Genomic DNA, 111,369 nt, shown 5'->3' with positions numbered 1-111,369 from the left:
GGCTCGAGCGCCGAGATCCGCTCCGGCGAGCGTGCACGGCCGCCGTTCGCCCAGGTCACATGCAGCACGATCGGGTTGCCGACCGCCGCCGGCTGCGCGGTCTCGGCCCAGACGACGAACGGGTTCCATGCGGCGTACGACTCGGTCTCGACCATCACCCGCCACACCACCTCGATCGGAGCGTCGATCTCGACCGAGGCTCTCGGGTGCTCGTAGGCCACGAGCTCAGCGGTAGTTGATGAACTGCACCGCGAAGTCGTAGTCCTGGCCCTTGACCAGCGAGATCACGGTCTGCAGGTCGTCGCGCTTCTTGGAGGAGACGCGGAGCTCGTCGCCCTGGATCTGCGCCTTGACGCCCTTGGGACCCTCGTCGCGGATCAGCTTGGAGATCTTCTTCGCGTCCTCGGAGGAGATGCCCTCCTTGAGGGTGATCGAGATCTTCGACTGCTGGCCCGACTGGCGCGGCTCGCTGGCGTCGAGGATCTTCAGCGACTGCTTGCGCTTGATCAGCTTGTCCTGGAAGACCGAGAGCACCGCGCTCGCGCGGTCGTCGGCCGAGGCCGAGATCTCGATCCCCTGCTCGCCGCTCCACTCGATGGTCGCGTTGGTGCCCTTGAAGTCGAACCGCGTCGAGACCTCCCGCGCCGTCTGGCTCAGCGCGTTGTCGACCTCCTGGCGGTCGATCTTGCTCACGATGTCGAACGACGAGTCCGCCATGACTCTCTCCTCTAGATTCTGGCCAAGTCTGTGCTGTCTCACCCTAGGACCTAGTGCCGTTTTCGTACGCCGCCAGCCCCTGCGCTATTGTTTATTGCTGTCGCGATCCCCTTAACCGGGGCGCGCGCACAACCCAGGCAGATTGCCCGAGCGGCCAATGGGAGCGGACTGTAAATCCGTCGGCTTTGCCTTCGAAGGTTCGAATCCTTCATCTGCCACGCCTGGGAGAACACCCCGGTGACCAGCGGAAACGTTGGCCACCGGGGTGTTCGTCTCTCTGGCCGTGTCCGGCCCAGTCTCACCATCTCCATGCAATCACGTCCACGGAACGTCCATGAGTACGCCTCGGCAAGTTGCGGATGGTTCGGACCGGCGTTCAGATCGGGGGGTGGGTCTTGCCAAGCTCCGTCGAGCCCTGGAGCTTCACCAGAGGGTCGCCCCGTGTGACCCGCGCGCGGCTGGTGGGGTCAGGGGTTCGGGCAGCGTCTTGCTGTCCGGACGGAGAAGTATGCGAGGGTGCGCCACACGATCAGGTCGTACTGCCCTCCCGTGGCGTTCTCGACACAGGTCTCGTCAGCGCGATGGCCGATTCTCTCCCCGGACGGTGTGAGGAGCTGGCCGTCTTCTCGGGAGCTGACGATGAAGGTCGTTCCATTCGGCACGACGAATCGGAACCGGCCGGCGCTGCTCGTTGAGTTCGCACCGCCCTGGACCGGGCCGCCGTCCAACGTCGCGTCTGTGGTGGCGATCGGGTCCAGCGTGTCCCTCACGACAAGCGGTTCGACCTCGTGCGCGATATAGCGGAGCGTGTGCGTGCCGGCCTCTGTCAGGCGGAACACCTGGCCGATGCCGTAGGCGGTCCGCATGGAGTAGAGCGACTGAACCGGGAGACCATGCGGGTCAAGAAACGAGCGCGTGTGTGTGGGCCACTGCTCATATTCCGGCACGGTCAAGACGTACATATCGTCAGGAGATGCCGGGATGGAGACATCCACGATCTGACCAGGACGGTCCTGGTCGGCGTCGCAGCAGATCTGGCCATACGGGATCGTCTTAGCGGTCGAGGTCCAGATCGTGACCGGTTCGGACACGCCGTCGTAGACGTGGGAGGTCAGAAGGTAGGTGCCGGTCGCCGGGGCGCGGAACGTGGTGACGCGATGTTGGTAGGGCGGTGCCATCGTGGCGATCGGAGTGCCGTTGAGCGCGACATCGACCGTCGATACACGGGCGTAGTCAATGGCGACGGACACAAGGTCGCCGGCGGTGGCAGGCAACGAGAGCGAGGCGCGGCCAGGGGACGGGTCGGCGACGAGAGCGCGGATATGCGTCTCCTGGTTCATCGCCAACGGGACTGGTCGCTGTACTGCGCTGAGGGTGCCGGAGTAGCCGCTCAACCGTGGCCCGGATGGCGCGCTCATCATGCGGAAGCGCCAGCCGGTCGGGCGGCCATCGACATCGACGCGGTAGCGCCCCGCCGAATCGGAGACCGCGCCAGGTCCGGTCGTCATCCACGCACTGGTTACCGGGTCCCAGTGCTGCACATTGACGAGGGTGTTGGCCGGAGCGCTGCCCGTCACCCGTGTGACCCACATTCGGTCCGAGCGCAGGAACACCGAGGTCGAGGCCGTCACCTTCGGGCGCCAGGTGACGGTGAGGGTGATCGTCCGCGACGTAGCAGCAGCCTGTCCGAGCTGCGCGGGCTTGCGTACGCGGTAGCGCTGTACGCCCCGCGGCGGCGTGATGCGGAAGGAGAAGCGGCGGGTGTCGATGAGCGTCTTGCGAGCGACCCGCCGCCAAGCGCCGTCGTACCAGCGCTGCAGGTCGACGACGCTGCCGAGCCTCGCACCCCATGCCGTGCCACTGATCTGGACAGCCGAACCCTCGCTCACGGTGGAGGCCGACGCGGTGACCGATATCGAGACCGCCGCAGTAGCCGGTGGCGCCTGCAGGACAGCGAGGCTGAACATCAGTGAGAGCACGCTCACCGCGGTGAGCACAGACCTCCGCATATCTGCTCCTAAGTCTGGCCCCGAAGCCTGCTCCTGCATCTGGACCCGGAAAGGAGCTCAAGGCATTAAAGCAAGCGCAGATGAAGATGGGGCAATGTCAATCCTTCGACCCAGGTGCATAGGGGTCATGGCGCCCATAGTCATGTGATGGAGCCTTGCGCGGAGGGGCGCGACGAGGTGGTACCCGAGATCGGGGAGCCGAGCCGTCCGGATTAAGGTTCGAATCCTTCATCTGCCACGCCTGGGAGGACACCCCGGTGATCAGCGGAAACGTTGGCCACCGGGGTGTTTCGCTTCTCCGGCTGCCCTCACCCGGCGCCTACAGTCATGCCCGGAGAGCTGGTCATCCTGCCTAATGGGTTGGACCCCAAAGGACGGTTCGGGCCACAGTGAGGGGTATGGCTGCCACTCGTGCTGTCCCTCGTTTAACAGAACGCCCGACGGGGCCCGCCCGATGAAGCCCGCGCTGACCGTAGCGGCGGAGTGGTATCGGGTTCGGCCCGTCACCGAGTCCGTGACGATGATCGACGAGCCCTACGTCCACGACCTGTTGTGCGCCAACATCTGGCATGTACGAGGAGCCAGCCGTGATCTGGTCGTAGATGCCGGGTTGGGTGTCGCGTCTTTGCGCGACTCTCTACCGGTCGTCTTCGAGAGAGATCCTGTTCTCGTGGTTACGCACGCGCATCTGGACCACGTTGGTTCAGCGCACGAGTTCGACGACCGTCGTATGCATCGCACATCGCTCGTTGACGAGAACACGGCGGCGAGTCTGAACGGACCGGAACTGGCACGGTTGCTTGGCCTGGATCTTCCGGGAGCAGTGCTTCCTGAATGGCTCATCCGCGCCCTACCCTTCGACGGCTTCGAACCGCATCGCTATGCGATTTCACCAGCGCCAGCCACTGTTGCCCTCGAAGATGGCGACACCATCGACCTCGGCGACATGACACTGCGTGTCCTGCACATGCCGGGCCACACTCCGGGAAGCGTGTGCCTGTTCAACGAGGCCGACGGCTCATTGTTCAGCGGTGATGTCATCTACGACGATGATCTTCTGGATGAACTTCCCGAGTCGGATATCGCGGACTACGTCAGCAGCATGCTCCGACTCCGCGCTCTCCCCGTGAAGATCGTCTACCCGGGCCACGGGGACCCATTCGACGGCGATCGAATGCGACAGATCATTGACGAGTACGTCGGTCGACGTGCCGCCCAGGTGACAGCGGAACCTTGAGCAGCGGAGCGGAGCCGTGAGGCGCGATATGTTCCGGTCATGGATCTGAACGCCTACCAGCAGGCAGCGCTGCGCACCGCGGCGTCGAAGGGCACTCCCAACGAGGTGTTCCATCTGCTGCTGGGGCTGGTCGGCGAGACGGGCGAGATCGCCGAGAAGGCGAAGAAGATCATTCGGGACCACGACAGCGACTTCGCCCAATGGGACCTCGATGATCTCGCCAAGGAGCTCGGCGACACACTGTGGTACCTGGCGGTCCTCGCTGACCACTTCGGGCTTCCGCTCGCGGACATTGCCGAGCTCAACATCAAGAAGCTCGCCGATCGTCAGCAGCGCGACGCCATCGGTGGCAGTGGCGACCACCGCTGACCCACCGATAGAGCCGTGGCAGCCACGGCCCTGGTTCACGAAGGAGCACCCATGACAGTCGACGCAACTCCCTTGACCGCGGAGAACGACGAGTTCTGGCGGGAGCGGCGGGTCTGCTTCCTGACAACGAGCCGCCCGGATGGCAGCCCGCATCTCGTCCCTGTGGGGGTGACGTTCGATCCCGAGGCCGGCATCGCGCGCGTCATCAGCAGCGCGGGCAGCAAGAAGGTTCGGAATGTACGTTCGGCCGGGCCTGGTGCGCAGGCGGCGGTCAGCCAGGTGGACGGGCGTCGTTGGTGCACGCTGGAGGGCACGGCGGTGGTCAAGGACGACGCCGAGTCGGTGGCTGAGGCCGAGCGGCGGTACGCCGAGCGCTACCGGCAGCCCCGGCCCAATCCGGAGCGCGTGGTCATCGAGATCACCGTGACTCGGGTGCTGGGCAACGTACGTCCCTCGGGCTGGTAGGAGCTGTCAGAGCCCGCGGTCGGTGAGGACGACGCGGTCGGTGATGTCCTGGACGTCGCGGCGGTTGCCGGTCGGGAACATGGTGCGGAACCGTTTGATCTGGCGGGATGAGGCCGTGATGGGGTCGGTGAGCATGACCCACTGGACGTGCTCGGTGTACGGCGCGGTCGTCAGCGAGCCGTCGTAGCGGTAGGACGTGTGCCGGCGCGGCAGGAGGGCGCCGACGTCGATGTGGCCTACGTGGTCGGCGGTCGAGCACTCGGAGACCAGGTGGTCGTAGAGGCTGCCGAGAGTCGGGTTGGTGAGGCCCGGACGGACCCAGACGCCGACGACGAGGGTGTGGCCAGAGGCGTCCTGGTGCACGAAGTGCATCTCGATCGGATAGTCCCGGGAGGAGAGCAGATGCTCGCTCGGGGTGTGCCAGTGGAACTGCACCAGGCCGTACGTCACCCCGTCCATCTCGAGCGAGCCGACCCCGGGCGGGAGCTCGGCGCGTACGGTCTCCTCGTCGCCACGGACGGTGCAGCCGTCGGGCTCGTCGGCGTCCTCGCGGATGTACTTCATCGTGACGGTCGCGTCGTGGGGATAGTGGACGTGCAGGGCGGGCAGGTGCGCCTGCTGGGTGCCGCCGCGGTAGATGCGGATGGGGCTCTGGTGCGGTGCAGGGTGCGGTGGGCCGGCGGCGGTCGTGGATGCGGCGGCTGACGAGGACAGAGCGGTGAGCCCCGCGATGGCGGCGGCTCCCTGGAGCAGTGCGCGACGGTTCAGCCCGACGTTGGTGCGCTTCATGACAGATCTCCCGAGATCTACCGGGTCGAAGTGACCCGTGGACCGAAATACGTACCACGAATTGCGGTCGGCGGCGTCGTGTCCGCGACCTAGAGTCGTAATGACGCGAGAGGAGAATCCGATGAGCGTCCAGCTGAACCACACGATCGTCCATGCCTCCGACCGGGACGCGATGGCGACCCACCTGACCGAGATCCTCGGGCTTCCAGAGGCTCAGCTCTTCGGCCCGTTCCGGGTCGTCGAGCTCACCAACCAGGTCAGCCTCGATGTGGTGGAGGCCGAGGACTTCCGGCCCCAGCACTACGCGTTCAAGGTGTCCGAGAACGAGTTCGACGAGATCTTCGGACGGATCGAGGAGCGCGGCATCACCTACTGGGCCGACCCCTTCCATCGGCGGGAGGGCCAGATCAACCACAACGACGGCGGTCGCGGCGTCTACTGGGAGAGTCCCGACGGACACAACCTCGAGATCATCACGGTGCCGTACGGCGGCTGACCGTCGACGCAGGTCAGGCCAGGTCGGCGGCGAGCTGCTTGCCGGCCTCGGTGAGCAGCGGGACGGCGCGCTCGATGAGCTCGTCGCTCATCCGGCCGGTGGGTCCGCTGATCGACATCGCCAGGCGCGGGGCGTAGTCGGGGACGGCGACGGCGACGCAGCGTACGCCTGCCTCCTGCTCGCCCTCATCGATGGCGTAGCGGCGCTCGCGGACCTGCTCGAGCTGGTCGAGGTAGTCGTCGCGCGAGGTGATCGTGGTCGACGTGTAGGGGACCATGTCGGTGCGCCGGAGGATGTCGCGGACCTGGTCGGGTGCCATGTCGGCGAGGATGGCCTTGCCGACGGCGGTGCAGTGCGGGGAGACCCGGCGGCCGACCTCGGTGAACATACGCATCGACTGGCGCGACTCGGTGTGGGCGACGTAGACGATCTGGTCGCCGTCGAGCATCGCCAGGTTGGCCGACTCGCCGACCTCGTCGACGAGCCGGGTGAGGTGCGGGCGGGCCCAGGTGCTGAGCATGCGCGAGGAGCTCTCGCCGAGCCGGATCAGCTTGGGACCGAGGACGTACTGCCGGTTGGCCTCCTGGCGGAGGTAGCCCAGGTCGACGAGGGTGCGCACCAGCCGGTGGATGGTCGGCAGCGGCAGGCCGGAGGCGGCAGCGAGCTGGGAGAGCCCCATGGTCCCGCCGGCGTCGGCCATCGTCTCGAGCAGTGCGAAGGCACGCTCGATCGATTGCACGGCCCCGGTGCGTGCCTTCGGCGCCTTCTCGTTCTCGCTCACCTGAGCTCCCCGATCTATGGGTACTGTCTTCCGGATGACGGAAGTCTAGCGTCGTGTAGAGGAAATCCAGCCGGTTGCGTCCCTTGTCTGGCCGGATTAATATCCGCAATGCGGAAAGAGAAATCCATTCAAAGGAAAACTGTAGCCCTGGAAGGGTGGAGCTCGTGAACATTCAGATCACCGGTGGCGACGTCGAGCGAGGAGCCGAGATCCTCACCCCCGAAGCCCTCGACTTCGTCGCGGATCTGCAGCGACGGTTCGGGGCCCGCCGTGACGAGCTCATGGCCGCTCGCCGAGTGCGCCGCGAGGAGGTCGCCCGCACCGGCCGGCTCGACTTTTTGCCCGAGACGGCCGACGTACGTGCCGGCGACTGGACGGTGGCACCGGTCCCCGACGACCTCCAGGACCGCCGCGTCGAGATCACCGGCCCGACGGACCGGAAGATGACGATCAACGCCCTCAACTCCGGGGCGCGGGTCTGGCTGGCCGACATGGAGGACGCCAGCACGCCGCACTGGAGCAACGTGATCGGCGGCCAGGTGAACCTGTACGACGCCGTGCGGCGGCAGATCTCGGCGATGTCCCCGCAGGGCAAGCTCTACGAGCTCAAGCAGGACCAGCGGTTGGCCACGATCGTGATGCGTCCGCGCGGCTGGCACTTCGACGACCTGCACGTCCTGGTCGACGGCAAGCCGGTCGTCGGCGCCCTGGTCGACTTCGGGCTCTACTTCTTCCACAACGCCCGCGAGCTCGTGGAGCGCGGGAGCGGGCCGTACTTCTATCTCCCCAAGATGGAGAGCCACCTCGAGGCGCGGCTGTGGAACGACGTGTTCACCTTCGCCCAGGCCGAACTGGGGATCCCGCACGGCACCGTGCGTGCGACCGTCCTCATCGAGACGATCCCGGCCGCGTTCGAGATGGACGAGATCCTCTACGAGCTGCGCGACCACGCAGCTGGGCTCAACGCCGGCCGCTGGGACTACCTGTTCAGCCTGATCAAGTACTTCCGTGACGCCGGACCCTCGTTCGTGCTGCCCGACCGGGCGACGGTCGGGATGAAGTCGCCGTTCATGCGTGCGTACGCCCAGCTGCTGGTCAAGACCTGCCACCGCCGCAACGCCCACGCCATCGGCGGCATGGCAGCCTTCATCCCGAGCCGCCGGGACCAGGAGGTCAACGCCACCGCCTTCGCCAAGGTCCGTGAGGACAAGGAGCGCGAGGCCGGCGACGGCTTCGACGGCTCCTGGGTGGCCCATCCCGACCTGGTCCCGATCTGCCGCGAGATCTTCGACTCTGTTCTCGGCGACCGGCCGAACCAGGTCGACCGGCAGCGCGACGACGTCGAGGTGCGTGCCGAGGACCTGCTCGACGTCGCCTCCGCCGGCGGCGCGATCACCCTCGCGGGGCTGCGTGACAACGTCGAGGTCTCGCTGGTCTACCTCGACGCCTGGATCCAAGGCGCCGGCGCCGTCGCGATCCATAACCTGATGGAAGACGCCGCCACGGTCGAGATCTCCCGCTCGCAGATCTGGCAGTGGGTGCACAACGGGTCAAAGCTCGACGACGGGACCCAGGTGACCGCAGAGCTCGTACGCCGGGTCCTGGACGAGGAGATGGTGAAGCTGCTCGCGGCGGCCGAGGGGATCGAGCACCATCTGAAGCAGGCCCGCACCATCTTCGAGGAGGTCGCGCTCGCCGACGACTACGTCGACTTCCTGACCCTGCCGGCCTACGAGCAGGTGGTCGGTTCATGAGCCACCTCGAGGACCTCATCGGCTGGCTCGACCGCGCGCTCGCCGGCGCCGATGCGGCGCTGGCCGCTGACTATCCGGGGGATCGGGGCGTACGTCAGCCGGTGCACACCGTCTACGTCCCGGGCGACCGCTACGACGAGAAGACCGTCGCTGAGTGGTCCGCCGAGTCCGGACGGGTGCTGGCTGAGCACGCGGGTTCTGCTGCCGAGGTCGCGGACTCCTTCGACCTGACGCCTGGCTTGGCAGACGAGATCTACGATCGCGTGGCGGCCAAGCTGGCCGCGGAGCCGATCGAGGACCTGCGGATCGACTTCGAGGACGGCTACGGGGCTCGGCCCGACGAGGACGAGGACGCCGCCGTGGTGGCGGCCGCCCGGGCGCTCGCCGCCACCGTCCGTGACGGCTCCGCGGCGCCGTTCCACGGCATCCGGATCAAGTCGTTCGAGGCCCCGACGCGACACCGCGGGCTGCGTACGCTCGACCTCTTCCTCGGCGGGCTCGTCCGTGAGGGCGGCCTCGGTGACGGCTTCGTCATCACGCTGCCCAAGGTGACCTCCGTCGAGCAGGTCACCGCGATGGTCACCGCGCTGGGCGCGCTCGAGGCGGTTCATGGCATCACGCCGGGAAGCCTGAGGTTTGAGATCCAGGTCGAGACGCCGCAGGCGATCCTCGGCTCAGACGGCACGGCCCTGATCGCGCGGATGATCGCCGCCGGCGCCGGTCGGGTCACCGGCCTGCACTACGGCACCTACGACTACTCCGCCTCGCTCGGGGTCGCGGCCGCTTTCCAGAGCATGGAGCACCCGGTCGCCGACCACGCCAAGGACGTGATGCAGGTGGCCGCCGCCGGCACCGGCGTCTTCGTCTCGGACGGCTCGACCAACGTGCTCCCGGTCGGGAGTCCCGATTCGGTGCGCGCGGCGTGGCGGCTCCACTCACGCCTGGTGAGTCGCTCGCTCGCCCGCGGGATCTACCAGGGCTGGGACCTGCATCCGGCCCAGCTCCCCAGCCGCTACATCGCGACGTACGTGTTCTTCCGGGACGGGCTCGACGTTGCCTCGGCCCGCCTGCGGGCGTACGTCCACGGCGGTGACTCCAGCTATCTCGACGAGCCTGCCACTGCTGCCGCGCTCGCCGCGTTCGTGCTGCGTGGGGTGGAGTGCGGAGCTGTCGCGGTCGACGAGGTCGAGACGCTCGCCGGGATCGACCAGGCGAAACTGGCCGAGCTCGCTCGCCGCCGGATCACCGCCTGAGCATCCCGACCGCATGGCGGCAGGCTGGGTAGCCTGCCGCCATGCGCGTCGAAGCCGAGTTCACCACCGAACCGTTCCGTGGCGAGGGTGAGCCTCCCGAGCACGCGACGGCGGCGCTCGCGGCCGCCCGCGAGGCCGGTCTGGAGTGCGACTTCGGGCCTCTGGGCACGTCGATGCGCGGCGAGCGGGACGCCGTCCTGGCCACGCTGGCCGAGGTGGTGGCCGCCGGCCTGGACCACGGTGCCGACCAGATCACCTTCCAGGTCCGGGTCGAGGGGCACAGCGCGCCGCGGCGTACGGCCAGCGGGTTGGACGCGCTGCTCGCCGAGGTCGCGGAGATCCTCGGCGGCGACCTGGCAGCTCTGGACCGCCAGGGGAAGCAGCGCGCCGTGCGACTGCTGGAGGAGCGCGGCGCCTTCGACTACCGCAAGAGCGCCGAGATCGTGGCCGCGGCGCTCGGGGTCACCCGCTTCACGGTCTACAACTACCTGAACCGCGAGCGGGAGTAGCCCCCGACTTTTCAACAAACTGTTGACTGTGACGAGAGCCACATGCAATCGTTGTTGCTGTACGGAAATTAGTTTCCGCATAGCGAGAGAGAACGGTTCATGGATCTCCAGAGCTTCAACACCTCACCGGCGGATGTCGTGCGGCCCGTGCTGCAGGCCTGCTGCGATGCTCCGAGCTGGGTCGCCGCGGTCCTGGCCGGGCGCCCCTACGCCGACGAGGCCGACGTCGTCCGAGCCGCGGACGAGGCGGCCCGACGGTTCACCGCGGCCGACGTCGACCAGGCGCTGGCCGCCCATCCCCGGATCGGGGAGCGCGCCGAGGGCGAGCACGCCGAGGCCGCCTGGTCGCGGCGCGAGCAGGCCGCGGTCGGCACCGACCAGTCCACGGCACAGGCCCTCGCCGAGGGCAACCGGGCCTACGAGGAGCGCTTCGGCCGGGTCTTCCTGATCTGCGCCACGGGCCTCTCGGCCGACCAGGTGCTCGGCGCCCTCCGCGACAGGCTGGGTCACGAGCACGACGAGGAGGCGGCCGTAGTCGCCGACGAGCTGCGCAAGATCGCACTGCTCCGCCTCGAGCGCGTCCTGGCCGCGGAGGTCTCGGCATGACCAGCGCCATCACGACCCACGTACTCGACACCGCGCTCGGCCGCCCGGCCGCCGGTGTCCCGGTCCGGCTCAGCAGGATCGACGATTCAGACCATGTCCTCGCCGACGCCGTCACCGACGACGACGGCCGAGTGACCGACCTGGGACCCGATCAGGTCCCGGCCGGCACCTATCAGCTCCGGTTCGGTACCGCCGCCTACTACGCGGCGACCGGTCAGGAGTGCTTCTACCCGCAGGTCTCCGTCACCTTCGCGGTCACCGACCGGCGGCACCACCACGTGCCACTTCTGCTGAGCCCGTTCGCCTACTCCACCTACCGAGGGAGCTGACATGCCCATTCGCCTTGGACCCAACCAGTACGGCAAGGCCGAGAACCGCGTCGTACGCATCTACCGCGACACTCCTCGCCACCAGATCCGGGACCTCAACGTCTCCACCGCGCTGCGCGGCAGCTTCGACGACGCTCACACCAGCGGCGACCAGCAGGACGTACTGCCGACCGACACCCAGAAGAACACCGTCTTCGCCTATGCGAAGGAGATCGGCGTCGCCTCGATCGAGGAATTCGCGCTGGCTCTCGCCGACCGCTACCTCGAGGCCTGCCCGGCCGCCGAGGGCGCCCGAGTCGAGATCGACGAGTACGCCTGGGACCGGATCCAGGTCGACGGCGCGGGTCACGACCACTCCTTCGTCCGCTCGGGTGGCGGCGTACGGACCACCGTGGTGAACGTCGACGGCCGCGGTGAGGACCGGGTCGCCCATGTGGTCTCCGGCATCAAGGACCTCGTCGTGCTCAAGTCGACCGGCTCGGAGTTCCACGGCTTCCTCAAGGACGAATACACGACCCTGCAGGAGACCACAGACCGGATCCTGGCGACCTCGCTCGTCGCCCGCTGGCGCTACATCGGCACCGATGTCGACTGGGACAAGACGTACGACTCCATCCGCGCCCTCCTGCTGCAGCGGTTCGCGGAGATCCACAGCCTCGCGCTGCAGCAGACCCTGAACGGGATGGGCACCTCGGTGCTCGAGCAGCACGGAGAGGTCGCCGAGATCAAGTTCTCCGCGCCCAACAAGCACCACTTCCTCTCCGACCTGTCGCCCTTCGGCCTGGACAACCCCGGCGAGGTCTTCTTCGCCGCGGACCGGCCCTACGGCCTGATCGAAGCCTCGGTCGTACGCGACGAGGCCCCCGATGCCGGCAACGCCTGGCACGCCATCCCCGGATTCTGCTGAGGCCCGGCGATGTTAGGTCGCAGGAGGCAGGCCACCGCGCCGATCACGACCCGGCCTGAGGACGAGCGGCATCCGCCGGGCCAGCTCCTCGCCTACGGCACGCAGCACATCCTGACGATGTACGGCGGCGTGATCGCGCCGCCGCTCATCGTCGGGGGTGCCGCGGGCCTGTCGGGCACGGACCTGGCGCTGCTGGTGACCGCCGGGCTCTTCGTCTCGGGGTTCGCGACGCTGCTGCAGACGCTCGGCCTCGGACCCTTCGGCAGCCGGCTGCCGATCGTGCAGGGCATCTCGTTCGCCAGCGTGTCGACGATGGTCACGATCGCCAGCGAGGACGGGCTGCGCCCCGTCTTCGGGGCGATCATCGTCGCCGGGGTGATCGGGCTGGTCCTGTCCTCGTTCTTCGCCCAGCTGGTCCGGCTCTTCCCCGCCGTCGTCACCGGCACGATCATCACGGTCATCGGGCTTTCGCTGATGCCGGTGGCGTTCCGGTGGGCGATGGGCAACGACGCGGAGGCGCCGGACTACGGGTCGATGACCAACATCGCGTACGCGGGTCTGACGCTGCTCGTCATCTTGGTGATCAGCAGGGTGTTCCAGGGCGCGATCTCACGTCTGTCCATCCTCATCGGGATCGTCGTCGGGACCGTGATCGCGACGATCGCCGGCCGGGCCGACTTCTCCTCGGTGGGTGAGTCCGATCTGGTCGCGCTCCCGCCGGTCCTGCACTTCGGTGGCCCGACCTTCGAGGTCGGGGCGATCGTCTCCATGACGATCGTGGTGCTGGTGATCATGACCGAGACGACCGCGGACATCCTGGCGATCGGCGAGATCGTGGAGACCGACGTGGACGCCAAGCGTGTCGCCAACGGCCTCCGCGCCGACATGGCCGCCACCACCGTCGCCCCGCTGTTCGGCACGTTCCCGTGCAGCGCGTTCGCGCAGAACGTCGGGCTGGTGGCTTTGACGGGCATCCGGAGTCGGTACGTCGTGGCGACCGGTGGTCTCGTGCTGTTGCTCCTCGGGCTGCTGCCGGTCGTCGGGGCGGTCGTGGCGGCGATCCCCTATCCCGTGCTCGGTGGTGCCGGCATCGTCCTGTTCGGCTCGGTCGCGGCCAGCGGGATCCGTACGCTCTCGCGCGTCGACTACGAGGACAACCTCAACATGGTGATCGTCTCCGTGGCGATTGCCGTCGGGATCCTGCCGATCGCGGCGCCGACCTTCTGGGACGCCTTCCCGGAGTGGCTCGGGGTCATCATGCACTCCGGCATCAGCGCCACCGCACTGGTCGCCGTCGTGCTCAACCTGCTGTTCAACGAGATCACCGTCGGCAACCGCGCCGGTGCCTCGGTCTTCGCCGCCTCCCAGGATTCTCGTGAGGGCTTCGGGGAGCGTCTCGACGACGACATCGAGCGGTCGTGAGGCCGAGTCGGCTCGTCCTCACCTGAAAACCCGCCGAGTCGGCTCGTTATGACGAGCCGACTCGGCGGGATTTGCGTCAGCCCACGAGGTGAGGGTCGGGGGCGTTGACGAGCTCGCCTTCGATCCATACGTTGCGTACGTCGGCGGGGGTGCCGAGGGCGAACATCTTGGCCAGGGCGTCGCCGGCGTCCGTGGCGTGGGTGAGGCCGACGTCGAGGGGCGTGCTCGTGGCGGGCTTGATCCACTGGGCGTCGAAGCGGCGGCCGACGCAGAAATCGCCGACCGCGGCCCCGAGGCCGAGGGCTTCTGCGCCCGCGCGGGTGGCCAGGTGGAGGAGGTGGGCGGGGGTCAAGGGGTGACCGGCCTCGCCGAGGAGCTGCTGGGCGACGTACGCGCTCAGGCCCTCCTTGAGCAGGGAGAACCCGGTGCCGGCGCCGACGTCGGAGCCCATCGCGACCCGTACGCCGTGGGCGCGGTGGCGGGCCAGCGGGAAGAGGCCGCTGCCGAGGGCGGCGTTGCTGGAGGGGCAGTGGGCGACGGCGGCACCGCGGGCGGCCAACAGAGCGAGCTCGGGGTCGGTCGGGTGCACGTTGTGCGCCAGGACGGTGCCGGGGCCGACCAGGCCGTGCCGGTCGTAGGACGTCACGTAGTCACAGCCGAAGAGCGCCTCGACGGTCTCGATCTCGCGGGTGTTCTCGTTGACGTGGGAGGTCAGCATCGCCCCCGGTACGGCACGCAGTACGTCGCCGCAGGCCGCGAGCAACGGGTCGGAGCACGACAGCGAGAACCGCGGCGTCACGGCGTAGCGGGCCCTGCCGACCCCGTGCCAGCGCGCCGCGAGCGCAAGAGACTCCTCGCGGGCCCGGTCCGGGTCGGTGAACAGGTCCTCGCGGATGAGCCGGTCGCTGACCACGAGGCCGCTGGTGATCCGCAGCCCGACGCGGGCGGCCTCGGCGAAGACGGTGTCGACCGCGGGCGCGAAGTGGCTGCCGAAAACCAGCGCGGTCGTGGTGCCGGCGCCGACCAGGCCGCGTACGAAGTCGCTGGCCACGCCCTCGGCGTAGGCCGGGTCGGCCAGGCGCGCCTCTTCGGGGAGGGCGCACTGGTCGAGCCAGTCGAGCAGCGGCAGGCCGAGCCCGCCGATGACGCGTACCTGCGGGAAGTGCACGTGGGTGTCGACGAATCCGGGCAGCACGAAGCCGCCGGAGAGGTCGACGACCTCCTCCTGCGGGTGCTGGCGGTGCAGGTCGGCGTAGCTGCCGCGGGCGCGGATCACGCCGTCGCATACGAGCAGCGCGCCGTCCTGCTCCGTGCGGAGCTGACCGCCGGTGAAGGGGTCGTCGGGAGTGTCGAGGAAGGTTCCTCGGAAGAGCGTCATCGTGGGGTTCACCTTGGTTGTTGTTCGGTTGACGCGGGTTCGCCCGCGAAGATCTGGAGCAGTCGGGCCGCGACGCTGACCGCGATCGTGGCGGGTTCCTTGCCGCCGAGATCGGGAAGTCCGATGGGTGTGGTGATGCGGGCGATCGCCTCGGGGGCGTGGCCCTCGTCGGCGAGCTTGGCCCGGAACCGGCTCCACTTGGCGCTCGAGCCGATCAGCCCGATCGACGCCAGATGCCCGGCGCGGAGCGCAGCGTCGCACAGGGCGGCGTCCTCGGCATGGTCGTGGGTCATGACCAGGACGTGGGTGCCCTCGGGCAGCTCGCCGATGACGAGCTCGGGCAGCACCGGCACCTGGTGGACGTGGATGCCGGCGACGGCGTCGTCCAGCCCGCGCAGCTGCTCAGGCTCGAGCTGGGCGGTGCGGGAGTCGACCAGGTGCAGCTCGAGATCGTGGCGGGCGAGGATGCGCGCCAGCTCGAGCCCGACGTGGCCCATCCCGAAGATGGCGACGGACGGTACGACGGGCAGCGGCTCGAGCAGCAGCTCGACCTCGCCACCACAGCACTGGACGCCGTGCTGGTAGGGCGCCTTGTCGGAGAGCGACACCTTCAGCGTCTCAGGCACCGCACGGTCCTCGGCCAGCATCGCGCGGGCGCGCTCGATCGCGACCGCCTCGAGGTTGCCGCCACCGACGGTGGCCCAGGTGCGGTCGGCCGATACGACCATCTTCGCCCCGGCCTCGCGCGGCGAATGACCGCGCACGGACGTCAGGGTCACCAGTACGCCGGGGACCCGCTGCTCACGCAGCCGCTGGACGGCCTTCAGCCACTCCATGTCGTCACCTCCCGCTCACCAGGGCCGGCTCGGCACCGATGTCGCTGGGCGCGGGGGCCTGGGGCGTACGCGCTTTGTCGAGCGCCCAGTAGACCGCCTCCGGCGTCGCCGGGGAGGCCAGGTCGACGCTGATGCCGGCCGGGCCGAAGGCGGCGGCCGCCTCGCGCAGCGCCTCGCGTACGGAGAAGGCGAGCATCAGCGGGGGCTCGCCGACGGCCTTGGAGCCGTAGACGGCGCCCTCCTCGTGGGCCTTCTCGAGCAGCTTCACCCGGAAGTCCTCGGGCATCTCGGAGAAGCTCGGCAGCTTGTAGGTGCTCGCCGCCTGCGTCGCCAGCCGGCCCCGGTTGGGGCCGTCGGAGGTGTCCCAGCGCAGGTCCTCCAGGGTCAGCCAGCCGGCGCCCTGGACGAAGCCGCCCTCGATCTGACCGATGTCGATCAGCGGGCTCAGGCTGTCGCCGACGTCGTGGACGATGTCGACGCGTCGCAGCGTGTAGGCGCCGGTGAAGCCGTCGACCTCGACCTCGGACGCGGCCACCCCGTTGGCGAAGTACTTGAACGGCTCGCCCTGCATCACGTTGGGATCCCAGTGCAGGCCCTCGGTGCGGTAGAAGCCGGCCGCCCACAGCTGCACCCGCTGGTGGTACGCGACGTTGACCAGCTCGTTCCAGCCGATCTCGCCGGAAGCGGGGGAGAGACCGTGGACGACACCGTCGTCGAAACGTACGTCGCTGGGGCTGATCCCCAGACGACCGCCGGCGACCTGGGCGAGCCGCTCGCGGATCTGCTCGCAGGCGTTCTTGATCGCGGCCCCGTTGAGGTCGGCGCCCGAGCTGGCCGCTGTCGCCGAGGTGTTGGGAACCTTGTCGGTGCGCGTCGGTGCCAACCGGACCCGGGAAAGGGGCAGGCCGAGCGCGGTAGCGGCGACCTGGAGCATCTTGGTGTGCAGGCCCTGGCCCATCTCGGTGCCGCCGTGGTTGATCAGCACCGAGCCGTCCTTGTAGACGTGGACGAGGGCGCCGGCCTGGTTGAAGGCGGTGAGGTTGAACGAGATGCCGAACTTCACCGGCGTCATCGCCAAGCCTCGTTTGGTGTGCGGATGGCGACGGTTGAACTCCCCGATCTCCGCGCGCCTCCGCGCGACCTCGCCAGAGTCGGCGACCTGGTCCCAGCAGGCCGCCAGCCGATCGGCCTGGCGTACGGGCTGGCCGTAGGGGGTGGTCTGGTCCTGCTGGTAGAAGTTGCGGCGGCGCAGCTCGAGCGGGTCGATGCCGAGCAGCGGTGCGCACCGGCCGAGCAGGTCCTCCATGACGAGCATGCCCTGCGGTCCGCCGAAGCCGCGGAAGGCGGTCTGCGAGGTCTTGTTGGTACGCGCCACCCGGCCGTCGACGCGGATGTCGGGCACCCAGTAGGCGTTGTCGATGTGGCACAGCGCGCGGGCCAGCACCGGCTCGGAGAGGTCGAGGCTCCAGCCGCCGTCGGCGGTGAGCGTGGCCTCGAGGCCGAGGATGTGGCCATCGTCGTCGAACCCGACGCGCCAGGTGCTGTGGAAGCCGTGACGCTTGCCGGACATGGTGATGTCCTGGGTGCGGTTGAGACGTAGCCGCACCGGACGCCCGGTCAGGGTGGCGCCGAGCGCGGCGATGGCGGCGTAGCCGTGCGGCTGCATCTCCTTGCCGCCGAACGCGCCGCCCATCCGCAGGCACTGGACGGTGACCTCGTGGCTCGGGACGCCGAGCACGTGGGCGACGATCTCCTGAGTCTCGGAGGGGTGCTGGGTGCTGCTGTGCACCAGCACCTGGCCACCCTCGTCGACCAGGGCCAGCGAGACGTGGGTCTCGAGGTAGAAGTGCTCCTGGCCGGCGAACTCGAACTCGCCCTCGAAGACGTGGGCGGCGTTCTGCAGAGCCGCCGTGACGTCGCCTCGCTCGAGGTTGCGTGGGGTGCCCTGGAAGCTCTCCGCCGCGATCGCCTCGGTCACGGTGACCAGCGAGGGCAGCGGCTCGTAGTCGACCTCGACCGCGGCCGCGCCCAGCCGGGCCGCCTCCTGGGTCTCGCCGAGCACCCAGCACACCGCGTGGCCGTGGAACATCACCTCGGTCGGGAAGAGCGGCTCGTCGTGCTTGACGCCCGCGTCGTTGACGCCGGGTACATCGTCGGCGGTGAGCACACGGACGACCCCCGGGACCGCGTACGCCGGTTCGGTCCGCATCGCGGTGATCAAGGCGTGAGTGTGCGGGGCCTGGACCGGCCAAGCGTGCAGCGTGCCGGCGATCCGGCCAACCAGGTCGTCGGTGTAGAGCGCCTCGCCGGTGACGTGCAGCGCGGCGCTCTCGTGCGGGAGCGGGATCCCGACGATGGGATTCTCGGGACGTTCGGACAGGGCACTCATGCCAGTGCCTCCTCCAGGTCGACAGGCCGGTGGGTGTGGAACAGGCGCAGCAGAGACTGGCCCAGCATCGCCGAGCGGTAGGACGCGCTGGCGCGGTGGTCGTCCATCGGTGTGCCCTCGCCGGCGAGGACGGTCGCGGCGCGGCGTACGGTCTCCTCGGTCCAGGGCCGGCCGACCAGGGCGTCCTCAGTGGCGACGGCACGCAGCGGGGTGGCCGCGACGCCGCCCAGGCCGATCCGGGCGCGGACCACGGCTCCGTCGGCGATCTCGAGCGCGTAGCCGACGGCCACGCTGGAGATGTCGTCGAAGCGGCGCTTGGCGATCTTGTGGAAGCCGACGAGCGGGGCGAGCGGCAGCGGGAGCCGTACGCTGCGGATCAGCTCGTCGGCGGCCCGGACCGTCTCGCGGTAGCCGGTGAAGTAGTCGGCCAGCGGGACGACCCGCTCGCCGCGCGGCGAGGCCAGGACGACGTCGGCGTCGAGCGCGAGGAGCGCCGGCGGGGCATCGCCGATGGGAGAGGCGGTGCCGATGTTGCCGCCGATCGTCGCGCCGTTGCGGATCAGGCGCGAGGCGAACTGCGGGAAGAGCTCGGCCAGGAGCGGGACCCGCCCGTCGAGGCGACGCTCGATCTCGGTCAGGGTGAGCGCGGCGCCGATCTCGATCGTGTCGTCGCCGACCGTGAGCGAGCGGAGCTCGGGCAGCCGGTCCACCGCTACGACCAGCGGCGCCCGGCGGCCGCGGATGTTGACCTCCACACCCCAGTCGGTCGAGCCGGCGACGACCTGCGCCTCCGGCCGCTCGGTGAGCAGCGCGAGGGTGTCGGCGAGGGTCTCGGGACGTACGAACTCGGCACCGTCGACGGCCAGCCGGGTCGGGCGCGGCGCGGGCGGCGGTGCCTGGCGACGTGCCGCCAGTGCGTCGTCCTCGGCAGGTGCCCCCAGGGCGTACGCCGCGTCGCGGATCGGGCGGTAGCCGGTGCAGCGGCACAGGTTGCCGCTCAAGGCGTGCAGGTCGACCCCGTTCGGGCCGTGCTCGTGATCGCACGGCTCGGCCTCGGCATCGGCGGTGCGCCCGGGGCGGTAGAACTCCGCGGCCAGGCTGCAGACGAAACCAGGGGTGCAGTAACCGCACTGCGACCCGCCGCGTACGGCGATCTCCTGCTGCACCGGGTGGAGGTCGCTGCTGCTGCCGAGGCCCTCGCTGGTGACCAGCTCCTGGCCGTCGAGCGCGGCGACCGGGACCAGGCAGGCGTTGACGGCGGTCCACTCGGTCGCGGTGTCGGTGCCGGGGCGGGCGACCAGCACCGAGCAGGCGCCGCACTCGCCCTCGGCGCAGCCCTCCTTGGCGCCGGTGAGGCCGCGGTCGCGCAGCCAGTCGAGGGCGGTGGTGTGGGTGGCGACCCCGGTCAGGGGCACCTGGTCCCCGTTGACCGTGACACAGGGGGCGCTGGGTGTGGTCATGACTGGCTCCGGATCGGGTTGCGGGTGCGGGCGCTGTGGATCGGGTTGGCATCCCGCAGGAAGTCGTCGAAGCGGTGGCCGGCGATCTTGGCGATCTCGATCAGCGCGGCGGCGTGCTCCTGCCGTTCGCAGTTGCCCAGCCGCGCGCGGCCCTCGGCGAGGATCCGGTCGAGCGAGTCGGAGTCGCGTACGGAGATGACCAGCGGGAAGCCGAACCGCTCGTGGTAGGCGTCGGTGAGCGAGGCCAGCGTCTCCTGGTCCGGCTCGGCCAGGTGGGTCAGGCCGCGCGAGGACTGGTCGCGCAGCGACTCCTCGCCGACCATCCCGTCCGAGACCAGGCGCGAACCGAGCTCGGGGTAGGCCTCGATCAGCTCTCGCTGCTCCTCGACGGAGCCGCTGAAGAGGGCGTCCTGGAACGCGCGGCGCAGAGCGTGCGTGTCGGCGAAGGGACGCTGCTCCCAGGCCCGCTCCACCATCCACCGCGGCCCCTGGAAGAGACCGTCGAACGTCTCCACGAACTCCGTACGTCCCATCTGGTTGACCTGGTCGAGCCGGACGCCCTCGCCGGGCTGGCCGGCGACGGCGGGGCCGTAGTCCGGGCCGACGTGGTGGAACAGGATGTTGAGCAGGATGGCGGTGAGGCTGCCGAGGGTGATGCCGCTGCCGAAGATGATCTCGGCCCACCCCGGGACGGCCTGGGCGACCTCGGGCTGCGCGGTGACGTACATCGCCAGGCCGACGCTGGTTGCCACGATGACCACGTTGCGGTGGTCGTGGAAGTCGACCTTGCTGAGCGTCTGGAAGCCGACCACCGCGACGGTCGCGAACATGGCCAGGGCGGCGCCGCCGAGGACCGGGTGCGGGATGCCGGCGACGATCGCGCCGACCTTGGGGAGCAGCCCGATCAGGACCATGATCAGGCCGGCGGCCGCGACGACCCAGCGGCTCTTGACCCGGGTCAGCCGGACGAGTCCGACGTTCTCGGCGAAGCAGGTGTAGGGGAAGGAGTTGAAGACGCCGCCGATGGTGGTGGCCAGACCGTCTGCGCGCAGGGCCCGGGCGATGTCCCTGCGGCCGATCCGCTTCTCGACGATCTCGCCGGTGGCGAAGACGTCACCGGTGGTCTCGACGGCGGTGATCAGCATGACGACGATCATCGACACGATCGCGGCGGCGGAGAACTGTGGCCAGCCGAAGTGGAACGGGGTGGTCACCCCGACCCAGTCGGAGCCGGCGACCGCGTCGAAGTGGGCATCCCCGAGGGCCCAGGCGACCAGGGTGCCGACGACCAGGCCGACGAGCACGGCGACGGTGGCCATGAAGCCCTTGAAGACCCGCTGGATGATCACGATCAGGGCCAGGGTGCCCAGCGCGTACGCCATGTTGCGGCCGCTCGTGGGGTCCGAGGTCGGGCCGGCGCCGCCGGTGGCGTCCGCGGCCGCGATCGGCAGCAGGGCGATGCCGATGATGGTGATCACCGAGCCGGTCACGACCGGCGGGAAGAACCGGATCAGCCGGCTGAAGTAGGGGGCGATGAAGAAGGTCGCCAGACCTGCGACGATCACCGCGCCGTAGATGACGAGCAGCCCGTCGGTGCCGCCGCCGGCCGCGAGTCCGATCGCGATCATCGGCGAGACGGCGGTGAAGGTGACGCCCTGCAGCAGCGGCAGGCGTACGCCGACCTTCCAGAAGCCGACCGACTGGATGATCGAGGCGATGCCGCAGGTGAACAGGTCGGCGTTGATCAGGTGGATCAGCTCCTGCTGGCTCAACCCGATCGAGTTGGCGAGCAGGATGGGGACGATCACCGCCCCGGCGTAGAACGCGAGCACGTGCTGGAGGCCGTAGACGGCGAGCTTGCCCGCCGGGAGGACCTCGTCGACGGGGTGGACGGGGCGGCCACCGTCCTTCTTCTGGGGCCTCATCGACCTCAGGACTGCTCTCGCGTTCATCCTCACACCTTTCTCGGGGGCGCCCTCGGTGGGCAGGTGAGCTGTGACTTACCCCACAGCCTGGTCTCTCGGGGCCCCGAGCGGCACCCGCCGATCATCCGAAGATGACGTCACCGCGGATGCGGGCTTTGTGTGATGCTCCAGAATGACGTGCGGCCGGTTGCAGGGTGGTTTCGAACCGGTTTCGGAGGCTGTTTCTTACAGTGATCTGAGGGCGAGGAAGACGTCGACCCGGTCCTCCATCGTGGTCAGATCACGGCCGGTCAGCTCCTCGACCCGGGAGATCCGGTAGCGCACGCTGTTGACGTGGAGATGGAGCGATTCAGCCGTACGCGTCCACGACCCGGCGTACGTCAGGAACCGGTCGAGCGTCGGCACCAGATCGCTGCCGGTGCGCTGGTCATGATCGAGGACGGGGCCGAGGACGCGCTGCGCGTAGGTGCGGCGGATGTCGTCGGGGACGGTGGCGAGCAGCAGTACGTGCGAGGTGACCTCCTCCGAGCTGGACAGCGCCACCGCGCCGCCGCCGGAGCGGGCGACCCGGTGCGCGAACCGGGCCTCCTCGAGTGCCCCGGCCAGAGCGTCGACGCCGCTCTCGCCGCTCAGCCCGACCGACAGCGAGCCGCGGACCAGTGCCGGCGCCAGCCGGGTCAGCGAGCGGCGCAGCTGATCGGTGAGGTCAGGGCGGGACGGGAGGAAGGCGACGGCACAGCCGTCCCGCGCGCTCGCGACGACGGACGGCCCCAGGCCGAGAGCCACATCCTCGAGCACCGCGGCCACCGCGTCCGGCGGGCCACCTGGCCCGAGCTCGGCCACGGCGAGCACGAGCGGACGCTCGGGATCGAGCCCGGACTGGCGTAGCCCGGTCGCGATCTCGGCAGGTGAGGCACCAGCCTCCAGGTGGGCGAGGGTCGCGGCCGCGAGTGGTCGCCGAACGCGAAATCCCTCGTCGCGCCGGGATCGGTCCAGTGCTGTGATGGCACCGAACTCGTGGACCATGTCGAGGTCCTCCCGCGGCCAGGTGGTGTGGTCGCCCTCGACCGCCACGGTCCATCCGGTGAGGCGGTCGGCCAGACCCGATCCGATGGGGAACAGGGAGTAGCTGCGGTCGCCCACTTCGGCCACGGCGGGCAGCAGGTCGGCGGTCAGGAAGCGGCGGGTCAGCGCGTCGACCGTCTCCGGATCGAGCTCGCCCGGTCCGGGTACGACATGGCGCCCGCTCGCGGTGAGCACCCGGCACGCGTGGCCGATCTCGGAGGCGACCCGGGCGGCCAGCTCGTCGAGGCTGCGGCCCGAGGCGATGGCGGAGAGCAGCTGGCGCTGGCGGGCCAGACTGGCCGACATCCGGGCGCTCGCACCCGCGGCACCGGCAGCCGCGACGTACTCGGTGACGTCGGCGAACGCCACGTCACCGGGCACCTCCACCAGGGCGACCTGATGGCGGCGGCAGGCGTCGACGAGGTCGTCGGGAACCGCGCCGAGCAGGGCGGCTCCGGCCAGCAGACAGGTCGCGCCACCCTCCGCGATCGAGGACACGAACGTCTCGCTGTCCTCCGGCCCGCGGCGCCAGACGAGTCCGGTGAGCACGAGCTCGCCGCCGTTCAGATAGCGCCCCGGCTCGAGCAGGTCGATCGTGATCGTGCGCCCCACCGGACGCTCCAGCGACCCCTCGGGTGCGTGCAGGAGTCGCAGGCCCAGGCTGGGCGTCTCCAACAGCTCTGCAAGTAGCACGGTGCCTCCACCGGTCGCCGGTCCATATCGGCCGCGTCTTGGAGGAACGTACAACGCCCGCACATGTACGCGGGAGGCCCGTTGTCGTTTCTTCACCACTTTGCGGCCGAGTCCTGCTCGGGGTTGACGTGACTCCGCTCACATCCTTATATTTCGAATGTCAGAAATCAAATTCCGCAATACGGAAGGAACGGTGTGATGAACCACCAGCTCCGGTACGAGGTGAACTGCTCGATCCTGTTCACCGAGCTCCCGCTGCTCGAGCGCCCCGCGGCGGTGAAGGCCGCCGGCTTCGACGCGGTGGAGTTCTGGTGGCCGTTCGCCGAGGCGGTGCCGTCCGACAAGGACGTGGACGCCTTCGTCGCCGCCGTGCAGGACGCCGGGGTGCACCTGGTCGGCCTCAACTTCTTCGCCGGCGACATGCCGGGCGGCGACCGCGGCCTGGTCTCGTGGCCGGCTCGTTCGGCGGAGTTCCGCGACAACATCGAGGTCACGATCGGCATCGGTGGGCGGCTCGGCTGCACGGCGTTCAACGCCCTCTACGGCAACCGCGTCGACGGCGTCGCCGCCGAGGCGCAGGACGAGCTCGGCGCCGAGAACCTCGCGCTGGCCGCCCGCGCTGCCGCCCGCATCGGCGGCACCGTGCTGGTCGAGCCGGTCAGCGGTGCCGACCGCTATCCGCTGCTCACCGCCGCCGACGCGATCTCCGCGATCGACCGCGCCGGGGAGGCCAACATCGGCCTGCTCGCCGACCTCTACCACCTCGCCGTGAACGGCGACGACGTCGATGCGGTGATCGCTGCGTACGCCGCTCGTATCGCCCACGTCCAGATCGCCGACGCCCCGGGCCGCAACGAGCCCGGCACCGGCGAGCTTCCCCTCGAGCGGCAGCTCGCCGCGCTCGAGGCGGCTGGGTACGCCGGCTGGGTCGGGTTGGAGTACAAGCCCGCCACGACCTCGGCCGAGAGCTTCGACTGGCTGCCGCGAGAGCGCCGCAGCGCCGCCACGTCCACCCACTGACCACCCCGTAGGAGGGAACATCATGACCAACATCGCCTTCATCGGACTCGGCATCATGGGCAGCCCGATGGCCGCCCACCTCGTCGAGGCCGGTCACACCGTCGCCGGTTTCGACCACAGCCCCGAGCGCACCCAAGCCCTGGCTGCAGCGGGCGGCCGCGCGGCCACCTCGACCGCCGATGCCTGCCGCGACACCGACGTCGTCTGCGTCATGGTCCCGGACTCACCCCACGTCGAGGAGGTCCTCGCCGCTGAGGGCGGCGTCTTCGAGACCGCCCCCGCCGGCGCGCTGATCATCGACTTCTCCAGCATCCGCCCCGACGTGAGCGCAGCGCTCGCCGAGCAGGCCACGGCGCGTGGCTTCCGCATCCTCGACGCCCCGGTCTCCGGTGGCGAGGCGGGCGCGAAGAACGCGGCCCTCTCGATCATGGTCGGCGGCGCGGCTGACGACTTCGCCACCGCGAAGCCGCTCTTCGACGCCGTCGGCAAGACCATCGTCCACGTCGGCCCGAGCGGCGCCGGCCAGACGGTCAAGGCGGCCAACCAGCTCATCGTCGCCGCCAACATCCAGGCGCTCTCGGAGGCGGTCGTCTTCCTCGAGGCGTACGGCGTGGACACGAAGGCCGCCCTCGAGGTGCTCGGTGGCGGGCTCGCTGGGTCGAGCGTGCTCAACCAGAAGAAGGAGAACATGCTCACCCGTTCCTTCCAGCCCGGCTTCCGGATCGACCTGCACCACAAGGACATGGGGATCGTCACCGCCGCCGCCCGCGAGGCCGGCGTCGTGGTCCCGCTCGGCTCGCTGGTCGCCCAGCTGATGGCGAGCGCGCGGGCCAATGGCGACGGCGGCCTGGACCACTCCGCCTTGCTGCGTGGCGTCGAGCGCTTCAGCGGCTCTGGCATCAAGGGAGGGAACTGACATGGCACGCATGCGCGCGGTCGACGCCGCCGTCCTGATCCTGGAGAAGGAGGGTGCGACCCAGCTGTTCGGCCTCCCCGGTGCCGCGATCAACCCGTTCTACAGCGCGATGCGCAAGCACGGCGGGCTCCAGCACGTGCTCGCCCGCCACGTCGAGGCAGCCTCGCACATGGCCGAGGGCTACACCCGGGCGAAGGCCGGCAACATCGGCGTCTGCATCGGCACCTCCGGCCCGGCCGGCACCGACATGATCACCGGGCTCTACTCGGCCTCCGCCGACTCGATCCCGATCCTCTGCATCACGGGGCAGGCCCCGGTCGCGAAGCTCCACAAGGAGGACTTCCAAGCGGTCGACATCGCCTCCATCGCCGGATCGCTCACCAAGATGGCGGTCACCGTGATGGAGCCCGCCCAGGTCCCGGGCACCTTCCAGAAGGCCTTCCGGCTGATGCGCGAGGGACGTCCCGGCCCGGTCCTGATCGACCTGCCGCTCGACGTCCAGCAGGCCGAGATCGACTTCGACATCGAGACGTACGAGCCCTTGCCGATCGCCAGGCCGGCGGCCAGCCGTGCCCAGGCGGAGAAGGCCCTGGCGATGATGCTCGGCGCGGAGCGCCCGCTGATCGTCGCGGGCGGTGGCGTCATCAACGCCGACGCCTCCGACCTGCTCGTCGAGCTCGCCGAGGTCACCGGGGTCCCTGTTGTCCCCACGCTGATGGGCTGGGGGAGCATCGCGGACGACCACCGGCTCAACGCGGGCATGGTCGGGCTGCAGACGTCCCACCGCTACGGCAACGCGACCATGCTGGCCAGCGACTTCGTGCTCGGTATCGGTAATCGGTGGGCCAACCGCCACACCGGCTCGGTCGAGACCTACACCCACGGACGTACGTTCGTGCACATCGACATCGAGCCGACCCAGATCGGCCGGGTCTTCGCTGCTGACTACTCGATCGTCTCCGACGCCCGCGCGGCGCTCGAGGTGCTCATCGAGGTCGCGAAGGAGTGGGCTGCGGACGGCCGCGTCGCAGACCGCACCGCCTGGGCAGAGGAGTGCGCCGAGCGCAAGCGGAGCCTGCAGCGCAAGACGCACTTCGACAACGTCCCGATCAAGCCGCAGCGGGTCTACGAGGAGATGAACCGGGCCTTCGGGTCCGGCACCCGCTACGTCACCACGATCGGTCTGTCCCAGATCCAGGCGGCCCAGCTGCTGCACGTCTACAAGCCGCGGCACTGGATCAACGCCGGCCAGGCCGGCCCGCTCGGCTGGACCCTGCCGGCCGCCCTGGGAGTCGCGACCGCGGTCCCCGACGGCCAGGTCGTCGCGCTGTCGGGCGACTACGACTTCCAGTTCCTGATCGAGGAGCTGGCGGTCGGCGCGCAGTTCAACATCCCCTACATCCACGTGGTCGTGAACAACTCCTACCTCGGCCTGATCCGCCAGGCTCAGCGCGGGTTCGAGATGGACTACTGCGTGGAGCTCGCCTTCGACAACGTCAACAGCCCCGAGCTCGACGGCTACGGCGTCGACCACCTCAAGGTCGCCGAGGGCCTGGGCTGCAAGGCGATCCGGGTGACCGATCCTGCCGATCTCGGTGCCGCCTTCGAGAAGGCCAAGGCCCTGATGGCCGAATACCGCGTGCCGGTGCTGGTCGAGGTCATCCTCGAGCGCGTCACCAACGTCTCGATGGGCGTCGAGATCGACGGCGTCGTCGAGTTCGAGGAGCTGGCCGAGCGTGGTGAGCACGCCCCGACCGCGCTCGTCCCGCTGGACTGATCACCCCATGGTCCGCGTGCTGGTCGCCTCCGACAAGTTCAAGAGATCGCTCACCGCCGCCGAGGTCGCGGCGGCGGTGAGTACCGGGATCCGCCGGGGGAGTCCCGGCGTGGTCGTCGACGCGATCCCGGTCGCCGACGGTGGCGACGGCACCCTGGCGGCGGCCGAGTCCGCCGGGTTCGTCCTCGTGCCGGTCCGCGTGACCGGTCCGACGGGTGAGCCGGTCGAGACGGCGTACGCCCGTCGCGACGGAGTCGCGGTCGTCGAGCTCGCCGACGCTTCCGGGTTGGCGCGGCTGCCGGGTGTGCCGGATCCGATGCGGGCCTCCAGCCTCGGCGCCGGGCAGGCGATGGCGGCCGCGATCGATGCGGGCTGTCGCCGGATCGTGCTCGGGATCGGCGGCAGCGCCAGCACCGACGGCGGAGCGGGTCTGCTCTGCGGGCTTGGCACCAGGCTGTTCACCGTTGCCGGGGACCCGGTGGGTCCGGGTGGAGCCGGGCTCGAGGAGGTCGCCCGGATCGAGGTCGACGAGCTGCGCCGGCGCCTCGAAGGGGTCTCGGTCACCGTCGCGTGCGACGTCGACAACCCGCTCACCGGTCCCGCCGGCGCCGCCGCGGTCTATGGCCCGCAGAAGGGCGCCGATGCGGACCAGGTCCGACGGCTGGACGCCGCGCTCAGCCGCTGGGCATCTCTGGTGGCGTCATTCACCGGGACCGATCTCCGTGGCCACCCCGGTGCCGGAGCGGCCGGCGGTGTCGGCTTCGCCGCACTCGCCCTGCTCGGCGCGGAGCTGCGATCGGGCATCGAGCTCGTGCTCGAGCTGGTCGACTTCGCCGCCGGGCTGGACGGCGCGCACCTCGTCGTCACCGGCGAGGGCGCGCTCGACGAGCAGACCCTCAACGGCAAGGCACCGGCCGGCGTCGCCGCCGCGGCCGCACGCGCCGGTGTCCCGGTCGTGGCGGTCTGTGGGGTCAACCATCTCGACCGCGACCGGCTGCATGCGGCCGGAATCGGCGCTGCGTACGCCTTGACGGACATCGAACCCGACCGGCAGCGCTGCCTGACCGAGGGCGCCGCCCTGCTCGAGCAGATCGCCGAGCAGATCGCTGCCGACCATCTCATCAAGGAGGACGCATGAGCGAGCGGCGGAATGCTCACCGAGGCGATGTCCTGAGCCTGTCGAAGGGTAACTCGGCGAGCGTCCACGTCCTTCGTGGAGTTCCGCGAGGGGACTGCAACGAGACCGAGGTAACTCGGTCGGCATCCCAGGAGGCCGCGGCATGAGACTGCTGAGTGTGGGGCCGCCGGGCCAGGAGCGCCCCGCGGCACTGGATTACCAGGACGTACTGCGCGATCTATCGGCCGTCGTGCCGGCGATCGACGGCGACCTGCTAGGCGACCCGGTGCGGCTCAGGTTGATCCAGGACTTGATCGCCTCGGGCAGTCTCCCCGTCGTCGCCGACGGCACCCGGATCGGACCGCCGGTGGCCCGGCCGGGCAAGGTCGTCGGGATCGGGCTCAACTACGAGGACCACGCGGAGGAGGCGGGCGTCGCGATCCCGGACGAGCCGGTGGTCTTCCTCAAGCCCTCGACATCGGTCGTGGGGCCTCACGACGCGATCGAGCTGCCGCCGGGGTCGACGATGACCGACTACGAGGTCGAGCTGGGGGTGGTGATCGGGCGCCGGCTGTCCCGGTGCAGAGACCCGCAGCAGGCCTTGGCCGCGGTCGGCGGCTATCTCACCGCCGACGACGTCAGCGAGCGGGCGCGGATCGCGGCCGGGCCGACGTGGGCGAAGGGGAAGTGTGCCGACACCTTCACGCCGATCGGCCCGTGGCTGGTCACGCCCGACGCCGTGGGCGACCCGCAGGCTCTCGGCCTTGAGCTGTGGGTCGACGGCGAGCGGCGACAGCGAGGGACGACGGCTCGGATGGCCTACGGCGTCGGTGAGCTCCTCGCTTTCCTCAGTACGCTGATGACACTCGAGCCCGGCGACCTGGTGCTGACCGGGACACCTGGCGGGGTCGCAGCGTTGCGGCCCGAGCCCCGGCCCTTCCTGCGGGAAGGGCACGTGGTGGAGGCCGAGGTGACCGGCCTCGGGCGCCAGCGGACGCGGGTGGTGGCAGTCGATGAGGCGGAGGTGAGGGTGTGAGTCGAGATCTCGATGTCGTCATCCGGGCGGCGCGAATGGTGACCCCCGAGGGCGAGCGAGCCGGAGCTGTCGGAGTTCGCGACGGCCAGATCGTCGCGATAGCACCGACCGCGGAGGACCTGACCGCGGCCCGGGTGGTCGAGCTCGCCGACGACGAGGTGCTGATGCCCGGCGTCGTCGACGCCCACGTGCACGTCAACGACCCGGGCCGGACGGAGTGGGAGGGCTTCGCCTCGGCGACCCGCGCCGCGGCCGCCGGCGGGGTCACCACGATCGTCGACATGCCACTCAACAGCATCCCGCCCACGTGCGACCTCCCGGCCCTCGATCTCAAGCGCAAGACCGCCGCGAGCCAGGCCTTCGTCGACGTCGGTTTCTGGGGCGGAGCCATCCCGGGCAACGTCGCAGAGCTGCGTACGCTGCACGAGGCCGGGGTCTCCGGCTTCAAGTGCTTCCTACTGCACTCGGGGGTCGACGAGTTCCCGCCGCTCGACGCCGAGGAGCTCGAGCAGGCGATGCGCGAGATCCGCTCCTTCGACGGTCTGCTGATCGTGCACGCCGAGGACGCCCACGCGATCGAGCACGCGCCCGCGGCGGGTGGTGGGGCGTACGAACGCTTCCTGCACAGCCGACCCCGCGGCGCGGAGAATCTCGCCATCGCCCAGGTGATCGAGCTCGCCCGGTGGACCGGCTGCCGCGTCCACATCCTGCACGTCTCCAGCTCCGACGTGCTCGCGATGCTGGCCTCGGCCCGTCGCGACGGGGTCCCGATCACGGCGGAGACCTGCCCCCACTACTTGACCTTCGCCGCGGAGGAGATCCCCGACGGCGCGACGCAGTACAAGTGCTGCCCGCCGATCCGAGAGGCGGCCAATCGCGAGCTGCTGTGGAATGGCCTGCGTGAAGGCGTCATCGACATGGTCGTCACCGACCACTCGCCCTCGACACCCGACCTGAAGGCCCTCGACACCGGGGACTTCGGGGTCGCCTGGGGCGGCATCTCCTCGCTCCAGCTCGGGCTGTCGGCGGTCTGGACCGAGGCAAGGAGCCGCGGCTTCACCCTCACCGACGTCGCCCGTTGGATGTCCCAGGCACCCGCTCGTCACGCCGGTCTCGAGCGCAAGGGCCGGATCGAGGTCGGCCACGACGCCGACTTCTGCATCCTCGCCCCCGGCGACTCCTACGTGGTCGATGCCGCGAAGCTCCATCACAAGAACGCCGTCACGCCCTACCACGGTCGATCGCTCGCGGGCGTCGTCCGCGAGACCTGGGTGCGTGGCGAGAAGATCGACATCGAGGCCGCGCCCCAGGGCCGGCTGCTCACCCGAGAAGGAGCCCGACCATGAGCGAACCCCGCTACTACGCCCCGACCGGCGGCCACCCGTCGCAGCGTGAGCTGACCACCGACCGGGCGGTCTTCACCGAGGCGTACGCCGTGCTCCCCCGTGGCACCATGCGCGACATCGTCACCAGCAAGCTCCCGTTCTGGGAGGGCACCCGACTGTGGGTGATCGCGCGCCCGCTCTCGGGGTTCGCCGAGACCTTCTCTCAGTACATCGTCGAGGTCTCGCCCGGCGGCGGCAGCGACAAGCCCGAGCTCGACGCGGGCGCGGAGGGTGTCCTGTTCGTGGTCGAGGGTGCGCTGACGCTCTCGGTCGAGGGCGAGAAGCACGGCCTCACCCCAGGCGGGTACGCCTTCCTCCCGCCCGGCTCCACCTGGACGCTGCACAACACGAGCGACCAGGTCGCCCGCTTCCACTGGATCCGCAAGGCGTACCAGCGGGTCGAGGGCATCGATGTCCCGGAGCCGTTCGTCACCAACGAGGTCGACGTGCCCGGCGGCGAGATGCCGGGCACCAACGGCGCCTGGAAGACCCAGCGCTTCGTCGACCCCGATGACGTACGCCACGACATGCACGTCAACATCGTCAGCTTCGAGCCGGGCGGCGCGATCCCGTTCCCGGAGACGCACGTGATGGAGCACGGGCTGTACGTCCTCGAGGGCAAGGCCGTCTACCTGCTCAACAAGGACTGGGTCGAGGTGCAGGAGGGCGACTTCATGTGGCTGCGCGCCTTCTGCCCGCAGGCCTGCTACGCCGGTGGTCCCGACCGGTTCCGCTACCTGCTCTACAAGGACGTCAACCGGCACGCCCAGCTGAGCCGGCAGTTCACCTGATGCCCGTCGCGGTCGTCACCGGGGCAGGCTCCGGACTGGGCAGGGTGATCTCGCAGGCGCTGGACGGCGCCGGCTTCCAGGTCGCCCTGCTGGGACGTACGCAGGGCTCGCTCGAGGAGACCGCGTCGGTGATGGCGCGGTCCCTCGTGCTGCCCACGGACGTCGCTTCTGCCCCTGAGGTGGAAGCGACGTTCGCCGCCGTCGTCGGGATGTGGGGCCGCGTGGACCTGCTGGTCAACAACGCCGGCACCTTCGGTCCGAGCGGCGAGGTCGACGAGGTCCCGCCCGAGGAGTTCGCCGCGACGTTGGCCGTCAACGTCACCGGCTCCTTCCTCTGCGCCCGCGAGGCCTTCGCCCAGATGAAGCGACAGGACCCGCGGGGCGGACGGATCATCAACAACGGCTCGATCTCCGCGCACGTCCCGCGACCGGGCAGCGCCGCCTACACGACTTCCAAGCACGCGATCACCGGCCTCACCCGCGCCCTGGCCCTCGACGGCCGCGCCCACGACATCGCCGTCGGCCAGATCGACATCGGCAACGCGGCCACCGAGATGACCGCCGGCATCGCTGTCGGCGCCCGCCAGGCCGACGGCACCGTACGCCCCGAGCCGACCTTCGACCCGCAGCACGTTGCCGACGCGGTCGTCGCCATGGCCCAGCTCCCGCTCGGCGTCAGCGTGCCCGCGATGACGATCCTCGCGACCGGGATGCCGTACGCCGGTCGCGGCTGACGCGGACCAATCCGATTCGCCCCGGTGACCGAAGACCGGGTGACAGCGCCTCTGCGCTGATCGCCCACTTCGACATCGAGGAGCCCGATGAGCAGTCCCGACCACGAACGCCGTCGGGTTGCGGTGGTGGGCAGCGGGGTGGCCGGCCTGACCGCGGCCTACGTCGCCTCCGGCGCCAGCACGGTCACGCTCTTCGAGGCCGATGACCGGTTGGGCGGCCATGCCGACACCCATCGCGTCACCGCGCCCGACGGGAGCGAGCTGGCGATCGACACCGGCTTCATCGTGCACAACCGGCGTACGTATCCGACCCTGCTCCGGCTCTTCGCCGAGCTCGACGTGCCGACGCAGGTCTCCGAGATGTCGATGTCGGTGCGGTCGGAGAGCGACGACGTGGAGTACGCAGGTGCGCGCGGGCTGCGCGGGGTGCTGCCCGACCGCCGTGCGCTCCGCCCGGCGCACCTGCGGATGCTCGCCGAGATCCCGCGGTTCCACCGGGCCGCCCGGGCACTGCTCGCAAGCGACGAGCCCGACGATCGCACCCTCGAGGCGTTCCTGGACGAGCACGGGTTCACCCCGCACTTCCGGCGCCACTTCATGGCCCCGCTGGTCGCCGCGGTGTGGTCCTGCGACCCGGCCACGGCGCTGAGCTACCCGGCTCGCTACCTCTTCGAGTTCCTCAGCCACCACGGGATGCTGCAGGTCTTCGGCTCGCCGCGCTGGCGCACAGTCACCGGCGGGTCGGCGACGTACGTCGAGAGGGTCGCCGCCGCGATCCGCGACCGCGGCGGCCGGGTGCTGACCTCGACGAAGGTCGTGAACGTGGTCGAGACCGGCAGGGGGGTCGAGATCACCGACGGCAACGGGCGCACCGAGCTCTTCGACGCGGTCGTGCTGGCGACCCATCCCGGACAGTCGCTGGCGATGCTCGGCGAGCCGACGGCGGCCCAGCGGGAGATCCTGGGTGGGTTCCCGTACTCCGCCAACCAGGCTCAGCTGCACACCGACACCAGCCTGCTGCCGGAGAGCGATCACGTCCGGGCCTCGTGGAACTACCTGGAGCGCCCGGGCAGCGGGCAGGTCACGGTGACCTATGACTTGACCCGGTTGATGCGGCTGCCGGCTCCCGGAGGCGTACGTCACCTGGTCACGCTCGGTGGGGCCGACCTGATCGATCCGGAGAAGGTCATCGCCACCATGGAGTACGAGCACCCGCTCTACACCCCGGAATCGGTGGCGGCCCAACAGCGGGCCGACGAGCTGGACTCCGACGCGTTGGTCTTCGCCGGCGCCTGGCGTGGCTGGGGGTTCCACGAGGACGGCGCCCGCTCCGGGGCCCGGGCGGCCGAGCGATTGGGGCTGGAGCGGCCCGGCGACGCGACAGGCGTGTATCGCACCACGATCAGCCACACCCGGCGTGGACCGCTGCCGAACCGGTTCGTGCACCGCTCCCACTGGCAGGTGGTCGACCTGGACCGGCTGCCCGATCGCGGCCCCCTCGGCCGCTTCGAGGCACGTGACCATCTGGGCGACCCCGAGCTCTCGATCCGGGAGAACCTCGCCGCGTTCCTGAAGCTCCACGACATCGACCTGGGCGATGCACGGGTGCTGATGGCGGCCCAGCCGAGGGCCTTCGGGTTCAGCTTCAACCCGATCAGCGTCTACTGGTGCACGGCCACCTCCGGGGAGGCATTGGCCACCGTCGTTGAGGTGCACAACACCTACGGAGACCGGCACGCCTACCTCGTCCAGCCCGACGAACGACATCGGGCACAGGTCGCGAAGGCGATGTACGTCTCGCCGTTCCACGGCGTCGACGGCCACTACGAGCTGACCGTGCCGCCACCCGATGGGCGACTCCGGGTCGCGGTCCGGCTGACCACCGAGGACGGGACCGTCTTCGACGCCTCCGTACGCGGCTCCCGGGTCGAAGGGCGGTTCGGGGAAACGCTCCGTTCTGCTCCCGCCGCGCTTCTCGGCGCGGTCTGGATCCGCCTCCACGGCGTAGCGCTGTGGCTACGACGCCTACCGGTCCAGAGAAGGCCACTGCATCACCAAGAAGGAGTCCGATGAAGACCATCGAAGCCCCCGCCGCCCAGACGCTGGTGGGTGAGCGCTGGCCGATGCTGCAGGAAGCACCCAGCGGCCTTGTGGCCCAAGGCACCGCAGCTGCTGCCGCGACCGTCTTCCGGGCCGCTACGAAACGGCTCGGGATCAGCGTGAGCCAGGACGGCAGCCCGGCCGACATCGTGCTGCACCGCCCCGAGGAGTTCTACGCCAGGCTCAGCCGGCACGGGTTGATCGGCTTCGGTGAGGCGTACATGACCGGTGCCTGGGACGCCCCGGAGCTGGGGGAGACCCTGACCGTGCTGTGTCGGGATCTCGACGGTCTCCTGCCCGGGTGGGCGCAACGGCTGCGTGGGGTCTACGAGCGGCGCCGCGGTGCGAAGGACCTGAACACGCCGGAGAACGCGCGCGAGCACATCGGGCACCACTACGACCTGTCGAACGAGTTCTTCGCGCTCTTCCTGGACCCGACGATGAGCTACTCGGCGGGCCTCTTCTCCTCGCTGCCCTCGACCGAGGACCTGGCGCTCGCCCAACACCGCAAGATCGACCGGATCCTCGACGAGGCGGGAGTCGGACCTGGCACCCGACTCCTCGAAATCGGCACCGGCTGGGGAGAGCTCGCCCTGCGGGCCGCCGCTCGGGGCGCCCAGGTCACCTCGGTGACCCTCTCCGTCGAGCAGGCCGCGCTGGCCCGGCGCCGGATCGGCGCGGCCGGTCTGGACCATCGGGTGGACGTCGAGCTGCGCGACTACCGGGCCGTGGAAGGGACGTACGACGCGGTGGTCTCGGTCGAGATGATCGAGGCGGTCGGTGAACGGTTCTGGCCGGTCTACTTCGCGAAGATCGACGAGGTCCTGGCTCCGGGCGGCACCGCGGTGATCCAGGCGATCACCATGCCGCACGACCGGATGATCGCCACCCGGAGCACCGAGACCTGGATCACCAAGTACATCTTCCCCGGCGGACTGCTCCCCTCGACCGAGGCGATCACCGACGTCACCGAGGCCCACACCCGGCTCCGCCTGCGGAGCCGACTTTCGTTCGGCGCCCACTACGCGGAGACCCTGCGACGGTGGGACGCCTCGCTGCGTGATCACGCCGAGGAGGTTCGGGGGCTCGGGTTCGACGAGACCTTCCTGCGGATGTGGCACTTCTACCTGGAGTACTCCCGGGCCGGGTTCGCCGCCGACTACATCGACGTCCAACAGCTCACGTTCACCCGGGACGAGGTGGTTGCTCGCTGACGGTGCCTGGGTCAGACGGTCGGGACGGTGCCGCCGTCGATCACGTACTCGGCGCCTACGATCGCCGAGGCGCGGTCCGAGACGAGGAACCCGACCAGGTCCGCGATCTCCTCGGTGTTCGCGAACCGTCCCAGGGGCACTCCTCCGAGGGAGTCGTAGATCGTCTGCTTGGCTGCTTCACGGGTGAGTCCGTTGCCCTCGGCGATCCGGTCCACGAACCGCTCGTAGGCTTCGGTCTCGATCCCGCCGGGGCTGATCGCGTTGACCCGGACGCCGCGCGGTGCGAGCTCGTTGGCAAGCCCCTTGCTGTACGTGCGCAGCGCGGCCTTCGCTGCCGCATAAGCCAAGGACGCGTCGTACAGGGGCAGCTCACGCTGGATCGAGGTGAAGTGCAGCACCACGCCCGACCCAGCCCCGATCATCGCCGGGAGAAGGGCTCGATCCAGCCGTACTGCTCCAAGGAAGTTGAGGTTCAGCTCGGTGAGCCACTGGTCATCGGTGATGACCGCGAATCCACCGGACGGCGTCGACGCCCCTCCGACGACGTGCACCAGGATGTCGAGTGCGCCGAACTCCGCGATACGAGCGGCCACGGTGTCGGTGCCTTCTGCCGTCAGGATGTCTGCTTCGATGAACCGGTCAGGGTGCTCGTACCCGTCGGGCATGGTGCGCGCCGTCACGTACACGTCGGCACCCATCTCTCGCAGTCTCTCCACGACGGCCTTGCCCGAGCCCTTCGAGCCGCCCGTGACCAACGCCCGGCGACCATCGAGACGATCGCGATCTGAGATGGACATTTCTCTCCTTTGAAGGTCGAGGTGGTGCGGGTTCGGTCAGGCTGGGTGGTTGGCGATGACGAGCTCAGCGACGAGGCCATCCCGAAGCGTGAACCGGTAGTCGAGCTCGGCGACGCCACCTGGGAAGGTGCCCTCGAGCCGCACGGTGACCACCCAGTGAGCGTCATCGACGCGGCGAGCGCCGATCTGCTCGGTCACGTACTCGAACTCGGACCCGGCGTCCCGCAGGAACGCGTGGGCTTCCTCTCGGCCGCGGAAGGTCTCGTTCTGGTCGACGACCACCGCATCCTCGACGAGGAACGACGAGGCGGTGTCGGCGTCGCGGGCGACGTGGGCGGCGAGGAACTCGCGCACGGTGGTCGGGAGCAGGTCGGACGGAAGATCGGTGTGCTGTGTCATGAGCCCACCATCTGGCCTCTCGGCGTGGGAGGGTCAAGCGGTGGACTCTCCCCCAGGGGGAGCGTTCACAATGAGGGGGTGCTGACCATCGGGGAGTTCTCGCGGTTGACCCACTTGAGCGTGCGGACCCTGCGTCGCTATCACGAGGCGGCCCTGCTGGATCCCGCTGTGGTGGACGAGATCACCGGTTACCGCTACTACGGCGTCGACCAGATTCCGACCGCGCAGGTCATCCACCGACTCCGCGAGCTCGACGTCCCCCTGAGCGATGTGCAACGGATCCTGCGGACCCCCGACCCCGGTGTCCGGGCCGCCCTGGTGGCGGACCATCTGCAACGCCTCGAGGACGAGCTCGACCGCACCCGCGCCGCGGTCGTGTCGCTGCGCCGCCTGCTCCAGCCTGACCCCGCGCCGATCGACGTCGAGCTGCGTGCCGAGCCCGCCCGGACGGTCGCCGCGGTGGAGGCCGTCGTCGGTCATCGCGACGTCGAGACCTGGTACGCAGGCGCGATGGCCGAGCTGGAGGCGGCCGTCGGCACCGCCGTGACCGGACCGCCGGGCGGCAGCTACGACAACGCCCTCTTCGAGCAGGAGCGCGGTCACGCGCTCGTCTACCTGCCGACCGCTGCGCCACCTCGCACCGGGCGCGTGCACCCCGCGACCCTTCCTGCCGCGGAGCTGGCCGTCACCACCCACGTCGGCGAGCACGACGGCATCGAGGTGACGTACGGCGAGCTCGGAACCTGGGTCGTTGAGAACGCGATGTCGGTGGCCGGTCCGGTGCGGGAGGCCTACGTTGTCGGCCCTCGTGACACAAGCGATCCCGCTGCGTGGCGCACCGAGATCGGGTGGCCGGTCTTTCGTGTCACCTGAGACGAACGGGACGAACGAGGCCCCGACCGGCGGGGGAACCGGTCAGGGCCTCGGGCTCTGAGGCGGCGGCTGATCAGCCGCCGTGCTGCTCGAGGATCCGGGCGATCTCGGTGAACCCGCGGCTACGGGCATGCTCGAGCGGGGTCACGCCGTCGCGGTCGGCGATGCGCGGGTCGGCACCGTTCTCGAGCAGGCTGCGTACGACCCGCTGCCAGCGGTCGGAGCCCTCGCCCAGGATCACGGCCTCGAGGAGGGCGGTCCAGCCGAGGTCGTTGACGTGGTCGATGTCGATCTCGGTGCGAGCGACGCGCTCCACGTAGTCAGCGTGGCCGCGCTCGCTGGCGGGGATGATCGACAGGCCGCCGTAGCGGTTGCGTACGGTCAGGTCCGGGTCGACGCTGAGCAGCAGCTCGGCCATCGGGACGCTCCCGGTGACGCCGGTGACCAGCCAGGGGGTGTCGTGCTGGCCGTCGAGGGCGTCCGGGTCGGCACCCAGGTACACGAGCAGACGGGCCGTCTCGAGGTGGTCGTCGGTGACCGCTAGCAGCAGCGGCGTACGCCGGTTGGCATCTCTGGTCTCCAGGTCGGCGCCGCCACGGAGCGCCGCCGCGGCCGAGTCCGTGTCACCCGACGACGCCGCCCGCAGGAGCTGCCGGTCACCGTCGGCGACCTCGGCCGAAGCCGTACGCAACGTCGAGACGATCGCGTCGAAACCGCGCTCCTCGGCGTGCTCCAGCGCGGTCTTCCCGTCCCGGCCCGCCTCGATCGAGATGTCCACGCCGGCCGCGACGAGCACCCGTACGGTGTCGGCCGCGTCCGGGCCGTCGTCACCCAGGACGACCGCCTCGTGCAGGGCGGTCCAGCCCAGGTTGTTGACGTGGTCGAGGTCGATCCCGGCCTGCACCAGACGCCCCACGATGTCGGCGTGCCCGCGCTCGGCGGCACGGATCAGCGCGGTGCCGTTGTAAGAGTCCTTGGCGTTGACCTTCGCGCCGTTGCGGAGGGTCAGGTCGAGCAGATCGACGTAGCCCTCGCTCGCGGCGATCAGGTAGGCGCTCTGCTGGGTGTCGTCCTCGTAGTTGACGTCCGCCCCGGCCTGGACCAGCTGACGGGCACGGGCCACGTCGTTGTCCCAGGCGGCCTTGATCAGCTCCTCGTTCATGCGCTGTCGCTCCTCGGGGTCAGGGGCGTCCCGCGCCGGCTCGGTGCCGGCGGAGGACGCGGACGATTCAGATGCGGACCGGGACGGCTGGGCCGCCTCCTCCGGCGCCGCGGCGCAGCCTGCCAGAAGCACGGCCAGCACCGCGGACGCCGTGACGGAGGCCGCCACCGACCGCCGCAGCGGAGTGGTGGTCATCGCGGCATCCTGGCGGTGACGATCTCGTACGGCCCCTGCGCGGTCTGCTCGTCGAAGTGGCTGTCGACCAGCAGCAGCCTGCCGTCGAGCAGCTTGCCGGTCGTGAAGACGCGGTCCGGGTCGGTGGCGCGCGACGAGACGAGCTGCGCGGAGGTCGCCGACGGGTTCAGCTCGAGGTGCACGAGCTGCTTGTCGAAGTTGCGGATCACGGCGAGGTCGCGGCCCTGCGCGATCAGGCCGTCGGCGTTGCGCAGGTTCGCGCCCTCGGTGTCGATCTCGCTGACCTCGCCGGTGGCGACGGAGAAGCGCCACAGCTGCCCGGTGGTGCCCTGGGCGACCACGAAGGCGGAGCGGTCCTGGCTCAGCACGATGCCGCCGAGGTTGAAGCCCTCGACCGTGGTGATCAGCGAGCTGCCGTCGGCCCACTCGGTGGCCTGCCAGCCGTCGTCACCCTCGGCGACGCGGATGATCGTCGGGTCGTTGGAGTTGGTGAAGTACGCAGCCCCGTCCGGCCCGATCGCGACATCGTTGAGGAAGGCGTTGTTGTCGGGGACGCGGAGGGCGGCGAGCAGCTCGCCCTCGGGGCTGTAGACCCACAGGTCGGGGCGGTCGTTGCCGGTGCCGTTCGGGCCACCGGCGATGTAGATGCGGCCCTCATCGTCGACGGTGATGCCGCGAGCGGTGTAGCGGCCGTCGGTGCCGTCGCCGGCCAGCCACTCCTCGGCCTGGGCACGGTCGGCGGAGCCGCGCTGGATCTCGCCGCCGGTGACCTCGCTGACGTAGAACTTCCCAGCCTCCTGGTCCACGCCGATGCCCTCGAACTTCGAGCCATCCTGCGCGGACGGGTCGCCCTCGAGCAGGTAGCTCGCCGGGCGGCCGTGGCCCTCGGCGGCGTTGGCCGCGGTGCCCATGCCGAGGGCGGTGAAGGACAGGGTGGCCGAGGCGGCGATGCCGGCCAGGCCGGCGAGGGCGGCGATTCGGGACGTACGCATGGTGGTGCTCCTCCGGTGTTCGGTGCTATTGGTCGAGCTGATGCATCAACCATCGCCGTCGGAGAGGGGTCGGGACATCGGGTGACCGGCGACGTCTGGATAGCCGTTCGGCGACACCCCGGATAGCCGATCGGATGATGCCAGGGCCCCGCGATCGGCCTAGCCTGGGACGACCATGACGACCGAAGCCGCGCCAGCTCCAGGGCCAGCTCCAGCAGCCAGCGCCGGTGGGATCCTGGCCGGCCAGACGCTGCTCGACCGCTGGCTCCACATCTCACTGGTGGTGCTCGTCATCGCTTCGGTCGCGCGCTATCTGCAGGGACACGGCCTCGGCGACCAGGCCGAGGTGGTCCTGCCCGGCGCCGCCGTCCTCCTGATCGCGTACGCCGCGGGCCGCCGCCTCGCCGGCACGGCCGCGGTCGTCTGGCTGGCCGCGGTGGTCGCCTGCTGGACGGTGCTCGCCCTGATCGCGCCGTCTTTCTCGTGGGCGGCGGTGCCGTTGGTCTTCCTGGCGCTGCGGGTGCTGCCGTTCCGCTGGGCCGTGGCCGTCACGGTGTTCCTCGTCGCGGTCGTCGCTGTCGCCTGGAGCCGGATGACCGGCCTGGCCGACCCGACCGTGCTGCTCGGCCCGGTCTGCGTCGCCGTGCTCGCGGTGACCACCTACCGCGCTCTCGAGCGCGACGCGGTCACCCGTCGGGCACTCCTCAACGAGCTCGAGGCGGCCCAGGACGAGGTCGCCGACGCCGAGCGCCGAGCCGGTGTCGTGGCCGAGCGCGCACGGCTGAGCCGGGAGATCCACGACAGCGTCGCCCAGGGCCTGACCAGCATCAACCTGCTGCTCCAGGCGGCCGACCAGGAGTGGGAGTCGCGCCCGGCCGACGCCCGCGGCCACGTCGACCAGGCGGCCACCATGGCCCGCTCCTCGCTCGACGAGGCCCGCCGGGTCGTACGCGACCTCGCGCCCACCGAGCTGACCGGCGGGTCGGCGCTGGCCACCGCCGTACGCCAGGTCGCCGACGACGTCGCCGCCACCACCGGGCTCAGCGTCCCGGTCCACGTCCACGGCGACCCGCACGAGGTCGGCGGGCGGGTGGCGACGGCCGTCGTACGCACCCTGCGGGGCGCCCTCGCCAACGTCGTCGAGCACGCCGGCGCGACCACGGCGGTCGTCTCGCTCACCTTCCACGAGGGCGGGGTCGCCCTGGACGTACGCGACGACGGAGCCGGGTTCGAGCCGGCCCAGCTCAAGGAGACGGACGGGCTGCGCGGACACGGCCTGGCCGGAATGCGGGCTCGCGCCCGTCTGCTGGGTGGAGACTTGGTCATCGAGAGCGCCCCGGGCGAGGGCACAGTGGTCGCGGCCTCGTTCGCGGCCGGACAGGCAGCATCTCAGGGGGAGGAACGTCGTGGCTGAGCAACGCATCCGGGTGGTGCTGGTGGACGACCATCCGGTCGTCCGGGCAGGCGTACGCGCCCTGGTCGACGCCCAGGACGACCTGGACGTGGTCGGCGAGGCGGCCGACTCGGCTCAGGCCGTCGCGGTCGTCGGCGAGACCCGGCCGGACGTCGTGCTGATGGACCTCAGCCTCGGCGACGGACCCGGCGGCGCGGAGACCACCCGGCTGGTCCGCGAGCTGCCGTCACCGCCGCACGTGCTCGTCCTGACGACCTATGACACTGAGGCCGACGTCCTCGAGGCCGTCGACGCCGGCGCGGCGGGATACCTGTTGAAGGACGCGCCGCCCGACGAGCTGTTCCGGGCCATCCGCGGCACCGCACGAGGCGAGACCGTGCTGGCCCCGTCGGTCGCGACCCGGCTGCTGCAGCGGGCCGCCTCCCCGGCGCCGAAGGTGAGCCCGCGCGAGGTCGAGATCCTGCGGCTGCTCGCCCGGGGTCTGGGCAACAAGGAGATGGCTCGCGAGCTCCTGGTCAGCGAGGCGACGGTCAAGTCACATCTCTCCCACATCTACACCAAGCTCGGCGTCGACACCCGCGCCGGCGCCGTCGCCACGGCCATCGAGCGTCGCATCCTGCGACCCTGACGGCTAGAACAGGATGGCATCATTTGTCATCGTCCCCCGAACAAATGCTGCACGGTCCCTGAGGCGACATACAACATTTGTCATCACCGATGATACGATTGTTGCGTGATCGACTCGACGCTAGGTCGACTGGGTGCCATCGCCGAGCAGCGATGGGGCATGGTCACCACCGCCCAGGCCGCCGCCGTCGGAGTCTCGCGACAGCAACTGGCCCGCATGGCTGCCTCCGGAGCGATGGAGCGGGTCGCCCAGGGCGTCTACCGCATGGCCGGTGCACCGCATCAGAACCACGAAGCGATCTACGCAACCTGGCTCGCTCTCGGCGGAGCGACGATGCTGAAGACCCAGTCCGGGACCCCTTCCCTGGTCGCCGCCGGGATCACCGCGGCCATCGCCCACGACCTGGGCGACTTCTTCCTCGACGGCTTCGACTTCATGGTCCCGACGCGCAAGGGAACGCGGCTGCCCGGCGTACGCCTGCGCATCCGACGACTGACCCGCGAGGAGGTCGGCTCAGCCAACGGACTCCCGGTCCTGTCGGTGGAGCGGACCATCGCCGACCTGGTCGAGCAGTGGGCCGACCTCTCTCTGGTTGCCGGTGTCGTACGCGACGCCGTGCTCGCCGGCCGACTCCTCGCCCCCGACCGCCTGGCGGCCTACCTCGAGCCCATCGCCCGGGCGCAGATGCGGCGCGACATCGGCAACGGTGACGGCCGCTCCGTGGCCGACGACCTGTTCAAGCTCGCCGGCATCGCTCCCGAAGGGTGGGCGGCATGAACAGCGAGACGCCTGACAGCTCCGAGGGCTACCGCGACTGGCGCTCGATCGAGCTTGCGATGAAGGAGGCCGCCAAGAAAGCCTCCCGAGAAGCCGGGTCGAACGTACGAGCAGCGACCGTTGACGCCCAGATCCGGCAAGCTCGGTTCGACCGGTTCCTCTCCCGGGTCTTCGCTGACGGCGGGGCTTCACAGTGGATGCTCAAGGGCGGGATGAGCATGCTCGCCCGAGTCCCACAGGCACGCACGACCAAGGACGTGGACCTCGCCGCCGAACGCGCCGGCGACCTGGCCGAGGCCGAGGCGGCACTGGCCCGTGCCGTCGACGTAGATCTCGGCGACCATCTCACCTTCCGGCTGCTCAGCAGCACGCCGACCGGGCTGGGGGAGAACCAGCCCGCCGTGCTCACCCGGCGCTACGTCTTCTCCTGCATCGACACCGGCGGCGCGGTCGGTGGCGAGCGCGAGATCGACCAGGTGAAGGTGGATCTGGTCGTGGGCCCCGCCCCGGTCGGCAGGCCCGAGGTCGTCGAGCCTGCGAACCGCCTGCATCTGCGCCGAAGGTTGGTCACCCACCCCTACCGGCTCTATCCGGTCGCCGACCAGATCGCCGACAAGGTGTGCGCGACGATGGACACTAACTACCCCACCGGGGCCTCCAGCCGCGTCAAGGATCTGGTCGACCTCGTGGTACTGGCCCGTACGCAACGAGTCGACCTCGAGGAGCTGCGAGCAGCGATCGCGACCAAGAGGACCCTGGGAAAGATCCCTCCGTTCGAGCACCTCCAGGTGCCTGACGAGTGGGCCACGGCGTACCCCAAAGAGGCTCGAGGAGTGCCCGGGGCACAAGACATCACCGCGGCCGCGGCCGAGGCGTACGCCGCCCAGCTCGTCGACCCCGCACTCACCGGCACCACCGCAGATGCGGCGGCCGTGTGGGTGCCCGGCGCCGGCTGGACCGCCCCCGACGACGTCGAGGCGATCAGCGCCGAGGTCGCCGACGACGTCGCGGCCGGAGGAGACGTCTACGAGCGCCACCGCACCCGCGGCGGGTGGCCGGTGCGTGAGCACTGGCGAGCAGCACGCGACACCGCCCGCGTACGGCCCAACGAGCGTCGCACCCTGCGACCTTGACCGCGGCTGTCAGCAGGTCGCCAGCAGCATGGGTTCGAGCAGAAGACCGAGGTCGTAGAGCGGGTCGGTGCTGTCCCAGTTGCGGCCGGTCCAGCCGAGCGTGATCTGGCGGGTGCCGTCCGGTGAGCCCCAGCTGATCGACTGTGCGCCCATGTGGGCGCCGTCGTGGCCGTAGAGGTACTCGCCGGGGTTGCACGGGTCGGCGACCCGGTAGATCCCGAACCCGTAGTCCGGGTCGGCGCTGCCCGCGATCGGAGGCAGCATCTTCTCGACCGAGGCCGGGCTGAGCAGCTGCCCGGTGAGGAGCGACTCGTTGAGGTCGGCGAGGTCCTCGGTGGTGCTCGTCGCGGCCCCGGCGGCGTGGAAGATGCTCGGGTGCAGGTCGGTCATCGGCCGCCAGGTGCCCTCGTAGTGGCCGGCGTCCTCGAGGAACGGGCCGCGGTTGCGGGCATCGGTCGGGTAGGCGCTCTGACGCATGCCTGCCGGTTTGAGCACCCGGTCGCGTACGAGATCCTCGATCCGCTCCCCGGTCTCCTTCTCGAGCATGACCCCGAGCGCGACGTAGCCGTAGTTGGAGTAGGAGAAGTCGGTGCCGGGCTCGAAGAGCCAGCCGGCGCCGCGCATGAAGGCGAGGTGCTCGGCCTCGGAGTAGTACTGCCCGAGTGCGTCGATCAGCTGGTCCCACGAGGTCGGGTCCTCGACGCGGTCGAAGAGGATCTCCTCGGGCCCGCGTGGGGCGCCGGAGGTGTGGTTGAGCAGGTGCTTGATCGTGACGCCGTCGGGGAAGGTGCCCGGGAGCAGGTCGTTGGCGGGCGTGTCCAGGGTCCAGCCGCCGCGTTCGACCTCCTGCATCACCAGGGTCGCGATCAGGGTCTTGGTGTTGCTGGCGATGTGGAACCGGTCGCCGGGCCTGACCTGCTTCTTCTTCCCGACCTCTCGTACGCCACCCGCCCCCGACCACTCCAGGCCGGGCGTCTCGACCCGGGCGGTCACGCCCACGGCACCATCGGCGATGAACGCGTCGACGGCACGGTCGAGGTCGGCGGCGGTGGGATTCGCTGACCGGGCCCTGAGCCCCTGCCGCTCGCTGGCGGCCCGCTCGGCGATCGCGGTCGCCTCCCGGGTCAGTGCGGTCGGGTCCGGCGCGACCGCTGCGGGTCCGGGATCAGGCTCGGCGTACGCGGCCGGCACGGCCGTCAGGGGGAGGAGCACCGCGGCGATCGCTGCGGTGCCCGTGCGGACGAGGGTCCGAGACATGGCTGCTCCTGTCGTCGTTGACGTTTCGCAGCCATCGTTCCGGGCCCGGACGTACGCCCGCATCAGCCTCGAGTCGGAGATCGAGGTCGTCCTTCGTCAGTCTCGAAGCTGACGCCGCAGGGCGCGGGCGGCCTTGCCCTTGCGCGAGAAGAGGTCGCGGCGCTCGGCCGGGGTCATCGGGCCGAGCTTCTCGAGGACCGCGGCGGGGAAGCCGGCGACCTCTGGGGCCTCGCCGATCGGCACGGTGGTGTGGACGACGGGGGCGCCGGGGACGCCGCCGACGCCCTCGTCGTAGAGGTGGACGAGCGAGATCGCCTGGTGGCCGTCGACCGAGGCGGAGTAGCGGTCGAGGGTCGCCGGCGCCGCGGTGTAGCAGCTCGCCGAGGCGACCGAGACCGGGATCCCGGCGAACGTGGTGCTGGTCGAGTAGTGCAGATGACCTGCGAGAACAGCGCGTACGTCCGTCCCCGCCAGCACCGAAGCGAGCCGGTCCTGGCCGTCGAGCTCGATGATCACGCTGGCCTCGTTGAGGGGGAGCGGGACCGGCGGGTGATGCATCGTGAGCAGGGTGCCGTGCGGCGCCGGCTCGGCCAGCACCTCGGCCAGCCAGTCCAGCTGGGGCTCGGTGATGTCACCGTGGTGCCAGCCCGGAACGGTCGTGTCCAGGGCGATGATCCGGAGCCCGTCGACGTCGTAGACCCGGTCCTGCGGCGCGTCCGAGGCCTCGCCGAAGAGCACCTCGGAGTAGACCTCGCGTTCGTCGTGGTTGCCCATCACCCAGATGATCTCGGCGCCGAGGTCCGCGGCGACCGGCTCGACCTGCTTCCGGAGACGTACGTAGGCGTCGCGCTCACCCAGGTCGGCGAGGTCGCCGGTGAAGACGATCGCCTGCGGCGGGATCGTCATCCCGCGCAGCCGGTCCAGCGCACGCTCGAACCCGGGCGTCGGGTCGACCTTGCCGAAAATCCGCCGGTCCCCTGCGTAGAGGTGAGGGTCGGAGAGGTGGGCGATCGTATGACGTGGAGAGGGATACTGGCCGAACTGCACGCTCCCCACACTAGGTTCAACTGCCGTGTCGCTCCACCCCGCCGCTCGGCAGCTCGTTGAACCGATGTAGCAGCGACACGAGCCGATCCAGGTCGTCCTCTGACCAGCCCTCGACACGCTGTTCCAGCTCGTCCTGACGCAGCGCGAGCGCTCGTTCGACCTGCGTGCGGCCCGCGTCCGTCAGGGACACGAGCACCGAGCGCCCGTCCTCCGGCGCGCGATCGCTCTGCACCAGACCGAGCGACGTCATGCGTCCGAAGAGGGCGCTCGCGGAGCTGCGATCCATCGCCACGGCTTCAGCCACGGCGCTCGGCTTGGCAGGGCCGTACGCATAGAGCCAGCGGGCGAGGTGGAAAGCGGCGGGGCGCAGCTCCTCGTGGAACGCCGCGGCGGACCGTTCGGTGAGCGCGCGCGAGGCACTGAGCAGAGCGTTGAGCTCGAGGCCGAGCCGTGTGGTCGCTGGGGTCATGCAGCACTCCAAAGTAATAGGCATTTGCACACCATCAATATAGTGGGCATATACACACTATATCGGCCGTTCGGTCGAAGAGAGGGAGTGCCGCATGAACGACGAGGCTCCGACGATCGTCCTCACTGGAGCGACGGGTGGCCTCGGTGCCCTCGCCGCGACCTCGCTGGCCGCGACGGGAGCGCACCTGGTCATCACGGCGCGGAGCGCGGAGCGCGCCCAGGCCACGATCTCGTCCGTACGCGAGGTGGCTCCGGCCTCGGACCCGGAGGTGTTCGTGGTGGACCTCGCCCGGCCGGGCGAGGTGCGCAAGGTGGGCGAGGAGATCCGGTCTCGGCACGGACGGATCGACGTACTCATCAACAACGCGGGGATCCACGCCTTCGAGCCGCGAGTCACGGCCGATGGGTTCCCGGAGATGATTGCGGTCAACTACCTCGCGCCCTTCGTGCTGACCCGCGAGCTGCTGCCGTCGCTGCAGCGATCTCCTGCCGGCCGAGTGGTGAACGTCGCGTCCGAGGCGTCGCGCAGACACGGCGACCTGCGCATCCCGCAGGTCCTGAGCGACACGACCCCGTTCACGGCCCGAGGGTCGTCGGAGCGCTACGGACAGAGCAAGCTGCTCGACATCATGTTCACGCTCGCGCTCGCTCGGCGGCTCGACGGATCCGCGGTCACTGCCAACTGCGTGGACCCGGGGTTCAACGTGACCGGCCTGGGTCGTGACCTCCGCTTCGCCGCCGGACTCGAGCGGGTGCTCCGGGCGTTGCGCATCGGCGACCCCGCTCGTGGCGCGGGCCTGATCGTCGATCTCGCCACCGAGGCGCGCTACGCCGGACGAAGCGGCCTGTACGTCACCGAGAAGCAGCGGCGCGAGCTCGTTCCCGCGGCTCCGGCCACTGACCTCTCGGCCCAGGACGAGCTCTGGCGAGCCACCGAGCACCTGCTCGACCGGGTCTGACTTGGAGGTTGGCGGGGAACTCCCAAGGCTCACTTGGAAGTTCCCGTCAACTTCCAACTCAAACTGCCTCTGAGTGGTAAGTTGACCGGTCATGGATCCGGAGAGGTACGACGCTCCGCAGTTCGGCAGGGCGACGCGGGAGCCGGGGAACAAGTGGGCCTACTGGTACTACCGACCCGCCCACATCCCGCGTGACCTGCCGTTACAGCCGCTCACCGTGAAGGCGCTCTCGGACGCCGACGCCGCGCTGGGGCGCCTCCAGGGGGTGAGTGCGCTGATCCAGGACCCCGAGCTGCTGATCGGGCCCTACCTGACCCAGGAGGCGGTCGCCTCCTCCCGGATCGAGGGCACCCAGACCTCTCTGGAGGAGGTCCTTCAGGACGAGGTCAGCGGCCAGGCGACCAGGAGCGAGGACGTCGCAGAGGTCAAGGCCTACCTCGCCGCGACCCGCCAGGGCTTCGAGCTCATCAAGAGCTGGCCGCTCAGCCAACGGCTCGTCCTCGAGCTCCACAAGACCCTCCTCGCCGGCGTCCGGGGCCAGGAGCGCCATCCCGGTGAGTTCCGGCGGACCCCGGTCTGGGTCGGCTCGCCGACCGACAACCCCACCACCGCCGCGTACGTCCCACCCCTCCCGCCCGACCTGCCGGAGCTGATCGCCGACTGGGAGGAGTACGTCAACGTCCCCGACCTCAGTCCGACGCTGGTGCGCTGCGCGCTGATGCACTACCAGTTCGAGACGATCCACCCGTTCCTCGACGGCAACGGGCGCATCGGGCGGCTGCTGATCAACCTGATGCTGATGGAGGAGGGGCGGATGACCACGCCGCTGCTCTATCTCTCCGGCTACATCGAGGCCCACCGCCAGACCTACTACCAGCGGCTGCAGAGCGTCCGGGAGCGCGGTGAGATGCAGGAGTGGCTGCAGTTCTTCCTCACCGCGGTGCGACGCTCGGCCGAGGACGCGTCGACCAGGTCCGAGCGTCTGGTCGCGCTCCGGGAGAGCTATCTCGACGAGGCCGCCACCTCGCGCGCCAACCTGTCCGGGCTGGTGACGCTGCTGTTCGCCAACCCCTACCTGACCGTCAAGCGCGTCGAGGACGCGACCGGCCTGACCAACCAGGGAGCGCGCAATCTGATCCAGGACGCAGAGCGGCGCGGGTGGATCGAGGCGGCCGGCCGGTCGGGCCGCGGCGGCCGGCACTACTGGATCGCCAGGGCTGTGATGAACGTGATCGAGGAGCCGCTGGCGTACGACTGAACCCGGCGGAAAACGTGCAGGTGGCCCCGGCTGTGCACGTGTGCACGCCCAGGGCCACCTGTGTGACGTTGCCGAGCAGTCGGTAGGGGGTGATCACCCGGCGATGGTCATGTTTCTCAGAAGGTGCCGAGCGCCAGCGGGTTCGGGACCTGGTCGACGGGGAGGCCGTCGAGGGCCGGGTTCTCCATGGGGAGCAGGAAGGAGACCTGGTCCATCTCGCTGTCGGACAGCTCGGACGGCATGGCGCCGCCCATGATCTTGTCCATCACGATGCCGGGCGCACCGACGTAGGCGCCGGAGACGACCATGGCGGCACCGTTGCCGACCTGGTGCGAGCCACCGTCCCAGTTCACCCAGGCCTTCTTCTGCGCCGGGCTCAGCTCGCCGCCGGTGGCGCCCATCAGGATGAGGCCCGGAGCGCCGACCCAGGCGCCGGAGACCATGCGGGCCGCGCCGCCGGTCGCCTGACCGGCGCCGCAGATGAAGCCGGCCCAGGCCTTCTGGCTCGAGGGCGAGAGGTCCGAGGCGCCGGCGGAGTTCTCCTTGATGCACTCGGCCTCGGTGCGGTTGTGGTGGGTGCCGTCGGCTGCGGTGGCGGTACCCGTGGTCAGTGCGACTGCGACACCCGAGAAGGCGGCGACGGCCGCGACGCGGCGGAGCAGCCCTGTCTTCATGTTCATTTCGTACCTTTCATCGATCAATTCGAATTGAAACATCACGCACGGACGCGACCCCCGGACCGATAACAGACGCATCGATACGTTCGCATCCGGGAAAAGATGCTAGGAGCATCGACGGCGATCAGTGCAAGCGACACGGCGGTTTTCGTGTCAACTAAGTGCCGAATGAAATGTAATGACGTAATTTTCGTCAAACTGCAACGTCGTTGTCTGGTCGCGCGTAAATGCGCAGATGGCCCGGGCGTGCACGAGTGCACGCCTAGGCCATCTGGGGACGGCGCCGATCACATCGTGGTGGGAGCTACGTGCGGTCGGCAGCTGTCATGTCGCCGCTCAGAAGGATCCGAGGGGAGCCATCGGGTTCGGGATCTGCTCGGTGGGAACACCGTCGAGTGCCGGGCTGTCCTGCGGGATGAGGAACGTGACCTGCTCGAGCTCGCTCGGCGACAGGTCGCTCGGGGTCGCCCCGCCCGCGATCTGGTCGAGGATGATGCCGGGGGCACCGACGTAGGCGCCCGCGACCATCATGGCGGCACCCTCACCGATCTTGTGGCCACCCTCGTCCCAGTTCTCCCAGGCAGCCAGCTGCTCCGGGGTGATCGGGGAGCCGGTGGCGCCGGCGAGGATCAGGCCCGGGGCGCCGACCCAGGCGCCGCTGACCATCTGGGAAGCACCGCCGGCGACGTAGGAGCCGCCGAGGATGAAGTCCTCCCACGCCTTCTGCGAGGAGGGCGAGAGGTCGGAGGAGGAGACGCTGGCGGTGGCCGGCGCCGGCGCGGCGACGGCGGTGCCGGTGGTCAGTGCGACGGCGACACCCGAGAAGGCGGCGATGGCCGCGGCGCGGCGGAGCAGCCCTGTCTTCTTGCTCATTTCATACCTTTCATCGTCAATTCGAATCGATCGCAGCGCGGCCGCCGAGCTGATAACACTCGCTTCGACACGTCCGCGTGCGGTTCATGACGCTAGGGATGCTCACCGTGCGATGTTTCGTCCGACACGGCTTCGTAATTACCAAGTGGACGTAAACGTTCCATACCGCCGGGTAATACCATGCCCGGTCGGGTTAATGGATTCCTGGAATTCGTCGAGCGCGCTAGATTGCCGCGTCCTCTTCTCGGGACCCCCCACCTAGAAGGCATCGATGAGCTCGGCAACGTACGCACCTGTGATCGCTGATTCCGGTCGGCCGAGGAAGGGCGGCAGGGTCGTCCTGTCGGTGCTCCTCGGACTGCTCGGCGCACCACTCCTGCTCGTCGGAACGGGTCTTGCCATTGCGGCCGGGCCCGACGATGTCGTGATGGGCAAGGAGACCCCGATCGAGCAGGGTGCGGCGTACTCCACGCCGGAGGCGTTCGCCTTCGACCGGCTCCCGGTCACCGTACGCGTCGAGGCGATGGGGGAGGCGTACGTCGGGGTCGGCAACCCGGTCGACGTCCTTGATGTCGTCAAGGACACCAGGGCCGTCGAGATCGCCAAGACCCCGCTGACCAGGGTCAGCGGCGCCGCAGGCTCGGGGAAGGAGGTGCCGGATACCTCGCAGGCGCCGTGGTGGCACGAGAAGGTCTCGGGCTCCGGAACCCAGGAGCTGAACGTGACGCTCACCGGCGAGTCGGTCTCGTTTCTGGCCGCGAGCCGGGACGGTGCGCCGATCAAGCTCGCCTTCGGATATCGGATCGATGGGATCTTCGCGGTCGCCCTGGGCATCGCCGGCTTCGGTGCGCTGCTGCTGGTCGGCGCGATCGTCCTGCTGGTGACCAGGAAGCGTGAGCGCCCGAACGAGTGGCAGCCGCCGCGGCCGCCGGTTTCGTACGCCCAACCGACCCACCCCGCTCAGCCGAGCTACCCGACCCAGCCGGCCCGCCCGGTCCTGACTGGGCCGACTGGGCCGACGGGGCCGACGGGGCCGGCGCCGACTCGCCCGGCCATGCCGCGCCCGCCGGCCGGCGGGCTCTATCGCCGCCTGGGCGTGGCGGCCGGGATCGGCGTCGTGACGTTCTCGCTCACGGGGTGCTCGATGCCCGCGTCCGTCGAGCTCGACGCGGCCAGCAAGGTCTCGCTGCACAAGGACGACGTCGCAGACCTGATGAAGGATTGGAACAAGCGCAACAACAAGGCGATCAAGGCCAACCAGCCTGGGAAGTGGAAGGCCGAGGCGTGGACCGAGGCCGACAGCGGCCCGGTCCTGGCCAAGGACCAGCTCACCTCCGCGGTGAACGAGGGCTTCGACGTCCGGGACCGCCCGCCCACGTGGACGGCGGTGCCGGGACGGGTGTGGTCGGTGCAGCTCAGCGAGTACCCGATGTGGGCCGTCGTGGAGGTCAACGTCAAGGGCATGAAGAAGGCGAAGCTGACCCGGCTGGCCGTCTATGAGCAGCAGGACGCCCTGTCCCCCTGGAAGGTACGCAGCAGCCTCGGCGTCAAGAAGAAGGCCGTTCCGCCCGAGGTCGAGGGCGCGGCCCCGGCGTCGGCAGCGGCGACGAAGCAGGTCGAGGAGGTCGCCGCCAAGATCGACGCCTACCTCGAGAAGCCGAAGAAGATCGACGGCCTCGACGGGTTCAAGAAGCTCGCCGAACCCGGCGACGAGATCGCGGCGTACGCCTCGGACATGGGTGTCGACATGGTCAAGACGACCGCCGAGCCCTTCGACAAGACGAGCACCCGCATGGTGCAGACCTCCGAGGGCGTCCTCGCGATGCTGGACTTCACGACAGACTCCATCGTCGGTGGCCAGGGCACCGAGTGGGAGTGGAACCCGCCCTTCGACGAGTTCCGCAGCCAGGCCGGTAAGAACCTGTCGATCCGGAGCGCGGTGACGGTAGCGGTGCTGGTGCCGGAGGACGGCGACCCGTCGGTCCTCGGCGTCGAGTACGGCGAGATCCTGGGCGCGAAGGTGAAGATCTGACCCTCAGGGTTCATCCGCTGATCGCACGTTGCTCGCGTGCGCGGCGGGTGGGCGTTCCTCTCGGGGTCTAGCGTCGAAGCATGGATCATGCTGCGGCCGTGAGCCTGGCCATCGGCGCATGCGTCCTGTTCTCGCTCTCCGCTGCGGTCCAGCAGCGCGCCAGCGCGCTCGCGCCCGGCCGCAGCGGCGGGATCGCCGGCGTCGAGCAGCTGATGCTGGCGCTGGTGCGCAACCCGCTGTGGGTCACCGGCGCGGTGATCAACGCGATCGGCTTCGGCGTGCAGGCGGTCGCACTCCACCTGGGGTCGGTATCGGTGGTGCAGTCGGTGATGCCCACGCAGCTGCTCTTCGCGCTCGTCTTCGCCTCGATCGCCGCGCGCCACTGGCCGACGGTCGCCGACTGGGTCAGCGGAGCCGCGATCTGCGGCGGCGTGATCCTGCTGGTCACCGACGACCATCGCGGCGGCACCTATGCCGACGTCGGACGCGTCGCGCTCTTCGCCGGGTGTGTGGCGGTCGTGATCTGCGTACTCCTGCTGGTGGCGCACCGGTTCCCGCCGCCGGTCGCGGCGGCGACCACGGCGGTCGCGGCCGGCTGCTCGTTCGCGACCACGTCGGTGCTGCTGAAGATCACCGCCGACCGTGCCGCAGCCGACGGCTTCCTCGGGCTGTTCACGCTGCCGGCGTTCTACGGCCTGCTGTGCACCTGCGGCCTCGGGATCGTGCTCACCCAGGCCGCCCTGGCCGCCGGCCCGCTGCCCTGGGCGATGGCGGCGATGACGATCACCAACCCCACCGTCTCGTACGTCGCCGCGGTGGTCGCCTTCGGCGCCTCCGCCCCCACGCTGTGGGTCGCGGTGAGCGCCGGGGCGTTGCTGGTCACCGGGATCGTCGGGCTCGCCCGGTCACGGTCGGCGGGGAAGTGGACGCCGGCGCAGCACGACCGAACCGCGGTCCGGGTGTCCTAGCGGTCCTGCATCGATCGCGGCCACGAACGCCGCCTGGTCGACCTGGGCTTGAGGTGTTCGGGCAGCGCGCTGATGTAGGGCGCAGCATGCCGGCATTCACCACAGGTGACGTCTCGATAGTCGTAGGAGGTCAGCGGATCTTCTCCGTACGCGCGACAAACCGGACCGAAGGAGTCGGCGAAGTGTGTCTGCTGCGGCGTCACCGGCTTCACCGCAGCCTGGGTCGTCAACTCGCTCATATGCCCCTCTTATGGTCATTGGCATGGAATACCAGGATGGCGACGAGACCTCTACGTCTTCGTGTTCTGAACGTGGCCAGAGAAGCGGCCCCTGTCGAATAACGACCACGGCAGAGTAACGTTATCCCCACAGAGAAACGCGGCCTCGACACTCTGGCGACCTCGCTCAGCGAGGGTTACGCGTAGCGCCGAGCCCGACGAGCCGCCTGCCGCTGCCGTGATCGCGCGAGGAGGTAGGTCGGCGCGGTCTCCTGCGCGAGGCTCTCGTGAAGCTCCAGCATGTCCTCGATCGTGCGCGACCAGGGGAACTGCTCGGCCCGCTCGCGGGCCGCGTGGCGGGTTGCTACCACCGGTCGCTCGGCGACGTCGATGACCGCGTCGGCCAGCGCGGCCGGATGGGCGGGTGCCCAGGCTCCGCACCGGGGGTCGATGAGCTCACGGGCGCCGCCGCGGTCGGCGGTCACCACCGGCGTACCGCTGGCGAGAGCCTCCAGGACCGCTAGCCCGAAGGTCTCGCGGGGGCAGACGGAGAGGGCCACGTCGGCCTCGGCCAGTGCCCGGGCGATCCGGTGGCGGTCGGAGACGTGCCCGTGGAAGACGACCGGCGCGCCGGCGGCGAGGGCCTCGATCTCGGCCCGGTGCGGCCCGTCGCCGTAGACGTCCATGCGTACGTCGAACCCGCGGCGATGGAGCTCGACGGCGGTGGCGACGGCGAGGTCGGGAGACTTCTCGCGGGAGAGGCGGCCGACGTGGATGAGCCTCAGGGTGTCGTCGCGGTGACCGAGCGAGGGCTGGAAGAAGTCGAGGTCGACGCCCAGCGGAACCTGCGCGATCGGGCAGCCGACGGTCGCGGCCAGCGGCTCGAACTCGTGCCGGGCGTAGTCGGAGGTCACCAGCACCTGGTCGAAGGAGCGCACCAGCATCCGGTTGAGCAGGGCGGTGGAGACCTTCGACGTGGTGTCCATGCCGGTGTAGGTGGGCATGTACTCGTCGAGCCGCTCGTGGGAGAAGAGCACCGTCCCGATGCCCTGGCGTCGGGCCCAGCGCGAGACCGGCAGCATCGTGAACTTGTCGCTGACCTCGAGGCTCGTCGGGTTGAAGCGGGTCAGGACGTCGGTTACCCGCCATGGCTCGATGATCAGCCGGTAGCCGCCACCCACGCGCGGCGCTCTCAGCTGCACCACCTCGCCGAGGTCGGTCGAGGTGACCGAGTCGTACGGGCCGGGGACGACGAGAAGCCGGTCGTGGCCCGCCTCGAGATAGCCACGGGCGAGGGCCTCCAGAGCCGTCTTCATCCCGCCGGAGGTGGGGCCGACGAAGTTCGCGAGCTGAGCGATGAGCACGGCCACATCGTGTGGCATCGAGGTAGCCCTTCGGCGACCTCGATGTGACGTCGGCATGGCGAGGCAACGTACGAGATATCGTTGAAGATATGACCAACCTGGACGCGCACCCCACCCCCGTCGAGTGCGTCGGTGGAAACGGGGACGAAGGCGTCGAGATCCAGATCATCACTCCGCGAGACGTCCCGCTGGGCGGTCCGCGAGCGATGAACGTACGCCGCACCCTGCCGGCTCGCGCCCGCTCGCTGATCGGCGCGTGGTGCTTCCTGGACCACTACGGTCCCGACGACGTCGTCGTCTCCGGCGGGATGGAGGTGCCGCCCCATCCGCACACCGGGCTGGCGACGGTCTCCTGGCTGTTCACCGGGGAGATCGAGCACCGCGACTCGGTCGGCACGGTGGCGATGGTGCGCCCGGGCGAGGTCAACCTGATGACCGCGGGGCGCGGGATCTCCCACTCGGAGAACTCCACCGCCGAGACCACCGTCCTGCACGGAGCGCAGCTGTGGGTCGCGCTGCCGGACGAGTTCCGCGACGTCGAGCCGGCCTTCCAGAACCACGCGCCCACGCCGATCGAGCGCGACGGGGCGACCGTGCGGGTCTTCATGGGGTCGCTCCTCGGTGTCACCTCGCCGGTGCGGACCCACTCCGAGATCCTCGGTGCCGAGATCCTGCTCGAGCCCGGCACCCGGCTCGAGATCCCGGTCGACGAGCGGTTCGAGCACGGCGTACTCGTGGACACCGGCGAGGTGTCGATGACCGGCCTGGGCGCGTCCGGCCCGGCCTCGGCCGAGGTGGAGAAGGACTCCCTCGCCTACGCCCCTCCGGGCGCCACCACGCTGATCCTGCAGGCCGGCGAGGCCTGGACCCGGCTGCTCCTCCTCGGCGGCACACCGTTCGGCGAGTCGATCATCATGTGGTGGAACTTCGTCGGTCGCACCCATGAGGAGGTCGTCGGCTACCGCGAGGAGTGGCAGGGCCAGATCACCCGCGGTGGCGGCGAGCTGGTCGAGGACTCCCAAGACCTGGCCGAGGGCCGTTTCGGCGTGGTCGAGGGCAACCACCAGCGGCCGATCCCAGCACCGCCGCTTCCCAACGCCCGGCTCCGCTCGCGGTCTTAGGTCGCGTCAGTGCTCGTGCTTAGACTGCAGTCGTGAGTGACGAATCCTCAGACCCAGGGGTCGTGCTGGCCGTGGCGGTGGGCCGCAGCCGCAGCCAGGCGGCGGTCTTCGACCTCGCCGGGCGCGAGCTGGCCGGCGACACCCGTGACCACGAGGTCGGCATCTCCGCCGAGGTGCTGATGCCCGAGGTCGTCGAGCGGATGACCAAGATGGTGACCTCGATCGACCTACCGGTGCTGGCGATAGGGATGAGCCTGCCCGGGGTGGTCAACCCCGATCTCGGGATGAGCATCGACACCCCGGCGATGGGCGGCTGGGACGGCGTCCAGCTGGCCCCCTACTTCACCGGGCTGACCGACGCGCCACTGATCCTCGCCCACGACGCTCACGCGCTGGCGCGCTCGGAGCTCTTCAACTCCGATCATCCCGTACGCAACGCCCTGGTCGTCAAGGCCTCGACCGGTCTCGGCATGGGCATCATCGTCGACGGCAAGCTGGTCACCGGCGCCCTCGGGGCGGCCGGCGAGATCGGCCACACCCGTATCGACGCGGCCGGAGACCGACCCTGCCGCTGTGGCTCCACCGGCTGCCTGGAGACGGTCGCGTCCGGCTGGGCGCTCGCCCAGAGGCTGACCGACTCCGGCGTCCCCGCCGGCCACGTACGCGATCTGGTGGCCGCCGCGCTCGCCGGCGACGCCGTCGCGCGCGGGCTGCTGCGCGAGGGCGGACGGCAGCTCGGCGAGGTCGTGGCCACGGCCGTCAACCTGCTCAACCCGGAGGTCGTCGTCATCGGCGGCGACATGGCCGGCGCCTTCGATCTCTACACCGCCGGGGTGCGCGAGAGCGTCTACGCCCGCTCCAACCCGATCGCCACCCGCGAGCTCACCTTCATGGCTCAGCTCCACGGTGACTCCTCGGGCCTGGTGGGCTGCGCCGCCATGGCTATCGAGTCCCTCTCCGACCCGCAGTGATCGTCGGCCTGCTCTGGCTGCTCGGATGCCAGCTGGCCGGAACCGCGATCGTCGAGCTGACCGGGATACCGCTGCCCGGACCCGTCGTGGGGATGCTGCTGCTCTTCGTCGTCCTGGTCCTGCGGCGCCGTGACGGCGAGGACGACCCGGTCATCCAGGTCGGCGACTACTTCCTGTCCCACCTGCAGCTCTTCTTCATCCCGGCAGGTGTCGGCGTGATCGCCTACCTCGCGATCATCCGCGACGCGGCGGTGCCGATCGTCGTCGCGCTGCTCGGTTCCTGGTTCCTCGGGCTGGCCACCGTCGGCTGGGTGCTCAGCCTGTTCCTCCGCCGCGTGCCCGAGGTGGCCGGCACCGAAGGTGCGCCGGGGGAGGAGATCGAGTGAGCGTCATCCTGTGGCTGTTCGTGACGGTGGCGGCGTACGAGTTCGGGCGGTGGCTGCGGGCGCGGACCCACTCGCCGCTCGCTCAGCCGGTGGCGGTGGCGATCGTGATCGTCGGCACCCTGCTGGCGGTCAGCGGCACGACCTACGACGACTACGCCGACGCCACCACGCTGATCAGCTTTCTGCTCGGCCCGGCGACGGTCGCGCTGGCGATCCCGCTCTACCACCAGGTCGCGCGGCTCAAGGGGATGGTGGTGCCCGTCCTGGTCGCCCTGACCGCCGGCGCGGTCGTGTCGATGGTCAGCGGCATCCTGCTGGTCCGCTGGCTCGGTGGCGGCGACCTGCTGGAGCGGACGATGGCCACGAAGGCCGTCACCGCCCCGGTGACGATCGCGCTGGCCGAGCGGCTGGGCGGCTACCCGGAGCTGTCGGCGTGCTTCGCGATCGTGATCGGCACCTTCGCCGCGATGGTCGCACCGCGCGTCCTGACCCTGCTTCGCATCCGCGACCCGCGGGCCCGCGGGATCGCCGTCGGCGCGGTCTCCCACGGCATCGGCACCGCCCGGATGCTGGAGGAGAGCCGGGTCGAGGGCGCCTTCTCCGGACTGGCGATGGGGCTCACCGCGGTTGTGACATGTCTCCTGGTTCCGCTGGTGGCGTACTTCCTCCTTTAGGCCTGCCACCGGCCTAACGTTGGTCTCATGGCCCGTGTGCACGCCTTCACCGACGACGTACTCGGCACTCTCGACGCGGTCGGGGTCGCCGAGGCCCTGCGGCGCGGTGACTTCAGCACTCTCGAGGCGGTCGAGGCGTCCATCGCCCGGATCGAGGCGGTCGACGCCACGCTCGGAGCGATGGCCTACCGCACCTTCGACCGGGCCCGGATCCAGGCGCGTGCTCCCCGGGCCGGCTTCTTCGCCGGTGTCCCCACCCTGATCAAGGACAACACCGACGTCGCCGGCGTGCCCACGAGGAACGGCACGGATTCGTACGTCATGCCGCCGGCCTCACGCAACGGCGAGATGACCAAGCTGCTCTTCAAGCTCGGCCTGCTGTCGCTGGGGAAGACCCAGCTCTCGGAGTTCGGATTCTCGGGCACCGCCGAGCACGCGCGGCTCGGCGCGGTGCGCAACCCTTGGGACACCGGCCGGGTGGCCGGCGCTTCCTCGGCGGGTTCGGGCGCGCTGGTGGCCGCCGGGGCCGTGCCGATCGCCCATGGCAACGACGGCGGTGGATCGATCCGCATCCCGGCCGGCGCCTGTGGGCTGGTCGGGCTCAAGCCGACCCGTGACCGCCTGCCCCAGGACCCGCTCTACGGCCTGCTGCCGCTCAAGATCGTCACCGACGGTGTGCTGACCCGCTCGGTGCGCGACACCGCCGCGTTCTTCCGGGAGGCCGAGAAGGCGCACCACACGTCGCTGCCGCCGATCGGGGACGTCACCGGGCCCGGGTCGAAGCGGCTGCGCTGCGCCGTCTTCACCGGCGCGCTCGGGCGCGACGCCAGCCCCGAGGTCGCCGAGCTGACGCTGAAGACGGCGGCGGTGCTGGAGGAGCTCGGGCACACCGTGGAGGCAGTGCCGCCGCCGGTGCCCGAGACCTTCGCCGACGACTTCGTTCTCTACTGGGGGACGTTGGCGGTCGCCCTGGTCAACGCCGGCCCGCTCCGCGGCAAGACCTGGGACCGCAGCCGGCTCGACAACCTCACGGTCGGTCTCGCTCAGCACACGATCAAGAACGCCAAGTACGTCCCGGCCGCCATCGTCCGGCTACGCAAGGCGCAGGCGATCGCGGAAGGGTTCCATGCGGCGTACGACGTCGTCCTGACGCCCACGGTTGCGCACGAGACCCCGGAGATCGGCCGGTTGGCACCGAGCCAGATCTACGAGCTGGTCATGAAGGGGCTGATGGACTGGGTCGCGTTCACGCCGTGGCAGAACGTCACCGGTGGGCCGGCAGTGTCGCTGCCGGTTCAGCAGACCCTCGCCGGGCTTCCCCAGGGGATGATGTTCGGGGCGGCGCCGGGGCGTGAGCGAATGCTGCTCGAGCTGTCATATGAGCTCGAGGAGGCGATGGGTTTCGCGCGCATCTGGGAGCCCGATCGAGGTGCAGAGGACCCCGCTGACCTGCGATGATGCAGTCGGCGGACGGGAGGGCCGTGTCGATTTGTTGAGCATGGCGCCCCTACCGTAATGTTCTCTCACGCAACGCCCCTTTAGCTCAGTCGGCAGAGCGTCTCCATGGTAAGGAGAAGGTCTACGGTTCGATTCCGTAAAGGGGCTCTGAGTCCATTAGGATTCTTGGGTTGAAGGTCCCGCAGTGGGAATACTGCGGGCCTGATTCCTGTTGAGGCGGGGTAGCTCAGGCGGTTAGAGCGCACGACTCATAATCGTGAGGTCGCGGGTTCGATCCCCGCCCCCGCTACCGCCAAAGACCGCATCACCTCGATCAGCACCGTAAGGAAACTCCTGTGGCCAGCAAGAGCAGCGACGTTCGCCCGAAGATCACCCTCGCTTGCACCGAGTGCAAGGAGCGGAACTACATCTCCAAGAAGAACCGTCGGAACGACCCCGACCGTATCGAGCTCAACAAGTACTGCCCGCGTTGCCGCAAGCACACCGCGCACCGCGAGACCCGCTGAATCCTCTCAGTAGAGCGCCACGCTGATCGGCGCTCCGAACGCCCCGCCCCCGCCACTGAATTCCAGATGGCCGGGAGGCGGGGCGTTCGTCATTTGCCGAGAAGTCACCCCGGTCGGCCGAGTTGGCACTGGCCTGCCAACTCGGCCAGCGTGGGCGACGCCTCGGCCGAAGCGGGCGCCCTCTCGGCTGGCCACTACAGTTGCCCGCATGGCAGTTGATGGGTCGCTCGTAGGGCGCGCGTTTCCTCCGACCAGGCCCTATCGGGTCACCGACGAGAAGGTGCGGGAGTTCGCTGCCGCCGCCGGCGTGAGCTGGGAGAGCGGGGACCCGGTTCCGGCGACGTTCCCGATCGTGCTCGCCTTCGACGCGATGAACGCTTTCCTGGACGACGTCCAGGTCGAGCTGTCGCGGATCGTGCACGGTGAGCAGAAGTTCTCGTACGCCCGGCCGATCGCGCCGGGGGACGTGCTGGTCGCGACCCTGAGCGTCGCCTCGCTGCGACAGATCGGCGGAAACGACATCATCGGTACGGTCTCGGAGATCACCGACGACTCCGGGGTGGTCGTGTGCACCACCTCGGCCACCCTGGTCCACCGAGCGGCGGAGGTCGCGTGATGGCACTCGAAGCAGGCGCCGAGCTGGCCGCGAAGACCTACCCCGTCACCCGGGCGTCCCTGGTGCGCTACGCCGGCGCGAGCGGCGACTTCAACCCGATCCACTGGTCCGACCGGATCGCCACCGCCGTCGGCCTCCCCGGCGTGATCGCCCACGGCATGTTCACCATGGCGCTGGTCGCCCGAGCGGTCTCGGAGTGGACCGACGGGGCCGAGGTCGTCGACTTCGGCTCCAAGTTCACCAACCCGGTCGTCGTGCCCGATGACGACGAGGGCACCTCGGTGACGATCAGCGGCACCGTGAAGTCGGTCGAGGACGGGCTGGCGACGATCGCCCTGACCGTCCTCTCCGGCGACCAGAAGGTCCTCGGCATGCCGAAGGTCTCCGTACGTGTCTGAGTCACTGTCTCGCCACACCACCTTCCATCTCGGCGGCCCAGCGGCGGAGTTCGTCAACGCGACCACCGAGGCGGAGATCATCGAGGCCGTGACCGCGGCCGACGCGGCCGGGAAGGACGTGCTCGTCCTCGGCGGCGGCAGCAACCTGGTCGTCGCCGACGCCGGCTTCCCAGGCACCGTCATCAAGCTGGCGACGACAGGTGTCGCGGCGGAGCCGGTCGAGGGTGGCGTACGAGTCACGGTGGCTGCCGGCGAGACCTGGGACGACTTCGTGACGACCGCCGTCGACAAGGGCTGGAGCGGCGTCGAGGCGCTCTCCGGCATCCCCGGCAGCGTCGGCGCGACTCCCATCCAGAACGTCGGGGCGTACGGCCAGGACGTCTCCCAGACGATCACCTCGGTCAAGGTGTTCGACCGCGAGCTTCGCGAGGTGCGGAGCTTCACCGCCGGGGAGTGCGCGTTCGGCTATCGGTGGTCGCGGTTCAAGGCGCGACCTGGCCGATACGTGGTCCTCGAGGTCACCTTCCGGCTCGGCATCGATGGCGAGACCGGCTCCCCGATCGCGTACGCCCAGCTCGCCGGCGCCCTCGGCGTCGAGCAGGGCACTCGGGTGCCGTCCAAGCAGATCCGCGAGGCCGTCCTGTCCCTGCGCCGCAGCAAGGGCATGGTCATCGACGAGGCCGACCACGACACCTGGTCGGCGGGCTCGTTCTTCACCAACCCCGTGGTCGCTCCCGAGGACGTGCCCGAGGGCGCTCCGGCCTACCCGCAGCCCGACGGCACGGTGAAGACCTCCGCCGCCTGGCTCATCGACCACGCCGGCTTCAAGAAGGGCCACGGCAACCGATGCGTGTCCCTCTCCACGAAGCACACCCTCGCCCTCACCAACCGCGGCGAGGGCACGACCGAGGACCTGCTCGCCCTGGCGAGAGAGGTACGCGACGGGGTCGAGGCGGCGTACGGGATCGTGCTCGTCAACGAGCCCGTCATGCTCGGCGTGGAGCTCTAGGAGCGACCAGCCCGGACTCGTAGGCGAACACGACGAGCTGAGCGCGGTCGCGCGCGTGCAGCTTGGTCATCGCCCGGTTGATATGGGTCTTGGCGGTCAGCACGCTGATCACCATGGCCTCGGCGACCTGGTCGTTGGTCATGCCCCGAGCGACCAGAGCGACCGCCTCGCGCTCCCGGTTGGTGAGCTCGGCGAGGCCGAGGGGAGCGTCGGCCGGGGAGGGCTGGCTGACGTAGTGGTCGATCAGCGCGCGGGTGACCGACGGCGCCAGCAGCGCGTCGCCTCGCGCCGCAACCCGCACCGCGTGCACGAAGTCCTCCGGCTGGACGTCCTTGACGAGGAACCCGGCAGCGCCGGCGCGCAGGGCTTCGAGGACGTACTCGTCCATGCCGTAGTTGGTCAGGATCACGACGTGCACGTCAGCCAGCGCCGGGTCGGCGGCGATCCGCCGGGTCGCCTCGAGACCGTCGGCCACGGGCATCTGGATGTCGACCATCGCCACGTCGGGCAGATGCTCGCGGGCGAGCGCGACCGCCTCGACGCCGTTGGCGGCCTCGGCGACCACCTCGATGTCGTCTTCGATGTCGAGAAGGGCGCGGAAACCGCTGCGGATGAGCGGCTGGTCGTCGACCAGGAGCACCCGGATCACGACGTACGCTCCACCGGCAGCCGCGCCTCGACCATGAAACCGCCCTCCTCGCGGGGCTGTGCCCGCAGCTGACCTCCGAGGGCGGAGACCCGCTCCCGCATCCCGAGCAACCCGATGCCGGGCACCGTCGTCGCCGGTGCACCGGTGCCGTTGTCCTCGACCCGGATCCCGAGGGAGTCGGGCCGGTGGTCGATGTGGACCGACGCGGTGGTAGCCGCGGCGTGGCGGGTCACGTTGGTCAATGCCTCCTGGACGATCCGGTAGGCCGTCCGACCCACCGCGACCGGCACCGCGCCGGGCTGCCCGTCGACGGTCAGGGTGACGTCCAGGCCGGTGGATCCGGCGGATCCCACCAGGTCGCGTACGTCCTCGAGCCCTCGCGGCGGGTTCGGATCGTCGTCACGCAGCGCAGTCAGTGTCGCCCGCAGCTCCCGGGCGGCCTCGCGCCCGGCCTCCCGGATCGCCAGCAGCGACTCGGGGACCTCCTCACCACGCCGCTGGGCCACGTGGACCGCGGCCTCGGACTGGATCTTGATGACCGAGATCTGGTGGGTGAGGGAGTCGTGCAGCTCGCGGGCGATGTGGAGGCGCTCGTCGTCGGCTCGGCGCTGGGCGGCGGCCTCGCGGGTGCGCTCGGCCTCGTCGGCACGCCGCTCGGCCTGCCGGAGCGCCTCGCCGGCGGCGCCCGCCGCGATCAGCCAGGCGATCTCCAGGGCCCCGCGCGCCTGCTCGGACGCGGCGCCGAAGTCACCCACGGAGGCGTACGCCACCAGGAACAGCCCGCTCTGCATCACCACCGCGGCCAGCACGGTGACCAGCCGGTGCCCCTCCCGCACGGCTGCGTAGACCGCGACCAGGAACGCGATCACCGCGACGTCGAACCCGAGCGCCTGGAACGCCAGCCCGCACGCACCGCAGGCGACCAGCACGGCCACCGGCGCCCGGCGCCGGAGGACCAGGACCAGGCCGCTCGCGACCAGCGCGGCGTAGCCGAGAAGCTCGTAGCCGGAGCCGGGTCGATCGCCGCTCAGCGCAGCAGCCAGCTGGGCCACGGCCACACCAGCGGCGATGACCCAGTCCCCGACCGTGATCCGCTGCCTGGCCATGCGAGCAGGATATGCCCGCTGCGGCGCCCGCGAGTCCCTCTGGCGTAGGACTTCCGGCTACCACGTACACAGTAGCGACGGCGCCGAAGAGTCCACGCAGGCAGGACGACTCCGGCGTGCGCCGACGGGAGGATCGAGTCATCAGATCGAACTCGAACGAAGGAGTCCTCAATGTCCCTCAATGACTTGCTCATCAGCGCTGCCGACCCTGAAGTCGGCGCCTACACACTCACCACCGGCCGGCTGTGGGCGACGCTCGCGGCGTTCGTCGGCCTGGCCGGAGCGGTGGCCGGCGCAGCGGCGCTGAGCCGTGCCGTACGCGGCATCGGCAACCATGGCCGCAACGGTGCCGTCGTGGCGCTCGGGTGCGGCACGATCTCCGTGGTCGTCGGCGTCGTCAACCTGCTCGTCGCCGACGGCGGACCTGGCACCGGCAACGGCGTGGTCGGCGGCGGGATGGCGGTCGTCCTCGGCCTCGCCGGCCTCGTCCTCGGTGCTCTAACCCTGACGAGATCACGCCGAGTCGGCGCGAAATGACGAGATTCAAGGTCGAGTCGGCGCGTTAGAACGAGCCGACTCGGCATCAGGTCCGCTGCAGGAGCAGGAGAACCTCGTGGTGATCGGTGTTCGGGAACATGTCGAGCAGTCGCGCCGACACCGGTCGCAACGAGGGCATCTCGCGCAGGTCGCGGGCGAGGGTGTCGACGTTGCACGAGGAGTAGACGACGTGCTCGACCCCCGACTGCTCCAACCACCCGGCGAGCGCGGAGCCGATCCCGCGCCGCGGCGGGTTGACGATGACCAGGTCGGGCGCGGAGCCGGCCGAGATGGCGTACACCGCCGCATCTCCGGCCACCCAGCTGGTGCCCGGCAGCCCCAGCTCCGCGGCGGTCGAGGCCGCGGCTTCGATGGCCTGCTCGCTGGACTCGACACCGAGCACCTCCCGCCCGGGTGCGGCGACGTGCAGCCCGAAGCCGCCGACGCCGCAGTAGAGGTCCCACACCGACCTCGGCGACGCCGCGGAGACCAGGTCGCGGGCATGGCGGTAGAGCGCCGCCGCGACATCGGTGTTGGTCTGGAAGAACGAGTGCGGGCGCAGCCGAAGGCCGATCCCGTTGACCTCCATCGTGAGCGCCTCGCGGGCGGTCAGGAAGATCTCCTCGGGGCCCTCGATGACGGCCTTGTGCTCCGGTTGGATGTTCACCGAGGCGACGCCGATCGGGAGCTCGTCCAGCAGCGCCGGAAGGTGCTTGCGCAGCCGGGCCAGCGCCTCGGTGGACCGCAGCACCCAGCGCACCATCAGCTCCCCGCCGGGCGCCTCGGTGACGATCACGTGCTTGAGCTCGCCGCGCCGCTCGGGCACCGAGTAGGGCGTCAGCTGCGCGGTCGTGACGAACCGGGACAGGACCGGCAGCGCGGCCTGCAGCCCCGGGGTGTGCAGCCCGCAGGCGAGCAGGTCCACTCCGAGACCGTCGTGCGACAGGATCCCCAGCATCGGTGCCTCCACCGAGCCGGCGACGACCATCTTCGCCTTGTTGCGGAAACCGGCCTCCGGGCTGGAGACCGGTTCCTCCCAACGTACGTCACCGAGAGCCGCCGCGACCCGCTGCTGCTTCTGCGCGAGCTGGTCGGCGTACGCCATCTCCAGCCAGCGGCAGGAGCGGCAGGCGCCGGAGGTGAAGTAGCCGCAGTCCATCCGTCAGATTCGGCTGATCAGCATCGCGTTGATGCTGTCGAACGTCGTGCTGTCGGTCTCGTTGGAGGCGACGACGATCATCACGATGATGAAGATGATGTAGGCGATCCAGAAGAGCATGTAGAGCGCCCCGAAGATCGTCCCGATGAGGCCGGTGATGAACCCGGCCTGAGCGTTGCCGCGCCCGCCGTAGGCAGCCGGGTTGGCGTCGATCTCGGCCATCACCCGCTTGCCCTTGACCCATCCGAACGGTGCGACGAAGACGCCGATCCCGCCGCACATGACCGACAGGCACAGCCCGACGATCCCGAGGACCATCGCCGAGTTGGCCTCGGGATGCGGAGGGGGCTGCGGGAAGCCGTAAGGCGCCGGTGCGGGCTGGTAGGGCGGGGGCGTGTCCGTCATCTCTCAGAACTCGCTGTCGTAGGTCTCGTAGCCGCTGTCGTAGCCCGGGTCGTCGAATCCGCCGCTGACTCCGATGATGATGACGACGACGATCAGAAGGATGCTCAGGGCCAGCAGGACGGTGCCGATGATGCCGAGGATGAAGCCCGCCTGCGCGTTGCCTCGGCCGGTCAGGGCGCCGGCCGACGCGTCGATCCGCTTCTTGGCGGAGAGACCCATGAACAGCGCGAACGGCGAGAGGACGATGGGGAGACCACAGAGGAAAGACCCCACCAGCCCGACGATGCCCAGGACCATCGCCGTGGTCGCGCCCGAGTCCGGGGTGCCGACCGGACCGGCGTACGCAGCAGGAGCACCGTAGGGCGCCTGGCCGTAGCCCGGCTGACCACCGTAGTTCGGCTGACCGCCGTAGGCCGGCGGCGGAGGCGTCTGCCCGTAGCCAGCCGTCGGCGGGGCCGGCGGCTTCTGGTCGAACGTCGCCCCGCCGTAGGGGTTCGACGGCTGCTCACCGTAGGTCTGGCCGTACATCGGCTGGGTCGGCGCAGGCGGCGTCGACGCAGGCGGAGTCGCCACCTGGGTCGCGTCGGAGTCGGCCGGCTCGGACGGGGTCGGCGGAGGCGGGGTGGAGGCGTCGGCCGGCTTGTTGGGGTCGGACTGATCGTCGGACGGGTTCGTCATGGCCGACATTCTGTCTTAACTTGCCGGATCCGTGGGTTGCGAGGGCGTGTTGATCCAGTCGTCGATCTCGGCGAGCAGACCCTTCTTGGTCGACTCGGGTGCGGTCGAGGCGGTGATCGACATCCGCGCCAGGTCGGCGAGGGTCTCGTCGGACAGCTCGTGAGCGGCCCGCATGGTGGCGTACTGCGCCGCCAGCCGGGACCCGAACAGCAGCGGGTCGTCGGCGCCCAGAGCCACGGTCGCACCCGCGTCGAGCAGCTGCGGCAGCGGCACCGAGGTCAGGTCGGAGTAGACGCCGAGCGACACGTTGGAGGTCGGGCAGACCTCCAACGCGACGCCCGCACGCACGATCTCCTCGAGCAGCGCCGGATCCTCGGCAGCGCGTACGCCGTGACCCAGCCGGGTCGCGTGCAGCGACCTCAGCACGGTGCGGATGTGCTCGGGCCCGCGCAGCTCACCGCCGTGCGGCATCAGCCGCAGACCGGCTCGCTCGGCGATCTGGAAGGCGTGGTCGAACTCCTCAGTCCGTCCACGCCGCTCGTCGTTGGAGAGCCCGAAGCCGACCACCCCCTGGTCGACGTACTGCCCGGCCAGGCGCGCCAGCGTGCGCGCGTCCATCGGGTGCCGGGTGCGGTTGGAGGCGATGATCACCGCGATCCCGAGCCCGGTCGCCCGCTCCGCCTCGCCGACGGCCGAGAGCACCAGGTCGGTGAAGGCCGTGATCCCGCCGAACTTCGCCGCATAGCCCGACGGGTCGACCTGGATCTCGAGCCACCTGCCGCCGTCGCGTACGTCGTCCTCGGCGACCTCCATGACCAGCCGCCGGATGTCCGCCTCGGTGCGCAGCACCGAGCGCGCCACGTCATAGAGACGCTGGAACCTGAACCAGCCCTTCTCGTCGGCCGCGCTCAGCGCCGGCGGCCACTCCGAGACCAGCTGGTCGGGCAGCCGGATCCCGTCGCGGGTGGCCAGCTCGAGCAGGGTCTCGTGGCGCATCGCACCCGTGAAGTGCAGGTGCAGATGCGCCTTCGGCAGCGTACGCAGGTCGCGTCGGTCCTCGGTCACGCGAGCAGCTTCTCCGCAGCGGCGAGCTTCACGCACACCGTGACGACCTCCATGGCCCCGCTGACCTGCTCCAACGGCGGAAACGACGGCGCCAGCCGGATGTTGGTGTCCTCCGGGTCGACCTTGCCGGGGAACGCCGAACCGGCCGGGGTCAGCGCGACGCCGGCGCCCTTGGCCAGCTCGATCACCCGGGTCGCGGTGCCCGGGAGCACGTCGAGGCTGACGAAGTAGCCGCCGGCGGGCTTGGTCCAGGTCGCCACGCCGAGCGCACCGAGCTCGTCGGTGAGCGCGTCCTCGACGGCCGCGAACCGCGGCGCGAGCAGGTCGCGGTGCTTGGCCATGTGCTCGCGTACGCCGGCCGCCGAGCCGAAGAACTCCGCGTGCCGCAGGTGGTTGACCTTGTCGGGCCCGATCGCGCCGTGGCTGAGGTGGTCGAGCCACCAGGCGACGTTCTCCTTCGAACCGCCGAAGAAACCGACGCCCGCACCCGCGTAGGTGACCTTGGAGGTCGAGGCGAAGACCAGCGGACGGTGGGGGTTGCCGGCGGCGTTGGCCAGCGAGACGACATCGGCGGTCTTGGTCTCGGCCGGGGTCAGGTGGTGCAGCGCGTAGGCGTTGTCCCAGAAGATCTTGAAGTCGGGGGCCGCGGTCGGCATCGAGGTGAGCCGCTCGGCGATCTCCTGCGAGGTGGTGTCACCGGTCGGGTTGGCGTAGGTCGGGACCAGCCACATGCCCTTGATCGTCGGGTCGTCCTTGACCAGGGCGGCGATGGCGTCGGCGTCGGGACCGTCGGCGTGCATCGGCACGGTCACCATCTCGATCCCGAACCACTCCAGGAGCGTGAAGTGACGGTCGTAGCCCGGCACCGGGCAGACGAACTTGACCGTCTCCTCCTGCCCCCACGGGCGCTCGCTGTCGACGGCACCGTGAAGCCACAGGTACATCAGCGTGTCGCGCATCATCGTGAGGCTCGAGTTGCCGCCGGCGATGAGCTGATCGGTGTCCAGGCCGAGCAGCTCGGCGTAGATCTCGCGGATCTCGATGCCGCCCGCCAGGCCGCCGTAGTTGCGCGTGTCGGTGCCGTCCGGGGCGGTCGTCGTCTTGGGGAGATGGAGCAGGCCGTCGGAGAGGTTGAGCTGGTCCGCGGAGGGCTTCCCCCGGGTCAGGTCCAGCTTCAGGCCCTTGGCCACCAAGTTGTCGTACGCCGTGCGCTGCTCCGTTGCGAACGCTTCGAGTTCCTCGCGCGAGAGCTCGGCGAGGGGACGGGGATCTGAGGTCATGTCAGCAATCCTATGGGTCGAGGGGTCCCGGTTTGGAACGCGTTGAGCCGCGTGCGTAGACTCACCGTTGGTGGTCTTCCCACATGGTCAGTTGCGCCCTCAACCGCGCCTCTGATGCAGACCTCCGTAGGGCACTAGCTCAACTGGCAGAGCATCGGTCTCCAAAACCGAAGGTTGGGGGTTCAAGTCCCTCGTGCCCTGCAAAGCCGGACCAGCGATGGAAACGTTTTCGAGAGAAGGTGGCGGCGTGACGGACAGCAAGGCAGTCCCGACTCCGAACGACAAGAAGACGGAGAAGCGCACCAGTCTCCCGACGTTCTACCGCCAGGTCGTGGCCGAGCTCCGCAAGGTCGTCTGGCCGACGCAGCAGCAGCTCACGACGTACTTCATCGTGGTTCTGGTCTTCGTCCTGGTCATGATGGCGATCACCGCGGGCCTTGACCTCGGGTTCGGCAAGTTGATGTTCTGGGTGTTCGGCGGCCGCGACGCGTGATCGCGTGGGCCCCGGCCCGCGGAACAACCCGATACACACAATCAACGGTTTGGAGCAGGACGTGTCTGAGCAGGACTACACCGAGGAGACCGAGGTCCTCGAGACGGCCGAGGCCGCCTCCGACGTGCCTGCAGAGGCCGAGTTCGACGAGGCTGACGAGTCCGGCGACGCCGGCGAGGCCGAGTCGTCCTTCGACGAGATCGTCGAGGGCGAGGCCCCCGAGGCTGCTGACGACGACCCGCTCGAGGCGTTCCGCCGTGAGCTGTGGGCCAAGCCGGGCGACTGGTTCGTGATCCACACCTACTCCGGCATGGAGAACCGGGTGAAGTCCAACCTGGAGAACCGCATCGTCTCCCTCAACATGGAGGACTACATCCACGAGATCGTGGTCCCCACCGAAGAGGTCCCGGAGATCAAGAACGGCCAGCGCAAGATGGTCAAGCGCACCGTTCTCCCGGGTTACGTGCTGGTCCGGATGGACCTCACCGACGAGTCCTGGGCGGCCGTACGCCACACCCCGTCGGTCACCGGTTTCGTCGGCCACAGCCACCAGCCGGTGCCGCTGTCGATGACCGAGGTCGAGAACATGCTCGCCCCCGCGGTCGTCGCCCAGGCCGAGGCCGAGGCTGCCGCCGCCGGTGAGGCCGCGTCCGCCAGCTCCGGTGCCACCGGCACCGCCAAGAAGCCCGTCGAGGTCGTCGACTTCGCCGAGGGCGACTCGGTCACCGTCGTCGACGGCCCCTTCGCCACCCTCCACGCGACCATCACCGAGCTCAACGCCGAGTCGCAGCGCGTCAAGGCGCTCGTCGAGATCTTCGGCCGCGAGACCCCGGTCGAGCTCAGCTTCAACCAGATTGAAAAGGTCTGAGCGGGTCGAGACCCACTTTCCCGTAGCAATCAGGCCCCTTGCCCGCATCCGCGAGCAAGGGGCCTGATGCCGTTTCGTCACTGAGCGCAGGTCAGGCAGGCGTCTGCAAGGCCGAGAGCTCCTGCGGATCGTCGGCAGCCGGCATCAGGACGAGAGTCTCCAAGTCCCGTACGACGGCGGCAGGCGTGAGAGGTGACGGCATCAGCAGAACGTCGATGAGGCCGTCGACCGAGTTGTCGACGGTGAACCGGGCGGCAGCGTTGAACCTGACGAGCTCGTCGACCTCGCCTTGGGCGGCGGCGGCGCGGACGCCTCGCGCCAGCGCAGCGGGGTCGTCGGGGGCGACCAGGGTGATCGAGCCGCAGTCCGTCTCGGGGAGCCCTCCGTCGTCAGAGGCGACGACGCGACAGCCGGAGTGCTGGGCCTCGATCGAGACGATGCCGAAGGTCTCGTGCCAGTACTGGCTGTTGGAGGGCATGACGATGATGTCGTGCTGGGCCATCAACGTGGCCATCGCGCGCGAAGTGGTCCGCCGGGGCACGAGCCGAACGCTGGGATGCGCTTCGAGGACCCGCTCGATGTTGCGGCCCTGCGGCTTGTCGGAGCCGGCGGTCGTGGCCGTGCAGGTGAAGGCCCGCTCCTGGCCGACCGGGTCCAGATCGAGCATCGCCAGCAATGTGTAGATCCCCTTCTCCGGGCTCAGCCGGCCCGCGTAGAGGATGCGAATCCCGGCCTCGTCGGCGGGCGGGCGTACCTCGGTGCTGAAGCACGCCTCGGCGTAGGGGTAGACGATGCTGATGGTGTCGATGTCGACGTCGAGGAACTCGGCCCACAACTGCGCCGAGAACCGGCTGGTCGCGATCAGCGATCGGTCCTGCATGGTGGCCGCGATGCGGGTCCGGTCGACGGCGCCTCCCGGTGGTGGCACATGCAGCATCTGGTACGCGGGTTGCCTGGTCGCCACGACGGGGAACTCGGCGACGAAGATGACCACCCCGTTCAGCTCGCCGACGTCCGCGACGCTCGCGATCGAGAGGAAGGGGATGTCCGCGAACTCGTCGCGCCCGTCCGTCATTCCGACGCCGATGGTGACGACGTGGGCGTTGATGCCGCGGCGATTGAGCTCGCGGACGTGGCCGATCGTGTAGTTCTCGGTGCCCCCGGTGCCTGCCGGCAGCGGCTGGTGCGGGTTCCAGACGAAGTAGATGTTTCCGACTGTCTTCGGACGATTGTCGAGATACGAAGGCATCTGCCCACTGTCTGCGGGTTGCTGCCGACACCGCTGCCATGTGCCCTTGCGATGTCCGCGTCGAGCGGCAGGTGTCCTGCAGTCTTGGCCCCAGCCTAACCGCCGGGCCCTTACCTCACGTAGACGTGGACTTCCCAGGGCTCCAGCCGATCGGGATCGATCCTGCTCCTGGGGTAGTTGGCCAGCACCAGCTCACGAGCCACCCGGTCGTCGCGGTCGACGGAGACCGGCAGGTCGGACAGATTCGCATCGACGGTGAGGGTCACGTCACCCAGCTGGCGCCTGAAGGCGTAGATCTGGTCACGGCCCGTGTCGATGGCGGCGAAGTGCCCGTCCACCACGACCGGCAGGCGGTGCCGCAGCGCGATCAGGGCGCGGTAGTACTCGTAGACCGAGCCCGGCGCGCCGCGCTGTGCGGCGACGTTCAACCAGCTGTGGTTGGGATTGACGCCGATCCAGGGGCTCCCGGTCGTGAAGCCGGTGCCGGACGCGGCGCTCCACTGCATCGGCGTACGCGCGTTGTCCCGGCTCCGGCGTCGCAAGGTGTCCAGCGCGACGGCGGCGTTCACGCGGTGCGTACCGACCGCTCTCGCGTAGTAGTCGAGCGACTCGATGTCCCGGAAGTCGTCGATGCCGGCGAACCGGGTGTTGGTCATCCCGATCTCCTCGCCCTGGAAGACGTACGGCGTGCCCCGGTGCAGATGCAGCACCGTGGCCAGGGCGGTCGCCGACTCGCGCCAGTACGTCGTGTCGTTGCCGTAGCGGGAGACGACCCTGGGCTGGTCGTGGTTGTTCCAGTAGAGGCTGTTCCATCCGCTCTCGCCGAGGGCCGTCTGCCACTTCGCGAGCGTGTGCCGCAGGTCGTTCACACTCATCCGCCGCTGGGTCCACTTGTCGCCGTCCGCGTCGAGGGTGACGTGCTCGTACTGGAACACCATGGCCAGCTGGCCGTGCACCTGGTCGGTGAACTCCCGGGCCTGCTCGGGCGTGACCCCTGGCATCTCGCCCACAGTGAGGTAGCTGCCCGGCCGCGAGTCGAAGACCCGGCTCTTCATCTCGGCCAGATAGTCGCGGATCCGGGGGCCATGGCTGAAGTACGGCATCCCGTCGCCGTATCCGTCACGGTTGAGTGGCGCGTCGGGGAGCCGGGGGTCCTTGGAGATGAAGTTGATGACGTCCATCCGGAAGCCGTCGATCCCGCGGTCGAGCCACCAGTTCATCATGGTGAAGACCGCTTCGCGGGTGTCCGGGTTGTCCCAGTTCAGGTCCGGCTGGGACCGTGCGAACAGGTGCAGGTAGTACTGGCCTCGCTCCGGCACCCACTCCCATGCGGACCCGCCGAAGGACGCACCCCAGTTGTTCGGCTCCGACCCGGGCTCACCGGGCACCGTCCCCGGCCGGGCATCCCGCCAGAAGTACCACTCGGAGGTGGCTGCCTCACGAGAGCCGCGCGAGGCGAGGAACCAAGGGTGCTGGTCCGAGGTGTGGTTGACGACGAGGTCCATGATCAGCCTCATGCCCCGCAGGTGGACCTCCGCGAGCAGCCGGTCGAGGTCCTCCAGGGTGCCGAAGAGCGGATCGACGTCCTGGTAGTCGCTGACGTCGTAGCCGTTGTCCTCCTGCGGCGAGCGGTAGACCGGGGACAGCCAGATGACATCGATCCCCAGTTCCTGGAGGTAGTCCAGGTGCTCCACGATGCCGAGTAGGTCACCGATGCCGTCGTCGTCGGAGTCGGCGAAGCTGCGGACGTAGATCTGGTAGACCACCGCCGACTTCCACCACGCCTCGTGGGCCGAGGCCGACCGAGACGCGGCGGGTGTGGCCATGTGCCACCGCCTCGGGTTTGCCACCATGCCAGTGTCGAGAATGACCTGGACGACTGTGGCCCTGCTTCGAGCCTATCCGGAATGCCAAGTGGGCATTCGGGGGTCGGAAGGAAGCGTCACGGCAGCGTCTTGATCAGCCACTCGACGTACCCGGTGATGTCGGTGACGACTCCGGGGACGGCGGCGTTGGCCTGGGGGACGGTCTTGCCGAGCAGCCGGATGCTGCAGGAGTCGACGGCGCGGTTCGTGTCCCAGCCGTCGGCGAGGTCGGGGAAGCGGGAGGACAGCTCGGCGGCACAGATGCCGCGCCGCTCGGAGATCGAGGCCCAGCTGCCGTCGTCGGTGGGAGTGGGGCTGGGGCTGGGGGCCGTCGAGGGGGTCGGGCTCGGTTCGTTCGAGGGCCGGGTGCCGGCGCTCGGCTTCGGCGTGGTGGTGCCGGGCTTCTTCTTGGCAGGCTTCTTGTCGGCCCTCTTCGCCGCATTCTGCCCCGGGCGGCCGGGGTTCGGCTCGGCGTGCGCGGGCGCGGCGGCGAGCTCGATGTCGTCGCCGCCGTAGGGGCTGTCGGAGTAGCCCTTGGCGATCTTCAGGACGGTGGAGACGTACGCCTCGCTGCGGTTGTAGCGCGTGAGCGCGGCCTTCTTGCCGGCATCGGTGGAGACGTCCTCGTCGCCGGAACAGAGGTAGACGGCGGCGGCGAGGGCGGCGTCGTCGATGTCCTGCGGGTCGCGTACGCCGTCGCCGTCTCCGTCGACGGCGACCAACGGCCAGGTCGAGGGGATGAACTGCATCGGCCCGACGGCCCGGTCGCCGCTGGTGAGCTTGTCGACGGCACCGGCGTCGGTGTCGGGTGCGGGGTCGCCGGCGGGAGCGGTCAGTGCGGGACCGTAGATCGGAGGCGTGGCCTTGCCCGAGTCATCGAGCCGGCTGCTCTTCAGGCGTCCGTGGTCGGACTCGACCATCCCGACAGCGGCGAGCAGCGTCCAGTCGAGGGCACAGGCCCGGTCGGCGGTGGTGACGACGGCGGCCGCACGCTGGTAGGCGGCCAGCGCCGACATCGGGATGTCGCTTCCCTGCGCCATCGCGACGGCGATCGTGCCCGTACGCGCGCCCTTGCGAGCCCCTTGTGCCGGCGCGGGCTTGGTGACGCTCGCGGGCTGGTCGATCACCGACGTCACCAGGGTCTCGCCGCCGGGCAGCGTCACGGGTTCGACAGGATCGAACCCGGTGCCGGTGGCTGCGGCGGTCCACGCGGCCGAGAGCGCGGCCAGCGGCACGAGGGCGGCGAACATGGACAGACGTCGATTGAACAATTCAGCTCCCTTTGTAAATCCCCGGGGGAGTATGCCAAGGGCAGTGGTGGCCGTCACTCAGGGGGTCCCACTGAGTGGGCCGCCTCCGCTGATTTCGTGAACCCGGACGGATCACGGACAATTGACCAGTTGCGAGAGCAACACCGCAGGTGGCAGAGGCCGAAACGTACAAGCGGCTTCGTCATGACCACGAGAAGGAAGAGATCTCAAGAATGCCTCCGAAGAAGAAGATCGCAGCGCTCGTCAAGGTGCAGCTGCAGGCCGGCTCCGCGACCCCGGCCCCGCCGGTCGGTACCGCGCTCGGTCCGCACGGCGTCAACATCATGGAGTTCTGCAAGGCGTACAACGCCCAGACCGAGTCCATGCGCGGCAACGTCGTCCCCGTCGAGATCACCATCTACGAGGACCGCTCGTTCACCTTCATCACGAAGACCCCGCCGGCCGCTGAGCTGATCAAGAAGGCCGCCGGCCTCAAGAAGGGCTCGTCCGTCCCGCACAAGGACAAGGTCGGCAAGCTGACCAAGGACCAGGTGCGCGAGATCGCGACCACCAAGCTGCCCGACCTCAACGCGGAGGACATCGACGCCGCGATGAAGATCGTCGAGGGCACCGCCCGCTCCATGGGCGTCACCACCGACTGACCGTGGGAGAGCCGCGCTGGCTCGCTAACCACATCTCCTCTTAACCCTTAAGGAATTCACCATGCAGCGCAGCAAGACCTACCGCGCGGCGGAAGAGACGTTCGACAAGAACGAGCTCTACGCCCCGCTGGCCGCGATCAAGATCGCCAAGTCCTCCAGCAAGAAGAAGTTCGACGAGACCGTTGACGTCGTCATGCGTCTCGGCGTCGACCCCCGCAAGGCCGACCAGATGGTGCGCGGCACCGTCAGCCTGCCCCACGGCACCGGTAAGACGATGCGCGTCATCGTCTTCGCCGCTGCTCCGGACAAGGCCGAGGCCGCTCGCGAGGCCGGCGCGGACGTCGTCGGTGGCGACGACCTCATCGAGAAGGTCTCCGGTGGCTGGCTCGACTTCGACGCCGTCGTCGCGACCCCCGACATGATGGGCAAGGTCGGCCGCCTCGGCCGCGTGCTCGGCCCCCGTGGCCTCATGCCGAACCCGAAGACCGGCACCGTCACCCCGGACCCCGGCAAGGCCGTGTCCGACATCAAGGGCGGCAAGATCGACTTCCGGGTCGACCGTCACGCCAACCTTCACTTCATCATCGGCAAGGCCTCCTTCTCCGAGGCCCAACTCGCTGAGAACTACGCCGCTGCTCTCGAGGAGGTGCTTCGTCTGAAGCCGTCCTCCTCCAAGGGCCGCTACCTGAAGAAGGTCACCCTCTCGACCACCATGGGCCCCGGTGTCCAGGTCGACCCCAACCGCGTCAAGAACGTGGCGGGTGAGGACGAGGCCTGAGCCTGTGACCCTGCGAGGAACGAGCAGGGTCACAACGCGAAGGGATCGAGCGAGCGCGCGGCTGAGCTTGCGACGCCGCGACTGCGGGTCGAGATCCACCCTTCACGTGTGACCTAAGCACCGAGCGCTGTCGCCCAGACCGGGCGGCGGCGCTCGATGCATTTGTGCGCTGCGTACGTCTTCTTTCTGTTCCTCTGTCACTGCCGGGCGAGGGTGCCAACCCCCTAGGTTCGGACGGTCGACGAAAGGAACATCGGTGCTCAGACTTCGTGCTCTCGTCCCGGTCCTTGCCGTAGCCCTGGTCGCGACGGCGGGCGTCACCGCCGCCGCGGCAGACCCGCCCGAACCGCCCGAACCAGTGGCCCGGACCGACAACGGAGCGGTCCGCGGCGTTGCCCACGACGGCTTCCGAACCTTCCAGGGAATCCCGTACGCCGCCCCGCCGGTCGGCCGGCTCCGCTGGCGCGCCCCGGCGCCGGCCGATTCGTGGACGGGGGTGCGGGACGCCACCGAACCGGGCGGCCAGTGTGCACAGCAGGCCCCGGCGTACGGAGGTGCGACGACCTACGACGAGGACTGTCTGTTCCTCAACGTGTTCGCCCCGGACCGGCCGGCGAAGCGGAAGCTGCCGGTGATGGTGTGGTTCCACGGCGGCGGTAACACCACCGGCTCCAGCTCCGGCTACGACGGAAGCAAGCTCGCCGTCGAGGGTGACGTGGTGGTCGTGACGGTCAACTATCGCCTCGGCGCGATCGGCTGGTTGGCGCATCCCGGGTTGGACGGGGCGTACGAGTCCGGCAACTACGGGTTGCTCGACCAGCAGGCCGCGCTGCGCTGGGTGCAGCGCAACATCGCTGCCTTCGGCGGCAATCGGGGCAACGTGACGATCTTCGGTGAGTCGGCCGGGTCGATCGACACCTGCGCCCAGATCGCCTCGCCTGCCGCCGCCGGACTTTTCCACAAGGCGATCCCGCAGAGCGGGAGCTGTGCGGCCGGCGCGCGCAGCGACGCGGGCTCCGAGGCCGAGGGCCAGCGGCTCGCCGCCGCGGTGGGCTGCGGCGAGGCGGCTGATGTGGCCGCCTGCCTGCGGGCCACCCCCGTCAAGGAACTGATCGAGGCCTTCGCAGCGGCCGGGCTCAACGCGGGACCGGTCGTCGGCGACCCGCGGGCGCTCCCGCGGACCTACCCCGATGCCATCGACTCCGGAAGGTTCAACCGAGTGCCGGTGATGCACGGCTCGACCCTGGACGAGATGCGGCTCTACGTCGGGCTCGAGTATCCGCAGCCGATCACGGTGGAGAACTACGAGCAGATCGTACGCAGCACCTACGGCCCCGCTGCCGAGGCCGTTCTCGGGCTCTACCCGGCGAGCGCCTACGACGAGCCGCGGCACGCCCTGGCCGCGATCCGTACCGACTCGGCCGGTGCACTGTCCACCTGCGCCCATCAGAAGGCGTTCGCGAAGCTCGAGGCCGCCGGGGTGCCCGTCTTCGCCTACCAGTTCGCCGACCGGGGCGCACCGCCGCTGATCGACCTGCCCGGCTACGAGGAGGGCGCGGAGCACACCACCGAGCTGACGTTCCTGTTCCCGGGGCTCCTCGGTGAGCTCGACAACGGACAACAGAAGCTGTCGGACACGATGGTCGCCTACTGGACCTCGTTCGCCCATCACGGTCGCCCGGTCGCACCCGGTTCGCCTCGTTGGCCGGCCTTCCGGGACTCCGGCGACGTACTTCAGCTGGCTCCTGGCCAGGCTGGGGTTCGCCCGGTGGACACGGCTGCGACGAGCCACTGTGAGTTCTGGGCCGCCGTTCTCGGTTGAGGCACGATCACACTACGATGGCCCGCCACCGCAAGGGGTAGCGGGCCATCGGTGTCCAAAGACACGTAGAGTGCCACGCATGAATCTGCGGAAGTTCGCTGCTGCCCTGACCGTTCCCGTCCTCGGCCTGGCGCTCGCCGCCTGCGGTGGCGGCGACGAGGGTGGCACCTCCCCGTCGGGTGCGAAGCTGGTCAAGGCCGACACCCTGACCATCTGCACGCACCTTCCCTACAAGCCGTTCGAGTTCAACGAGGGCGGCGAGGTCGTCGGCTTCGACATCGACGTGCTCAAGATCGCGGCCGACGCCGAGAAGCTCGAGACCGAGGTCGTCAACATCGGCTGGGAGACCATCGTCTCCGGTGAGGCCCTCAACTCCGGCAAGTGTGACGTCGCCGCCGGCGCGATGACGATCACCGAGGAGCGGGAGAAGGTCATGGACTTCTCCGAGCCCTACTTCGAGGCGACCCAGGCCCTGATGACCAAGAAGGGCGCGGGCTACACCGCGCTCGAGGACCTCGGCGGCAAGACCATCGCGGTCCAGGAGGCGACCACCGGCGCCGACTACGTCAAGGAGAACGCCCCCAAGGACACCAAGATCATCACGCTCGAGGACTCCGCGCTGATGATGCAGGCGGTCAAGTCCGGCAAGGCCGACGCCGGTGTCAACGACAACGGTCTGCTCTACGACTTCGTGAAGTCCAACACCGACATGGAGATCACCAGCGAGTTCCAGACTGGTGAGGCGTACGGCTTCACGGTCAAGAAGGGCGGCAACGACAAGCTGCTCGAGGTGCTCAACAAGGGCATCAACGACAAGGCCGCCTATGACAAGGTCTACAACAAGTGGTTCGGGGAGGCTGCCGCGCAGTGAGTAGCGCGGCCGTAGTTCCCAAGAAACGGATGTCGCCGCGCAAACGCGCGGCGCTCGTCCGTTACATCCAGTACGCCATCTTGGTGCTGCTGGTCGTCGTCATCGCGCTGATCGCCGACTGGGGCGAGATCAGACGGGCCTTCCTCGACCTCGACATCGCGGCGGCGCAGTTCCCCGATGTCATCGTGATCGCGCTCAAGAACACGATCATCTACACCGCCTGCGGGTTTGCGTTCGGACTGGCGTTGGGTCTCGTGCTCGCATTGATGAGGCTCTCGAGCGTGGGCCCCTACCGGTGGATCTCCACCGGAATCATCGAGCTCTTCCGCGGTCTGCCTGCTTTGGTCGTGTTCCTGGTGCTGGGCCTCGGCTACTCGCTCGCCTTCGGCCGGCAGCTCCCGGGCGGCAACCTAGGCACGGTGACGCTGGCGCTCGGTCTGGTCGGCGGCGCCTATATGGCCGAGACGATCCGGGCCGGCATCCAGGCGGTGCCGAAGGGTCAGTACGAGGCGGCACGCACCCTGGGCATGACGCACAGCCGGGCGATGGTCACCATCGTCCTGCCGCAGGCGTTCCGGGTGATCCTGCCGCCGCTGACCAACGAGCTGATCCTGCTCACCAAGGACTCCTCGCTGGTCTACATCCTCGGGCTGTCGCTGGATGAGTACGAGCTCACCGCGTTCGGGCGCGAGGCCATGAATGCCAACGCGAACCTGACTCCGATGGTCACGATCGCGCTGTGCTACCTGCTGATCACGGTGCCGCTCTCGATCGTCGTACGCCGCATGGAAGCCAAGTCCGGGAAGGCCCGCTGATGACCCAGACGACCTCCGATCGTGGCGCAGCCGCGATCGACGTACAGCAGCTGCACAAGTACTTCGGCGACAACGAGGTGCTCAAGGGCATCGACTTCCACATCGGCCGGGGCGAGGTGGTCTGCGTGGTCGGGCCCTCCGGGTCCGGCAAGTCGACGCTGCTGCGCTGCGTGAACATGCTCGAGGAGCCGACCAGCGGCACGATCCTGGTCGAGGGTGACGAGATCACCGATCCGGATGCCGACGTGGACGCGCTGCGCGCGCGGATCGGGATGGTCTTCCAGCAGTTCAACCTGTTCCCGCACATGACCGTGCTGCGCAACCTGACGGTCGCGCAGGAGAAGGTCCTGAAGCGCGGAAAGGCCGAGTCGCTGGAGATCGCCCGGGCCAACCTGGAGAAGGTCGGGCTCTCGGACAAGGCCGATGCCTACCCGGCTCACCTCTCCGGTGGCCAGCAGCAGCGCGTCGCCATCGCGCGGGCGCTGTCGATGAACCCCGACATGATGCTCTTCGACGAGCCGACGTCCGCGCTGGACCCCGAGCTCGTCGGGGACGTTCTGGCGGTCATGAAGGACCTGGCTGCCGAGGGCATGACCATGATGGTGGTGACTCACGAGATGAGCTTCGCCCGCGAGGTCGCCGACAAGGTGGTCTTCATGGACGGCGGCGTGATCGTCGAGGAGGGCCTCCCCGCCGACGTCCTCGGCAATCCCCAGCACGAACGCACCCAGGCGTTCCTCGCGCGGGTGCTCTGAGGCGCGGATGCTCACCGAGTTACCTCGGTGAGCATCCGGCCACAGTTGGCGGTGGTGGCGGCAAGGCCGAGGCAGAGCCCCGCGCCCGCGAGCCAGACCGTCGGGACCCCGTGCGACAGCAGACCGGTCGCGAGCACCGGCCCGATCGTCTGCGCGATCCCCCAGCAGGTCCCGTACGCCGCCAGGTAGCCCGCCCGCGAGCCGTCGGTGGCCGCCAGGCCGGCCACGAGCGCGATCGGTGGGCCGAGGAGAAGCACCTCACCGAGTGCCACGATCGCGGAGCCGACCGCGAGGAGCGGCAGCGGTGCTGCGTACGCGATGACGGCGAAGCCGACGGCCATCAGGACCAGTCCCGCGCGGATGAGCGTGAAGGGCCGAGCGGCGGCGCCGCGGAGCAGGCGCTGCCCGGCGATCGTGGTCAGCGCGGCGACCACGAGGAGCCAGCCGGTGGCCGCGGCGTCGTGCCCGCGGGCGGAGACGGTGAGCGGGAGAGCGATCGTGCACAGGATCCATGCGGTGGCGAACCCAGTTCCGAGCGCGAGCATCGTCAGGAGCCGGCGATCACGCCAAGGACTCGGCCCGGACCGCTGCCGGCGCCGACTCCGAGCCGTGGTGTCGCGTACGAGTGCGAGGACGAGCACCGCGGCGCACAGACAGGTGAGCGCGTCGGCGACGAAGAGCAGGCGCAGGTCGACGCCACCCACGAGAGCGGCCAGTGCTCCTGCCGCGACACCGGCGACGGCCATCGCGGCGCCATAGAGTCCGTACGCCTGCGGCCGCCGCTCGACGTCCACCGACTCCGCGATCAGCGCCTGCGAGGCGGGCTCGTAGATCTCGTACGCCAACCCGAGCAGCGTCGCGCCGATCAGCGCGCCGGTGATCCCGGCCGATGCGGCGATGACCAGTTGGGCCACTGCGCAGGCGACGAGTCCCACGACGATGGTCGGCCGGCGGCCCACCGTGTCGGCCATCCAGCCGCCGAGGAGACGCGAGGGGATGGTGGCAACACCGAAGGCCGTCACGACGGCGCCGGCCGTGGCGAGGGATGCGCCGTGCACCTCGACCAGGGCGACCGCCATGAATGCCATCGCGAACGAACCCAGCCGGTTGACCGCTCGGGCGATGACCAGCACGACGAGGGATCGTGGCCACCGTGTGCGTCCGTGACTGGTCAATGGTTGAATGACGGTCATGGCCGAGACAGTAGGACCCGAACTCGTGACTGGTCAAATACATTTCGACAGTCACGTACATACGGTGACCGAGCAAGCCTGCAAACTCGTCAACGCCCTGACCCCGGGGCACGACGGCACCCGCCCGGTGCAGCCGCCTCCCTCTGGCCGGCGGGCGAAGGTCGTCAGCGACCTGCTCGCCCGTCCCGACTACCAGCCCCAGGCAGAGGAAGCCGATGCGGACGGGATGGTCGCGCTCGCCGAGTCGCTGCGAGTCGTGTTCGAGGCAGCGGCGGGCGGCGACCTCGACACCGCCGCCACCGCGGTCAACGCGCTCATGCGCGAGATGGGCTCGGTACCGCAGCTCGACCGGGCCCGAGGGGGAGGCTGGGCCCTGCACTTCCACGGACGCGACCCCGGCCTCGTCATCGGCTGGGGTGCGGGAATCGCCGCCGGCCTCGCGCTGGCGATCGGCTCCGACCTGGCCGGCCGACTCGGCGTCTGCCAGGCAGACCCGTGCGACCGCGTCTTCGTGGACATCTCCAAGAACGCCGGCCGCCGATTCTGCTCCACCCGCTGCCAAAGCCGTGTGAAAGCGGCCGCCCACCGCGCCCGCCAGAAGTAGGTTTGCAGCGTGCGAACCGATCCCGGGGTTGACTGCTCTGCCGCGCTCGAGTGGGTCGAGGAAGTGCTGGGGGAGCAGATCGGTGAGGCGCGACGCCTCTCTGGTGGCTGGACGTCGACCATGCTGGCGATCACCCCGAGGCTGCACGAGGCAGTCGTGCTCCGGCTGATGACCAACGAGCCGTGGCGTACGCACGGCGAGCAGCTCACCACCCGGGAGAGCGAGACCCAGCGGATGCTCGCAACCACCGAAGTTCCTGCGCCGCGGTCGCTCGCGGTCGACGCCACGGGTGAGCGGTGCGGACACCCGGCGCACCTGATGACGCTGCTTCCGGGGGCGATCGAGCCGCAGCGGAGCGACGACGCCTCGCTCCTGCGGCTCGCCGAGCTGCTGGCGAGCATTCACGCGGTCGAGCCGACGATCGACGTACGCAGCTACCAGTCATGGGCGTGGGAGGCGAAGTTCGTCGTCCCGGCGTGGGCCGCGGACGCAGGTCTGTGGGAGGACGCCTTTGCGCTGCTGCGCGGCGAGCCACCGGCGTACGATCCCTGCTTCATCCACCGCGACTTCCAGCCGCGCAACGTGCTGTGGGATCGCGGCGAGGTCAGCGGTGTCGTCGACTGGGTCGAGACGTCGATCGGCCCGGCCTGGCTGGATGTGGCCCACTGTGCAACCAATCTTGCGATCACGCACGGGACCGAGGTCGCGGACCGGTTCGCCGATGCGTACGTCACGACGACCGGCCGTCCGTCGCAGCCGTACTTCGACGTGATGGACGTCGTCGGCTTCCTCCCACCGCCCGGCAAGACGTCGTTCATCACCGACCCCGCCGACCTGGTGCGCCTGGAAAGGCGGCTCGCCGCGGTCATGACGAGATGCGGCTGAGACCGACCCTCGCGGTCGGTAGGGTCTGCGACGTGCCAACGCCTGACGACTACTTCGTGACCCTCGGTGCGCTGCAGGCCGAGTTCGCGGCCGCGCTGAAGCAGGCCGACCCGGACGTGCCGGTTCCGTCCTGCGACGACTGGTCGATCGGAGACCTGGCCGATCATCTGGCGGGGGTGCACCACTGGGCTGCGGCGATGGCGCGCGACGAGGACGAGGAGCCGTTGCCGGTGCCGTTGGACCTGGTCGCGGCCTATGAGGCCCAGGCCGCCGAGTTGCGCGCGACGCTCTCGACGCTGGGGCCGGAGGCGACCGGCCGGATCCTCAACGGGCTGACCGAGGACGGCCGTGGGCCGGTCTCGTTCTGGTTCCGGCGTCAGGTGCACGAGACCCTGGTCCACCTCTGGGACATCCGCGCCGCGCTCGGGCTCTCCGCACCTGAGGCGACCCCGGAGCTCTGGGCCGACACGGTCGATGAGGTGCTGACCGTGATGTACCCGCGGCAGATCGCCCTGAAGCGTACGCGCAAGGTCGTCACCCGCATCGAGCTGACCGCGACCGACATCGAGCAGACCTGGGCGATCGGGGCTCCGAACGCGGTGCAGAAGGTCTCCGTGACCGGATCCGCGCGTGACCTGGCCCTACTTCTCTGGGGTCGTACGACGCCCCGGTCCGCCGACCTGACCGTCACCGGTGACGAGGCAGCGTTGGCGGAGGCACTCTCACGCGCGCTCGTTCCCTAGCCGGGCCTGTAGTCGGACACGGTCTGCGTGGCCGGTCCAGTAGCCGACCCAGACCGCCCCGGCGAGCGAGAAGAGACCGAGCGCGACCGGAGCGGCGGCGATCGAGAAGACCGCGGCCAGGCCGGAGACCAGGAGCGGTCCGCCGGTGCCGCCGAGGTCGCCGCACAGCCGCCAGCCGCCGAGGAACTGGGCGCGTCCATCGGCAGGTGCGGCATCGGCGCCGAGCGTCATCACGATCCCCGAGCCGAGGCCGTTGCCGATCGCGATCAGTGCCATCACCGCGCCCAGGCTGAGCGCGTCGTGGGTGAGGGGGAGCAGCAGGCAGCCGAGGCCGACGGCGAGCACCACCGGGATCGCCACGACCTGACGCCCGCGGTGATCGAGCAGCCAGCCGCCGGGAAGCGTGAGAGCGATGTCGACCAGCGCCGCCCCGGCGAAGAGCAGGGACACGACCGAGGCCTCGAGGTGGATGTGGTCGGCCCAGAGCGGGAGCAGGCCGGTGCGTACGGACCGCGAGATCCCGATGATCACCACCGCCACCCCGAGCGTGGCGAAGGTCCGGCGGTGGGTCCACAGCACGCTGCGTACGCTCAGATGCCCCTGCTCGCGCGAGCGGGTCCGGCCGAGCTCGGGCATCCAGCCGCCGATCACCGCTGAGCACAGTGACATCGCGGCCGCGAACAGGAAGACCGCGGGAAGACCGAAGAGGTGGATGAGCCCGGCGCCGAGCAGCGGTCCGACGAAGACCCCGAGCCGGAACGACCCGCCCAGGAGTGACATCGCCCGGGCTCGATGGGAGAGCGGGGTCGCGTCGATGAGGAAGCCCTGTCGCGCGATCAGGAACGCCGTCCAGCTCATCCCGCTCACGAACACGGCGATGGCGAGCACGGCGACCGAGCTGCTGAGGAACGCCACGGTCATCGCGACCGCGTCGAGAGCCCCGGCGCCCATCAGCGTCCGCCGCTCGCCTATCCGCGCCACCAGCGACCCCGCGGGCAACGAGGTGGCCAGCGACCCGATCCCGAGCAGTGCGACCACGAACGCGGCCATCGACGCGTCCGCGCCCAGGTCGGAGGCCCGTAGCGCCAGCACCGGCATCACCGCACCGTGCCCCATGGAGCTGACGATCGAGGGCGCGTACGCCACCAGCGCGATGTCTCGGAACCGGAACTCGGTCGTCGTCTCCGTCGTCACGCCTTTACTCTGCCCGATTCATTACCGAGGCTCACTATTTGTACGCCGGGCGAGACGTCAGGCCCGTCGGTCGAGACGTCACTCAGGTCGGCCGAGACGGCAGCACAGTGCCCACTCGGCCGACGCGAGTGACGCCTCGGCGGGGGATCGTCACCAGCGGGAGTGGACGGCCTCGCGGAAGTGGGTGTCGTAGATCCGGCGTACGCCGGTGAGCAGCTCCTCGGAGAGCGCGGGCAGCGAGCCGGCGGCGGAGTTGGCGTGGGCCTGGGTGGTGTTGCGGGCGCCGGGGATGACGGTGGTGACGCCGGGCTGCTGGGCGACCCAGGCGAGCGCGACCTGGGCGGGCGTAGCGCCCTCGGGACCGTGCTCGGAGACCAGAGCGGAGAACTCCTGCGCGGCCTTGACGCCGGTGGCGAAGTCGACGCCGGAGAAGGTCTCGCCGACGTCGAAGGCCTCGCCATGGCGGTTGTAGGTGCGGTGGTCGTCTGCGGCGAACGTCGTCGACTCCGAGTAGCGGCCCGACAGCAGCCCCGATGCGAGCGGCACCCGAGCGATGATCCCGACCCCTGCCTCCGCGGCCGCCGGAAGCACGCGGTCCAGCGGCTTGAGCCGGAACGCGTTCAGGATGATCTGGACGGAGGCCACGTTGGGCCTCGCGATCGCGGCCAGGGCCTGGTCGCACGTCTCCACGCTGACGCCGTACGCAGCGATCACCCCCTCCGAGACGAGGGTGTCCAGCGCGTCATAGGTCGCCGAGGACTCGATCGTCTCCGACGGCGGGCAGTGCAGCTGCACCAGGTCGATCGTGTCGACCCCGAGGTTGGTGCGCGAGCGATCGAGCCACTCGCGGAAGGCGGCGAGCGTGTAGTTCGAGGGCACCTGGTCCACCCGGCGCCCCATCTTCGTCGCCACGAAGATCCCTTCGTGCGACCGCAGGAACCGCCCGATCACCTGCTCGCTGCGGCCGTCCCCATAGACGTCGGCGGTGTCCAGGAAGGTCACCCCGTCGCCCACCGCGGCCTCGAGCACCGCCAGCGCATCCGACTCGCTGACCTCGCCCCAGTCGGCGCCGAGCTGCCAGGTGCCGAGACCGATGACCGACGCCGAGCGACCGATCCTTCCGAAGGTATGGCTCTCCATGCCGCCAAGGTACTGCCCGCCGATTTGGCCGCACCCCGCGGCGTACGCATAATTGTTGTCTGAAACCAGAGACCGCCGGTTGTCAGGTGCGCATGCACTCGATCGAAGGTTCCGCAGGATGCGGACGGCCAGCGTAGGGGAAGAGCAAGACGAGATCGTACGTCACGCCCTGAGCCTGCGCTCGGGGCGTTTGTCATGCAGGGCCCTCACCGGTGGAATCGATTCCCGGAAGAAGGAGACCCATGGCGCGGGCTGACAAGCAGGCTGCCGTTGCCGAGATCGCTGACGAGTTCAGCGCCTCGACCGGCGCCGTGCTGACCGAGTACCGCGGTCTCACCGTGGGCGAGCTGAAGACTCTTCGTCGCTCGCTCGGTGAGCACGCAAACTACGCCGTGGTCAAGAACACGCTGGCCAAGATCGCTGCCACCCAGAGCGGCATCGAAGGCTTCGACGACCTGCTGACCGGCCCGACCGCGATCGCCTTCATCAAGGGTGACGTCGTCGAGGCGGCCAAGGGTCTGCGTGACTTTGCCAAGGCCAACCCCAACCTTGTCATCAAGGGCGGGTACCTCGACGGCAAGGCCATCGACGCTGCTGAGGTTGGCAAGCTTGCCGACCTCGAGTCGCGCGAGGTCCTGCTCGCCAAGCTTGCGGGCGCGTTCACCGCGTCGCTGTCGCAGGCTCTGTACGCCTTCAACGCTCTGCCCTCGAAGACCGCGCAGCTCGCTGCCGCTCTCGAGGCCAAGGCCGCGGAGGACCCCTCGATCCTCGCAGGTGGTGCCGCTGAGCCGGCTGCCGCCGAGGAGGCTCCGGCCGAGGCCTGATGGCCCCGGTCGTAACTAACCACCACCTGTAACCCGGCCCCGCTGCGTACTCACAGAAAAACGCACAGGGTCAACACGAAAGGAAATGCCATCATGGCGAAGCTCTCCACCGACGAGCTGCTCGACGCTTTCAAGGAGCTCACCCTCATCGAGCTCTCCGAGTTCGTCAAGGCCTTCGAGGACACCTTCGGTGTCACCGCTGCCGCTCCGGTCGCCGTTGCCGCCGCTGGCGCCCCGGGCGCCCCCGCCGCTGCCGCTGAGGAGGCCAAGGACGAGTTCGACGTCATCCTCGAGGCCGCTGGCGACAAGAAGATCAACGTCATCAAGGAGGTGCGCGCTCTGACCTCCCTCGGTCTGAAGGAGGCCAAGGAGCTCGTCGAGGGCGCCCCCAAGGCTGTCCTCGAGGCCGCCAACAAGGAGACCGCTGACAAGGCGAAGGAGGCCCTCGAGGCCGCCGGCGCCACGGTCACCGTCAAGTGATCTGAGGGCTTCGGCCCTTGAGCCCGGGTTCGGCGGATTCCGCCGGGCCCGGGCTTTCTACATCGCGGACACAGTTCCGCAACAGATCGGTCAGGTTGCAGCGTAGTGCTGCGATCGTTCAAACCGCGGGTTGCTACTCCTGAGTAGCCTCTCGCGGTTTGTTTCGTTATCTTGAACACACACCGAGCGCGAAGGGTCGCAATCCGACCGTCGACGTGTTGGCTGGGGGAGTTCGTCTCGGGTGGTGATCACCGTCATCGTTCGCAGGCCGCCATGGTTTACAAAAGTGTGACGCGTGTCGCAGGAAGTGCGTAACCTCCGTCACACTCTGCCGTTAGTCGGGCAGTGGGGGACTTGAGGGAGAACCCCGCGAACAGGAAGGGAGCCGGCCCGGATGGGTGTAGACGTAAAGATCGAAGGGCTGACCAAGAGCTTTGGTAAGCAGCTCATCTGGAAGGATGTCACGCTGACGCTGCCTGCGGGCGAGATCAGCGTGATGCTGGGTCCGTCCGGCACGGGTAAGTCGGTGCTCCTCAAGACTCTGATCGGTCTGATCAAGCCCGACACGGGCTCTGTGGTCATCGAGGGTGTCGACATCGCCAGCTGCTCGGAGCGTGACCTCTACGAGGTTCGCAAGCTGTTCGGTGTGCTGTTCCAGGACGGCGCCATGTTCGGTTCGATGGATCTCTTCGACAATGTCGCGTTCCCGCTTCGTGAGCACACGAAGAAGAGCGAGTCCGAGATCCGCAACATCGTCATGGAGAAGATGGACCTGGTTGGTCTCATCGGCGCCGAGAACAAGCTTCCCGGCGAGATCTCCGGTGGTATGCGCAAGCGTGCCGGCTTGGCGCGTGCGCTGGTCCTCGACCCCGAGATCCTGCTGATCGACGAGCCCGACTCGGGTCTTGACCCGGTGCGTACGGCGTTCATCAACCAGCTCTTCATCGATCTGAACGCGCAGATCGACGCGACGTTCCTGATCGTGACCCACGACATCAACTCGACGCGTACGGTTCCGGACAACATCGGCCTGCTCTACCACAAGCACCTGGCGATGTACGGGCCCCGCGAGATGCTGCTGAGCTCCGAGGAGCCGGTGGTGCGGCAGTTCCTCAACGCCCAGACGATCGGCCCGATCGGTATGTCGGAGGAGAAGGACGCCGACGAGCTGGCCGCGGAGAAGGACATGGGCCTACCGCCGCTGCCGCCGATCCCGATGCAGCTCGAGCCGTCCAACGGCATCCCGCGCAAGTACCAGCGGCCGCCGGGCGCCTGGTGCCGAGAGAACGGTGTCACCCCGCCCCCGGGCTCCTTCCGGGCAGATGCGGCCATGGCCCCCGGCGGCGTGAAAGCAGACCCCACAGAGGCTCCTTACTGATGTCATCCCTGACCGCCGCCAGGGTCCTGAAACCGATCGGGACCGCTGGCTCACTCTTCGCGTTCGGTCTGGACGTGGGGCGAGCCGTGTTCCGGCGCCCCTTCCAGTTCCGAGAGTTCATCCAGCAGGCGTGGTTCATCGCGTCGGTGACGATCGTCCCGACCGCGCTGGTCGCAATCCCCTTCGGTGCGGTCATCGCGCTGCAGGTGGGTGGCCTGGTGGCGCAGTTCGGCGCGCAGTCCTTCGTCGGATCGGCCGCGGTCCTCGCGGTCGTCCAGCAGGCTGCCCCGATCGCGACCGCACTGCTGGTCGCCGGTGCCGGTGGCTCGGCCATCGCCGCCGACCTGGGCGCTCGGAAGATCCGCGAAGAGCTCGACGCGATGATGGTTCTGGGCATCGACCCGATCCAGCGGCTGGTGGTCCCGCGCGTTCTCGCCTGCATGATGATCGCGGTCTTCCTCAACGGCCTGGTCTCGATCGTCGGCGTCATGGGCGGGTACGTCTTCAACGTCATCATCCAGGGCGGCACCCCCGGTGCCTACCTGGCCAGCTTCACCGCGCTCGCGCAGATGGCCGACCTGTGGCAGGGCCTCGCGAAGGCGCTGGTGTTCGGTCTGATCGCGGCGATTGTGGCTTCGTACATGGGCATGAACGCCGGCGGTGGCCCGAAGGGCGTCGGCGACGCCGTCAACCAGTCGGTCGTCATCACGTTCCTGCTGCTGTTCATCGTCAACTTCGTGATGTCTGCGATCTTCCTGCAGATCATCCCGAGCAAGTCCGGATAGGAGGCGAGACGGATGGCGAACATCAAGGCGATCTACGAGAAGCCTGCCAAGAGCCTCGACCACCTCGGTGACGAGCTCGGCTTCTACCTGCGCGCGATCTCGTGGTTCCCGCGCACACTGCGGCGCTACAAGAAGGAGATCCTCCGGATCCTCGCCGAGGTCACCCTCGGGTCGGGGGCGCTGGCCGTCATCGGCGGCACCGTCGGCGTGATCCTGGCGATGACCTTCTTCACCGGGGCTCAGGTCGGCCTCTCGGGCTACACCGCGCTCGACCAGCTCGGCACCTCTGCGTTCTCCGGCTTCGTGTCGGCCTACTTCAACACCCGTGAGATCGCGCCGCTGGTGGCGGGCATCGCGCTCGCGGCGACGGTCGGGTGCGGCTTCACGGCCCAGCTCGGCGCGATGCGCATCTCCGAAGAGGTGGATGCCCTCGAGGTCATGGCGATCCCGTCGCTGCCATTCCTCGTCACCACGCGGATGATCGGCGGCCTGATCGCGATCGTGCCGCTCTACGTGGTCGGCCTGCTCTCCTCCTACGTCGCCACTCGGTTCACGGTGATCCTCTTCTACGGCCAGAGCGCGGGCACGTACGACCACTACTTCAACACGTTCCTGCCGCCCATCGACGTGCTGTGGTCCTTCGGCAAGGTCCTGATCTTCGCGGTCGTGGTGATCCTGATCCACTGCTACCACGGCTACAACGCCTCCGGCGGCCCCGCAGGGGTCGGTGTCGCGGTCGGCAAGGCGGTGCGAACGAGCATCGTCGCCGTCTCCGTGCTCGACCTGATGCTCTCGATGGCGATCTGGGGCAGCACGACGACAGTGAGGTTGGCGGGATGACTCAGACACTCGCACCTGACGAGACCCAGCACCATCTGCCCACGCCCCACAAGAGGAGCGCCGCGGCGCTGGCCTGGGGCAGGCAGAAGGGCAAGATCCTCGGGATCGTCTTCATCGCGCTGGTCCTGGCCGCGCTCGGGCTGACCTGGGCGCAGTTCACCAACAAGTTCGGGAACTTCGAGGAGATCACGCTCAAGGCCGACCGCATCGGTCTGCAGCTCCCCGACCGTGCCGACGTCAAGGTCCGCGGCCTGATCGTGGGCGAGGTCCTCGAGATGAAGCCGACCGACGAGGGCGCCGAGCTGACCCTGGGGCTGTTCCCCGAGGAGATCAGCAAGGTCCACCCGGACGTGACCGGCGCGATCCTCCCCAAGACCCTCTTCGGCCAGAAGTACGTCTCGCTGGTCCCGCCCGACACCGACTTCACCGAGCCGATTCAGGCCGGTGCCGTCATCGAGAAGACCAAGATGGCCACCGAGGTCCAGGCCGTGCTGCGTGACCTCTACCCGCTGCTGCGGACGATCCAGCCGGCCGACCTCAACAACACGCTCAACGCGCTCGCCACCGCCCTCGAGGGTCGCGGCGACAAGCTGGGGGAGTCGCTCGACACACTCGACTCCTACCTGAAGCGGCTGAATCCCGAGATCCCGGCGCTGATCGAGGACCTCGAGCTCGCCACCGAGGTCTCCGGCACCTACCAGGCCGTGCTCCCGGAGATCGGTCAGATCCTGCGCAACACCATCGTCACCGCGACCACGCTCGAGGACCGCGAGGTGGAGCTCAAGAAGATGCTGACCGACGTCACCGCGTTCTCCAACACCGCCGACCAGTTCCTCGACGACAACGGCGACACGCTGATCCAGGTCGGCGAGGTCGGCCGGCCGGTCACCCAGGCGCTGGCCCGTTACGCCCCGATGCTTCCCTGCCTCATCGGCGGCATGGACATCCTGACTGACGAGTTCACCGAAGTGTTCCGCAACAACACCGTCCACATCACGCTGGAGACGCTGCCGCACCAGGCGCGTCCCTACTCGACCAAGGACAAGCCGCGCTACGGCGAGGACAGCGGACCCTACTGCGGTGAGATGCCGAACGCGTCCTGGAGCCAGAAGAAGCCGTTCGCGCCATTCCCCAATAAGAACGACGGTGTCGACGAGCCCACCGGAAAGGGCGTCATGCGCTCCGCCGCAGGCACGACCGACTACTCGGCCCTGTCCTATGTCGGTACGTCGGCCGAGGCCGATGTCATCAACGAGCTGTTCGCCCCCGGCATGGGCATGACCGCCAGTGAGGTCCCGGACCTCGGCGGGCTGCTGCTCGGTCCGGCCGCGCGTGGAGCGGAGGTGAGCTACGAATGAGCGCAGTGAAGCTCTTCGACGCCAAGACCTTCCAGGACTTCTGGAAGCTGGTCATCTTCGTGATCGTCACGACGCTGGCCACCGCACTGCTCGCCATCACCATCGGCAACGTCACCTTCGGTCAGACCGATGAATACAAGGCGGTCTTCACCGACGTCACCGGTGTGAACAAGGGCGACGACGTACGCATCTCCGGCGTCAAGGTCGGCTCGGTCAAGGGCATCGAGATCTCGGACGACGCCCGCAGCGCGGTGGTCACCTTCACGGTCGACAGCGCGCAGCAGATCGCGACCACGACCGAGGCGACGATCAAGTACCGCAACCTGATCGGCCAGCGCTACCTCGCGCTGACCAACCAGCTGGTCGGCGACGCCTCCGCGATGCAGGAGGGCCAGACCATCCCGGTCGGGCGGACCCACCCGGCGCTCGATCTGACGGTGCTCTTCAACGGGTTCAAGCCGCTCTTCCAGGCGCTTTCACCCAACGACGTCAACACCCTGTCGTACGAGATCGTCCAGGTCTTCCAGGGCGAGGGCGGCACGCTGGAGAGCCTGCTCTCCCACACGGCCTCGTTGACCTCGACGCTGGCCGAGAAGGACCAGGTCATCAACGCCCTGATCGACAACCTCACCGAGGTGCTCGAGCACGTGGGCGATCGCGAGAAGGAGCTCTCCAGCCTGATCGTGACCTTCCGTGACTTCGTCGGCGGTCTCAACAACGACCGCGAGGCGATCCTCGGCTCCCTGGACCAGATCTCGGCGCTCTCCGTGGAGACCGCCGGCCTGGTGCACGAGGCGAAGGACCCGCTCTTGGAGGACCTGCGCCAGGCCCGGAGGTTCTCCGACGAGGTGGCCAAGGACAAGCGACAGCTCGACGACGCCCTCGAGCTCCAGCCGATCAAGCTGGACAAGATCGGTGCGACGGCCAGCTACGGCGGTTGGTTCAACTTCTACCTGTGCGGTCTGCGGGGCACGATCCGCGACCCTGAGGGCAAGGACCTCGAGATTCCGCTCTACGAGCCCGGTCAAGCGAGGTGCAACCTCGGATGATTCCCTTCCGCGAACGTAACCCAGTCAAGATCGGCATCGTCTCGATCGCCGTCCTCGTCATGCTGATGGTGATGGCGTTCAAGGCCGACAGCCTGCCGCTGATCGGTGGTGGCACCACCTACTACGCCAACTTCTCCGAGGCCGGTGGCCTGAAGACCGGCGACGAGGTCCGGGTGGCCGGTGTCCGGGTGGGCAAGGTCAACTCGATCGAGCTCGACGGCAACCAGGTCAAGGTCGGCTTCAAGATCCGCGAGAAGGTCAACTTCGGGGAGAACTCCGGAGCCGGCGTACGCGTGAAGACGCTGCTCGGCGACATGTTCCTCGAGCTGCAGCCGGCCGGAGAGGGCCAGATGAAGGCGGGAGCCACCATCCCGGTGGACCGCACGGAGTCTCCCTACGACGTGGTCGAGGCCTTCGAGGGCCTGGCCGACACCTCCGCCAACATCGACAAGGACCAGCTCGCCGCGGCGCTCACCACGCTCGCCGACCTGACCCGGTCGACGCCCGAGGAGTTCCAGGCAGCCCTCACCGGCGTCTCCGACCTCTCCCGCAACCTGGCCGCCAAGGACGAGCGCATCGAGTCGCTGCTCACCCAGCTCGACCGGGTGACGAAGGTGCTCGACGAGCGCGATGAGGACCTGATCACGCTGATGAACGACGCCAACCAGCTCTTCGCGGCGCTGGTCGAGCGGCGCGAGGCGGTCCACAACCTGCTCATCTCGACCCAGCAGCTCTCGAAGGAGCTCTCCCAGCTGGTCGATGACAGCCGCGCTGACCTCAAGCCGGCGCTGGAGAGCCTCGACGTGATCCTCGACGTCTTCACGAAGAACGAGGAGAACCTCGAGAAGTCCCTGCGGCTGATGGCGCCGTTCTACAAGGTCTTCAACAACACTCTGGGCAACGGTCCCTGGTGGGACACCTACATCCAGAACATGCCTCCCGTCCCGGCTCTCACTGGGAGGACCCCGTGAACAAGATCATCGTTCCGATCATCGTCGGTGCTCTCATCCTTGGGGTCGGCGCCTGGGCGCTGGTCCGCGACACCGGTGAGAAGACGCTCGTGGCGCACTTCCCGCGCACGGTCTCGCTCTACGAGGGCAGCGACCTGCGCGTGCTCGGCGTCGCCGTCGGCAAGGTGACCGCGGTCGAGCCGAACGGCACCGACGTGAAGGTCACCCTGGAATACAAGAGCGACGTCGACCTGCCCGCGGACGCCAAGGCCGTGATCATCTCGCCGTCGATCGTCGGCGACCGCTACGTCCAGGTCACGCCCGCCTACGACGGCGGCAAGAAGCTGGCCGACGGTGCGGTGCTCAGCACCGACAAGACCTCCGTCCCGGTCGAGCTCGACCAGATCTACTCCAGCGTCGACGACCTCGTCGTCGCGATCGGTCCCGACGGAGCCAACAAGAACGGCGCCCTCACCGACCTGCTGCAGCAGACCGCGAAGAACCTCGGCGGCCAGGGCGAGAAGATCAACTCGACCGTCGGCGACCTAGGCAAGCTGACCAAGGTGCTCGACAACCGTGATGAGCAGTTCTTCGACTCCGCCGAGCAGCTCGAAGGCTTCATCGGCACGCTCGCCGAGAACGACAAGACCGTACGCGACTTCGCCCAGGCGCTCGCCGAAGTCTCCTCGATGCTGGAGGGCGAGCGCGAAGAGCTCGCCGCGTCCATGAAGAACCTCTCGATCGCGCTGAGCAAGGTGACCCAGTTCGTCCGTGACAACAAGTCGATCCTGCGCGAGGACATCCAGGGCCTCAACCGGATCGGCAAGGTCCTGGTGAAGCAGCGCAAGGCTCTCGACGAGAGCCTCCGGACCGCTCCGCTGGCGCTCAACAACCTGGGCCTGGCCTACAACCCGGAGACGGCCACGCTCGACACCAACGCCAACATCACCATGGTCCTCGACGAGATCATCGAGAACCCGGCTTCGTTCCTGTGCAGCCTCGTGGACCAGGCGACCAACGGCAGCAGCGCCGAGATCTGCTCGCAGATCCGGCAGATGCCGGGCCTGAACCGCTCCGCGGCGATCGGTCTCGGCACCGGTTCGTCCTACGGAGTGCCCTATGACATGTCGCTCGGCGGCCTCGTGGAGGTGAAGTAATGCTGAAACGGAGCCCGAAGCCAAACGTGATGACCACGAAGACCACGATGAAGCGCACCCTCCAGGCGTTCGTCGGCGTGATCGCCGGCGCCCTGATGCTGACCGGCTGCGGCACCTTCTCCGTCTACGACCTCCCGCTCCCGGGCGGCGTCGACGCCGGTGACGACGCGATCTCGGTCACCGCGCAGTTCCAGGACACTCTCGACCTGGTGCCCCAGTCGACCGTCAAGCTCGAGGACATCGACGTCGGCAAGATCAACAAGATCTGGCTCGACGACGGTGTCGCGACCGTCGAGATGCTGCTGAAGAAGGATGTCAGCCTTCCGAGCAACGCCCGCGCGTCGATCCAGCAGACCTCCCTGCTGGGCGAGAAGTTCGTCTCGCTGGAGCGGCCGGCAGAGCCCGATTCCGCCAAGCTCACCGATGGCTCGACCATCCCGCTGTCGCAGACCGGCCGCAACCCGGAGATCGAAGAGGTCTTCAGTGCGCTGAGCCTGCTGCTCAACGGTGGTGGCGTCGCCCAGCTGAAGACGATCTCGACCGAGCTCAACAAGGCCCTCGCGGGCCGCGAGGACTCCGCCCGCTCCGTACTCCACCAGGTGGAGAAGCTGGCGCGCGACCTCGACAACAACAAGGAGAAGATCGTCGCGGCCATCGAGGCGCTCGACGCGCTGGCGAAGGCCACCAACGCGCAGATGGGCTCCATCGACGCCGCCCTCGACGAGCTGCCCTCGGCGCTCTCCAGCCTCGACAAGCAGCGCGCCGACCTGGTCAAGATGCTCAAGGCCCTGGAGCGGCTCGGAGACACCGGCGTACGCGTCATCCGGGCGTCCAAGGACAACACGATCGGCATCATCAAGGACCTCAAGCCGCTCCTGTCGAACCTGGCCGACTCCGGCGACGACTTCGTCCGGGCGATGAACACGATCCTGACCTACCCGTTCGTCGACGCGGCGGTCGGTGGTTCGCCGCAGGCTGCGCGCAACCTGCACATGGGTGACTTCGTCAACCTCGACGTCACCGTCGACCTCAACCTCGACACGCTGCTCCAGAACGCGCCTCGGGTCGGCGACACCGTCTGCTGGGGTCTCGAGGAGATCAACCGGAAGCTGAAGACGTATCCCGACGAGGAGACGGCTCTCGACTGGCTCAACAACCTCACGAACGTCTGCAAGGACGGCGGGCTGGCCAGCGCCATCGACACCTGCCAGGAGGTGCTGACCGGACAGTCCTCCTCGGCGCCCCAGGCGTGTGTGACGGGCGTGCTGGGTTCGATCGGTAAGACCCTCGACGGTCTGCTCGGGATCGGGGCGCCCTCGTCCAACGGCGGAAGCACCACCGATGACGGCTCCGGGTGCGTGCTGATCCTGTTCTGTCGCGCCGGCGCGACGCCAGGGACGCATGCGGTGACGTACGACGAGCTGAGCAAGGAGCTCGACCCCGGTCTGACCTCGTTGATGATCCCGGCGCTGAGCACCTCGAGCAACACTCACCAGGAGGGCGTCTCATGATCACCCGCCGTACGAAGATGCAGCTGATGATCTTCTTGCTGATCACCCTCGTCGGGGTCAGCTTCGTCGGTGCGCGCTACGCCCGTCTGGGGTCGCTGTTCGTCAAGGACCACTACGTCGTGATGGCCCACTTCGAGCAGTCCGGCGGCATCTACGAGGACGCCGAGGTCGACTACCGAGGCGTCAAGATCGGCCAGGTCGGCGAGCTGGTGCTCAACCGCAGCGGTGTCGACGTGACCCTGAAGATCGACAAGGACTGGCAGGAGAAGATCCCGGCCGACAGCCTCGCCGTGGTCGGCAACCGCTCCGCCGTCGGTGAGCAGTACGTCGAGCTGCAGCCGCAGTCGAAGGGCGGGCCCTACCTCGAGGACGGCTCCGAGATCGCCCGCGCCGCGACGACCACGCCGCTGCCGACCGAGAAGCTCCTCGAGGACGTCACCACGACGGTGAACTCGGTCGACCAGAAGGCGCTCACGACGACCATCGACGAGCTCGGCAAGGGCTTCGCCGGCACCGGTCAGGACCTGCAGACCATCATCGACACCGGCACCGCCTTCGTCGAGACCGCCGACCAGAACTTCGCCCTCACCACCCAGCTGATCCGGGACAGCAACACGGTCCTCCAGGGCCAGCTGGACAGCAGCTCGGCGATCAAGTCGTTCGCGACCGACCTGGAGCTGTTCACCGGCACCCTGGCCGGCTCCAACAAGGACCTGATCAGGCTGATCGAGAGCGGTTCGGCCAGCTCGGTCGAGCTGCGCCAGTTCCTGGAGCAGAACGGCGTGGAGATCGGCGAGCTCCTCAACGAGGTGCTGGTGACCGGCAAGGTCGTGCGGAAGAACCTGCCCGGCGTCAAGCACCTGCTCTCCATCTTCCCGGTCGTCGTCGAGGGCAGCTTCGCGGTCGTCGACGTCGGCCACCCCGGCCTGGCGCAGGCCCACTTCGGGATGGCGCTGACCAGCCAGGCGCCGTGCAAGCAGGGCTACGAGAGCACGAAGAAGCGCAGCCCGCTGGACCTGCAGAGCCGTCCCTTCAACACCGAGGTCTCCTGCACCGAGGACCCGAGCAAATCGAACCCGCGCGGCTCCAGCCAGATCCCGCGTGCCGCCGTCGGTGGCACCGACTCGATCGCCAGCTTCGACCCGGAGACCGGCGAGCTGACCTGGGGCGAGGCCGAGGATGCCACCGTGTCGACCGCGGCTCCGTCCGCCTACGGCGACGACGCCTGGAAGTGGCTCTACCTGCAGCCGATGGAGACCGAGTAGCCGACCCCTGACCACCAAGCAGCCGACCGGGGTCGGGGCCCGGAGCGCTGCCGCATCGACCGATTCGCCCGCGGCGTACGGTGTTGATGCTTGGAAATGGCTCCTGGAGCCGCTGACCACAGAGAGTGATCCGTTTTGAGCACCACGACCGACCCCGGCCCCGATACGGAGACCGGCTCAGAGACCGACCAGACGACCGCGAGGCGGGGCGCACTGCTCCGCTGGGGCGTCCTGGCCCTGCTGATCGCCGTGATCCTGGCTGCCGTCGGCTACGTCGGCTGGCAGCTGACCCGCGGGGCGGATGAGTCGGTGGTGAGCCAGCGCGAGCAGGTGATGTCGGCGGCCGACAAGTTCGTCGGCCGGGTCAACACCTACGGTCCCGAGGACGTCGGCAGCGACAAGAAGACGATGCCGAAGTACCGCGAGCGGGTGGGTGAGCTGCTGACCCCGAAGTTCGAGAAGAGCTTCCTGGGCAACGTCGCGTTCGCCGAGGCCACCGTCGTCCAGCAGGGCGTCGGTCGCACCACGAGCGTGCACAGCACGGGCGTCGCCGGCCTCGACGAGGACAGCGCGACCGTGCTCGTCGTCGCCGAGCTCGCGATCAGCTACCCGAAGGCCGAGGGCTCCGAGGAGCGCGTCGAGGCCGCCCGCCAGCTCTCGCGGACGGAGGTGGAGCTCGTGAAGCAGAACGGGAAGTGGCTGGTCGACGACTGGTACCCCGCCGAGGAAGCTCCTACTTCGGAAAGCAGCGAAGGGGTGACACCATGAGTTCCACGATGACTAGTCCGACCTGGTACGACCTGCTCGACGTCGAGCCCGATGCCGCCACCGACGACATCCGCGCGGCGTGGAAGTCCGCGATCGCCGACCTGGACCCCACCGACCGCCGCTTCCGCACCCTCAACGAAGCCGCCGCGGTCCTGCTGGACGAGAAGAAGCGGGCTGCGTACGACGCGGAGCTGGCCGCTCTCGAGGAGGCTGCGGTCGAGGAGGACGACCTCGAGGCTGACGAGGCCGCCGACGTCAAGGACGAGGCGGCAGTCGTCGCCTCTGGCGAGGACGAGCCCGCCGACGAGGAGCCCGACGCCGCGGAGAGTGCGGCCGCCGGCCGTACGCTGCCGCTGCTGCCGACGTGGGCGCTGATCGCTGCCGGCGCCCTCGCCCTGGCCGCGGTCATCGCTGCCGGCGTCGTCTTCTTCGGGCAGGAGAAGGTCGCCACCGTCTCCAACAACAACGTCACGACCAGCACCGTCGAGGGCGCGGTGGGCAAGCAGATCACCCGCAACCACAAGCTCCTCGTCGAGGAGCAGGGCGGCGAGGCGCTTGAGGCGGCGAAGAAGGCAGCCGTTCCGCTGCTCTCCTACGACTACAGCAAGATGGATGAGTCGAAGAGCAAGGCTCACGACGTGATGACGAAGGACTACCGGGAGGACTACGACCGGCTCTTCGCGGTCCTCGTCGACAACGTCCCCGAGACGAAGACCGTGGTGAAGACGCTCGCCCCGGTCGACGCCGGCGTCATCCGGGTCGCCGAGGACACCGTGCAGATCCTCGTGCTGGTCGACCGTCAGGTCACCAACGCCCAGCGGAGCACCCCGATCGGCTACCAGGAGTACGCGATGCTCACGATGGCCAAGGTCGGCGACGAGTGGCTGGTGGACAAGGTCGAGACGCAGCCGAGCCAGGACTAGGCCCGAGCTGACCTGGCCTTCCAGGCTTTTGCGCTACCTGTCAAGTGATTGGAATAACTTTTCCGTGGGTCGGACCGATTGGCGCGGATGCTTGACCCGGGGTGCCGATGGGGCGCATGATCATCCGCGATGCTCGACAATGGCACTGCACCGACAACGCCGAGGTTCGAGCGCCGCAGGTGTGAATGAAGGTACTCCGGACTTTTAATTAGGCCCGGTGTTGTGAAGTGCGCTTTTGTGCCGTACTATGGCGCTTTGCGCATGCCTTCATATGCCCCTCAGCCTGCCCGGTGGCTGTTCGGTGGTCGGCAGCGCGAATCCACCTGCGAACCTTGTCGAAGGATTCCTCTTGGCCGCGCGCACCTCGTCGGGTGACTCCACCCCTCGCCGCATCTCTTTCGCTAAGATCTCAGAGCCTCTCGAGCTTCCCAAGCTCCTCGCCCTCCAGACTGACAGCTTCGACTGGCTGATCGGTAACGAGCGCTGGCAGGAGCAGGTTGCCGCCCGCGAAGCAGCGGGCGAGGACGTGTCTCACAAGTCCGGTCTACAGGAGATCTTCGAGGAGATCTCCCCGATCGAGGACTTCTCGGAGACGATGTCCCTCTCGTTCGAGAGCCCTGTCTTCTACGACCCCAAGTACACCGTCGAGGAGTGCAAGGAGAAGGACTTCACCTACTCCGCGCCTCTCTATGTCTCGGCGGAGTTCACCAACAACGACACCGGTGAGATCAAGGGCCAGACGGTCTTCATGGGCGACTTCCCGCTCATGACCGAACAGGGCACCTTCGTCATCAACGGCACCGAGCGTGTTGTCGTCTCGCAGCTCGTCCGGTCCCCGGGCGTCTACTTCGAGCGCACCGCCGACAAGACGTCCGACAAGGACATCTACACCGCCAAGCTGATCCCGAGCCGCGGCGCCTGGCTCGAGTTCGAGATCGACAAGCGCGACCTGGTCGGCGTCCGCCTCGACCGCAAGCGCAAGCAGAACGTCACGGTGCTGCTCAAGGCCCTCGGCTGGACCAACGAGCAGATCCGCGAGGAGTTCGGCGAGTACGAGTCGATGATGCTGACCCTCGAGAAGGACAGCACCACCGCTCAGGACGACGCGCTGCTCGACATCTACCGCAAGCTGCGCCCGGGCGAGCCCCCGACGCGTGAGGCCGCGCAGACGCTGCTGAACAACTACTACTTCAACCCGAAGCGCTACGACACCGCCAAGGTCGGTCGCTACAAGGTCAACAAGAAGCTCGGTCTGACCGAGGCCTTCGACCAGCAGACCCTGACCGTCGACGACATCGTCGCGACGATCAAGTACGTCGTGGCGCTCCACGACGGGCGTGCGCAGCTCGACATGCCGCAGGGCACGATCGACATCGCTGCTGACGACATCGACCACTTCGGCAACCGCCGGATGCGTACGGTCGGCGAGCTGATCCAGAACCAGCTGCGTACGGGCCTTGCTCGTATGGAGCGCGTGGTGCGCGAGCGGATGACGACCCAGGACGTCGAGGCGATCACGCCGCAGTCCCTGATCAACATCCGTCCCGTGGTCGCTGCGCTGAAGGAGTTCTTCGGCACCTCGCAGCTGTCGCAGTTCATGGACCAGAACAACCCGCTCGCGGGCCTGACGCACAAGCGGCGTCTGTCGGCTCTCGGCCCGGGTGGTCTCTCTCGTGACCGCGCCGGCATGGAGGTCCGAGACGTCCACCCGTCGCACTACGGCCGGATGTGTCCGATCGAGACCCCTGAAGGTCCCAACATCGGTCTGATCGGTTCGCTGGCCTCCTTCGGCCGGATCAACCCGTTCGGTTTCGTCGAGACGCCCTACCGCAAGGTGGAGAACGGCGTCGTCACCGACAAGATCGACTACCTGACCGCCGACGACGAGGACCGCTACGTCATCGCGCAGGCCAACGCGGCTGTCGACGAGAACATGAAGTTCGCGACCGAGCGCGTGCTGGTCCGCCAGCGCGACGGTGAGGTCTCCGAGCTCCTGGCCGACGAGGTCGACTACATCGACGTCTCGCCGCGCCAGATGGTGTCGGTCGCGACCGCGCTAATCCCGTTCCTCGAGCACGACGACGCCAACCGTGCGCTCATGGGCGCCAACATGCAGCGTCAGGCGGTGCCGCTGGTCCGCAGCGACTCGCCGCTGGTCGGCACGGGCATCGAGTACCGCGCGGCTGTCGACGCCGGTGACGTGCTCGTCGCGAAGAAGGCCGGTGTGGTCAAGGAGGTCTCCTCCGACCTGATCGAGACCCTCAACGACGACGGCACCTACACCTCGTACAAGCTCGCGAAGTTCGAGCGCTCCAACCAGGGCAACTGCGTCAACCAGCAGCCGCTGGTCGACGAGGGCGCCCGGGTCGAGGTCGGCTCCCCGCTGGCCGACGGTCCGGCGACCCAGGGTGCCGAGATGGCGCTGGGTGCCAACCTCCTGGTCGCCTTCCAGTCGTGGCAGGGCCACAACTACGAGGACGCGATCATCCTCTCCCAGCGTCTGGTGCAGCAGGACTACCTCACCTCGATCCACATCGAGGAGCACGAGGTCGACGCTCGCGACACCAAGCTGGGTCCGGAGGAGATCACCCGGGACATCCCGAACGTCTCCGAGGAGATGCTGGCCGACCTCGACGAGCGCGGCATCATCCGCATCGGCGCCGAGGTCACCACCGGTGACATCCTGGTCGGCAAGGTCACCCCGAAGGGCGAGACCGAGCTGACCCCGGAGGAGCGCCTGCTCCGCGCGATCTTCGGTGAGAAGGCGCGCGAGGTCCGCGACACCTCGATGAAGGTTCCGCACGGCGAGGAGGGCACCGTCATCGGTGTCCGCGTCTTCGACCGTGAGGAGGGCGACGAGCTGCCCCCGGGCGTGAACCAGCTGGTTCGGGTCTACGTGGCGCAGAAGCGCAAGATCTCCGTGGGTGACAAGCTCGCCGGCCGTCACGGCAACAAGGGCGTCATCGCGAAGATCCTGCCGGTCGAGGACATGCCGTTCATGGAGGACGGCACCCCGGTCGACGTTCTGCTCAACCCGCTCGGTGTTCCGCGTCGTATGAACATCGGGCAGGTCCTGGAGCTCCACCTCGGCTGGCTCGCCAAGCAGGGCTGGGACCTCAACCTCTCCGAGGACCCCGAGGACAGCGCCTGGAAGCAGCGCCTCATCAAGATCCACGCCGACAAGGCCGACCCGGGCACCAAGGTGGCCACCCCGGTCTTCGACGGTGCGCGTGAGGACGAGATCACCGGTCTGCTCAGCGCGACCCTCCCGAACCGGGACGGTCGACGCGTGGTCGGCACCGACGGCAAGGCCCGCCTCTTCGACGGTCGCTCCGGCGAGCCGTTCCCGGAGCCGGTGGCCGTGGGCTACATGTACATCCTCAAGCTGCACCACCTGGTCGACGACAAGATCCACGCGCGTTCGACCGGTCCGTACTCGATGATCACCCAGCAGCCGCTCGGCGGTAAGGCCCAGTTCGGTGGCCAGCGCTTCGGTGAGATGGAGGTCTGGGCGATGGAGGCGTACGGCGCCGCCTACGCCCTGCAGGAGCTCCTCACCATCAAGTCGGACGACGTGCCCGGCCGCGTGAAGGTGTACGAGGCGATCGTCAAGGGCGAGAACATCCCCGACTCGGGCATCCCGGAGTCGTTCAAGGTTCTCGTCAAGGAGATGCAGTCGCTGTGCCTGAACGTCGAGGTGCTGAGCCAGGACGGTTCGGCGATCGAGCTTCGTGACGCGGAGGAAGACGTCTTCCGCGCCGCCGAGGAGCTCGGCATCGACCTCTCCCGTCGCGAGCCCTCTTCCGTAGAGGAAGTCTGACGAGCGGGAGGTACGCCCCCGGGCGTACCTCCCCTCCCTCAGTCCCCTTTGAACTTTCCAAGAACTAACGAAGGAACTGGAAGCCACCGTGCTCGACGTCAACTTCTTCGATCAGCTCAAGATCGGCCTGGCCACCGCGGACGAGATCCGCGCGTGGAGCCACGGCGAGGTCAAGAAGCCTGAGACCATCAACTACCGCACGCTCAAGCCCGAGCGTGACGGCCTCTTCTGCGAGAAGATCTTCGGTCCCACCCGGGACTGGGAGTGCTACTGCGGCAAGTACAAGCGCGTGCGCTTCAAGGGCATCATCTGTGAGCGCTGTGGCGTCGAGGTCACCCGCTCGAAGGTACGCCGCGAGCGGATGGGCCACATCGAGCTCGCCGCTCCGGTGACCCACATCTGGTACTTCAAGGGCGTTCCGTCGCGGCTGGGCTACCTGCTCGACCTCGCTCCGAAGGACCTGGAGAAGGTCATCTACTTCGCTGCGTACATGATCACCTCGGTCGACGAGGACTCGCGTCACCGCGACCTGTCCTCGCTCGAGGCCAAGGTCGACCAGCAGCGCAAGATGCTGACCGGCCGGCTCGACGTGGCGATCAACGACCGCGCCAAGAAGCTCGAGACCGACCTGGCCGCGCTTGAGGCCGAGGGCGCCAAGTCCGACGCCAAGCGCAAGGTCAAGGACGGCGCCGAGCGCGAGATGAAGCAGCTGCGCGACCGCACCGAGCGTGAGGTCAACCGTCTCGACGAGGTCTGGGACACCTTCAAGAACCTGAAGGTCCAGGACCTCATGGGCGACGAGCTGCTCTACCGCGAGATGAAGACCTGGTTCGGGAAGTACTTCGAGGGCCACATGGGCGCCACGGCGATCCAGAAGCGCCTCGAGAACTTCGACATCGAGGCCGAGGTCGAGAACCTGCGCGAGACCATCGCCACCGGCAAGGGTCAGCGCAAGGTCCGCGCGCTCAAGCGCCTCAAGGTCGTCGACGCCTTCCGCAAGACCGGCAACAAGCCGACCGGCATGGTGCTCGACGCCGTCCCGGTCATCCCGCCGGACCTGCGCCCGATGGTGCAGCTCGACGGTGGCCGCTTCGCGACCTCCGACCTCAACGACCTCTACCGTCGTGTGATCAACCGCAACAACCGCCTCAAGCGTCTCCTCGACCTCGGTGCCCCCGAGATCATCGTGAACAACGAGAAGCGGATGCTGCAGGAGGCCGTCGACTCACTGTTCGACAACGGTCGTCGTGGCCGCCCGGTCACCGGGCCGGGCAACCGTCCGCTGAAGTCGCTCTCCGACATGCTCAAGGGCAAGCAGGGTCGCTTCCGTCAGAACCTCCTCGGTAAGCGCGTCGACTACTCCGGCCGTTCGGTCATCGTGTCGGGTCCGCAGCTCAAGCTGCACCAGTGCGGTCTGCCGAAGCAGATGGCCCTGGAGCTGTTCAAGCCGTTCGTGATGAAGCGCCTGGTGGACCTGAGCCACGCTCAGAACATCAAGTCCGCCAAGCGGATGGTCGAGCGTGCTCGCCCGGTCGTGTGGGACGTCCTCGAAGAGGTCATCACCGAGCACCCGGTTCTGCTGAACCGTGCGCCCACCCTGCACCGCCTCGGCATCCAGGCCTTCGAGCCGCAGCTCATCGAGGGTAAGGCCATCCAGCTGCACCCGCTCGTCTGCACCGCGTTCAACGCGGACTTCGACGGTGACCAGATGGCTGTCCACCTGCCGCTGTCGGCAGAGGCCCAGGCCGAGGCTCGCATCCTGATGCTCTCGACCAACAACATCCTCAAGCCGTCCGACGGTCGTCCGGTCACCATGCCGACCCAGGACATGATCATCGGTCTCTACTTCATCACCTCCGACCGCGAGGGTGAGACCGGCGAGGGCCGTGCGTTCTCGTCCCCGGCCGAGGCCATCATGGCCTTCGACCACCTCGAGATCACGCTGCAGTCGAAGGTCAAGATCCGCCTCGACGACATCGTCCCGCCGATCGGCTACGACGTGCCGGAGGGCTGGACCGAAGGCAACCCGCTCGTGCTCGAGACCACGCTGGGCCGGGTGATCTTCAACGACACCCTCCCCGCCGACTACCCCTTCGTGAACTACGAGGTCGGTAAGAAGCAGCTCGGCGCGATCATCAACGACCTGGCCGAGCGCTACACCAAGGTCGAGGTCGCGGCGTCGCTGGACGCGCTCAAGGACAACGGCTTCCACTGGGCCACCCGTTCGGGTGTCACGGTCTCCATCGACGACGTCACCACGCCGCCGAACAAGGCCGAGATCCTGGAGACGTTCGAGGCGCAGGCTGCCAAGGTGCAGAAGCAGTTCGAGCGTGGTCTGGTCACCGACGAGGAGCGCCGTCAGGAGCTCGTCGAGATCTGGACCGAGGCTGCCAAGGTCGTCGGTGCTGCCATGGAGGCGGCGTTCGACAAGAAGAACCCGATCTTCATGCAGGTCACCTCGGGTGCTTCGGGTAACTTCAACCAGATCCGCCAGGTCGGCGCCATGCGAGGCCTGGTGGCCAACCCGAAGGGCGAGATCATCCCGCGGCCGATCAAGTCGAACTTCCGCGAGGGTCTCTCCGTCCTGGAGTACTTCATCTCCACCCACGGTGCTCGTAAGGGTCTGGCCGACACCGCGCTGCGTACCGCCGACTCGGGTTACCTGACCCGTCGTCTGGTGGACGTCTCGCAGGACGTCATCATCCGTGAGGACGACTGTGGCACCGAGCGCGGTCTGCCCAAGGTCATCGGTGTCGACCAGGGCGGCGTCGTCGTCAAGGACGACAACGCCGAGACCGCTGCGTACGCTCGCACGGCTGCTGTCGACATCGAGCACCCGTCGACCGGCGAGGTTCTCGCGGTCGCCGGCGAGGACCTGGGCGACGTCAAGATCGAGGAGCTGGTTCGCGCCGGCATCACCGAGGTCAAGGTCCGTTCGGTCCTCACCTGTGAGGCCCGCACGGGTACGTGTGCCAAGTGCTACGGCCGCTCGCTGGCCACCGGCAAGCTCGTCGACATCGGTGAGGCGGTCGGCATCATCGCCGCCCAGTCCATCGGTGAGCCCGGCACCCAGCTGACCATGCGTACGTTCCACACCGGTGGTGTGGCCTCGGCCGACGACATCACGCAGGGTCTGCCGCGTGTCGTCGAGCTCTTCGAGGCGCGTACGCCGAAGGGTGTCACGCCGATCTCCGAGGTCGCCGGTCGCATCGAGATCGAGGAGACCGACAAGGCCCGCAAGGTCCTGGTCACCCCGGACGACGGTTCCGAGGTCAAGGAGTACGTGGTGTCGCGCCGCTCGCGTCTGCGCGTCGGCGACGGCGACCACATCGAGGTCGGCGCGCCGCTGACCATCGGTACGCCGGACCCCAAGGAGGTCCTCCGTATCCTCGGTGTCCGCAAGACCCAGCAGCACCTCGTCGACGAGGTTCAGCAGGTCTACCGGTCGCAGGGTGTGTCCATCCACGACAAGCACATCGAGATCATCGTGCGGCAGATGCTGCGCCGGATCACGGTGCTCGAGTCCGGTGACACCAACCTGCTGCCGTCCGACCTGGCCGACCGCATCGACTTCGAGTCGGAGAACCGGCGCGTGGTCTCCGAGGGCGGCAAGCCGGCCTCGGGTCGTCCGGAGCTGATGGGCATCACCAAGGCCTCGCTGGCCACCGAGTCCTGGCTGTCGGCGGCCTCCTTCCAGGAGACCACCCGCGTCCTCACCGACGCTGCCATCAACGGCCGCTCGGACTCGCTGCGCGGTCTGAAGGAGAACGTCATCATCGGTAAGCTCATCCCGGCCGGCACCGGCCTGGAGCGCTACCGGAACATCAAGGTCGAGCCGACCGATGAGGCTCGTGCCGCGGCGTACTCCGTGACCGGTTACGACAACTACGACTACGAGTTCGGCAACACCGGCGGCCAGGCCGTCGCGCTGGACGACTTCGACTTTGGTTCGTACCAGAGCTGAGACGACTGAGCGAGGTCGGAGGTCGAGCTTGCTCGTGCCTCCGCGCCGAGCGAAGGAGTAAGCCGCCGTAGGCGGCATCGAGTGGTCTAGAAGGCCCCGCCTCCCTCGGGAGGCGGGGCCTTCGCACTTTTGTCAGGGCTCAGTCAGGGCACGAGGAGCCAGCGACCGTCCGAGCCCGGCGCCGCCAGGGCCTCCTGGTAGGCCTCGGCGGCCTTGCTCAGCGGGCGGGTCGCGGCGATCCGGGTCGGCACCGAGCCGGCGGCCGCGAACCGGAGGAGGTCGGCGAGGACCGCTCCGTCGGGATTGTTCAGCGCGGTCGAGACCTCGATGCCGCGCTCGGACGCCGGCGCGCGGCCGGGCTTGACGCTGACGTAGCGGCCGCCGTCGCGTACGCCTGCCAGGGCCGGTTCGTTGAGTGCCGCCAGATCGAGGACGGCGTCGTGGGCGTTCGGCTCGATCTCGGTGACGGCGCGGTCGGCGCCGGTGGCGAGGTGCTCGGTGCCGGGGCGTACCAGGGCGTCGACGGTCCAACCGTCGGCTTTCGCCAGCCCCAGTGCCCACAGGCCGACGCCGCCGGCGGCACCGGTGACGAGGAGGCTGCCGCGTTCGGGGCCGAGCAGGTCGAGCGCCTGGCGAGCGGTGAGCGCGTTGAGCGGAGCCGCGGCCGCCGCCTCGAGGGTGAGTCCGTCGGGTACGGCCGCTGCGTCGGCGGCGGCGAGCACGATCTCGGTCGCGTGGGCTCGCGCGCCTGCGGCCGGGTTGCCGTGGAGGCCTGCGACGCGGTCGCCGACGGCGAATCCGGTGACCTCCTCGCCGATCTCGGTGACCACGCCACTGAAGTCGAAGCCGAGGCCGATCACGTCGGGGAGGCCGATGGCTGCGTGGTCGCTGGCGACGAAGGCGTCGAAGAGGGTGAAGCCGGCAGCGGCCACCTCGACCCGGATCTCGTCGGCGCCGAGCTGCTGGGCCGGGAGCTCCTCGAGGCGCGGGGTCGGGTCGCCGGCGCGGGAGATGAGTGCGTACATGGTGTTCGTCCTTTTGCTGTGGTCGAATGGTTGTAAGTACTACTTTCGGTGCCCTACTCTCTTTTGGGAAGAAGGCACTTTGAAGTGACGTACGCACCTGGAGGTTTGCCATGGGGACGACGACGGCCGAGCGGCCGAGCGGATTCGACGCATTCTCGGCGCTGTGTCCGAGCCGGCGGCTGCTGGACACGATCGGTGACAAGTGGGTGAGCCTGGCGATCGTGGCGATCGGTCTGCGTGGACCGCTGCGGTATTCGGAGCTGGCCTCGCAGATCGAAGGGGTGAGCCAGAAGATGCTGACCCAGTCGCTGCGGAGGATGGAGCGCGACGGTCTGCTGACCCGCACGGTGACGCCGTCGGTGCCGATGCGGACCGACTACGAGCTAACCCCGCTCGGGCAGACGCTGCTGCCGGTCATCGGCCACCTCAAGGCCTGGGCCGAGGAGCACATGCCGGAGGTGGACGCGGCCCGGACGGCGTACGACAGCAGGGTCTGAGATTTTCTCGGGATCCGACGCAACGAAGCGAACGGTCCGCGCGTCTCAGGGTTGGGACGATGAGTTAACTGGCTGGATCTATCTAGCTGGCATCTGCTACTCGAGGAGCGAAGATGCGGCACCTGCGACTGATGGTGGTCGGAATCGGGGTCCTCGGCGTGCTCGCGGTGGGAGGTTGTGGGTCGACGAAAGACGGGGCGGTCGACTCGTCACCATCTGCCGCCGGGACCGCGGATCCCGCCCAAGCGAGCAGCACACCATCGTCCCCGACTCAGTCCTCACCGGCGGCCACGGGGGGTTCGCCGGTGAGGACTGAGTCCTCTGCTCCCTCTGACCCTGCGCCGATGGATCCGGAGACGCCGAAGTGCACCAATGCCGATCTGAAGGCCGGCTATCGCGCGACCGACGCGGGCGCGGGATCGCGGTTCGGCGAGATCACGCTGACCAACGTCTCCGATCGTGCCTGTGCTCTTGGGGGCTTCGGTGGGCTGTCGTACGTCGGGGGTGGCGACGGCACCCAGATCGGCGCGCCGGCGGCGCGTGAGGGCAAGTGGCGCAAGGTGATCATGAAGCCGGGGCAGGTGGCGGTGAGCGAGGTCGCCGAGTCGACCGCCGAGAACTACCCGGCCTCGGCCTGCAAGCCGGCCAAGGTGGATGGGTTCCGGGTCTACGTGCCCGACTCCTACGACTCGCAGTTCGTCCGTCACGAGACGACCGGGTGTGCGGACAAGAACGTGTCGCTCCTGTCTCATCACGCGTTCCACTAGCGGCCATCCGCCTGCGCGATCCTGTCGGGCATGAGACGTGTCCGAGCAGGCCTCCTCGTGTCCGCGGCGCTCCTGGCGAGCTCCGCCATCATCCCGGCTCACGCCGGGAACGATCCGCGTACGTTCGACCTCCAGGCGCACCGTGGCGGCATCGCGCTGACGGTCGAGAACACGCTCCCGGCCTTCGAGCGGGCGCTCCAGCTGGGCGTGAGCACTCTCGAGCTCGATGTGCAGATCACCGAGGACGGCCATGCGATCGTGACGCACGACCGGGACCCGAACCCGGCCAAGTGCGTCGACACCTCGCCGGCGTTCCCCGATGACCCGGAGTTCCCGTACGTCCCGAGCCGGACCTACATCAAGGACCTGACGCTCGCGCAGGTGCGGACGATCGACTGCGGGTCGCTGCGACAGCCGCAGTTCCCTGACCAGGTGCTCTCGCCGGGCGAGCGGATGCCGTTGCTCTCGGAGGTGTTTGCGCTGGTCAACAGCTACCACGCCGGGCAGGTCGAGCTGAACGTGGAGACGAAGGTCGAGGCTGGAGCGCCGGAGCAGACCGCGCCGCGCGAGCAGTTCGTACGCGTCGTCCTGGCCGAGATCAGGCGGGCGCACATCCGCAACCAGGTCACGATCCAGAGCTTCGACTGGGGTGCGCTGAAGCGGTTCCGTGAGGTCGAGCCGCGGCTGCCGATCGTCGCGCTGACCAATGGGCAGCAGTTCCTCCAGCAGGGACGGCCGGGCGCCTCGCCGTGGCTGGGCGGGATCGACATCGACGACTTCGAGGGGTCGCTGCAGGAAAGGTACGTCGCGGCCGCGGACTCGTTCGGGGCGGATGCCGTCTCGCCGGTCCACGGTGACCCGCAGGGCGGCTCGGTGTCGGACCCGGGCTACGTGCCGTTCACGACCCAGGAGCTGGTCGACGCGGCGCACGCGCGCGGCATCGCGGTCGTGCCGTGGACGGTGGACGACGTCGCCACGATGGAGCACCTGATCGGGCTCGGCGTCGACGGGCTGATCACCGACAGGCCGGACGTGCTGCGCGAGGTGCTGGCCGAGCACGGCTACAAGCTGCCGCGCATATACCGAGGTCACCGCTAAGAAAGTCGTTTACCCTCTGGGGTATGGCAGCTGATCTGGACAGACACGTCCGCGGGATCGTCGACGGCGTCGCCTACCTGGTGCTCGCGACCTCGGATCCCGATGGCCGGCCGCGTACGTCGCCGGTCTACTTCTCCCACGACGGCTACCGGGACCTCTACTGGGTCTCGGCGCCCGACGCGCAGCACTCCCGCAACCTCATCCGCGACCCGCGCGTGGCCGGGGTCATCTTCGACTCCTCGGTGCTGCCGGGGTACGGGGCGAGCGCTGCGTACGTCACCGGGATGGCGCGCCAGGTGCCCGACTTCGAGCTCGAGAGGCGCTGCGAGGTGGCGTTCCACCGGCTGGTCGGGACGGCCCGGGCGTTCAAGCCCGAGCAGCTGCGCGGCGAGGCGTCGCTCCGGCTCTACGTGATGGACGTCGAGCTCTGGGAGGCGCACCTTCCGGGCGTCGACCCGGACGACGAGGCCGTGCCCGAGACCAGGGTCGAGGCCGCCCCGGAGATCTGAGGTCCGGCTCAGGCCGACGGACGGAAGAGGAGGTGGATCTCCTCGCGGAGCTCGAGCCGCTCGATGCCGATGTCGTAGACCGGCTCCAGGATCTCGGGGCGGAGCACCTCGTCGACGGTGCCGCGGGCGGCGACGCGGCGCTGGTCGAGCAGGACCAGGTCGTCGCAGTAGCGGGCCGCCAAGTTGAGGTCGTGGAGCACGACGATCGCCGTCGTCCCCAGCT

Annotated in this window: 107 protein-coding genes and 4 tRNA genes (2 of these 111 only partly in view); 74 read left to right on the top strand and 37 right to left on the bottom strand. The window is 69.0% G+C overall.

The window, feature by feature from the left end; all coding sequences use genetic code 11:
• Together AB0F44_RS10880 and AB0F44_RS10875 are read right to left on the bottom strand one after the other, a co-directional pair.
• Positions 1 to 221 carry the 5' end (the start) of an SRPBCC domain-containing protein gene (locus AB0F44_RS10880; protein WP_357355250.1) on the bottom strand. It extends 274 nt beyond the left edge of the window, so 221 of the gene's 495 nt are visible here — the first part of the coding sequence; the start codon lies at positions 219 to 221; its stop codon lies beyond the left edge, outside the window.
• A 4-nt stretch (positions 222 to 225) separates the two neighbouring features.
• Complete coding sequence (locus AB0F44_RS10875; RefSeq protein ID WP_141802451.1) at positions 226 to 717, bottom strand: YajQ family cyclic di-GMP-binding protein; 492 nt, start codon at positions 715 to 717, stop codon at positions 226 to 228.
• Positions 718 to 853: 136 nt separating this feature from the next.
• Between AB0F44_RS10875 and AB0F44_RS10870 the strand changes: the two genes are divergently transcribed.
• Positions 854 to 935, top strand: a tRNA-Tyr gene (locus AB0F44_RS10870).
• 249 nt (positions 936 to 1,184) lie between these two features.
• Here AB0F44_RS10870 and AB0F44_RS10865 read toward each other — a convergent pair.
• The gene (locus tag AB0F44_RS10865) at positions 1,185 to 2,726 is read right to left on the bottom strand and encodes a hypothetical protein (RefSeq protein WP_357355247.1); all 1,542 of its coding nucleotides are present in this window, start codon (positions 2,724 to 2,726) and stop codon (positions 1,185 to 1,187) included.
• Positions 2,727 to 3,180: 454 nt separating this feature from the next.
• Between AB0F44_RS10865 and AB0F44_RS10860 the strand changes: the two genes are divergently transcribed.
• The 3 genes from AB0F44_RS10860 to AB0F44_RS10850 are packed head-to-tail and all read left to right on the top strand — an operon-like array spanning position 3,181 to position 4,797.
• Positions 3,181 to 3,963, top strand: a complete 783-nt coding sequence (locus AB0F44_RS10860) for an MBL fold metallo-hydrolase (protein WP_357355246.1) — start codon at positions 3,181 to 3,183, stop codon at positions 3,961 to 3,963.
• Positions 3,964 to 4,002: 39 nt separating this feature from the next.
• Positions 4,003 to 4,332, top strand: a complete 330-nt coding sequence (locus AB0F44_RS10855) for a nucleoside triphosphate pyrophosphohydrolase family protein (RefSeq protein ID WP_357355244.1) — start codon at positions 4,003 to 4,005, stop codon at positions 4,330 to 4,332.
• A 51-nt stretch (positions 4,333 to 4,383) separates the two neighbouring features.
• Positions 4,384 to 4,797, top strand: a complete 414-nt coding sequence (locus AB0F44_RS10850; protein ID WP_357355242.1) for a PPOX class F420-dependent oxidoreductase — start codon at positions 4,384 to 4,386, stop codon at positions 4,795 to 4,797.
• A 6-nt stretch (positions 4,798 to 4,803) separates the two neighbouring features.
• Here the strand turns inward: AB0F44_RS10850 and AB0F44_RS10845 are convergent, their stop codons facing one another.
• Positions 4,804 to 5,586, bottom strand: a complete 783-nt coding sequence (locus AB0F44_RS10845; protein WP_357355240.1) for a carbonic anhydrase family protein — start codon at positions 5,584 to 5,586, stop codon at positions 4,804 to 4,806.
• 121 nt (positions 5,587 to 5,707) lie between these two features.
• Between AB0F44_RS10845 and AB0F44_RS10840 the strand changes: the two genes are divergently transcribed.
• Positions 5,708 to 6,082 carry a VOC family protein gene (locus AB0F44_RS10840; RefSeq protein WP_357355238.1) on the top strand — a complete coding sequence of 125 codons (375 nt, stop codon included), beginning with the start codon at positions 5,708 to 5,710 and terminating at the stop codon, positions 6,080 to 6,082.
• Between the two features lie 13 nt (positions 6,083 to 6,095).
• Here AB0F44_RS10840 and AB0F44_RS10835 read toward each other — a convergent pair whose 3' ends face one another.
• A complete protein-coding gene (locus AB0F44_RS10835; protein WP_160025653.1) occupies positions 6,096 to 6,863 on the bottom strand; it encodes an IclR family transcriptional regulator in 768 nt (255 codons plus the stop codon).
• A gap of 164 nt (positions 6,864 to 7,027) precedes the next feature.
• Here AB0F44_RS10835 and aceB point away from each other — a divergent pair, with 164 nt between their 5' ends.
• From aceB to AB0F44_RS10800, 7 genes are all read left to right on the top strand, one after another.
• Positions 7,028 to 8,617, top strand: a complete 1,590-nt coding sequence (gene aceB, locus AB0F44_RS10830) for a malate synthase A (RefSeq protein WP_357355236.1) — start codon at positions 7,028 to 7,030, stop codon at positions 8,615 to 8,617.
• The gene (locus AB0F44_RS10825; protein ID WP_357355234.1) at positions 8,614 to 9,870 is read left to right on the top strand and encodes an aldolase/citrate lyase family protein; all 1,257 of its coding nucleotides are present in this window, start codon (positions 8,614 to 8,616) and stop codon (positions 9,868 to 9,870) included. The genes aceB and AB0F44_RS10825 overlap by 4 nt, the downstream gene beginning before the upstream one ends.
• A gap of 41 nt (positions 9,871 to 9,911) precedes the next feature.
• Positions 9,912 to 10,379, top strand: a complete 468-nt coding sequence (locus tag AB0F44_RS10820; RefSeq protein WP_357355232.1) for a helix-turn-helix domain-containing protein — start codon at positions 9,912 to 9,914, stop codon at positions 10,377 to 10,379.
• 99 nt (positions 10,380 to 10,478) lie between these two features.
• Positions 10,479 to 10,985, top strand: a complete 507-nt coding sequence (gene uraD / locus AB0F44_RS10815; RefSeq protein ID WP_357355230.1) for a 2-oxo-4-hydroxy-4-carboxy-5-ureidoimidazoline decarboxylase — start codon at positions 10,479 to 10,481, stop codon at positions 10,983 to 10,985.
• The gene (uraH, locus tag AB0F44_RS10810; RefSeq protein WP_355228221.1) at positions 10,982 to 11,314 is read left to right on the top strand and encodes a hydroxyisourate hydrolase; all 333 of its coding nucleotides are present in this window, start codon (positions 10,982 to 10,984) and stop codon (positions 11,312 to 11,314) included. Before uraD (AB0F44_RS10815) ends, uraH begins: the two co-directional genes overlap by 4 nt.
• Before the next feature lies 1 nt (position 11,315).
• Positions 11,316 to 12,221: a factor-independent urate hydroxylase gene (gene pucL / locus AB0F44_RS10805; protein ID WP_357355228.1), complete on the top strand. Its 906-nt coding sequence runs from the start codon at positions 11,316 to 11,318 to the stop codon at positions 12,219 to 12,221.
• Positions 12,222 to 12,230: 9 nt separating this feature from the next.
• Entirely contained in the window at positions 12,231 to 13,643 is a 1,413-nt protein-coding gene (locus tag AB0F44_RS10800; protein ID WP_357355226.1) for a nucleobase:cation symporter-2 family protein, read from the top strand.
• Positions 13,644 to 13,719: 76 nt separating this feature from the next.
• Here AB0F44_RS10800 and AB0F44_RS10795 read toward each other — a convergent pair whose 3' ends face one another.
• The 6 genes from AB0F44_RS10795 to AB0F44_RS10770 form a co-directional block, all read right to left on the bottom strand.
• Positions 13,720 to 15,021, bottom strand: coding sequence for a guanine deaminase (locus tag AB0F44_RS10795; protein WP_357355224.1), 1,302 nt, complete (start codon positions 15,019 to 15,021; stop codon positions 13,720 to 13,722).
• A gap of 8 nt (positions 15,022 to 15,029) precedes the next feature.
• On the bottom strand, positions 15,030 to 15,857 hold the full coding sequence (gene xdhC, locus AB0F44_RS10790) for a xanthine dehydrogenase accessory protein XdhC (RefSeq protein ID WP_357355222.1): 828 nt from the start codon (positions 15,855 to 15,857) through the stop codon (positions 15,030 to 15,032).
• A 4-nt stretch (positions 15,858 to 15,861) separates the two neighbouring features.
• Positions 15,862 to 18,246, bottom strand: coding sequence for a xanthine dehydrogenase molybdopterin binding subunit (gene xdhB / locus AB0F44_RS10785; protein WP_357355220.1), 2,385 nt, complete (start codon positions 18,244 to 18,246; stop codon positions 15,862 to 15,864).
• Complete coding sequence (locus AB0F44_RS10780; RefSeq protein WP_357355218.1) at positions 18,243 to 19,706, bottom strand: FAD binding domain-containing protein; 1,464 nt, start codon at positions 19,704 to 19,706, stop codon at positions 18,243 to 18,245. The genes xdhB and AB0F44_RS10780 overlap by 4 nt, the downstream gene beginning before the upstream one ends.
• A complete protein-coding gene (gene uraD / locus AB0F44_RS10775) occupies positions 19,703 to 21,658 on the bottom strand; it encodes a 2-oxo-4-hydroxy-4-carboxy-5-ureidoimidazoline decarboxylase (RefSeq protein ID WP_357355216.1) in 1,956 nt (651 codons plus the stop codon). Before uraD (AB0F44_RS10775) ends, AB0F44_RS10780 begins: the two co-directional genes overlap by 4 nt.
• Before the next feature lie 198 nt (positions 21,659 to 21,856).
• The gene (locus tag AB0F44_RS10770; RefSeq protein WP_357355214.1) at positions 21,857 to 23,389 is read right to left on the bottom strand and encodes a helix-turn-helix domain-containing protein; all 1,533 of its coding nucleotides are present in this window, start codon (positions 23,387 to 23,389) and stop codon (positions 21,857 to 21,859) included.
• Between the two features lie 198 nt (positions 23,390 to 23,587).
• Here AB0F44_RS10770 and AB0F44_RS10765 point away from each other — a divergent pair, with 198 nt between their 5' ends.
• The 10 genes from AB0F44_RS10765 to AB0F44_RS10720 all read left to right on the top strand — a co-directional run bounded on the left by AB0F44_RS10765 (position 23,588) and on the right by AB0F44_RS10720 (position 35,479).
• On the top strand, positions 23,588 to 24,409 hold the full coding sequence (locus AB0F44_RS10765) for a TIM barrel protein (RefSeq protein WP_357355212.1): 822 nt from the start codon (positions 23,588 to 23,590) through the stop codon (positions 24,407 to 24,409).
• Between the two features lie 22 nt (positions 24,410 to 24,431).
• Positions 24,432 to 25,325 carry a 2-hydroxy-3-oxopropionate reductase gene (locus AB0F44_RS10760; RefSeq protein WP_357355210.1) on the top strand — a complete coding sequence of 298 codons (894 nt, stop codon included), beginning with the start codon at positions 24,432 to 24,434 and terminating at the stop codon, positions 25,323 to 25,325.
• A gap of 1 nt (position 25,326) precedes the next feature.
• Positions 25,327 to 27,102, top strand: coding sequence for a glyoxylate carboligase (gcl, locus tag AB0F44_RS10755; protein ID WP_357355208.1), 1,776 nt, complete (start codon positions 25,327 to 25,329; stop codon positions 27,100 to 27,102).
• 7 nt (positions 27,103 to 27,109) lie between these two features.
• Positions 27,110 to 28,240: a glycerate kinase gene (locus AB0F44_RS10750; RefSeq protein ID WP_357355206.1), complete on the top strand. Its 1,131-nt coding sequence runs from the start codon at positions 27,110 to 27,112 to the stop codon at positions 28,238 to 28,240.
• A 142-nt stretch (positions 28,241 to 28,382) separates the two neighbouring features.
• A complete protein-coding gene (locus AB0F44_RS10745) occupies positions 28,383 to 29,255 on the top strand; it encodes a fumarylacetoacetate hydrolase family protein (RefSeq protein ID WP_357355204.1) in 873 nt (290 codons plus the stop codon).
• Positions 29,252 to 30,601 (top strand): allantoinase AllB, encoded by a 1,350-nt coding sequence (gene allB / locus AB0F44_RS10740; protein ID WP_357355202.1) that lies wholly within the window; start codon positions 29,252 to 29,254, stop codon positions 30,599 to 30,601. The genes AB0F44_RS10745 and allB overlap by 4 nt, the downstream gene beginning before the upstream one ends.
• On the top strand, positions 30,598 to 31,431 hold the full coding sequence (locus tag AB0F44_RS10735) for a bifunctional allantoicase/(S)-ureidoglycine aminohydrolase (RefSeq protein ID WP_357355200.1): 834 nt from the start codon (positions 30,598 to 30,600) through the stop codon (positions 31,429 to 31,431). The genes allB and AB0F44_RS10735 overlap by 4 nt, the downstream gene beginning before the upstream one ends.
• Positions 31,431 to 32,165: an SDR family oxidoreductase gene (locus AB0F44_RS10730; RefSeq protein WP_357355198.1), complete on the top strand. Its 735-nt coding sequence runs from the start codon at positions 31,431 to 31,433 to the stop codon at positions 32,163 to 32,165. Before AB0F44_RS10735 ends, AB0F44_RS10730 begins: the two co-directional genes overlap by 1 nt.
• Positions 32,166 to 32,252: 87 nt before the next feature.
• Complete coding sequence (locus tag AB0F44_RS10725; protein WP_357355196.1) at positions 32,253 to 34,238, top strand: FAD-dependent oxidoreductase; 1,986 nt, start codon at positions 32,253 to 32,255, stop codon at positions 34,236 to 34,238.
• Positions 34,235 to 35,479 carry a class I SAM-dependent methyltransferase gene (locus AB0F44_RS10720; protein WP_357355194.1) on the top strand — a complete coding sequence of 415 codons (1,245 nt, stop codon included), beginning with the start codon at positions 34,235 to 34,237 and terminating at the stop codon, positions 35,477 to 35,479. The genes AB0F44_RS10725 and AB0F44_RS10720 overlap by 4 nt, the downstream gene beginning before the upstream one ends.
• 11 nt (positions 35,480 to 35,490) lie before the next feature.
• Here AB0F44_RS10720 and AB0F44_RS10715 read toward each other — a convergent pair whose 3' ends face one another.
• Positions 35,491 to 36,276, bottom strand: coding sequence for an SDR family oxidoreductase (locus AB0F44_RS10715; RefSeq protein ID WP_357355192.1), 786 nt, complete (start codon positions 36,274 to 36,276; stop codon positions 35,491 to 35,493).
• A gap of 36 nt (positions 36,277 to 36,312) precedes the next feature.
• Complete coding sequence (locus tag AB0F44_RS10710; RefSeq protein ID WP_357355190.1) at positions 36,313 to 36,675, bottom strand: nuclear transport factor 2 family protein; 363 nt, start codon at positions 36,673 to 36,675, stop codon at positions 36,313 to 36,315.
• 78 nt (positions 36,676 to 36,753) lie between these two features.
• Between AB0F44_RS10710 and AB0F44_RS10705 the strand changes: the two genes are divergently transcribed.
• A complete protein-coding gene (locus tag AB0F44_RS10705; protein ID WP_357355188.1) occupies positions 36,754 to 37,548 on the top strand; it encodes a MerR family transcriptional regulator in 795 nt (264 codons plus the stop codon).
• 73 nt (positions 37,549 to 37,621) lie between these two features.
• On the opposite strand, the gene AB0F44_RS10700 is transcribed toward AB0F44_RS10705, so the two are convergent.
• The gene (locus AB0F44_RS10700; RefSeq protein WP_357355186.1) at positions 37,622 to 38,905 is read right to left on the bottom strand and encodes an ankyrin repeat domain-containing protein; all 1,284 of its coding nucleotides are present in this window, start codon (positions 38,903 to 38,905) and stop codon (positions 37,622 to 37,624) included.
• Positions 38,902 to 39,897, bottom strand: coding sequence for a gluconolaconase (locus AB0F44_RS10695; RefSeq protein ID WP_357355184.1), 996 nt, complete (start codon positions 39,895 to 39,897; stop codon positions 38,902 to 38,904). The genes AB0F44_RS10700 and AB0F44_RS10695 overlap by 4 nt, the downstream gene beginning before the upstream one ends.
• A 175-nt stretch (positions 39,898 to 40,072) precedes the next feature.
• Between AB0F44_RS10695 and AB0F44_RS10690 the strand changes: the two genes are divergently transcribed.
• The 4 genes from AB0F44_RS10690 to AB0F44_RS10675 all read left to right on the top strand — a co-directional run bounded on the left by AB0F44_RS10690 (position 40,073) and on the right by AB0F44_RS10675 (position 43,849).
• Complete coding sequence (locus tag AB0F44_RS10690) at positions 40,073 to 41,311, top strand: sensor histidine kinase (RefSeq protein ID WP_357355182.1); 1,239 nt, start codon at positions 40,073 to 40,075, stop codon at positions 41,309 to 41,311.
• Positions 41,304 to 41,939 (top strand): response regulator transcription factor, encoded by a 636-nt coding sequence (locus AB0F44_RS10685; protein WP_357355180.1) that lies wholly within the window; start codon positions 41,304 to 41,306, stop codon positions 41,937 to 41,939. Before AB0F44_RS10690 ends, AB0F44_RS10685 begins: the two co-directional genes overlap by 8 nt.
• Positions 41,940 to 42,044: 105 nt before the next feature.
• Entirely contained in the window at positions 42,045 to 42,716 is a 672-nt protein-coding gene (locus AB0F44_RS10680) for a type IV toxin-antitoxin system AbiEi family antitoxin domain-containing protein (RefSeq protein WP_357355178.1), read from the top strand.
• Positions 42,713 to 43,849, top strand: a complete 1,137-nt coding sequence (locus AB0F44_RS10675; protein WP_357355176.1) for a nucleotidyl transferase AbiEii/AbiGii toxin family protein — start codon at positions 42,713 to 42,715, stop codon at positions 43,847 to 43,849. The genes AB0F44_RS10680 and AB0F44_RS10675 overlap by 4 nt, the downstream gene beginning before the upstream one ends.
• A 9-nt stretch (positions 43,850 to 43,858) precedes the next feature.
• Here the strand turns inward: AB0F44_RS10675 and AB0F44_RS10670 are convergent, their stop codons facing one another.
• The 3 genes from AB0F44_RS10670 to AB0F44_RS10660 form a co-directional block, all read right to left on the bottom strand.
• On the bottom strand, positions 43,859 to 45,106 hold the full coding sequence (locus AB0F44_RS10670; RefSeq protein ID WP_357355174.1) for a serine hydrolase domain-containing protein: 1,248 nt from the start codon (positions 45,104 to 45,106) through the stop codon (positions 43,859 to 43,861).
• Between the two features lie 96 nt (positions 45,107 to 45,202).
• Positions 45,203 to 46,153: a metallophosphoesterase gene (locus AB0F44_RS10665; RefSeq protein ID WP_357355172.1), complete on the bottom strand. Its 951-nt coding sequence runs from the start codon at positions 46,151 to 46,153 to the stop codon at positions 45,203 to 45,205.
• Between the two features lie 16 nt (positions 46,154 to 46,169).
• Positions 46,170 to 46,622 (bottom strand): MarR family transcriptional regulator, encoded by a 453-nt coding sequence (locus AB0F44_RS10660; RefSeq protein ID WP_357355170.1) that lies wholly within the window; start codon positions 46,620 to 46,622, stop codon positions 46,170 to 46,172.
• A gap of 94 nt (positions 46,623 to 46,716) precedes the next feature.
• Between AB0F44_RS10660 and AB0F44_RS10655 the strand changes: the two genes are divergently transcribed.
• Together AB0F44_RS10655 and AB0F44_RS10650 are read left to right on the top strand one after the other, a co-directional pair.
• On the top strand, positions 46,717 to 47,583 hold the full coding sequence (locus AB0F44_RS10655) for an SDR family NAD(P)-dependent oxidoreductase (protein WP_357355168.1): 867 nt from the start codon (positions 46,717 to 46,719) through the stop codon (positions 47,581 to 47,583).
• A gap of 91 nt (positions 47,584 to 47,674) precedes the next feature.
• Positions 47,675 to 48,841 (top strand): Fic/DOC family N-terminal domain-containing protein, encoded by a 1,167-nt coding sequence (locus tag AB0F44_RS10650; RefSeq protein ID WP_357355166.1) that lies wholly within the window; start codon positions 47,675 to 47,677, stop codon positions 48,839 to 48,841.
• Positions 48,842 to 48,957: 116 nt separating this feature from the next.
• Here the strand turns inward: AB0F44_RS10650 and AB0F44_RS10645 are convergent, their stop codons facing one another.
• The gene (locus AB0F44_RS10645) at positions 48,958 to 49,521 is read right to left on the bottom strand and encodes a type III effector (protein WP_357355164.1); all 564 of its coding nucleotides are present in this window, start codon (positions 49,519 to 49,521) and stop codon (positions 48,958 to 48,960) included.
• A gap of 333 nt (positions 49,522 to 49,854) precedes the next feature.
• A complete protein-coding gene (locus tag AB0F44_RS10640) occupies positions 49,855 to 50,391 on the bottom strand; it encodes a type III effector (protein WP_357355162.1) in 537 nt (178 codons plus the stop codon).
• A gap of 271 nt (positions 50,392 to 50,662) precedes the next feature.
• On the opposite strand from AB0F44_RS10640, the gene AB0F44_RS10635 reads away from it, so the two are divergent.
• On the top strand, positions 50,663 to 52,423 hold the full coding sequence (locus AB0F44_RS10635; protein ID WP_357355160.1) for a hypothetical protein: 1,761 nt from the start codon (positions 50,663 to 50,665) through the stop codon (positions 52,421 to 52,423).
• Positions 52,424 to 52,503: 80 nt separating this feature from the next.
• Positions 52,504 to 53,391, top strand: coding sequence for a DMT family transporter (locus tag AB0F44_RS10630; protein WP_357355158.1), 888 nt, complete (start codon positions 52,504 to 52,506; stop codon positions 53,389 to 53,391).
• Here the strand turns inward: AB0F44_RS10630 and AB0F44_RS10625 are convergent.
• Positions 53,388 to 53,630 carry a hypothetical protein gene (locus tag AB0F44_RS10625; RefSeq protein WP_357355156.1) on the bottom strand — a complete coding sequence of 81 codons (243 nt, stop codon included), beginning with the start codon at positions 53,628 to 53,630 and terminating at the stop codon, positions 53,388 to 53,390. The genes AB0F44_RS10630 and AB0F44_RS10625 overlap by 4 nt on opposite strands.
• Before the next feature lie 176 nt (positions 53,631 to 53,806).
• Positions 53,807 to 54,991 (bottom strand): glycosyltransferase, encoded by a 1,185-nt coding sequence (locus tag AB0F44_RS10620; protein ID WP_357355154.1) that lies wholly within the window; start codon positions 54,989 to 54,991, stop codon positions 53,807 to 53,809.
• 71 nt (positions 54,992 to 55,062) lie between these two features.
• Between AB0F44_RS10620 and AB0F44_RS10615 the strand changes: the two genes are divergently transcribed.
• From AB0F44_RS10615 to AB0F44_RS10565, 11 genes are all read left to right on the top strand, one after another.
• On the top strand, positions 55,063 to 56,094 hold the full coding sequence (locus AB0F44_RS10615; protein ID WP_357355152.1) for a pirin family protein: 1,032 nt from the start codon (positions 55,063 to 55,065) through the stop codon (positions 56,092 to 56,094).
• Positions 56,095 to 56,126: 32 nt separating this feature from the next.
• The gene (locus AB0F44_RS10610) at positions 56,127 to 57,065 is read left to right on the top strand and encodes an ROK family protein (protein WP_357355150.1); all 939 of its coding nucleotides are present in this window, start codon (positions 56,127 to 56,129) and stop codon (positions 57,063 to 57,065) included.
• Positions 57,062 to 57,451 carry a CidA/LrgA family protein gene (locus tag AB0F44_RS10605; RefSeq protein WP_357355148.1) on the top strand — a complete coding sequence of 130 codons (390 nt, stop codon included), beginning with the start codon at positions 57,062 to 57,064 and terminating at the stop codon, positions 57,449 to 57,451. The genes AB0F44_RS10610 and AB0F44_RS10605 overlap by 4 nt, the downstream gene beginning before the upstream one ends.
• On the top strand, positions 57,448 to 58,125 hold the full coding sequence (locus AB0F44_RS10600) for an LrgB family protein (RefSeq protein WP_357355146.1): 678 nt from the start codon (positions 57,448 to 57,450) through the stop codon (positions 58,123 to 58,125). Before AB0F44_RS10605 ends, AB0F44_RS10600 begins: the two co-directional genes overlap by 4 nt.
• Before the next feature lie 27 nt (positions 58,126 to 58,152).
• Entirely contained in the window at positions 58,153 to 59,583 is a 1,431-nt protein-coding gene (locus AB0F44_RS10595; protein ID WP_357355144.1) for an amidase, read from the top strand.
• Between the two features lie 74 nt (positions 59,584 to 59,657).
• Positions 59,658 to 59,730, top strand: a tRNA-Thr gene (locus AB0F44_RS10590).
• Between the two features lie 68 nt (positions 59,731 to 59,798).
• Positions 59,799 to 59,872 (top strand) — tRNA-Met (locus tag AB0F44_RS10585).
• Between the two features lie 46 nt (positions 59,873 to 59,918).
• Entirely contained in the window at positions 59,919 to 60,089 is a 171-nt protein-coding gene (rpmG, locus tag AB0F44_RS10580) for a 50S ribosomal protein L33 (protein WP_091042824.1), read from the top strand.
• A 208-nt stretch (positions 60,090 to 60,297) separates the two neighbouring features.
• On the top strand, positions 60,298 to 60,705 hold the full coding sequence (locus AB0F44_RS10575) for a MaoC family dehydratase N-terminal domain-containing protein (protein WP_357355143.1): 408 nt from the start codon (positions 60,298 to 60,300) through the stop codon (positions 60,703 to 60,705).
• A complete protein-coding gene (locus AB0F44_RS10570) occupies positions 60,705 to 61,103 on the top strand; it encodes a MaoC/PaaZ C-terminal domain-containing protein (RefSeq protein ID WP_357355141.1) in 399 nt (132 codons plus the stop codon). Before AB0F44_RS10575 ends, AB0F44_RS10570 begins: the two co-directional genes overlap by 1 nt.
• Positions 61,096 to 62,112, top strand: a complete 1,017-nt coding sequence (locus tag AB0F44_RS10565) for a UDP-N-acetylmuramate dehydrogenase (RefSeq protein ID WP_357355139.1) — start codon at positions 61,096 to 61,098, stop codon at positions 62,110 to 62,112. Before AB0F44_RS10570 ends, AB0F44_RS10565 begins: the two co-directional genes overlap by 8 nt.
• Here the strand turns inward: AB0F44_RS10565 and AB0F44_RS10560 are convergent.
• Together AB0F44_RS10560 and AB0F44_RS10555 are read right to left on the bottom strand one after the other, a co-directional pair.
• Positions 62,090 to 62,761, bottom strand: coding sequence for a response regulator transcription factor (locus tag AB0F44_RS10560; RefSeq protein ID WP_357355137.1), 672 nt, complete (start codon positions 62,759 to 62,761; stop codon positions 62,090 to 62,092). The two genes, AB0F44_RS10565 and AB0F44_RS10560, sit on opposite strands and share 23 nt — an antisense overlap.
• Positions 62,758 to 63,867, bottom strand: coding sequence for a sensor histidine kinase (locus AB0F44_RS10555; protein ID WP_357355135.1), 1,110 nt, complete (start codon positions 63,865 to 63,867; stop codon positions 62,758 to 62,760). The genes AB0F44_RS10560 and AB0F44_RS10555 overlap by 4 nt, the downstream gene beginning before the upstream one ends.
• A 171-nt stretch (positions 63,868 to 64,038) precedes the next feature.
• Here AB0F44_RS10555 and AB0F44_RS10550 point away from each other — a divergent pair, with 171 nt between their 5' ends.
• Positions 64,039 to 64,404, top strand: coding sequence for a DUF6223 family protein (locus AB0F44_RS10550; protein WP_357355133.1), 366 nt, complete (start codon positions 64,039 to 64,041; stop codon positions 64,402 to 64,404).
• Positions 64,405 to 64,450: 46 nt separating this feature from the next.
• On the opposite strand, the gene rlmC is transcribed toward AB0F44_RS10550, so the two are convergent.
• From rlmC to AB0F44_RS10525, 5 genes are read right to left on the bottom strand one after another with little or no spacing between them, the layout of a single operon-like run.
• Positions 64,451 to 65,563, bottom strand: a complete 1,113-nt coding sequence (gene rlmC / locus AB0F44_RS10545) for a 23S rRNA (uracil(747)-C(5))-methyltransferase RlmC (protein WP_357355131.1) — start codon at positions 65,561 to 65,563, stop codon at positions 64,451 to 64,453.
• Positions 65,564 to 65,566: 3 nt separating this feature from the next.
• Positions 65,567 to 65,968, bottom strand: coding sequence for a DUF4190 domain-containing protein (locus AB0F44_RS10540; RefSeq protein ID WP_357355129.1), 402 nt, complete (start codon positions 65,966 to 65,968; stop codon positions 65,567 to 65,569).
• A 3-nt stretch (positions 65,969 to 65,971) separates the two neighbouring features.
• On the bottom strand, positions 65,972 to 66,646 hold the full coding sequence (locus AB0F44_RS10535) for a DUF4190 domain-containing protein (RefSeq protein WP_357355127.1): 675 nt from the start codon (positions 66,644 to 66,646) through the stop codon (positions 65,972 to 65,974).
• 15 nt (positions 66,647 to 66,661) lie between these two features.
• The gene (locus AB0F44_RS10530; RefSeq protein WP_357355125.1) at positions 66,662 to 67,711 is read right to left on the bottom strand and encodes an adenosine deaminase; all 1,050 of its coding nucleotides are present in this window, start codon (positions 67,709 to 67,711) and stop codon (positions 66,662 to 66,664) included.
• Positions 67,708 to 68,991, bottom strand: a complete 1,284-nt coding sequence (locus AB0F44_RS10525; RefSeq protein ID WP_357355124.1) for an aminotransferase class I/II-fold pyridoxal phosphate-dependent enzyme — start codon at positions 68,989 to 68,991, stop codon at positions 67,708 to 67,710. Before AB0F44_RS10525 ends, AB0F44_RS10530 begins: the two co-directional genes overlap by 4 nt.
• 128 nt (positions 68,992 to 69,119) lie before the next feature.
• Here AB0F44_RS10525 and AB0F44_RS10520 point away from each other — a divergent pair.
• From AB0F44_RS10520 to nusG, 3 genes are all read left to right on the top strand, one after another.
• Positions 69,120 to 69,192, top strand: a tRNA-Trp gene (locus tag AB0F44_RS10520).
• Between the two features lie 16 nt (positions 69,193 to 69,208).
• Entirely contained in the window at positions 69,209 to 69,484 is a 276-nt protein-coding gene (gene secE / locus AB0F44_RS10515) for a preprotein translocase subunit SecE (RefSeq protein WP_350663303.1), read from the top strand.
• A 61-nt stretch (positions 69,485 to 69,545) separates the two neighbouring features.
• Positions 69,546 to 70,352 (top strand): transcription termination/antitermination protein NusG, encoded by an 807-nt coding sequence (gene nusG, locus AB0F44_RS10510; RefSeq protein WP_357355122.1) that lies wholly within the window; start codon positions 69,546 to 69,548, stop codon positions 70,350 to 70,352.
• Between the two features lie 91 nt (positions 70,353 to 70,443).
• On the opposite strand, the gene AB0F44_RS10505 is transcribed toward nusG, so the two are convergent.
• From AB0F44_RS10505 to AB0F44_RS10495, 3 genes are all read right to left on the bottom strand, one after another.
• Positions 70,444 to 71,601: a glycosyltransferase family 4 protein gene (locus AB0F44_RS10505; RefSeq protein ID WP_357355120.1), complete on the bottom strand. Its 1,158-nt coding sequence runs from the start codon at positions 71,599 to 71,601 to the stop codon at positions 70,444 to 70,446.
• 110 nt (positions 71,602 to 71,711) lie between these two features.
• On the bottom strand, positions 71,712 to 73,427 hold the full coding sequence (locus AB0F44_RS10500; protein WP_357355118.1) for an alpha-glucosidase: 1,716 nt from the start codon (positions 73,425 to 73,427) through the stop codon (positions 71,712 to 71,714).
• 116 nt (positions 73,428 to 73,543) lie between these two features.
• Positions 73,544 to 74,716, bottom strand: a complete 1,173-nt coding sequence (locus tag AB0F44_RS10495) for a lytic transglycosylase domain-containing protein (RefSeq protein WP_357355116.1) — start codon at positions 74,714 to 74,716, stop codon at positions 73,544 to 73,546.
• Positions 74,717 to 74,949: 233 nt separating this feature from the next.
• On the opposite strand from AB0F44_RS10495, the gene rplK reads away from it, so the two are divergent.
• The 6 genes from rplK to AB0F44_RS10465 all read left to right on the top strand — a co-directional run bounded on the left by rplK (position 74,950) and on the right by AB0F44_RS10465 (position 80,419).
• Positions 74,950 to 75,378 (top strand): 50S ribosomal protein L11, encoded by a 429-nt coding sequence (rplK, locus tag AB0F44_RS10490; RefSeq protein ID WP_160025595.1) that lies wholly within the window; start codon positions 74,950 to 74,952, stop codon positions 75,376 to 75,378.
• 61 nt (positions 75,379 to 75,439) lie between these two features.
• Positions 75,440 to 76,156, top strand: a complete 717-nt coding sequence (gene rplA / locus AB0F44_RS10485) for a 50S ribosomal protein L1 (RefSeq protein ID WP_357355114.1) — start codon at positions 75,440 to 75,442, stop codon at positions 76,154 to 76,156.
• A gap of 256 nt (positions 76,157 to 76,412) precedes the next feature.
• The gene (locus tag AB0F44_RS10480; RefSeq protein ID WP_357355112.1) at positions 76,413 to 77,978 is read left to right on the top strand and encodes a carboxylesterase family protein; all 1,566 of its coding nucleotides are present in this window, start codon (positions 76,413 to 76,415) and stop codon (positions 77,976 to 77,978) included.
• A gap of 79 nt (positions 77,979 to 78,057) precedes the next feature.
• On the top strand, positions 78,058 to 78,849 hold the full coding sequence (locus AB0F44_RS10475; RefSeq protein WP_357355110.1) for an ABC transporter substrate-binding protein: 792 nt from the start codon (positions 78,058 to 78,060) through the stop codon (positions 78,847 to 78,849).
• Positions 78,850 to 78,878: 29 nt separating this feature from the next.
• The gene (locus AB0F44_RS10470) at positions 78,879 to 79,664 is read left to right on the top strand and encodes an amino acid ABC transporter permease (protein WP_357355108.1); all 786 of its coding nucleotides are present in this window, start codon (positions 78,879 to 78,881) and stop codon (positions 79,662 to 79,664) included.
• Entirely contained in the window at positions 79,664 to 80,419 is a 756-nt protein-coding gene (locus AB0F44_RS10465) for an amino acid ABC transporter ATP-binding protein (protein WP_357355106.1), read from the top strand. Before AB0F44_RS10470 ends, AB0F44_RS10465 begins: the two co-directional genes overlap by 1 nt.
• Positions 80,420 to 80,430: 11 nt before the next feature.
• Here the strand turns inward: AB0F44_RS10465 and AB0F44_RS10460 are convergent, their stop codons facing one another.
• Entirely contained in the window at positions 80,431 to 81,612 is a 1,182-nt protein-coding gene (locus AB0F44_RS10460; RefSeq protein ID WP_357355104.1) for an MFS transporter, read from the bottom strand.
• 64 nt (positions 81,613 to 81,676) lie between these two features.
• Between AB0F44_RS10460 and AB0F44_RS10455 the strand changes: the two genes are divergently transcribed.
• From AB0F44_RS10455 to AB0F44_RS10445, 3 genes are read left to right on the top strand one after another with little or no spacing between them, the layout of a single operon-like run.
• Positions 81,677 to 82,216, top strand: a complete 540-nt coding sequence (locus tag AB0F44_RS10455; RefSeq protein ID WP_357355102.1) for a CGNR zinc finger domain-containing protein — start codon at positions 81,677 to 81,679, stop codon at positions 82,214 to 82,216.
• Positions 82,217 to 82,225: 9 nt separating this feature from the next.
• Complete coding sequence (locus tag AB0F44_RS10450; RefSeq protein WP_357355100.1) at positions 82,226 to 83,101, top strand: aminoglycoside phosphotransferase family protein; 876 nt, start codon at positions 82,226 to 82,228, stop codon at positions 83,099 to 83,101.
• Between the two features lie 32 nt (positions 83,102 to 83,133).
• A complete protein-coding gene (locus AB0F44_RS10445) occupies positions 83,134 to 83,844 on the top strand; it encodes a maleylpyruvate isomerase family mycothiol-dependent enzyme (RefSeq protein ID WP_357355098.1) in 711 nt (236 codons plus the stop codon).
• On the opposite strand, the gene AB0F44_RS10440 is transcribed toward AB0F44_RS10445, so the two are convergent.
• Together AB0F44_RS10440 and AB0F44_RS10435 are read right to left on the bottom strand one after the other, a co-directional pair.
• Positions 83,824 to 85,038 carry an MFS transporter gene (locus AB0F44_RS10440; protein WP_357355096.1) on the bottom strand — a complete coding sequence of 405 codons (1,215 nt, stop codon included), beginning with the start codon at positions 85,036 to 85,038 and terminating at the stop codon, positions 83,824 to 83,826. The genes AB0F44_RS10445 and AB0F44_RS10440 overlap by 21 nt on opposite strands.
• Before the next feature lie 150 nt (positions 85,039 to 85,188).
• A complete protein-coding gene (locus AB0F44_RS10435) occupies positions 85,189 to 86,178 on the bottom strand; it encodes an aldo/keto reductase (protein ID WP_357355094.1) in 990 nt (329 codons plus the stop codon).
• A gap of 242 nt (positions 86,179 to 86,420) precedes the next feature.
• Between AB0F44_RS10435 and rplJ the strand changes: the two genes are divergently transcribed.
• The 15 genes from rplJ to AB0F44_RS10360 all read left to right on the top strand — a co-directional run bounded on the left by rplJ (position 86,421) and on the right by AB0F44_RS10360 (position 107,250).
• Entirely contained in the window at positions 86,421 to 87,002 is a 582-nt protein-coding gene (gene rplJ, locus AB0F44_RS10430; RefSeq protein ID WP_357355092.1) for a 50S ribosomal protein L10, read from the top strand.
• A 93-nt stretch (positions 87,003 to 87,095) separates the two neighbouring features.
• Positions 87,096 to 87,482 carry a 50S ribosomal protein L7/L12 gene (gene rplL / locus AB0F44_RS10425; RefSeq protein ID WP_141802532.1) on the top strand — a complete coding sequence of 129 codons (387 nt, stop codon included), beginning with the start codon at positions 87,096 to 87,098 and terminating at the stop codon, positions 87,480 to 87,482.
• Positions 87,483 to 87,876: 394 nt separating this feature from the next.
• A complete protein-coding gene (locus AB0F44_RS10420) occupies positions 87,877 to 88,860 on the top strand; it encodes an ABC transporter ATP-binding protein (RefSeq protein WP_350663337.1) in 984 nt (327 codons plus the stop codon).
• Positions 88,860 to 89,645, top strand: coding sequence for an ABC transporter permease (locus tag AB0F44_RS10415; protein ID WP_160025586.1), 786 nt, complete (start codon positions 88,860 to 88,862; stop codon positions 89,643 to 89,645). The genes AB0F44_RS10420 and AB0F44_RS10415 overlap by 1 nt, the downstream gene beginning before the upstream one ends.
• Before the next feature lie 12 nt (positions 89,646 to 89,657).
• Positions 89,658 to 90,485, top strand: a complete 828-nt coding sequence (locus AB0F44_RS10410) for an ABC transporter permease (RefSeq protein ID WP_350663339.1) — start codon at positions 89,658 to 89,660, stop codon at positions 90,483 to 90,485.
• Positions 90,482 to 91,843, top strand: a complete 1,362-nt coding sequence (locus AB0F44_RS10405; protein WP_357355088.1) for an MCE family protein — start codon at positions 90,482 to 90,484, stop codon at positions 91,841 to 91,843. The genes AB0F44_RS10410 and AB0F44_RS10405 overlap by 4 nt, the downstream gene beginning before the upstream one ends.
• Complete coding sequence (locus AB0F44_RS10400; protein ID WP_350663343.1) at positions 91,840 to 92,892, top strand: MlaD family protein; 1,053 nt, start codon at positions 91,840 to 91,842, stop codon at positions 92,890 to 92,892. The genes AB0F44_RS10405 and AB0F44_RS10400 overlap by 4 nt, the downstream gene beginning before the upstream one ends.
• The gene (locus AB0F44_RS10395; RefSeq protein ID WP_357355086.1) at positions 92,889 to 93,863 is read left to right on the top strand and encodes an MCE family protein; all 975 of its coding nucleotides are present in this window, start codon (positions 92,889 to 92,891) and stop codon (positions 93,861 to 93,863) included. The genes AB0F44_RS10400 and AB0F44_RS10395 overlap by 4 nt, the downstream gene beginning before the upstream one ends.
• Positions 93,860 to 94,999, top strand: a complete 1,140-nt coding sequence (locus AB0F44_RS10390) for an MCE family protein (protein ID WP_357355085.1) — start codon at positions 93,860 to 93,862, stop codon at positions 94,997 to 94,999. The genes AB0F44_RS10395 and AB0F44_RS10390 overlap by 4 nt, the downstream gene beginning before the upstream one ends.
• A gap of 29 nt (positions 95,000 to 95,028) precedes the next feature.
• Complete coding sequence (locus AB0F44_RS10385; RefSeq protein WP_357355083.1) at positions 95,029 to 96,510, top strand: MCE family protein; 1,482 nt, start codon at positions 95,029 to 95,031, stop codon at positions 96,508 to 96,510.
• Complete coding sequence (locus AB0F44_RS10380; protein ID WP_357355081.1) at positions 96,507 to 97,775, top strand: MlaD family protein; 1,269 nt, start codon at positions 96,507 to 96,509, stop codon at positions 97,773 to 97,775. Before AB0F44_RS10385 ends, AB0F44_RS10380 begins: the two co-directional genes overlap by 4 nt.
• 135 nt (positions 97,776 to 97,910) lie before the next feature.
• Positions 97,911 to 98,543 (top strand): hypothetical protein, encoded by a 633-nt coding sequence (locus tag AB0F44_RS10375; protein ID WP_357355079.1) that lies wholly within the window; start codon positions 97,911 to 97,913, stop codon positions 98,541 to 98,543.
• Positions 98,540 to 99,466, top strand: a complete 927-nt coding sequence (locus AB0F44_RS10370) for a DnaJ domain-containing protein (protein ID WP_357355077.1) — start codon at positions 98,540 to 98,542, stop codon at positions 99,464 to 99,466. The genes AB0F44_RS10375 and AB0F44_RS10370 overlap by 4 nt, the downstream gene beginning before the upstream one ends.
• Positions 99,467 to 99,815: 349 nt before the next feature.
• On the top strand, positions 99,816 to 103,286 hold the full coding sequence (rpoB, locus tag AB0F44_RS10365) for a DNA-directed RNA polymerase subunit beta (protein ID WP_350663358.1): 3,471 nt from the start codon (positions 99,816 to 99,818) through the stop codon (positions 103,284 to 103,286).
• Positions 103,287 to 103,374: 88 nt separating this feature from the next.
• A complete protein-coding gene (locus AB0F44_RS10360) occupies positions 103,375 to 107,250 on the top strand; it encodes a DNA-directed RNA polymerase subunit beta' (protein ID WP_357355075.1) in 3,876 nt (1,291 codons plus the stop codon).
• Positions 107,251 to 107,393: 143 nt separating this feature from the next.
• Here AB0F44_RS10360 and AB0F44_RS10355 read toward each other — a convergent pair whose 3' ends face one another.
• Positions 107,394 to 108,275: an alcohol dehydrogenase catalytic domain-containing protein gene (locus AB0F44_RS10355; protein WP_357355073.1), complete on the bottom strand. Its 882-nt coding sequence runs from the start codon at positions 108,273 to 108,275 to the stop codon at positions 107,394 to 107,396.
• A gap of 110 nt (positions 108,276 to 108,385) precedes the next feature.
• On the opposite strand from AB0F44_RS10355, the gene AB0F44_RS10350 reads away from it, so the two are divergent.
• The 4 genes from AB0F44_RS10350 to AB0F44_RS10335 all read left to right on the top strand — a co-directional run bounded on the left by AB0F44_RS10350 (position 108,386) and on the right by AB0F44_RS10335 (position 111,146).
• Entirely contained in the window at positions 108,386 to 108,772 is a 387-nt protein-coding gene (locus AB0F44_RS10350; RefSeq protein WP_350663364.1) for a helix-turn-helix domain-containing protein, read from the top strand.
• Between the two features lie 344 nt (positions 108,773 to 109,116).
• Positions 109,117 to 109,539, top strand: coding sequence for a DUF4232 domain-containing protein (locus tag AB0F44_RS10345; protein ID WP_357355071.1), 423 nt, complete (start codon positions 109,117 to 109,119; stop codon positions 109,537 to 109,539).
• 30 nt (positions 109,540 to 109,569) lie between these two features.
• Positions 109,570 to 110,637 carry a glycerophosphodiester phosphodiesterase family protein gene (locus AB0F44_RS10340; protein ID WP_357355069.1) on the top strand — a complete coding sequence of 356 codons (1,068 nt, stop codon included), beginning with the start codon at positions 109,570 to 109,572 and terminating at the stop codon, positions 110,635 to 110,637.
• A 23-nt stretch (positions 110,638 to 110,660) separates the two neighbouring features.
• Positions 110,661 to 111,146 carry a pyridoxamine 5'-phosphate oxidase family protein gene (locus AB0F44_RS10335; RefSeq protein WP_357355067.1) on the top strand — a complete coding sequence of 162 codons (486 nt, stop codon included), beginning with the start codon at positions 110,661 to 110,663 and terminating at the stop codon, positions 111,144 to 111,146.
• A gap of 8 nt (positions 111,147 to 111,154) precedes the next feature.
• Here the strand turns inward: AB0F44_RS10335 and AB0F44_RS10330 are convergent, their stop codons facing one another.
• Positions 111,155 to 111,369: the final stretch of an ABC transporter ATP-binding protein gene (locus AB0F44_RS10330; RefSeq protein ID WP_357355065.1), read on the bottom strand. The gene runs 541 nt beyond the window's last position; only the last 215 of its 756 coding nucleotides appear in the window; its start codon lies beyond the right edge, outside the window — the gene reads right to left on this strand; its stop codon occupies positions 111,155 to 111,157.

The sequence above is a fragment of the Nocardioides sp. NPDC023903 genome, from assembly GCF_040639295.1.
In the GTDB taxonomy this organism is placed as follows: domain Bacteria; phylum Actinomycetota; class Actinomycetes; order Propionibacteriales; family Nocardioidaceae; genus Nocardioides.
This window is presented reverse-complemented; position numbering and strand designations above follow the sequence as displayed.

What these genes read in the sequence shown, in the direction of transcription:
- AB0F44_RS10540 (WP_357355129.1), bottom strand. Translation starts at nt 65,968, where the DNA reads ATGACGGACACGCCCCCGCCCTACCAGCCCGCACCGGCGCCTTACGGC.
- AB0F44_RS10385 (WP_357355083.1), top strand. Translation starts at nt 95,029, where the DNA reads ATGACCACGAAGACCACGATGAAGCGCACCCTCCAGGCGTTCGTCGGC.
- AB0F44_RS10795 (WP_357355224.1), bottom strand. Translation starts at nt 15,021, where the DNA reads ATGACGCTCTTCCGAGGAACCTTCCTCGACACTCCCGACGACCCCTTC.
- AB0F44_RS10690 (WP_357355182.1), top strand. Translation starts at nt 40,073, where the DNA reads ATGACGACCGAAGCCGCGCCAGCTCCAGGGCCAGCTCCAGCAGCCAGC.
- AB0F44_RS10400 (WP_350663343.1), top strand. Translation starts at nt 91,840, where the DNA reads ATGAGCGCAGTGAAGCTCTTCGACGCCAAGACCTTCCAGGACTTCTGG.
- AB0F44_RS10470 (WP_357355108.1), top strand. Translation starts at nt 78,879, where the DNA reads ATGTCGCCGCGCAAACGCGCGGCGCTCGTCCGTTACATCCAGTACGCC.
- rplL (WP_141802532.1), top strand. Translation starts at nt 87,096, where the DNA reads ATGGCGAAGCTCTCCACCGACGAGCTGCTCGACGCTTTCAAGGAGCTC.
- rplA (WP_357355114.1), top strand. Translation starts at nt 75,440, where the DNA reads ATGCAGCGCAGCAAGACCTACCGCGCGGCGGAAGAGACGTTCGACAAG.
- AB0F44_RS10405 (WP_357355088.1), top strand. Translation starts at nt 90,482, where the DNA reads ATGACTCAGACACTCGCACCTGACGAGACCCAGCACCATCTGCCCACG.
- AB0F44_RS10865 (WP_357355247.1), bottom strand. Translation starts at nt 2,726, where the DNA reads ATGCGGAGGTCTGTGCTCACCGCGGTGAGCGTGCTCTCACTGATGTTC.
- AB0F44_RS10720 (WP_357355194.1), top strand. Translation starts at nt 34,235, where the DNA reads ATGAAGACCATCGAAGCCCCCGCCGCCCAGACGCTGGTGGGTGAGCGC.
- AB0F44_RS10655 (WP_357355168.1), top strand. Translation starts at nt 46,717, where the DNA reads ATGAACGACGAGGCTCCGACGATCGTCCTCACTGGAGCGACGGGTGGC.
- AB0F44_RS10715 (WP_357355192.1), bottom strand. Translation starts at nt 36,276, where the DNA reads ATGTCCATCTCAGATCGCGATCGTCTCGATGGTCGCCGGGCGTTGGTC.
- AB0F44_RS10645 (WP_357355164.1), bottom strand. Translation starts at nt 49,521, where the DNA reads ATGAACATGAAGACAGGGCTGCTCCGCCGCGTCGCGGCCGTCGCCGCC.
- AB0F44_RS10615 (WP_357355152.1), top strand. Translation starts at nt 55,063, where the DNA reads ATGACCAACCTGGACGCGCACCCCACCCCCGTCGAGTGCGTCGGTGGA.
- AB0F44_RS10845 (WP_357355240.1), bottom strand. Translation starts at nt 5,586, where the DNA reads ATGAAGCGCACCAACGTCGGGCTGAACCGTCGCGCACTGCTCCAGGGA.
- AB0F44_RS10550 (WP_357355133.1), top strand. Translation starts at nt 64,039, where the DNA reads ATGTCCCTCAATGACTTGCTCATCAGCGCTGCCGACCCTGAAGTCGGC.
- xdhB (WP_357355220.1), bottom strand. Translation starts at nt 18,246, where the DNA reads ATGAGTGCCCTGTCCGAACGTCCCGAGAATCCCATCGTCGGGATCCCG.
- uraD (WP_357355230.1), top strand. Translation starts at nt 10,479, where the DNA reads ATGGATCTCCAGAGCTTCAACACCTCACCGGCGGATGTCGTGCGGCCC.
- AB0F44_RS10570 (WP_357355141.1), top strand. Translation starts at nt 60,705, where the DNA reads ATGGCACTCGAAGCAGGCGCCGAGCTGGCCGCGAAGACCTACCCCGTC.
- rplJ (WP_357355092.1), top strand. Translation starts at nt 86,421, where the DNA reads ATGGCGCGGGCTGACAAGCAGGCTGCCGTTGCCGAGATCGCTGACGAG.
- AB0F44_RS10630 (WP_357355158.1), top strand. Translation starts at nt 52,504, where the DNA reads ATGGATCATGCTGCGGCCGTGAGCCTGGCCATCGGCGCATGCGTCCTG.
- AB0F44_RS10495 (WP_357355116.1), bottom strand. Translation starts at nt 74,716, where the DNA reads ATGTTCGCCGCCCTCGTGCCGCTGGCCGCGCTCTCGGCCGCGTGGACC.
- AB0F44_RS10620 (WP_357355154.1), bottom strand. Translation starts at nt 54,991, where the DNA reads ATGCCACACGATGTGGCCGTGCTCATCGCTCAGCTCGCGAACTTCGTC.
- AB0F44_RS10525 (WP_357355124.1), bottom strand. Translation starts at nt 68,991, where the DNA reads ATGACCTCAGATCCCCGTCCCCTCGCCGAGCTCTCGCGCGAGGAACTC.
- AB0F44_RS10850 (WP_357355242.1), top strand. Translation starts at nt 4,384, where the DNA reads ATGACAGTCGACGCAACTCCCTTGACCGCGGAGAACGACGAGTTCTGG.
- AB0F44_RS10700 (WP_357355186.1), bottom strand. Translation starts at nt 38,905, where the DNA reads ATGACCACCACTCCGCTGCGGCGGTCGGTGGCGGCCTCCGTCACGGCG.
- AB0F44_RS10435 (WP_357355094.1), bottom strand. Translation starts at nt 86,178, where the DNA reads ATGGAGAGCCATACCTTCGGAAGGATCGGTCGCTCGGCGTCGGTCATC.
- AB0F44_RS10650 (WP_357355166.1), top strand. Translation starts at nt 47,675, where the DNA reads ATGGATCCGGAGAGGTACGACGCTCCGCAGTTCGGCAGGGCGACGCGG.
- rplK (WP_160025595.1), top strand. Translation starts at nt 74,950, where the DNA reads ATGCCTCCGAAGAAGAAGATCGCAGCGCTCGTCAAGGTGCAGCTGCAG.
- AB0F44_RS10825 (WP_357355234.1), top strand. Translation starts at nt 8,614, where the DNA reads ATGAGCCACCTCGAGGACCTCATCGGCTGGCTCGACCGCGCGCTCGCC.
- AB0F44_RS10675 (WP_357355176.1), top strand. Translation starts at nt 42,713, where the DNA reads ATGAACAGCGAGACGCCTGACAGCTCCGAGGGCTACCGCGACTGGCGC.
- AB0F44_RS10750 (WP_357355206.1), top strand. Translation starts at nt 27,110, where the DNA reads ATGGTCCGCGTGCTGGTCGCCTCCGACAAGTTCAAGAGATCGCTCACC.
- AB0F44_RS10500 (WP_357355118.1), bottom strand. Translation starts at nt 73,427, where the DNA reads ATGGCCACACCCGCCGCGTCTCGGTCGGCCTCGGCCCACGAGGCGTGG.
- AB0F44_RS10765 (WP_357355212.1), top strand. Translation starts at nt 23,588, where the DNA reads ATGAACCACCAGCTCCGGTACGAGGTGAACTGCTCGATCCTGTTCACC.
- secE (WP_350663303.1), top strand. Translation starts at nt 69,209, where the DNA reads ATGGAAACGTTTTCGAGAGAAGGTGGCGGCGTGACGGACAGCAAGGCA.
- AB0F44_RS10460 (WP_357355104.1), bottom strand. Translation starts at nt 81,612, where the DNA reads ATGACCGTCATTCAACCATTGACCAGTCACGGACGCACACGGTGGCCA.
- AB0F44_RS10575 (WP_357355143.1), top strand. Translation starts at nt 60,298, where the DNA reads ATGGCAGTTGATGGGTCGCTCGTAGGGCGCGCGTTTCCTCCGACCAGG.
- AB0F44_RS10640 (WP_357355162.1), bottom strand. Translation starts at nt 50,391, where the DNA reads ATGAGCAAGAAGACAGGGCTGCTCCGCCGCGCCGCGGCCATCGCCGCC.
- AB0F44_RS10335 (WP_357355067.1), top strand. Translation starts at nt 110,661, where the DNA reads ATGGCAGCTGATCTGGACAGACACGTCCGCGGGATCGTCGACGGCGTC.
- AB0F44_RS10745 (WP_357355204.1), top strand. Translation starts at nt 28,383, where the DNA reads ATGAGACTGCTGAGTGTGGGGCCGCCGGGCCAGGAGCGCCCCGCGGCA.
- AB0F44_RS10555 (WP_357355135.1), bottom strand. Translation starts at nt 63,867, where the DNA reads ATGGCCAGGCAGCGGATCACGGTCGGGGACTGGGTCATCGCCGCTGGT.
- AB0F44_RS10670 (WP_357355174.1), bottom strand. Translation starts at nt 45,106, where the DNA reads ATGTCTCGGACCCTCGTCCGCACGGGCACCGCAGCGATCGCCGCGGTG.
- AB0F44_RS10380 (WP_357355081.1), top strand. Translation starts at nt 96,507, where the DNA reads ATGATCACCCGCCGTACGAAGATGCAGCTGATGATCTTCTTGCTGATC.
- AB0F44_RS10635 (WP_357355160.1), top strand. Translation starts at nt 50,663, where the DNA reads ATGAGCTCGGCAACGTACGCACCTGTGATCGCTGATTCCGGTCGGCCG.
- uraH (WP_355228221.1), top strand. Translation starts at nt 10,982, where the DNA reads ATGACCAGCGCCATCACGACCCACGTACTCGACACCGCGCTCGGCCGC.
- AB0F44_RS10800 (WP_357355226.1), top strand. Translation starts at nt 12,231, where the DNA reads ATGTTAGGTCGCAGGAGGCAGGCCACCGCGCCGATCACGACCCGGCCT.
- AB0F44_RS10370 (WP_357355077.1), top strand. Translation starts at nt 98,540, where the DNA reads ATGAGTTCCACGATGACTAGTCCGACCTGGTACGACCTGCTCGACGTC.
- AB0F44_RS10340 (WP_357355069.1), top strand. Translation starts at nt 109,570, where the DNA reads ATGAGACGTGTCCGAGCAGGCCTCCTCGTGTCCGCGGCGCTCCTGGCG.
- AB0F44_RS10355 (WP_357355073.1), bottom strand. Translation starts at nt 108,275, where the DNA reads ATGTACGCACTCATCTCCCGCGCCGGCGACCCGACCCCGCGCCTCGAG.
- AB0F44_RS10660 (WP_357355170.1), bottom strand. Translation starts at nt 46,622, where the DNA reads ATGACCCCAGCGACCACACGGCTCGGCCTCGAGCTCAACGCTCTGCTC.
- AB0F44_RS10695 (WP_357355184.1), bottom strand. Translation starts at nt 39,897, where the DNA reads ATGCGTACGTCCCGAATCGCCGCCCTCGCCGGCCTGGCCGGCATCGCC.
- AB0F44_RS10710 (WP_357355190.1), bottom strand. Translation starts at nt 36,675, where the DNA reads ATGACACAGCACACCGATCTTCCGTCCGACCTGCTCCCGACCACCGTG.
- AB0F44_RS10875 (WP_141802451.1), bottom strand. Translation starts at nt 717, where the DNA reads ATGGCGGACTCGTCGTTCGACATCGTGAGCAAGATCGACCGCCAGGAG.
- AB0F44_RS10735 (WP_357355200.1), top strand. Translation starts at nt 30,598, where the DNA reads ATGAGCGAACCCCGCTACTACGCCCCGACCGGCGGCCACCCGTCGCAG.
- AB0F44_RS10780 (WP_357355218.1), bottom strand. Translation starts at nt 19,706, where the DNA reads ATGACCACACCCAGCGCCCCCTGTGTCACGGTCAACGGGGACCAGGTG.
- AB0F44_RS10595 (WP_357355144.1), top strand. Translation starts at nt 58,153, where the DNA reads ATGGCCCGTGTGCACGCCTTCACCGACGACGTACTCGGCACTCTCGAC.
- rlmC (WP_357355131.1), bottom strand. Translation starts at nt 65,563, where the DNA reads ATGGACTGCGGCTACTTCACCTCCGGCGCCTGCCGCTCCTGCCGCTGG.
- AB0F44_RS10725 (WP_357355196.1), top strand. Translation starts at nt 32,253, where the DNA reads ATGAGCAGTCCCGACCACGAACGCCGTCGGGTTGCGGTGGTGGGCAGC.
- AB0F44_RS10840 (WP_357355238.1), top strand. Translation starts at nt 5,708, where the DNA reads ATGAGCGTCCAGCTGAACCACACGATCGTCCATGCCTCCGACCGGGAC.
- AB0F44_RS10410 (WP_350663339.1), top strand. Translation starts at nt 89,658, where the DNA reads ATGGCGAACATCAAGGCGATCTACGAGAAGCCTGCCAAGAGCCTCGAC.
- AB0F44_RS10395 (WP_357355086.1), top strand. Translation starts at nt 92,889, where the DNA reads ATGATTCCCTTCCGCGAACGTAACCCAGTCAAGATCGGCATCGTCTCG.
- AB0F44_RS10345 (WP_357355071.1), top strand. Translation starts at nt 109,117, where the DNA reads ATGGATCCGGAGACGCCGAAGTGCACCAATGCCGATCTGAAGGCCGGC.
- uraD (WP_357355216.1), bottom strand. Translation starts at nt 21,658, where the DNA reads ATGAACGCGAGAGCAGTCCTGAGGTCGATGAGGCCCCAGAAGAAGGAC.
- AB0F44_RS10465 (WP_357355106.1), top strand. Translation starts at nt 79,664, where the DNA reads ATGACCCAGACGACCTCCGATCGTGGCGCAGCCGCGATCGACGTACAG.
- AB0F44_RS10760 (WP_357355210.1), top strand. Translation starts at nt 24,432, where the DNA reads ATGACCAACATCGCCTTCATCGGACTCGGCATCATGGGCAGCCCGATG.
- xdhC (WP_357355222.1), bottom strand. Translation starts at nt 15,857, where the DNA reads ATGGAGTGGCTGAAGGCCGTCCAGCGGCTGCGTGAGCAGCGGGTCCCC.
- AB0F44_RS10420 (WP_350663337.1), top strand. Translation starts at nt 87,877, where the DNA reads ATGGGTGTAGACGTAAAGATCGAAGGGCTGACCAAGAGCTTTGGTAAG.
- AB0F44_RS10350 (WP_350663364.1), top strand. Translation starts at nt 108,386, where the DNA reads ATGGGGACGACGACGGCCGAGCGGCCGAGCGGATTCGACGCATTCTCG.
- gcl (WP_357355208.1), top strand. Translation starts at nt 25,327, where the DNA reads ATGGCACGCATGCGCGCGGTCGACGCCGCCGTCCTGATCCTGGAGAAG.
- AB0F44_RS10505 (WP_357355120.1), bottom strand. Translation starts at nt 71,601, where the DNA reads ATGCCTTCGTATCTCGACAATCGTCCGAAGACAGTCGGAAACATCTAC.
- AB0F44_RS10730 (WP_357355198.1), top strand. Translation starts at nt 31,431, where the DNA reads ATGCCCGTCGCGGTCGTCACCGGGGCAGGCTCCGGACTGGGCAGGGTG.
- AB0F44_RS10415 (WP_160025586.1), top strand. Translation starts at nt 88,860, where the DNA reads ATGTCATCCCTGACCGCCGCCAGGGTCCTGAAACCGATCGGGACCGCT.
- AB0F44_RS10860 (WP_357355246.1), top strand. Translation starts at nt 3,181, where the DNA reads ATGAAGCCCGCGCTGACCGTAGCGGCGGAGTGGTATCGGGTTCGGCCC.
- AB0F44_RS10535 (WP_357355127.1), bottom strand. Translation starts at nt 66,646, where the DNA reads ATGACGAACCCGTCCGACGATCAGTCCGACCCCAACAAGCCGGCCGAC.
- AB0F44_RS10625 (WP_357355156.1), bottom strand. Translation starts at nt 53,630, where the DNA reads ATGAGCGAGTTGACGACCCAGGCTGCGGTGAAGCCGGTGACGCCGCAG.
- AB0F44_RS10855 (WP_357355244.1), top strand. Translation starts at nt 4,003, where the DNA reads ATGGATCTGAACGCCTACCAGCAGGCAGCGCTGCGCACCGCGGCGTCG.
- pucL (WP_357355228.1), top strand. Translation starts at nt 11,316, where the DNA reads ATGCCCATTCGCCTTGGACCCAACCAGTACGGCAAGGCCGAGAACCGC.
- AB0F44_RS10475 (WP_357355110.1), top strand. Translation starts at nt 78,058, where the DNA reads ATGAATCTGCGGAAGTTCGCTGCTGCCCTGACCGTTCCCGTCCTCGGC.
- AB0F44_RS10820 (WP_357355232.1), top strand. Translation starts at nt 9,912, where the DNA reads ATGCGCGTCGAAGCCGAGTTCACCACCGAACCGTTCCGTGGCGAGGGT.